General features: G+C 57.8%; 87 protein-coding genes and 4 pseudogenes. 65 read left to right on the forward strand and 26 right to left on the reverse strand.

Translation table 11 applies throughout. From position 1 onward, the window contains the following. The first annotated feature begins 373 nt into the window (after positions 1–373). The 3 genes from MUU53_RS03695 to MUU53_RS03705 all read left to right on the forward strand — a co-directional run bounded on the left by MUU53_RS03695 (position 374) and on the right by MUU53_RS03705 (position 3,925). Positions 374–1,384, forward strand: a complete 1,011-nt coding sequence (locus MUU53_RS03695; RefSeq protein ID WP_247259666.1) for an IS30 family transposase — start codon at positions 374–376, stop codon at positions 1,382–1,384. Between the two features lie 203 nt (positions 1,385–1,587). Continuing rightward, a complete protein-coding gene (locus MUU53_RS03700) occupies positions 1,588–2,997 on the forward strand; it encodes a pilus assembly protein TadG-related protein (protein WP_247259667.1) in 1,410 nt (469 codons plus the stop codon). Positions 2,998–3,412: 415 nt separating this feature from the next. After that, positions 3,413–3,925, forward strand: a complete 513-nt coding sequence (locus MUU53_RS03705) for a ferritin-like domain-containing protein (protein ID WP_247259668.1) — start codon at positions 3,413–3,415, stop codon at positions 3,923–3,925. A gap of 462 nt (positions 3,926–4,387) precedes the next feature. Here MUU53_RS03705 and MUU53_RS03710 read toward each other — a convergent pair. The 3 genes and pseudogenes from MUU53_RS03710 to MUU53_RS03720 form a co-directional block, all read right to left on the reverse strand. Continuing rightward, positions 4,388–5,152 (reverse strand): annotated as a pseudogene (locus MUU53_RS03710) (alcohol dehydrogenase catalytic domain-containing protein); the annotation flags it as partial. Positions 5,153–5,745: 593 nt separating this feature from the next. After that, positions 5,746–6,774 (reverse strand): Gfo/Idh/MocA family protein, encoded by a 1,029-nt coding sequence (locus tag MUU53_RS03715; protein WP_247259670.1) that lies wholly within the window; start codon positions 6,772–6,774, stop codon positions 5,746–5,748. Next, positions 6,771–7,760 carry an MDR/zinc-dependent alcohol dehydrogenase-like family protein gene (locus tag MUU53_RS03720; protein ID WP_247259671.1) on the reverse strand — a complete coding sequence of 330 codons (990 nt, stop codon included), beginning with the start codon at positions 7,758–7,760 and terminating at the stop codon, positions 6,771–6,773. Before MUU53_RS03720 ends, MUU53_RS03715 begins: the two co-directional genes overlap by 4 nt. A 247-nt stretch (positions 7,761–8,007) precedes the next feature. Between MUU53_RS03720 and MUU53_RS03725 the strand changes: the two genes are divergently transcribed. The 9 genes from MUU53_RS03725 to MUU53_RS03765 all read left to right on the forward strand — a co-directional run bounded on the left by MUU53_RS03725 (position 8,008) and on the right by MUU53_RS03765 (position 18,035). Then, positions 8,008–9,114, forward strand: a complete 1,107-nt coding sequence (locus tag MUU53_RS03725; protein ID WP_247259672.1) for an NAD-dependent epimerase/dehydratase family protein — start codon at positions 8,008–8,010, stop codon at positions 9,112–9,114. Next, positions 9,111–11,150: an NAD-dependent epimerase/dehydratase family protein gene (locus MUU53_RS03730; RefSeq protein WP_247259673.1), complete on the forward strand. Its 2,040-nt coding sequence runs from the start codon at positions 9,111–9,113 to the stop codon at positions 11,148–11,150. Before MUU53_RS03725 ends, MUU53_RS03730 begins: the two co-directional genes overlap by 4 nt. Then, entirely contained in the window at positions 11,147–12,259 is a 1,113-nt protein-coding gene (locus MUU53_RS03735; protein ID WP_247259674.1) for a glycosyltransferase family 4 protein, read from the forward strand. The genes MUU53_RS03730 and MUU53_RS03735 overlap by 4 nt, the downstream gene beginning before the upstream one ends. A gap of 3 nt (positions 12,260–12,262) precedes the next feature. Then, positions 12,263–13,393: a CgeB family protein gene (locus MUU53_RS03740; RefSeq protein WP_247259675.1), complete on the forward strand. Its 1,131-nt coding sequence runs from the start codon at positions 12,263–12,265 to the stop codon at positions 13,391–13,393. Then, complete coding sequence (locus MUU53_RS03745) at positions 13,390–14,481, forward strand: CgeB family protein (RefSeq protein WP_247259676.1); 1,092 nt, start codon at positions 13,390–13,392, stop codon at positions 14,479–14,481. The genes MUU53_RS03740 and MUU53_RS03745 overlap by 4 nt, the downstream gene beginning before the upstream one ends. Further along, a complete protein-coding gene (locus tag MUU53_RS03750; RefSeq protein WP_247259677.1) occupies positions 14,478–15,629 on the forward strand; it encodes a CgeB family protein in 1,152 nt (383 codons plus the stop codon). The genes MUU53_RS03745 and MUU53_RS03750 overlap by 4 nt, the downstream gene beginning before the upstream one ends. Beyond that, positions 15,610–16,653: a UDP-glucuronic acid decarboxylase family protein gene (locus MUU53_RS03755; RefSeq protein WP_247259678.1), complete on the forward strand. Its 1,044-nt coding sequence runs from the start codon at positions 15,610–15,612 to the stop codon at positions 16,651–16,653. The genes MUU53_RS03750 and MUU53_RS03755 overlap by 20 nt, the downstream gene beginning before the upstream one ends. Before the next feature lie 3 nt (positions 16,654–16,656). After that, on the forward strand, positions 16,657–17,412 hold the full coding sequence (locus MUU53_RS03760; RefSeq protein WP_247259679.1) for a TIGR04290 family methyltransferase: 756 nt from the start codon (positions 16,657–16,659) through the stop codon (positions 17,410–17,412). A 74-nt stretch (positions 17,413–17,486) separates the two neighbouring features. Further along, positions 17,487–18,035, forward strand: coding sequence for a DUF1003 domain-containing protein (locus MUU53_RS03765; protein ID WP_247259680.1), 549 nt, complete (start codon positions 17,487–17,489; stop codon positions 18,033–18,035). 277 nt (positions 18,036–18,312) lie between these two features. On the opposite strand, the gene ssuD is transcribed toward MUU53_RS03765, so the two are convergent. The 7 genes from ssuD to MUU53_RS03800 all read right to left on the reverse strand — a co-directional run bounded on the left by ssuD (position 18,313) and on the right by MUU53_RS03800 (position 24,218). Then, complete coding sequence (gene ssuD / locus MUU53_RS03770; RefSeq protein WP_247259681.1) at positions 18,313–19,482, reverse strand: FMNH2-dependent alkanesulfonate monooxygenase; 1,170 nt, start codon at positions 19,480–19,482, stop codon at positions 18,313–18,315. Positions 19,483–19,502: 20 nt separating this feature from the next. Next, positions 19,503–20,999, reverse strand: coding sequence for an FAD/NAD(P)-binding protein (locus tag MUU53_RS03775; protein WP_247259682.1), 1,497 nt, complete (start codon positions 20,997–20,999; stop codon positions 19,503–19,505). A 46-nt stretch (positions 21,000–21,045) separates the two neighbouring features. After that, complete coding sequence (locus MUU53_RS03780; RefSeq protein ID WP_247259683.1) at positions 21,046–21,186, reverse strand: hypothetical protein; 141 nt, start codon at positions 21,184–21,186, stop codon at positions 21,046–21,048. Positions 21,187–21,207: 21 nt separating this feature from the next. Further along, positions 21,208–21,399 carry a hypothetical protein gene (locus MUU53_RS03785; protein ID WP_247259684.1) on the reverse strand — a complete coding sequence of 64 codons (192 nt, stop codon included), beginning with the start codon at positions 21,397–21,399 and terminating at the stop codon, positions 21,208–21,210. Positions 21,400–21,619: 220 nt separating this feature from the next. Further along, on the reverse strand, positions 21,620–22,390 hold the full coding sequence (locus MUU53_RS03790; protein ID WP_247259685.1) for an ABC transporter ATP-binding protein: 771 nt from the start codon (positions 22,388–22,390) through the stop codon (positions 21,620–21,622). Continuing rightward, a complete protein-coding gene (locus MUU53_RS03795) occupies positions 22,390–23,235 on the reverse strand; it encodes an ABC transporter permease (protein WP_247259686.1) in 846 nt (281 codons plus the stop codon). Before MUU53_RS03795 ends, MUU53_RS03790 begins: the two co-directional genes overlap by 1 nt. Before the next feature lie 14 nt (positions 23,236–23,249). After that, positions 23,250–24,218: an aliphatic sulfonate ABC transporter substrate-binding protein gene (locus MUU53_RS03800; RefSeq protein WP_247259687.1), complete on the reverse strand. Its 969-nt coding sequence runs from the start codon at positions 24,216–24,218 to the stop codon at positions 23,250–23,252. 344 nt (positions 24,219–24,562) lie between these two features. On the opposite strand from MUU53_RS03800, the gene MUU53_RS03805 reads away from it, so the two are divergent. Beyond that, on the forward strand, positions 24,563–25,198 hold the full coding sequence (locus tag MUU53_RS03805) for an RBBP9/YdeN family alpha/beta hydrolase (RefSeq protein ID WP_247259688.1): 636 nt from the start codon (positions 24,563–24,565) through the stop codon (positions 25,196–25,198). Positions 25,199–25,306: 108 nt separating this feature from the next. Here the strand turns inward: MUU53_RS03805 and MUU53_RS03810 are convergent, their stop codons facing one another. Beyond that, positions 25,307–25,495 (reverse strand): hypothetical protein, encoded by a 189-nt coding sequence (locus MUU53_RS03810; RefSeq protein ID WP_247259689.1) that lies wholly within the window; start codon positions 25,493–25,495, stop codon positions 25,307–25,309. Between the two features lie 577 nt (positions 25,496–26,072). Between MUU53_RS03810 and MUU53_RS03815 the strand changes: the two are divergent. From MUU53_RS03815 to MUU53_RS03855, 9 genes and pseudogenes are all read left to right on the forward strand, one after another. Then, positions 26,073–26,204, forward strand: a pseudogene (locus tag MUU53_RS03815) (bifunctional O-acetylhomoserine aminocarboxypropyltransferase/cysteine synthase); the annotation flags it as partial. A 70-nt stretch (positions 26,205–26,274) separates the two neighbouring features. After that, positions 26,275–27,288, forward strand: a complete 1,014-nt coding sequence (gene tauA, locus MUU53_RS03820) for a taurine ABC transporter substrate-binding protein (protein ID WP_247259690.1) — start codon at positions 26,275–26,277, stop codon at positions 27,286–27,288. 118 nt (positions 27,289–27,406) lie between these two features. Next, entirely contained in the window at positions 27,407–28,210 is an 804-nt protein-coding gene (locus MUU53_RS03825) for a taurine ABC transporter ATP-binding protein (RefSeq protein WP_247259691.1), read from the forward strand. Then, positions 28,207–29,085, forward strand: a complete 879-nt coding sequence (locus tag MUU53_RS03830) for an ABC transporter permease subunit (RefSeq protein WP_247259692.1) — start codon at positions 28,207–28,209, stop codon at positions 29,083–29,085. The genes MUU53_RS03825 and MUU53_RS03830 overlap by 4 nt, the downstream gene beginning before the upstream one ends. Positions 29,086–29,301: 216 nt before the next feature. After that, positions 29,302–30,132, forward strand: coding sequence for a MetQ/NlpA family lipoprotein (locus MUU53_RS03835; RefSeq protein ID WP_247259693.1), 831 nt, complete (start codon positions 29,302–29,304; stop codon positions 30,130–30,132). A gap of 75 nt (positions 30,133–30,207) precedes the next feature. Then, positions 30,208–31,275: a methionine ABC transporter ATP-binding protein gene (locus MUU53_RS03840; RefSeq protein ID WP_247259694.1), complete on the forward strand. Its 1,068-nt coding sequence runs from the start codon at positions 30,208–30,210 to the stop codon at positions 31,273–31,275. Further along, positions 31,268–31,933 (forward strand): methionine ABC transporter permease, encoded by a 666-nt coding sequence (locus MUU53_RS03845; protein WP_247259695.1) that lies wholly within the window; start codon positions 31,268–31,270, stop codon positions 31,931–31,933. Before MUU53_RS03840 ends, MUU53_RS03845 begins: the two co-directional genes overlap by 8 nt. Positions 31,934–32,470: 537 nt before the next feature. Next, on the forward strand, positions 32,471–33,445 hold the full coding sequence (locus MUU53_RS03850; protein ID WP_377307288.1) for a TerC family protein: 975 nt from the start codon (positions 32,471–32,473) through the stop codon (positions 33,443–33,445). 40 nt (positions 33,446–33,485) lie between these two features. After that, on the forward strand, positions 33,486–34,100 hold the full coding sequence (locus MUU53_RS03855; RefSeq protein ID WP_247259696.1) for an exopolysaccharide biosynthesis protein: 615 nt from the start codon (positions 33,486–33,488) through the stop codon (positions 34,098–34,100). Between the two features lie 243 nt (positions 34,101–34,343). On the opposite strand, the gene MUU53_RS03860 is transcribed toward MUU53_RS03855, so the two are convergent. The 9 genes and pseudogenes from MUU53_RS03860 to MUU53_RS03900 form a co-directional block, all read right to left on the reverse strand. After that, positions 34,344–35,237: a PPC domain-containing DNA-binding protein gene (locus MUU53_RS03860; RefSeq protein WP_247259697.1), complete on the reverse strand. Its 894-nt coding sequence runs from the start codon at positions 35,235–35,237 to the stop codon at positions 34,344–34,346. Further along, positions 35,234–35,986, reverse strand: coding sequence for an SDR family NAD(P)-dependent oxidoreductase (locus MUU53_RS03865; RefSeq protein ID WP_247259698.1), 753 nt, complete (start codon positions 35,984–35,986; stop codon positions 35,234–35,236). Before MUU53_RS03865 ends, MUU53_RS03860 begins: the two co-directional genes overlap by 4 nt. Before the next feature lie 31 nt (positions 35,987–36,017). Further along, a complete protein-coding gene (locus tag MUU53_RS03870; protein ID WP_247259699.1) occupies positions 36,018–37,655 on the reverse strand; it encodes an acyl-CoA synthetase in 1,638 nt (545 codons plus the stop codon). After that, positions 37,652–38,821 (reverse strand): acetyl-CoA acetyltransferase, encoded by a 1,170-nt coding sequence (locus MUU53_RS03875; RefSeq protein ID WP_247259700.1) that lies wholly within the window; start codon positions 38,819–38,821, stop codon positions 37,652–37,654. The genes MUU53_RS03870 and MUU53_RS03875 overlap by 4 nt, the downstream gene beginning before the upstream one ends. Next, the gene (locus MUU53_RS03880; RefSeq protein ID WP_062553656.1) at positions 38,818–39,687 is read right to left on the reverse strand and encodes an IclR family transcriptional regulator; all 870 of its coding nucleotides are present in this window, start codon (positions 39,685–39,687) and stop codon (positions 38,818–38,820) included. Before MUU53_RS03880 ends, MUU53_RS03875 begins: the two co-directional genes overlap by 4 nt. A gap of 71 nt (positions 39,688–39,758) precedes the next feature. Beyond that, positions 39,759–39,992: pseudogene (locus tag MUU53_RS03885) on the reverse strand (3-oxoacyl-ACP reductase); the annotation flags it as partial. Positions 39,993–40,062: 70 nt separating this feature from the next. Beyond that, positions 40,063–41,073 carry a TRAP transporter substrate-binding protein gene (locus tag MUU53_RS03890; protein ID WP_062553658.1) on the reverse strand — a complete coding sequence of 337 codons (1,011 nt, stop codon included), beginning with the start codon at positions 41,071–41,073 and terminating at the stop codon, positions 40,063–40,065. Positions 41,074–41,117: 44 nt separating this feature from the next. After that, a complete protein-coding gene (locus MUU53_RS03895) occupies positions 41,118–42,980 on the reverse strand; it encodes a TRAP transporter large permease (RefSeq protein ID WP_247259701.1) in 1,863 nt (620 codons plus the stop codon). Between the two features lie 410 nt (positions 42,981–43,390). Beyond that, a complete protein-coding gene (locus MUU53_RS03900; protein WP_247259702.1) occupies positions 43,391–44,050 on the reverse strand; it encodes a peroxiredoxin in 660 nt (219 codons plus the stop codon). A 286-nt stretch (positions 44,051–44,336) separates the two neighbouring features. Here MUU53_RS03900 and MUU53_RS03905 point away from each other — a divergent pair, with 286 nt between their 5' ends. Continuing rightward, positions 44,337–44,591, forward strand: a complete 255-nt coding sequence (locus MUU53_RS03905; RefSeq protein ID WP_247259703.1) for a WGR domain-containing protein — start codon at positions 44,337–44,339, stop codon at positions 44,589–44,591. Between the two features lie 60 nt (positions 44,592–44,651). Here MUU53_RS03905 and MUU53_RS03910 read toward each other — a convergent pair whose 3' ends face one another. Then, positions 44,652–45,527, reverse strand: coding sequence for an amidohydrolase family protein (locus tag MUU53_RS03910; protein ID WP_247259822.1), 876 nt, complete (start codon positions 45,525–45,527; stop codon positions 44,652–44,654). Positions 45,528–45,559: 32 nt separating this feature from the next. Then, a complete protein-coding gene (locus MUU53_RS03915) occupies positions 45,560–46,351 on the reverse strand; it encodes a crotonase/enoyl-CoA hydratase family protein (RefSeq protein ID WP_343229097.1) in 792 nt (263 codons plus the stop codon). A gap of 151 nt (positions 46,352–46,502) precedes the next feature. Between MUU53_RS03915 and MUU53_RS03920 the strand changes: the two genes are divergently transcribed. The 29 genes from MUU53_RS03920 (at position 46,503) to MUU53_RS04060 (ending at position 77,771) form a co-directional block, all read left to right on the forward strand. Beyond that, positions 46,503–48,365 carry a feruloyl-CoA synthase gene (locus MUU53_RS03920; RefSeq protein WP_247259704.1) on the forward strand — a complete coding sequence of 621 codons (1,863 nt, stop codon included), beginning with the start codon at positions 46,503–46,505 and terminating at the stop codon, positions 48,363–48,365. After that, on the forward strand, positions 48,365–49,123 hold the full coding sequence (locus MUU53_RS03925) for an SDR family NAD(P)-dependent oxidoreductase (protein ID WP_247259705.1): 759 nt from the start codon (positions 48,365–48,367) through the stop codon (positions 49,121–49,123). Before MUU53_RS03920 ends, MUU53_RS03925 begins: the two co-directional genes overlap by 1 nt. A gap of 28 nt (positions 49,124–49,151) precedes the next feature. Continuing rightward, entirely contained in the window at positions 49,152–49,661 is a 510-nt protein-coding gene (locus MUU53_RS03930; protein WP_247259706.1) for a MarR family winged helix-turn-helix transcriptional regulator, read from the forward strand. Positions 49,662–50,014: 353 nt separating this feature from the next. Further along, on the forward strand, positions 50,015–51,211 hold the full coding sequence (gene repA / locus MUU53_RS03935) for a plasmid partitioning protein RepA (protein WP_247259707.1): 1,197 nt from the start codon (positions 50,015–50,017) through the stop codon (positions 51,209–51,211). Between the two features lie 69 nt (positions 51,212–51,280). Further along, entirely contained in the window at positions 51,281–52,261 is a 981-nt protein-coding gene (repB, locus tag MUU53_RS03940; protein WP_247259708.1) for a plasmid partitioning protein RepB, read from the forward strand. 163 nt (positions 52,262–52,424) lie between these two features. Beyond that, complete coding sequence (gene repC / locus MUU53_RS03945; protein WP_247259709.1) at positions 52,425–53,657, forward strand: plasmid replication protein RepC; 1,233 nt, start codon at positions 52,425–52,427, stop codon at positions 53,655–53,657. A gap of 263 nt (positions 53,658–53,920) precedes the next feature. Further along, entirely contained in the window at positions 53,921–55,117 is a 1,197-nt protein-coding gene (gene repA / locus MUU53_RS03950) for a plasmid partitioning protein RepA (RefSeq protein ID WP_247259710.1), read from the forward strand. After that, positions 55,117–56,136 carry a plasmid partitioning protein RepB gene (gene repB / locus MUU53_RS03955; RefSeq protein WP_247259711.1) on the forward strand — a complete coding sequence of 340 codons (1,020 nt, stop codon included), beginning with the start codon at positions 55,117–55,119 and terminating at the stop codon, positions 56,134–56,136. The genes repA (MUU53_RS03950) and repB (MUU53_RS03955) overlap by 1 nt, the downstream gene beginning before the upstream one ends. Before the next feature lie 91 nt (positions 56,137–56,227). Further along, positions 56,228–57,577, forward strand: a complete 1,350-nt coding sequence (locus MUU53_RS03960) for a DUF7986 domain-containing protein (RefSeq protein WP_247259712.1) — start codon at positions 56,228–56,230, stop codon at positions 57,575–57,577. Positions 57,578–57,773: 196 nt separating this feature from the next. Then, positions 57,774–58,445, forward strand: a complete 672-nt coding sequence (locus MUU53_RS03965) for a TetR/AcrR family transcriptional regulator (protein WP_247259713.1) — start codon at positions 57,774–57,776, stop codon at positions 58,443–58,445. Beyond that, positions 58,442–59,206 carry an ABC transporter ATP-binding protein gene (locus MUU53_RS03970; RefSeq protein WP_247259714.1) on the forward strand — a complete coding sequence of 255 codons (765 nt, stop codon included), beginning with the start codon at positions 58,442–58,444 and terminating at the stop codon, positions 59,204–59,206. The genes MUU53_RS03965 and MUU53_RS03970 overlap by 4 nt, the downstream gene beginning before the upstream one ends. Next, on the forward strand, positions 59,203–59,910 hold the full coding sequence (locus MUU53_RS03975; RefSeq protein WP_247259715.1) for an ABC transporter ATP-binding protein: 708 nt from the start codon (positions 59,203–59,205) through the stop codon (positions 59,908–59,910). Before MUU53_RS03970 ends, MUU53_RS03975 begins: the two co-directional genes overlap by 4 nt. 55 nt (positions 59,911–59,965) lie before the next feature. Continuing rightward, positions 59,966–61,171: an ABC transporter substrate-binding protein gene (locus MUU53_RS03980; protein ID WP_247259716.1), complete on the forward strand. Its 1,206-nt coding sequence runs from the start codon at positions 59,966–59,968 to the stop codon at positions 61,169–61,171. Positions 61,172–61,173: 2 nt separating this feature from the next. After that, positions 61,174–62,040 carry a branched-chain amino acid ABC transporter permease gene (locus tag MUU53_RS03985; protein WP_247259717.1) on the forward strand — a complete coding sequence of 289 codons (867 nt, stop codon included), beginning with the start codon at positions 61,174–61,176 and terminating at the stop codon, positions 62,038–62,040. Further along, positions 62,040–62,939 carry a branched-chain amino acid ABC transporter permease gene (locus tag MUU53_RS03990; RefSeq protein ID WP_247259718.1) on the forward strand — a complete coding sequence of 300 codons (900 nt, stop codon included), beginning with the start codon at positions 62,040–62,042 and terminating at the stop codon, positions 62,937–62,939. Before MUU53_RS03985 ends, MUU53_RS03990 begins: the two co-directional genes overlap by 1 nt. 2 nt (positions 62,940–62,941) lie before the next feature. Then, a complete protein-coding gene (locus tag MUU53_RS03995; protein WP_247259719.1) occupies positions 62,942–63,427 on the forward strand; it encodes a GAF domain-containing protein in 486 nt (161 codons plus the stop codon). An 18-nt stretch (positions 63,428–63,445) separates the two neighbouring features. Further along, complete coding sequence (locus MUU53_RS04000; protein ID WP_247259720.1) at positions 63,446–64,681, forward strand: metal-dependent hydrolase family protein; 1,236 nt, start codon at positions 63,446–63,448, stop codon at positions 64,679–64,681. 91 nt (positions 64,682–64,772) lie between these two features. Beyond that, positions 64,773–65,996 carry an ABC transporter substrate-binding protein gene (locus MUU53_RS04005; protein ID WP_247259721.1) on the forward strand — a complete coding sequence of 408 codons (1,224 nt, stop codon included), beginning with the start codon at positions 64,773–64,775 and terminating at the stop codon, positions 65,994–65,996. 210 nt (positions 65,997–66,206) lie between these two features. Further along, positions 66,207–67,073 (forward strand): branched-chain amino acid ABC transporter permease, encoded by an 867-nt coding sequence (locus tag MUU53_RS04010; protein WP_247259722.1) that lies wholly within the window; start codon positions 66,207–66,209, stop codon positions 67,071–67,073. Next, positions 67,074–67,958, forward strand: coding sequence for a branched-chain amino acid ABC transporter permease (locus tag MUU53_RS04015; protein WP_247259723.1), 885 nt, complete (start codon positions 67,074–67,076; stop codon positions 67,956–67,958). Beyond that, entirely contained in the window at positions 67,955–68,716 is a 762-nt protein-coding gene (locus MUU53_RS04020) for an ABC transporter ATP-binding protein (RefSeq protein ID WP_247259724.1), read from the forward strand. The genes MUU53_RS04015 and MUU53_RS04020 overlap by 4 nt, the downstream gene beginning before the upstream one ends. Further along, entirely contained in the window at positions 68,716–69,420 is a 705-nt protein-coding gene (locus MUU53_RS04025; RefSeq protein WP_247259725.1) for an ABC transporter ATP-binding protein, read from the forward strand. Before MUU53_RS04020 ends, MUU53_RS04025 begins: the two co-directional genes overlap by 1 nt. 734 nt (positions 69,421–70,154) lie before the next feature. Next, the gene (sfnG, locus tag MUU53_RS04030; RefSeq protein ID WP_247259726.1) at positions 70,155–71,258 is read left to right on the forward strand and encodes a dimethylsulfone monooxygenase SfnG; all 1,104 of its coding nucleotides are present in this window, start codon (positions 70,155–70,157) and stop codon (positions 71,256–71,258) included. A gap of 102 nt (positions 71,259–71,360) precedes the next feature. Continuing rightward, positions 71,361–72,230, forward strand: a complete 870-nt coding sequence (locus MUU53_RS04035; RefSeq protein ID WP_247259727.1) for an ABC transporter ATP-binding protein — start codon at positions 71,361–71,363, stop codon at positions 72,228–72,230. Then, complete coding sequence (locus MUU53_RS04040; RefSeq protein WP_247259728.1) at positions 72,230–73,126, forward strand: branched-chain amino acid ABC transporter permease; 897 nt, start codon at positions 72,230–72,232, stop codon at positions 73,124–73,126. The genes MUU53_RS04035 and MUU53_RS04040 overlap by 1 nt, the downstream gene beginning before the upstream one ends. A gap of 3 nt (positions 73,127–73,129) precedes the next feature. After that, positions 73,130–74,188 carry a branched-chain amino acid ABC transporter permease gene (locus MUU53_RS04045; protein WP_247259729.1) on the forward strand — a complete coding sequence of 353 codons (1,059 nt, stop codon included), beginning with the start codon at positions 73,130–73,132 and terminating at the stop codon, positions 74,186–74,188. A 98-nt stretch (positions 74,189–74,286) separates the two neighbouring features. Further along, entirely contained in the window at positions 74,287–75,630 is a 1,344-nt protein-coding gene (locus tag MUU53_RS04050; RefSeq protein WP_247259730.1) for an ABC transporter substrate-binding protein, read from the forward strand. A gap of 81 nt (positions 75,631–75,711) precedes the next feature. Next, positions 75,712–76,491, forward strand: coding sequence for an ABC transporter ATP-binding protein (locus MUU53_RS04055; RefSeq protein ID WP_247259731.1), 780 nt, complete (start codon positions 75,712–75,714; stop codon positions 76,489–76,491). 32 nt (positions 76,492–76,523) lie between these two features. Then, positions 76,524–77,771: an SfnB family sulfur acquisition oxidoreductase gene (locus tag MUU53_RS04060; RefSeq protein WP_247259732.1), complete on the forward strand. Its 1,248-nt coding sequence runs from the start codon at positions 76,524–76,526 to the stop codon at positions 77,769–77,771. A 196-nt stretch (positions 77,772–77,967) separates the two neighbouring features. Here the strand turns inward: MUU53_RS04060 and cysC are convergent. Next, a pseudogene (gene cysC / locus MUU53_RS04065) lies at positions 77,968–78,582 on the reverse strand (adenylyl-sulfate kinase); the annotation flags it as partial. 568 nt (positions 78,583–79,150) lie between these two features. Between cysC and MUU53_RS04070 the strand changes: the two are divergent. The 4 genes from MUU53_RS04070 to MUU53_RS23170 all read left to right on the forward strand — a co-directional run bounded on the left by MUU53_RS04070 (position 79,151) and on the right by MUU53_RS23170 (position 82,199). Beyond that, a complete protein-coding gene (locus MUU53_RS04070) occupies positions 79,151–80,452 on the forward strand; it encodes a cytochrome P450 (RefSeq protein WP_247259733.1) in 1,302 nt (433 codons plus the stop codon). A 13-nt stretch (positions 80,453–80,465) separates the two neighbouring features. Continuing rightward, on the forward strand, positions 80,466–81,215 hold the full coding sequence (locus tag MUU53_RS04075) for a class I SAM-dependent DNA methyltransferase (RefSeq protein WP_247259734.1): 750 nt from the start codon (positions 80,466–80,468) through the stop codon (positions 81,213–81,215). A gap of 133 nt (positions 81,216–81,348) precedes the next feature. Then, positions 81,349–82,044: a sulfotransferase family protein gene (locus MUU53_RS04080; RefSeq protein ID WP_247259735.1), complete on the forward strand. Its 696-nt coding sequence runs from the start codon at positions 81,349–81,351 to the stop codon at positions 82,042–82,044. A 29-nt stretch (positions 82,045–82,073) separates the two neighbouring features. Beyond that, a complete protein-coding gene (locus tag MUU53_RS23170; RefSeq protein WP_281434984.1) occupies positions 82,074–82,199 on the forward strand; it encodes a hypothetical protein in 126 nt (41 codons plus the stop codon). Between the two features lie 86 nt (positions 82,200–82,285). Here MUU53_RS23170 and MUU53_RS04085 read toward each other — a convergent pair whose 3' ends face one another. Then, on the reverse strand, positions 82,286–83,260 hold the full coding sequence (locus MUU53_RS04085; RefSeq protein WP_247259736.1) for a sugar-binding transcriptional regulator: 975 nt from the start codon (positions 83,258–83,260) through the stop codon (positions 82,286–82,288). Between the two features lie 130 nt (positions 83,261–83,390). Here MUU53_RS04085 and MUU53_RS04090 point away from each other — a divergent pair, with 130 nt between their 5' ends. The 8 genes from MUU53_RS04090 to MUU53_RS04125 all read left to right on the forward strand — a co-directional run bounded on the left by MUU53_RS04090 (position 83,391) and on the right by MUU53_RS04125 (position 92,921). Then, positions 83,391–84,338, forward strand: a complete 948-nt coding sequence (locus tag MUU53_RS04090) for a sugar ABC transporter substrate-binding protein (protein ID WP_247259737.1) — start codon at positions 83,391–83,393, stop codon at positions 84,336–84,338. A 101-nt stretch (positions 84,339–84,439) separates the two neighbouring features. Next, positions 84,440–85,951: a sugar ABC transporter ATP-binding protein gene (locus MUU53_RS04095; RefSeq protein ID WP_247259738.1), complete on the forward strand. Its 1,512-nt coding sequence runs from the start codon at positions 84,440–84,442 to the stop codon at positions 85,949–85,951. Further along, on the forward strand, positions 85,948–86,940 hold the full coding sequence (locus MUU53_RS04100) for an ABC transporter permease (RefSeq protein WP_247259739.1): 993 nt from the start codon (positions 85,948–85,950) through the stop codon (positions 86,938–86,940). Before MUU53_RS04095 ends, MUU53_RS04100 begins: the two co-directional genes overlap by 4 nt. A gap of 35 nt (positions 86,941–86,975) precedes the next feature. Then, positions 86,976–88,004 (forward strand): thiamine pyrophosphate-dependent dehydrogenase E1 component subunit alpha, encoded by a 1,029-nt coding sequence (locus MUU53_RS04105; protein WP_247259740.1) that lies wholly within the window; start codon positions 86,976–86,978, stop codon positions 88,002–88,004. Beyond that, positions 88,004–88,978, forward strand: a complete 975-nt coding sequence (locus MUU53_RS04110) for an alpha-ketoacid dehydrogenase subunit beta (protein ID WP_247259741.1) — start codon at positions 88,004–88,006, stop codon at positions 88,976–88,978. Before MUU53_RS04105 ends, MUU53_RS04110 begins: the two co-directional genes overlap by 1 nt. Then, the gene (locus MUU53_RS04115; protein ID WP_247259742.1) at positions 88,975–90,576 is read left to right on the forward strand and encodes an acetoin dehydrogenase dihydrolipoyllysine-residue acetyltransferase subunit; all 1,602 of its coding nucleotides are present in this window, start codon (positions 88,975–88,977) and stop codon (positions 90,574–90,576) included. The genes MUU53_RS04110 and MUU53_RS04115 overlap by 4 nt, the downstream gene beginning before the upstream one ends. A gap of 72 nt (positions 90,577–90,648) precedes the next feature. Next, positions 90,649–92,154, forward strand: a complete 1,506-nt coding sequence (locus MUU53_RS04120; RefSeq protein WP_247259743.1) for an FGGY-family carbohydrate kinase — start codon at positions 90,649–90,651, stop codon at positions 92,152–92,154. Further along, complete coding sequence (locus MUU53_RS04125) at positions 92,151–92,921, forward strand: SDR family NAD(P)-dependent oxidoreductase (RefSeq protein ID WP_247259744.1); 771 nt, start codon at positions 92,151–92,153, stop codon at positions 92,919–92,921. Before MUU53_RS04120 ends, MUU53_RS04125 begins: the two co-directional genes overlap by 4 nt. Before the next feature lie 116 nt (positions 92,922–93,037). Here MUU53_RS04125 and MUU53_RS04130 read toward each other — a convergent pair whose 3' ends face one another. Next, entirely contained in the window at positions 93,038–94,003 is a 966-nt protein-coding gene (locus tag MUU53_RS04130; protein WP_247259745.1) for a helix-turn-helix domain-containing protein, read from the reverse strand. 332 nt (positions 94,004–94,335) lie between these two features. Between MUU53_RS04130 and MUU53_RS04135 the strand changes: the two genes are divergently transcribed. Next, entirely contained in the window at positions 94,336–96,117 is a 1,782-nt protein-coding gene (locus MUU53_RS04135) for a methyl-accepting chemotaxis protein (RefSeq protein ID WP_247259746.1), read from the forward strand. 108 nt (positions 96,118–96,225) lie between these two features. On the opposite strand, the gene MUU53_RS04140 is transcribed toward MUU53_RS04135, so the two are convergent. Continuing rightward, positions 96,226–99,315: hypothetical protein (locus tag MUU53_RS04140; protein ID WP_247259747.1), on the reverse strand; the 3,090-nt coding region annotated here is incomplete at its 5' end.

Genomic DNA, 99,315 nt, shown 5'->3' on the forward strand with positions numbered 1-99,315 from the left:
CACCGCACCTTCATTAACGGCAACCGCACCATCGTTTTCCCTCCAAGCCCGGGCTCTTACGCCTCAGAGCGAATGGGGTGACGCATGACCATCATTATCGATGGAAAGGCCGCCGTCGCATCGGTGATCGAGGCCATAGCCTCAGCAGCAACATCGCTCGAGACGTCAGTTCATCGCAGGTCAGGTCTCGCGGTGATCATTGTCGGCAATGAACCGGCAAAACGATGTTTTTCTATCTCGCCGCCGTAGTCATCAATTCAAAATGAACCCCACAAGCCCAAAATTAGAAGAAAGTTTGCACGTGTTATTCGAAGATGACGGTTCCATAAATCTGACTATCTGATCTTGATCTGTAGCCGGGGTGGGTTCAAGGATGTCCTGTTTCGCGCAGTTGAGTTTGGATGAACGCCGCATCATCGCGCGGATGCATGAGAAGAAGATCAGTCAGGCTAAGATCGCGCGCGCCCTTCGCCGCGACCGCTCAACGATCTGTCGGGAATTGCGGCGCAATTTCTGGCATGATCAAGAGGTTCCGATTGCCAGCGGATACTGGCACGTCACTGCACATGGGATGGCGGTCGACCGGCGGCGCAAATACCGCAAGCTGCTGCGCGACCCCGGTCTGTGTGCCGCCGTGATAGATCGCTTGAAGGATGGCTGGTCGCCGGAACAGATTTCCGGGCGGCTGCGGCTTGCCGGTGGTGTTGCCACCCGGCTGAGCCATGAGACAATCTACCAGTATGTCTATTCCCAGGAAGGCCCGGATCAGCAGTTGGGCCGACATCTGCCTGAGCGCCGCCGCAGACGACGACCGAGATATGCACGCAAACCTAGAAGCCTCGTCTTTCCAATGGAATGCGCTATTCGCAACAGACCTGACATCATCAATTCCCGAAGTGAGTTCGGTCACTGGGAAGCGGATTTGATGATCTTCAGAAAGGAGCATGGCGCCGCAAACATCGCCACTGTCGTGGAGCGCAAGAGCCGTTACACTCTGCTTTTTCATAACAATGACCGGCGCTCGAAACCGATCATGAGCCAGTTGATCCGGCATCTGGCACCCCTACCCGACCAAGCCAGGCAAAGCCTGACATTCGATCGAGGTTTGGGTTTCGTATCATGGCGCGAGCTCGAGCACGGCATGGGAACAACTGCCTGGTTCTGCGATCCCCAGGCTCCATGGCAGAAGGGCACAGTCGAGAACACAAACAAGCGTGTTCGACGATACCTTCCGCCGGAAACGATCGTGCTGGATGTCAGCAATCAGGAGATCCGTTCCTTGTGTGACAGGCTGAATGACACGCCGCGCAAGTGCTTGCGATTTCAAACGCCAAGGGAGATGTTCAGCAGACATCTATTGGCTCTGGAAAGGCAATGCGTATAGCTTTCGAATTGGCGTTGCATTCAAGCTGGAACCAGCACACCATCGGTGTACATGCAAAAAATTTGTCTTTCCAAATTTCTATTTATAAGAACAGTTTAATATACAATTTTGATAAATGTAAATAAGCCCGCTTGGTAATCATTTAAATAATTCGTGATACTGTTTCTGATAAGATCGAAATAAAGTAGGTAGCGGAGAATAGTTTGCTTAGTTATTGCAAAAAATTCTTTTTTATTGCTTCTAATATATTGAAGTGCTCAAATGGAAACTTCGGCGTTCTTTCCGCTCTCGTAGCGGTACCGGTTATCGCCGCGGCGGGCCTGGCGGTCGATATCAGCAATGCTCGGGACCGTCAGACGCAGGCGCAGACGTTGGCGGACGCCGCGGCCCTTGCTGCCGCTGCCAAGTACACCAGCGGCGTAACACAGAGCGAGCAACTTTCAAGCATTGCGAGCAGCTATTTGGTTACAGGAAGCGACGTATCGATGCGGTTGCTTCGAGCCCCCTATCTTTCTGCGGACGGTGGATCACTTTGCATCGATGTCGCAAGCGACGTGGGTGCTACGCTGATGCAGATCGTCGGAATCCGGTCTACGGCGGTATCTGTTGTGAGTTGTGCCGTGATTGGTTCGACTTCAAGCAATGTTGAGATTGCGCTCGTCCTCGATGTTTCGAGTTCGATGATCGAGGAGGGTCGTTTTGCCCCTATGCAAGAAGCCGTGAAAAGCTTTCTGGCAGCATTTCCCAATAATGGAAAAGCCAAGATCTCCATCGTTCCGTTTTCGAGCAGGATAAGTGTCGGAATGGAGAGGACGGATTGGCTTAAAGCTTACGGTGGGGATCCTGCTGTACCGGCACGCTGGACCAACCCTTTGTCGGTCCATAAGACGGCGACGATTTCGAAGTGGCTGGACGGCACGACAAATCTCGCAAAGACATCGAGTAATTATTACTGGATGGGCTGCATCGAGCCTCGCGCTGATGTTGAGATGAAGGATTCCGGCTCTGTCAGTTCTGCCAGTCTGGGCGATAATCCACCGCAAACGAAACCCTTTGTTCCGATGGATAGTAATGATGGATCGGGCAAAAGCTTCTGCCCTCCTCCGATTACACCTCTGACTAGTGACATTAATTATCTCCAGGGTGTTATCTCGAACATGACATCGCAGGGCTCTACGAGGCTGGATGTCGGCATCGTCGGTGGTTGGTATACGCTGTCGCCCAAATGGCGGTCGGCCTGGGATGGAATCGCGCCGGTAGACTACGGCGGCAATACGAAGAAAATTCTCGTCTTCATGACTGACGGGCAGATGAACGTGAAGTACGGCCCGACTGAAGCCGACAAACTCGATTGGATCTGCTATAATGATAGAACTGACAGTTGTAACGACATCGCTCTGGATGCGTTTCTGAAGACCTGCGCATCGATCAAAAGTGCGGGAATCACGATTTATACGGTATCCTACAGCCCTGATGCGGATACGAGCAACTTGCGCAAATGCGCCAGCAGTTCCAGCTATGCGCTCAGCGCATCGACGGCGAGCATCAAGCAGATTTATGCGAGTATATCGAAAGATATCGTCACGGCTATGAAATTGAGATTAACAAAATAATTGGCATGATGAGCAGTCATTTTTCTGTGTCGTTGCTACGTGTCAAGAAATCTGCGTTCGAAATTTGATGGGGAATGAATTGATCATCTCCTTGCTCGAATCCTTCCCTTGACTGTCGTCGGGTAGCTATGCGCCTTTGCTATGTGTCGCGGCCGCAAACATCGGAATCGAACTCAGAGTTGCTTTGCAGTCTCCCTGCGATGGACGTGCGTACCGATCCTTGTATCATCTCCAACTCTATTTATGACATCCTCCGCATATGTTGGTCATCTTTATCTTTAACCAGGTACAAGGGCATAGTTCCGGCCCTCGTCAAGCAGTCGTGTAACAGGTTCGGCCGCCTTCCTGGTCCTGCCATCACGGGAACTTTCGGCATCGGCTCAAGTTAGCTCGGCTCCAAATGAGGAGAAAACGGATGTCGAACAGCAAGACACGCGAGATCTTTGTAACCGGACTGAAGAATGCCCGCGCTATGGAGAGCCAGGCTCTTGCCATCATGAAACCCCAGGTCGAGCGGATCGAAAATTACCCTGATATTGCAGCCAAGCTCCAAGAACATATCAGAGAGACGGAGGGACAGATCAGCCGTCTGGAGGAAATTCTGACATCCCTCGCAGAAGAAAAATCTGCGCTGAAGGACGCAACCTTATCTGTCACGGGAGCGATGGCAGCACTGGGGCATACCGTCGCTGGCGATGAAATCCTCAAAAACAGTATGGCGAATTTTGCGTTCGAAAACTTTGAGATCGCGGCATACAAATCTTTGATCACGATCGCCGAACTCGGCGATTTCGCGGCCCTTGTCCCTCCCCTGAAGGCCAATCTTGATGAAGAGATCGCCATGGCGGACTGGCTCGAGCAGAACCTGAGACCAACAACGATTAAGTTCGCCAGCCTCAAGGAAGCCGGGGCATCCGCCAAAGTCTGATAGCAGATCAAGCTTGCGGGTCGAACTCTTCGCGCCTCATCGACATCTACCTCAGGCAGTCAAAACAACCTTGATGCAGTTGTCTTTCTTGTCGCGGAACGTCTCGTAGAGTTCCGGACCGCGATCGAGAGTTGCGCGATGGGTTATGATAAAGCTCGGATCAATCTCGCCTTCCTCGATACGACGCAGGAGATTGAGAGAGTAACGGTTTACATGTGTCTGGCCGGTTCTGATCGTCAGCCCTTTGTTCATCGCTGCTCCGAACGGAATCTTGTCCAGGAAGCCGCCATAAACACCAGGAACGGAAACGATGCCGCCAGGGCGGCACGCCATGATCGCGGTTCTAAGAACATGCGGACGATCGGTTCCCAGCAATGTCGCTGCCTTAATCTTGTCGACGATTGCGTCAAATGAAGCGGTCGCGTGCGACTCTGCCCCTACTGCGTCTATGCATTTGTCGGCACCATGACCTGCGGTCATGTCTTTGATGTGGTCAGGAATAGTACCATCGACTTGGTCGAAATTGATAGTCTCTGCGCCAGCTTCAGCGGCCAGAGCCAATCGTTCGGGCACGTTGTCAATCGCGATCACACGCGCGGCACCCTGCATGAAGGCACTTTTTATGCAGAATTGACCCACCGGGCCGCACCCCCAGATCGCAACGATATCGGTCGGTTCGATCTCGCAATTGGCCGCCGCCATCCATCCGGTCGGGAAAATATCCCCAAGGAACAGAGCTTGTTCATCCGAGATACCATTGGGAATGATGATGGGTGAAACATCTGCATAAGGCACGCGCACGTATTCTGCCTGGCCACCGGCGTAAGCCCCTGTCAGGTGCGAGTAACCGAACAGGCCAGCGGTGGGATAGCCAAAGGCCTTGGTGGCATTCTCAGCCGTACGGTTGGACCTTTCGCAAACCGACCAGTTGCCCTTCAGACACTGAGAGCATTCGCCGCAGCAAATCGTAAAGGGGACCACAACGCGATTGCCGACCTTGAGCTTCTGGTTATCACCACCAACCTCGACAACCTCGCCCATGAACTCATGGCCAAGGATGTCGCCTTTTTCCATGAAGGGAATATAGCCGTCCATCAGATGCAGGTCTGATCCGCATATTGCGCAGGCGGACATCTTGATGATCACATCGCGACCATCCTCGATCTGTGGATCAGGAACGCTATCGCAACGAATGTCGCCTTTGCCATGCCAACAGAGAGCTTTCATGATATTCTCCTTTTGGGGTCAGGATGCGGGCCTGCCGCTCGGATATGCTCGGTCAAAGAAAGAACCGTGGCCGGTATGCCGATTGTGTAACCAATCATTCGATAGCGCCTTCCCGTAAATCGGCAGGTCGTGAACCAGAGAAACAGGACTTAGTTCCAATCCCCGCTCTAGAACTCCGAAGCGTGGCGAACGTCTGACTGATTGTGGCGGTCGGGTTCAGTACCCACCGCGAGATGGTCAACATTGCCTCGAGCTCTGCTTCGTCGAGTCAGTCGTTCGCCTGATTTCGTCTCGAATGAGCTTTAGCGACTGGCGACCAACCCCGGGGATCTTCAAAAGCTGCTCGTCAGAGAGAGAGGCAATGACGCTCATTCTCTTGATGCCACTTTGCCTCAGGACCCGGACAACCCACTGTGGCAGACCACTCCTCAGCACCAGATCAGTCGCTCGCGTCGGCGTCTTTTTTCCCAGTTGAAACCTCTGCTTCTGCATCGGAGCCTCGTGTCGTTTGCCGCTCGAGAACCAAGATGATGGTGGACAAGTTCCGCGGGTTTAAGACGTCTGCAATTTTTCTCTCCACCCAAGTTCTCGCTCTAGGCGCCGGCATAGATCCGATCGATCACTTCAGCGACACAAACGAGATTTTCGGCCTCAGTATCAAATTTCCCGTTTCTGACGAGCTGCCTCGCCCACGCCGTTGCCGCACGTCCTCCCCATTCGTCTGGTGGACCCGCGAGCTGCTCTGTAACGGTCCCGGAGAAGCGGTGGGCGACAAAGTCATAGAAAGACCCCCCGATGTTACGCATGGCCGCCCCGCCCGCAGTGCCATAGAAGGTTGCGTCGATGATGCAGTCTTGCCCGGCGTTCAAACGCCAGGAGCAGGCCAACCGGACGACTGTGCCGGTTGCCAGAACCAGTGTCGCAATCGCGTAGTCCTCCACCTCTTCCGGTGTGCTGGATAAGGGCCGTCCCTGTGCAAACAGGTTGCTCGTCACGCCGATGACCTGAGGGAAATCAAGTGCCCAAAGAGCAAGATCGATCAGGTGGACGCCGAGATCTATGACACATCCGCCGCCAGAGAGCGCCTTGTCATAGAACCAGGGCTTGTCCGGGCCGTAGGCATTGTGAAACGTCAGGTCTACAGCGCTGACCTGACCCAGATGCTGCGCCTGCAGCAACGCCTTGATGCTTTGCATCGCTTCGGTCTGCCGGTAGGAAAGGTCTACCCCGATGATGCGGTCTGTCTGTCTCGCGGCCTCGAGCACGGCTCTAACCTCCCGAGCCGTGCGGCCCAACGGCTTCTGGCAGAAAACCGCCACCCCGGCATTGAGGGCTTGAATGGTTTGTTGCGCATGTTGGGCGCTGGGTGTCGCGATGACCACCCCATCGAGATCCTCTGCCAACAGCTCGTTAAAGTCTGACAGCACCTTGGCCCGAGGCGCTGCCTTCATTGCTGCCTCCCGCATTTCAGAAGAGGGGTCGACAATCGCGACGGCTTCCACAAGTCCGGTGGCGAGCATGGCCTCCATGCGATGGCGGCCGATCCAGCCAACTCCCAGGTAACCGACCCGTGCCGGGCGGCCGATGGCCTCCACATCGTTCTTCATCATGATCGAATTCATGAATTTACCACCAGTGCCTTGATGAAGTTGCCGGGACGGTCGCGTGTGTCGTTCAGGGCTTGGTCAAGCTGAGCCAAAGGATAGCGGTGTGTGTACAATGAGGAGGGATCGAGACGTCCGTCAACGACTGCGTCGATCGCATCACGGATCCCCTGGATGTAGATGGCAGGATCCCGCTCATGCGCATTCACGACGTCAAGGCCACGCCAGTTCCAAAGCTGCATGTTGACCTGACGGGGACCGTCCTGATGGTAGCCAGCTATAATGAGGCGTCCACGCTCCATGGCCAGCTCGCCAGCCAGGTCGAGCGGCCATTGCTGACCGACCGCCTCTATCACCCGGTCGCAGAAGCGACCGTTCGTGAGCGCTTTGACGTCTTCAATGATGCGCCAATGATCATCCATCACGATCGTTTCGGCAGCACCCATCCGCTTTGCTGTTTGCAGCGAGGCATCGCGCCGGGAGATGGCAATGACGCGGGCTCCCGCTTTGGTCGCGAGTTGCGTCAGCAAAGCGCCCAGAAAACCGATCCCGATGATCGCGACCGTCTCTCCGGCACGGATGCCGGAGCGCTTGAAGATGTTCATCGCACAACCAAGCGGTTCCCCCGGAAATGGTATGCCGTCTAGCACGGACGGAAGCGGGACCACCATGTTCGCCGGAGCATAGTCGTGGGTCGCGTATGCATGGTAGCTCAGGACAGCAACCCGGTCGCCGATGCTCAATCCGTCGACACCCGGACCCAACCCGTCAATCCGTCCCCAGCCTTCGTGGCCAAGACCGCCCGGCTCCGTGGGAAACTGCATCCACTCCGGTCCTGCCCAAGGCGTTAGGTTCGAGGCGCAGACGCCGCACCCCTCAAGGCGTACCCGCACCTGTTCAAATCCCGGTTCTTCAAGTGCCAAGTTCAAGAGTTGCGTCTTGCCTGCTTTGGGAATGATTACGGCGGAACGCTGCCCGGCAGCTCCCCGGTTGGACACATCCATTCGTCAACTCCTTGGAATACAAAAGAAACTTGATCAGCGGGGAGAGGCAGCGACCCCAGCTAAGGCGGGACTGCCGCTCCGCCATGATCGTGAACACATCGGGTGCCGAACTTCATAACCCATCGGGAGTTCCGGATGACATTGAAGAAGTCACAGATGTCACTGATGTAAATGATGAAGGAACTTTCGCTGTCCCTTCAGGTTCGAGCACCGATTTCAAGCTGAGCTTACGAACCAGGGAGGCCTCATGGCCAAGATTCTTGTGACCGGCGGATGCGGCTTTATTGGTCGGCATGTCACGGAAGAACTTCTCGATCAGGGTTACGAGGTCCGTATCCTGGATGCTTTGATCGAGCAGGTGCATGGCGACGCGGAGGCAGCGGTGGCACCGGCGGCCGAAGTGATCCGGGGAGATGTGAGAGACAAGGTTGTCGTAGAGCAGGCTCTCACGGGCGTTGACGCCGTAATCCATCTTGCTGCTGAAGTCGGGGTTGGTCAGTCGATGTACGAGATCGCTCGTTACGTTGGTGGAAATGATCTCGGCACCGCCGTTCTTCTCGAAGCCATGATTGGCAAAAAGATCAGACGCATCGTCGTCGCATCATCCATGAGCGTCTATGGCGAGGGGCGCTACCAGACACGCGATGGACGCCCGCTCGATCTGGTGCGTCGGAGTGCTGACCAGATCAAAGCTGGACAGTGGGCGGCAACCGGTCCCCATGGCGAAGAACTCGTTCCTGTTCCGACCGACGAGGAAAAGCCTGTCGACCTCGCCTCGATCTATGCCCTGACGAAATATGCGCAGGAAAAACAGGTGCTGATCTTTGGACAGGCGTACGGCGTGGAAGCCGTCGCGCTTCGCCTCTTCAACGTCTTCGGCGCTGGCCAAGCCCTTTCGAACCCCTATACCGGTGTTCTTGCCAACTTCGCGTCACGGCTTTCCAACGGGCAACCACCGATGATTTTCGAAGACGGCCGGCAGCGCCGGGATTTTGTCCACGTGCGCGATGTCGCGCGCGGCTTTCGTCTCGCCATAGAAAAGCCCGCTGCCAGCGGCCATGTCATTAACATTGGCAGCGGCCAAGCCTACACGATTGCCGAGGTTGCCGCCTTTCTGGCGGAGGCCATGGGGGTGCCGGAGATATCTCCCGACATTATGAACAAGGCGCGCTCAGGCGATATCCGCAATTGCTTTGCGGATATTTCGAAAGCGCATGAGTTGCTGGGCTTTGAGCCCCAGCATCGACTGGAGAATTCGCTCGGGCCGTTTGCCGAGTGGGTTCGCAGCACCGGCGCAATCGACCGTGGCGCGGAGATGAAGCGGCAACTGGAAGAGCGGGGGCTCGTATCATGACGGAGCCCCAATCAACCACTGTCCGGAAGCCTCGCCAGTATGGTTTTGTCGAATGGTTCCGTCCAGGCGAATACGAAAGGACGGAGCGCCTGCTGCCGCAGATCATCGCCAGCGGTGCCAGTTATCTGCGCACACATCTCTCCTGGGCCGAATACCTTGCTCCCGGCGGCGAGGAATGGTTTGACTGGCTGATGCCACGGCTTGGCAGCCAGATCGAGCTGCTGCCGTGCCTTCATTACACTCCGCCGTCGCTGTCCCGGACAGGCCGGGTCAACGGACCGCCGCAGGACCTGAAGTCCTACGCAGACTTTCTGGATCACGTGCTGACCCGCTACGGCAAGCATTTCACGCATGTGGAACTGTGGAACGAGCCGAACAATCTGCTGGATTGGGATTGGCGCGAAGATGCGGATTTCCTGCTGTTTTCCGAAATGGTCGGAGGCGCCGCCTATTGGGCCAAGCAGCGCGGCTTCAAACCGGTACTCGGTGGACCTTGCCCGTTCGATCCCTATTGGTTGAACATGATGGGTGAGCGTGGCGTACTCAACGTCGTCGACGCTGTTGGCTTCCATGGTTTCCCCGGCACCTGGGACAGCGAAGAAGGAACCTGGGGCGGCTGGGACATGCATCTGGGCGAAATGCGCCGGATCCTGGACCGCTTCAATCCCGCATCCGAAATCTGGATCACCGAAACGGGCTACTCCACCTGGCGCAGCGATGATATGGAACAGGCGCGCCGCTTCATGAGGGCGCTCAATGTTCCAGCAGACAGGATGTACTGGTATTCGTGGCAGGATGTAGCGCCGGATGTGCCTGTCCAGGAAGGTTTGTGGTTCGATCCGCGGCACTATCACCTGGGCGCAGTGACCTATGACAATCAGCCGAAGTTGCTGGCCCGACTGTTGCTGGAAGGTGGCGTACACCGTGTGGAAGACGTGGCCAGGCTTGCAACACCTAACCTTTCCACGGGCGCCGCACCAATCCTCATTACGGGTGGCAGCGGCTTCATCGGGTCCAACCTCGCCGACAGCTTCCTCAAGGACGGCGAAGATGTCGTCATCCTGGATAATCTGGGCCGTCCGGGCGTCGATCAGAACCTCGGTTGGCTCACACAGCGCCACGGCGATCGTGTTCATCCCGTGCTCGCCGACATTCGCGACTTGCGAGGCATAGAGGCGGCTTTCACCGACGCGAAGGCAGTCTTCCATCTGGCGGCGCAGACGGCGGTAACGACCAGCCTCGTGCATCCGATAGACGACTTCGACGCAAATGCACGCGGCACGATCAATGTTCTTGAATCGGTTCGCCGGGCGGGCAAGCGCGCGCCGGTCATCTTAGCCAGCACCAACAAGGTTTATGGCGCCTTGGAAGACGTGGAGATTCTGGAACTGGCCGACCGGTATGTTCCTGCCGATGAAGCGATCCGTGCACATGGAATAGGTGAAACCCGTCCGATCAACTTCTGCACTCCTTATGGTTGCTCCAAAGGCGTCGCGGATCAATACGTGCTGGATTACGCGAAGTCCTATGACATGCCGACGGCGGTCCTGCGCATGAGCTGCATCTACGGACCCCGCCAGTTTGGTACGGAAGATCAGGGCTGGGTGGCGCATTTCCTTATTAGGGCGCTGGCTGGCGAGGAAATCTCGATCTATGGCGACGGCAAGCAGGTGCGCGACATTCTGCATGTGGACGATGCCGTATCGGCCTATCGTCGGCTGCTCTCTGCGATTCATCAGGTCAAGGGACAGGCGTTCAACCTTGGTGGCGGCCCCCGGAATTCGGTCAGCGTTCTCAGCGTATTACACGAGATCGAGAAACTCACGGGCCAACCGCTGAACACGCAGTTTGGCGACTGGCGCGCTGGCGACCAATATTTCTTCGTGGCAGATACCCGGTCACTGGAGAGCCGGCTCGGCTGGCAGGCCAGCATTCACTGGCGCAAGGGCCTCCAGCACCTCGCAGAGTGGCTGGCCGATACCCGCTTTGGCGGACGCTCGGTGCTCCGGCCGGAAATGCGGAAGGTTTCGGCATGATGATGCCGAAGCGATCGTCCCCCATCCGAATCCTCATGACGATCGACGCGGTGGGCGGCGTCTGGCGGTATGCGATGGATCTGGCTGCAAGCCTGCGGCCGCAAGGCTATGAGTTCCTGTTCGTCGGGCTCGGCCCTCAACCCTCTGTGCATCAGGAGAAAGAAGCGTCAGAGCTTGGACGTTTGCACTGGCTCCTGGCACCGCTGGACTGGATGGTAAAGAGCGAAGACGATCTCTCCCTTGTCGGGCCTGCCATCGCAAACCTGGCGCATGCGGAGGCGGTGGATTTGCTCCATCTGAACCTACCTTCCCAGGCGGCTGCAATCGAGACGAAGTTGCCGGTTATCGTCATGTCGCATTCCTGCGTGGTCACCTGGTTTGCCGGCGTCCGTTGCGAGGCGGTACCACTGGACTGGCAGTGGCACCACAAGATCAACCGCTGCGGCCTCATGCGCGCTGACGTCGCGCTTGCGCCGAGCAGAAGCCATGCCACGATGCTCGAGAACGCCTATGGCGCAATGGACAGGCTGCATGTGGTCTATAATGCCAGCCGGTCGCAAGAGACCTCCCAGATAAAGGACAGGATCGTCTGTGCCGCTGCCCGCTGGTGGGACGACGGCAAGAACGGGCAGACGCTTGATGAGGCCGCAGCTTTGACTGCCTGGCCAATCATGATCGCAGGACCGAACACCGGTCCAGACGGCCAGACGCTGCCGATCCGCCATGCCCAACACCTCGGCGCGCTATCGCATGCGGATGTCATGGCGCTGATGCGTCGCTCGTCCATCTTCGCCTCACCATCCCTATACGAGCCGTTCGGGCTCGCGGCGCTTGAAGCGGCTCGCGCCCATAGCGCGCTGGTGCTGGCGGACATCCCGACTTACCGCGAACTGTGGAGTGAAGCTGCCCTTTTCGCAGACCCTGGAAACCCCGAGGCCTGGGCAGCCGGGATCAATCGCCTCTGCGAGGATAACGATCTGCGGACACAACTGGCTGACAAGGCTGCGGAGCGCGCGAAACGCTTCGATCTTTCGTCTCAAGCCGAAGCCATGGCGGGTTTCTACACATCCCTGCTGCGACAAAAATCTGAGCTTTCTGCTGCGGAGTAAACGATGAAATTCGTGTTTTACACCCACTCGCTGATATCTGACTGGAACCACGGCAATGCGCATTTCCTGCGGGGCATTATGCGCGATCTGATCCGCCGCGGCCATCAGGCGGTGGCACTTGAGCCTCTCGAGTCCTGGAGCCGCAACAATCTTGTGCAGGACCAGGGCGCAGCAGCACTGAATGATTTTGCCACGCAATTTCCGGAACTTGATGCAGAAATCTACGATGCCGGATTCAGCCATGAGACAGCTCTTGCCGATGCGGATGTGGTCATCGTGCACGAATGGACGGACCCGGCGATCGTGGCAGAAATCGGTCGCATCCGTGCCAGCGGTAACGCGTTTACCCTGCTGTTCCATGACACGCATCACAGGGCAGTGTCTTCGGCAGGCGACATCGCCGGGCTCAACCTTGCGGAATACGACGGCATCCTTGCCTTCGGGGAAACCCTACGCCAACGGTATCTGAAAGCCGGCTGGGGCAGTACCGTGTTTACTTGGCATGAGGCTGCCGATGACACCTTGTTCAGGCCGATACCTGAGGCGCACAAGACGGGCGACTTGATATGGGTCGGCAATTGGGGTGACGATGAACGCTCCGCAGAGATCGTCGAGTTTCTGGTGGAACCGGCAAAGGCACTTCAGCTCAAGACGCTGGTGCATGGAGTGCGCTATCCCGACCATGCGAAGAAGTCACTGAAGGATGCCAACATCACCTTCGGTGGCTGGATTGCCAACGCAAAGGTTCCATTTGCCTTCGCCCAACATCGGGTGACGGTGCATATTCCGCGGCGCCCCTATGTGCAGAACCTGCCGGGCATTCCGACCATTCGTCCGTTCGAGGCACTTGCCTGCGCAATACCGTTGGTCTCGGCACCCTGGGACGATACGGAACATCTATTTCGCCCTGGGAAAGATTATCTGACTGCAAGGGATGGGGTGGAGATGACGGCGCGTCTGCGGGAGGTTCTCTCCGACGCAGACCTCGCTCAATCGCTTGCCAGCTCGGGCCGCGAAACGGTGCTGGCGCGCCACACCTGTCGCCACCGGGTCGACGAACTCCTCACCATTCTGGCTCACTGCGGTACCCATCGCGTCATCCGCAAGATCGTTTCTCAGGAGGCTGCAGAATGAAGATCGCCTTTTACGGCTCCAGCCTTGTGTCCGCTTACTGGAATGGCGCTGCTACCTACTACCGCGGCCTGCTACGGGCACTGGCTGAGAAAGGGTACGACATTACCTTCTACGAGCCTGACGTCTACGACCGCCAGAAAAACCGCGATATCGACCCGCCTGAATGGTGCAAGGTCGTCGTCTATGAGGGTATGATTGAAGCGCTCAAGGATGTGGCAGCACGGGCTGGTGAAGCAGAGGTGGTCATCAAGGCGAGCGGCGTCGGCTTCGAGGACGATTTGTTGCTGGACGAAGTCCTCCGCGCCGCGAAACCTCAGGCTTTGAAGATCTTTTGGGATGTGGATGCGCCGGCGACGCTCGGGGAGCTGCGTGCAGCGCCGGATCACCCACTGCGCCGTGCCCTTTCAAAGATCAACCTGGTGTTGACCTACGGCGGTGGTGATCCGGTGGTCGATGCCTATCGGGCAATGGGAGCGCGCGATTGCATTCCCATCTACAATGCGCTTGATCCGCAGACACACCATCCTGTCGCCCGAGACGTCCGCTTCAATGCCGATCTTGGCTTCCTCGGTAACCGACTGCCGGATCGCGAAGCTCGCGTCGAACACTTCTTCCTGGAGCCCGCGGCACAGCTTCCCAACGCGAGCTTCATGCTCGGCGGCTCGGGCTGGCATGACAAGCCGATGTCCGCCAACGTCAATTATATCGGCCATGTTTCTACCCGCGACCACAATGCATTCAACGTGACGCCCAGGGCAGTGCTCAACGTGTCACGCGACAGCATGGCGGAAAACGGTTTCTCGCCAGCAACGCGCGTGTTCGAGGCAGCAGGCGCTGGCGCTTGCCTCATTACCGACTTCTGGGAGGGCATCGAGTTGTTCCTGAAACCGGACGAAGAAGTTCTGGTGGCGCGCGACGGAAAGGATGTGAGTGACATTCTTGCAGGGCTGAGTGCGGACCAGGCCCAGCTGATCGGCAAGCGGGCACTCAACCGCGTGCTGGCAGACCACACATATGCCAGTCGCGCCATGACCGTCGATGCGATCTTCCGCGCTCATGCAGCCCGGCAGATGGAGGCTGCGGAATGACGCGGACGCTCGACATTGTCATTATTGGACTTTCGCTCTCCTCATCCTGGGGAAATGGCCATGCGACCACATTTCGGTCGCTGATCCGTGGACTGGATGCTGGCGGTCACCGGGTGCTCTTCCTTGAGCGCGATGTTCCCTGGTATGCCAGCCAGCGAGACCTGCCCGATCCCGATTTCTGCCAGCTGGCCTATTACTCCAGCGTCACGGAGCTATCCGAAAGCTTCAGCACTGTCATTAAGTCGGCAGATGCCGTGATCATCGGCTCCTATGTCCCCGAAGGGGTGGCCATCATTGAAGCTGTGGCGGCTCTATCGCCCAAGCTCTTGTGCTTTTACGACATTGATACACCGGTAACGCTCGCCAAGCTCGACCGTGGCGACGAGGAATATCTGACGCTTCAGCAGATTCCGATTTTCGACGCCTACTTTTCCTTCTCTGGTGGAGAAGTGCTGACCCGATTGGAGAAGGACTACGGCGCACGCCGGGCAATTGAACTTTATTGTTCCGTGGATGCGCAGTGTTACCAGAACACGGGAGAAGCCTGCGAATGGGATCTTGGCTATCTCGGAACCTACAGCCCTGATCGTCAGCCGACTCTCGAGCGGTTGCTGATTGAGCCAGCGCGCGCCTTGCCGCATTTGCGCTTCGTCGTCGCCGGTCCGCAGTATCCCGATACGATTGACTGGCCCGCCAATGTGGAGCGGATTGACCATCTGCCGCCGCAGGACCATCCGAGCTTCTACAGCCGACAGCGTTTCACCTTGAACGTAACGCGCGCTGACATGATCGCGGCCGGCTGGTCACCAAGCGTGCGGCTGTTCGAAGCAGCCGCGTGCGGAACCCCGATCATCAGCGACGATTGGCGTGGGCTTGGCGAGCTTTTTCCAGAGGGCGAGGCGATCTGCATTGCGCGCAGTACTGATGACGTCGTTGACGTCCTCACCGGGATGAATGAGCGGCGGCGAATGGACATGAGCACCACAGCACGCGCCCGGGTCATGGAGTTGCACACTGGAAACGCCCGCGCCCTTTACCTGGTGTCGGCGCTAGAGCGACTAGCGGATGATCCAGCCGCGCGGGGCGAAGAACCTCAAAGATTTCAGGACGAGGACCGAGGAGAACGCAATGTTGCAAAGAGTGCATGACGGAAAAACCAGAACTATCCTCGTGGCTGGCGGAGCTGGCTTTGTTGGCTCGCATCTCTGCGACGCCCTGCTGCTGCGGGGGGATAGAGTGATATGCGTTGATAGCTTCCTGACGGGATCGAGAACGAATGTCCGACCGCTGGAGAACCATCCCCGGTTCCGCCTGATCGAGGAGGATGTGTGCCGTCTCTCCGACATCGACGAGCCGGTTCACCAAATCTACAATCTGGCCTGTGCGGCGTCTCCACCCTTTTATCAAGCCGATCCGGTTCATACGATGATGACCTGCGTGACGGGCACGGGCAATCTGCTTGCGCTTGCGGAGCGCCAAAAAGCGTCCTTCTTGCTGGCTTCAACGAGCGAAGTCTACGGCGATCCGGAAGAACATCCGCAGCGTGAGGATTATCGGGGTAACGTCAGTTGCACCGGGCCACGTGCTTGCTACGACGAAGGCAAACGCGCGGCCGAGGCGCTGTGCTTTGACATGCTGCGGGCCGGTCGCGCTGATACCCGCGTGGTGCGCATCTTCAACACCTACGGGCCGCGCATGCAGCCAAATGACGGACGCATCATCTCGAACCTTCTCGTACAGGCGCTCTCGGGTGACCCGTTGACGATCTACGGTAGCGGCGAGCAAACACGGTCGTTCTGTTTCGTAACGGATCTCGTAGAGGGGTTGACGGCACTCATGGATGTCGATCCGAATCCGGGCGTGCCTGTCAACCTGGGTAATCCAGGCGAGTTCACCATCAACGAGCTTGCCACGATGATCCGGGCAATCGTGCCCTCATCGTCCAAAATCGTATATCGACCTTTGCCGCAGGATGACCCGCTGCGTCGTCGCCCGGATATTGCTCGCGCCCAGGATTTACTGGGCTGGGAACCAAAAGTCCCGCTGTCGCAAGGGCTGCAAAAGACAGTCGATTATTTTGCTTCAATTCTCGCCCCGCCTGATCTGTGTGCGGCGCCCGTGCGTGAAAAATCCCGTTCCGGGCTGACGGATACTCTGCAACTCGGAGCCTAGAGAATGGACGTCGCAAGAAAAGCAGAAGATGACATCAGGCGTCGGCTCGTCGAACTTGGACCGTGGTTCCAGAACATTCAAGTGCAGGGGCTGCCCACCGCCCCCGATCATTTTCTGGGCGATTACCCATCCTTCAAGTGGCAGGGGTTCAAGAAGGTGGTCCCGGAGGATCTGGCAGGGCGCAGTGTTCTCGACGTTGGGTGCAATGCAGGCTTTTATTCCTTCGAGATGAAGAGGCGCAATGCCGGGCGAGTTTTGGGGATCGACGCAGATCTGCACTATCTTCGGCAGGCCCGTTTTGTCGCCGAGCAGACGGGCCTGGACGTGGAGTTTCGCCAGATGTCCGTCTACGACGTCGGAAAGCTTGGAGAAAAATTCGACCTCGTGCTTTTCATGGGAGTGCTCTACCATCTGCGCCACCCCCTGCTTGCGCTCGACCTTCTCTATGAGCATGTCGTAGCGGACCAGATGTTGTTCCAGTGTCTTCAACGCGGGGACGAGCGTCTGCCGGAGCTTCAGGAGGATTACGACTTCTCCGAGTGGTCCCTTTTTGATCGGAATGATTATCCCAAGCTGTTCTTCGTGGAGGAGCGCTACGCTTCCGATCCGACGAACTGGTTCATTCCCAACAGGGCAGCCATCGAAGCCATGCTTCGCAGTTCTGGCTTCGTGATCGAGGCCCATCCCGAACGGGAGGTCTATCTGTGTCGCCGCGCTCAGCGGCATTACGCGGCCGAAGTTCCACCCCGGATCTGCTGAACAGCCGGCAATAAGGCGTCCTGCGGTGGGTCGGAGCTGCAACCAGATGTGTCAGGAAGGGTGCCGGAGGAGGTATGCTGATGAACGGTGTGAACGCCGAAAGCCCGACGAGACCCGCTCCTGATGGCCTCACGCCCGCTCTTGCGCGCAACATAGACGCGATCATGCAGCGGCGCCGAGCAACAGCGAACACGGCTTCGCTGCAAGAACGCGCAGCGGCTGCGATCAGCCGGTTCGCAGGATCGATGATCTTCGTCTACATCCACCTTCTCCTGTACGGGATATGGATCCTGGCGAATCTAAACCTGCTGCCAGGAGTTCGCCCGTGGGATCCGTCGCTCGTCATTCTCGCTATGGAAGCTTCGGTTGAAGCCATTTTTCTTTCCACCTTTGTTCTGATCAATCAGAATCGGATGGCCGCCGAAGACGATAGGCGGGCTGATCTCGATCTACAGGTCAATTTGCTGAACGAGCACGAAACAACTCGCTTGATCGCTATGGTGGAAGCGATCGCCAGGAAGCTGGAGGTGCCGATAGAAGCTGCTGATGAGCTAAGGGAGCTGAAGAAAGACGTCGCTCCCGAAGCCGTGTTGGACCGAATTGAATCGGAAATGAATGACTAAAGCATGGTCCACGCAAAACTATGCACAGGTTTTGCGATAACGATATGCGACGAAACAGAGAGATAAAGCGTCAGGAGCGGATCTGAAAGATCGCGATACGCTTTGGCGCAGTTCTGTCCCACCGATCGCTCTCATCTGCTTTGTCGAGGCTCTTTGAACTGGGTATGGACCCCATTCATTGAACCTCTCCTCGCATATTTTCCTCATTCACCAATTCAATGACATTATCGAGCCCTCACCCTTGTAGTGGCAAGGAGCCGCAGGGTGCTGGGGAACATCAGGAGCCTGAGGCGACGCGAACATTGCCGCCGTGCCCGCCACCGCCGAAGACCTGTTTCTTGCCGAAGGACGAACGTATCTGATTGCGTGGCCCTGAAAGGCCGATTTCAGGGAAGAGAAGCTCGGAAACCCGGTAAGCCTCTTCGAGATGAGGATAGCCAGACGCGATGACGGTATCGATCCCGATGTCCTGATACTCGCGAAGGCGAGCGGCAATTGTTTTTGGAGAGCCGACGAGCGCCGTTCCGGCACCGGAACGCACAAGCCCGATACCGGCCCACAGGTTTGGCGAAACTTCCAGATTGTCGCGGCGTCCCTGATGCAGCGCCACCATGCGGGCCTGACCCACGGAATCGGAATTCTTCGAAAAAACCTCCTGTGCCGCGGCGATCGTTTCGTCCGAAAGTTTGGAGATCAGCTTGTCGGCGGCCTCCCAGGCCTCTTCATCCGTCTCGCGCACGATGAAATGCAACCGGATGCCGAAGCTGACCTGTCGGCCATGCCTTGCAGCAGCCTTGCGCACGGCGGCCACCTTTTCGGCCACCTGCGCCGGCGGCTCACCCCAGGTCAGATATTTGTCGATAATTCCGGCAGAAAAGTCGATAGCAGCCTCTGACGAGCCACCGAAATAGATTGGCGGGCGCGGTTCCTGCACGGGCGGCAGACCCAGTTCCGCGTGATGGGCTTTGATGTATTTTCCATCAAGATGCGCGCTTCCAGTTTCGATCAGCTTGTTGAACACCTGGAAGAACTCGTCTGCATGGGCATAGCGCTCGTCATGCGGCAGAAAAATGCCGTCGCCTGCAAGCTCCTGCGCGCTTCCGCCCACAACGATGTTCAGCAGCAGCCTGCCATTGGTGACGCGATCGAGCGTCGATGTCAAACGCGCATAGTAACTGGGCGATGCAACGCCGGGACGAATGGCCACCAGAAACTTGAGCTTTTCTGTATGAGCCGCCAGATCCGCCGCCAGGATGAAAGACTCTTCGCAGGCAGCGCCCGTTGGAATTAGGACGCCCGAATAACCCAGCCGATCGACGGCCTTGGCAATTTCCCGGAAGTATCCGGGGTCGGATGGACGTGCCAGATCATCGGAACCGAGATAGGCACCGTCACCAGAAGAGGGAATGAACCAGAGGAAATCGAGCGGCTTTTCACTTTTCGTCATTTGAACAGGGTCCTTGCTGATCATGAGCGCACGCGCTGGCGCTCTAATTGAATGGTGGGGTTGGCAATTGCAGCCGGGCCTGACGAGGGATGCGGATGAAGCGAGCAATCCGGCACGGTTGCCTGCAAGCGCCGAAGTTCGGCGGCAGCCTCATCGGCAACGAAAACGGCATGTTCCGTGACCTGCGGAAGTCCCATCAGTTCGCCGAACGTGCCGCGCGCCAGCGGCCCGGCTATCAGAAGCGACGGATCGGCCTTGCCGGTTGAGTCGACTGCACGGGATGTCGCATCGCAGGCTATTCCCAAACCGGTCGGGCAATTGTTCAGATGGCCTGCCGCCTGCAACGTTTGGAGGAAGGGCTGTGACGCAAGAATGCCATCATGGGCGGGGCCTGTCGTGACGATGATACGGTCGAAATGGCGGGGAGATTGCTCACGCCCTTTCGAGGCCAAAACCACATCGAAACCCTGATCCTTTGCGTCGATGGACTTCAGAAACGCTGCCGCAACCTCAAGCCGTCCCTCCTTGAGGTTTTCCTCGATGACCTGCTCCACCTGCGGGGCAATGCGAAACCGGTGCACATCCCAGAAGGGTCTTGCCAGCCTGGCAACACGCCTGCGCTCTTCCATAGGCAGTGCTTGCCATATTCCAGATCCCTGACTGCGAACTGCATCGATGACCGAATGCCAGCTGAGGCCCTGTGTCTCAGCGCTTCGCAAGGTCTGGCGAATGCGGCGCAACAATTCTGAGGCTCGTTTTGCGGGGTGGGAGAGAAAATCGCCGAAGGGCTCCTGCGCAACGGCCAGATGCCCTCGTGACCGCAGGCCGCGGCGAGAGATGGCCATGATATTTCCTCTATGCCCCTGACGGCTCAGCATAGCGATGACATCGGCAGATGTCAGGCCATTGCCCACGATGAGAATGCTTTCATCCGCGCCGACATTGGCCAGCGCCTCGCTTACCGTCGCATCGGCAATCAGGCGGGGATGTGTCGCATGGGCACGCAGCACAGACGGAAGCTGCGGGGAAGGATGTGTCGTCGCGATGACAACCAGATCGGCTGGCGTCTGGCTGCCGGTTTCGTCAACGACGAGCCAGCGGTCGCCTGAACGGGAAACGCTTCGAACGCGCGACTGCCGGTGGCTGATGGCGCCCTTTTCCAGATAAGGCGCCAGCTCAGCCTGAACATAGGCGCCGAAGACGGACCGTTGTGGATAGGCTTGCCCGCCCGGCGTTAGGATCGACGGATCCGTATGACGTACCCCGTGCGAGTCGACGAAGCGCTGGAAGCTTTCCGGATCGTCGGGATAAAGCGACATGCGAGCGGCGGGCACATTGATCCTGTGCGATGGATCTTCGGCGCTATAGGCGAGGCCTGCACCCAGTTGCGCGCGTGGCTCGAAAACGAGAATTTGGGCTCCCGTCTGGTGACGTCTGACAAGATGCAGCGCAAAGGCTGCGCCACTGAAACCTCCCCCAATGACGGCCACAACAGGAACGCCGCGATCTCGACTCATGACTTTCCTCGCATGCACGATCTGAATGTCCGCACTCACCGCAGGATCAAAGCGAAAATAGCATCAGCGTGATGAAGCCGAAGGAGGCCGCGCAGGCGGTTCCTGCCAGAATACCCGAAATACCATGTCTGACATGAGGCTTTGCCTTGACCTGCAGGGGCAGGGAAACGGAGGTGACATAGGCCATTGATACGCTCACAATCTAATTTCAGAGAACCGAGAAGGCGACGAGGCCCCAGAAGGCAACCTCTTCCTGTTCACGGCGCTGCCGCTTTTCTTCTGCGCTTTCTTCATCCGCAGCTTTCTGCGTCGCCGGGCTCTCGCGACCGGCAGCAGAGCCGCCTGGACGCCGCATGAAAGCCAGGAGGTCGAAGGAAAATCCGTCAAAAGCTTTCGGCATGGCTGATCTCCGTCTTCAATCTTGATTTTCAAAAGTGTCGCTCCGGACAACAGTTTGGTCAATATTGTCTATAAAATTACTGTTCTATAGGATGGGCAATGCTTGGAAAGTTCTGCGCCTTCCGAAGGCATCAACGCAAAACTGGTTTTTTCAGCTTTTGCGTGTCCGATGACCTCGGGTTGGTGGGCCTAATCATCCCAGGCTTTCCAACATGCGCACCTCAGCCAAGACGATGCAGGATCGGACCATTCGATTTTTCAGGTATCAGCGATAGGGCAAGCAAGTCTGACAATTCCCGGCGCAGTTCGGTAAAACCGGAATTCATACGATTGCGCGGCCTTGGCAAATCAATCCTGACGTCCTGAAAGATGCGCCCTGGAAACGGCCGCATGACAATCACGCGATCGGCCATGAAAACCGCTTCCTCGATGTCGTGCGTCACCAGCACCAGAGTGGACCCGAGGTCCTGCCACAGATCGATCAAGTGCGATTGCAGATCCTCACGCGTCATCGCGTCCAGAGCAGAAAACGGCTCATCCAGCAATAGTACGGAAGGTTTGGTGACAATCGCGCGGGCCAGGGAAACCCGCTGCGCCTGCCCGCCGGAAAGCTCTTTGGGCCAGCGATCCTCAAAACCGCCTAGGCCCAGACGCGCCAGCACCTGCGAGATGATGTCGCTACGCTCGTCAGCAGGCAGATGTTTCAGGCCGAAGCCGACATTTTGCGCCACGGTCAACCAGGGGAACAATCGCGGTTCCTGAAAGACGATGTTCACCAGCGCATCCGGCTCTTTAAGTATGCGGCCCCGCAGAGCGATGCTTCCGGTATTGGGTGTTTCCAGGCCGGACAGAAGCCGCAGCAAGGTGCTTTTGCCGCAGCCGGACCCTCCAATGACGGCAATCACCTCCCCGTTCTGGATGTCGAGGCTGAAGGCGTGCAGGGCATGGGTGCCGTTGGGATAGATTTTTGTCAGATCCTGAATGGCCAGCATTATCGTTTTCCCTGGTGAACATCCTGCCAGACAAGGAGTGGCGCGGTTGCGATCAGCAATATGCTATCAGTGAGTTTTCCGATGACGGCAAAGACGATGATGGCCGCGATGATCTGATCGGGCTTGCCCAGTTGCTGCCCATCGACGAGCAGATAGCCCAGCCCCTCGGACGCCCCCATGAATTCGGCAGCAACAACGAACATCCAGCCGAGACCAAGCCCGGACCGCAAAGCCAGCACATAGTTTGGCAGAATGGAGGGTAGAAGGATTCGCCCGACAAGTTGCAGCCGCGAGAGGCGGAATACCCGGCCAACTTCAACAATCCGCCGGTCTACGGCAAGGATAGCGCCATGAACGCCGAGATAGACCGGAAAGAAGACGCCCACGGCAATGAGCGCGATCTTCGAGGCCTCGAAGATGCCAAACCACAGGATGAACAAAGGAACCCACGCGATGGAGGGAATGGCTCTCAAGGCCTGTAAAGTTGGATCGAGGATCCGTGATATGGCCTGTGAGGACCCGGTCAGGGCACCAATGACAGTCCCCGCTACGGCACCGCCCGTAAAGCCGATCAAGACGCGCTGCAGCGTCACCCCAATATGGGCGCCAAGTTCGCCAGACACTGCCAGTTGCCGCAGCGTCTCGAAAATCCGGGATGGAGGTGGCATCAGCCGCCCTCCGATCAATCCGTGCCGTACGCCCAGTTCCCATGTCAGCAGCACCGCGAGAGGAAAGATAAGGGCAATGATCAACGGTCGCCAGGACGACAGGCGCAAGGGTAGCGCTCTGCGTACAGGCGCGATCGCTTCATTGCGTTTGGGGACAACGGCTTCCAGGAGCGCCATGGTCTATCAGGGCCTTATTGACCGACGCGGGCCGACAGATAGGACGCGTCTATCAACTGGCTCACAGTGCCAGCCACGTCCACCTCCGGTTTCAGTACCCCGGCCTTCTGCAGCGCCACGCCAGCCGCCTCAATCGTGCTGGCCTGTTCCTTGCCAATGGCGGAATTGGTCAGGTCTGTCCGCTCCAACTGACGGGCGATGACCTCATCCGGCAGCTTGGTGGCTGCAACCAGTTCGGATTTGAGCTTGGCCGGGTTCTTCTGCGCTTCGGCGCGGGCCTGTTCATAGGCTTTCAGAACCCGCTTCACCACGTCCGGATGCTGACGGGCAAATTCCTCGCGCACGTTCAGCACACCCCAGGTGTTGTTGGCTGCATTGCGATGAAAAAGAACATCGCCATCCTCGATTTCTGCCGATGCCATGATCGGATCCAGTCCCGCCCAGGCGGCGACATCCCCACGCTTCAGCGCCAGACGGCCATCGGCATGCTGCAACAGAACGAGAGAAACATCCTTTTCCGTCAGACCGGCATCAGCCAATGCCCGAACCAGAAAGATATGCGGGTCGGTGCCGCGGGTTACGGCAATGGATTTTCCCTTCAGGTCCGCCACCTTGGAGATGCCGGTATCCTTCCGGGTCACAAGCGCTGTCCATTCCGGCTTGGAATAGACATAGATCGACTTGATCGGATTGCCGTTGATGCGGCCGATAAGTGCGGCGGCACCCGCCGTCGAGCCGAAATCCAGTGAGCCTGCGCTCAGGAACTCAAGCGCCTTGTTGGAACCGGCTGACTGAACCCATGTCACCTTGATGCCGTCTTTCTCAAGTTCCTTTTCCAGAATCCTGTCGTTCTTGAGAATAAGACTCACGGGGTTATAGGTCGCCCAGTCAATGCGAAGCTCGGACAATTGATCGGCGTGGGCGCTGAGATGGCTAGCGGCAACAACAGCAATGGCGGTGGCCAGGCGTAAAATCGACTTCATAATTCAAACCCTCCAAAGGTGGAGGAATTATTTCTATAAAAAATATGCTTTATCGAGCGTAACTGTTCCAAACTTTGATGCTTGCCAGCATTTCCATACCCGTTCGCTCTGACATTGAAGATCGAAAATGCCCATAGGATGTGGTGCCACGCCGCCGAGGTAATACATCGCAGTCTGGCAAAGGCACGATTTTCCCTCGCTTTCCGCAGTTCTGGTGGCCTTGCTAGACGACGACTGAAGGACACTTATATTCTACAAATGCAGTAGAATTTAGAGGGTCGTTTCTTCCGCGCAGATTGCAATCGAAATTATCATTACACCCTGTCAAGTTCAGAGGACGTGTCATGACAAAGACGCTTATTCTCCCGGGATTGAACGGATCAGGTGCCACCCATTGGCAACGCCTTTGGGCGGAGGATTGTCCCGGCTGTGATGTCGTGGAACAAAGCGACTGGCAATGCCCGAACCTGAATGTGTGGCGATCGACCCTCGAACGCAGGCTGGCGGAAACGGATGACGCCGTGTTTCTGGTTGCCCATAGTCTGGGCTGTTGGCTTGCAGCGGACATGGCCGCCTCGCCGCAGGCAGGCAAGATCAAGTCCGCCTTCCTGGTCGCTCCCTGTGATCTGGAGGTTGTCGAAAAGCTTCACCCTTGCGCCGTTCAATTTCCACCGAAGCCGCTCGCGCGACTGCCATTTCCCAGTCTCGTGGTGGGGAGTGAAAACGATCACTACATGACGCCATCCCGCCTGCTGGATCATGCCGAGATCTGGGGAAGCGATGTCGCTTTGCTGGGTCATGTCGGTCATATCAACGTGGACAGCGGCTTTGGTCGCTGGCGTAACGGCTATCAACTGTTCAGGGACTTCAATAGCCGGCTGGCAGATCAATCATCCGACCAAAGCCCGCGACAAGGCTCGCGCAAAATCGACCTTCTGGACAAGGTCATCAATTCCGGCCTCTCCGCCCTTCCCTATTGAAGAAGCCCTCCTGCACTTGGTGCAGCAGGGCTACAGATCGCGATTCCAGTGGTTTCGCATTGCCCGACCTAATCCCTTTGACAATAAACTTGTAGAGGCCGGGAAAGTTCAGGCAGCGAGCGGCTGCGCCATGTTCAGGTGCTGGCGGATTGCCGCGCGCACTTCGCCTGCATCCGTGTACAGGCCATTATCTAGATCGATGACATGGAACTTTACGGCAATGAAGCGGAGCTTGCCGCTATGGGGAACTGCAATCCCTACCGGGATACCGTCATATTCTATCACTTGCTTTTGCATGGTCGTCTCGCTGGTCCGCCGGGTCAATCTGAAAGTCTGTAGATGCCACATCCGGGCATCGCACTCGTTGTCCCAACTCAAAACAACATGCACGAGAGGCCAGCGATACTTTGGCTGCCTGCGTCAACTGGAGCGCTGTCCTTACCATCATAAACCTCTCTTTCGCTGCTGGAATTAGTATAGTTATTTTATGGACTAAAGCCAGCCTCCATCAACCGGGATTGGTAAAAAAATCTGTTCCGATTACCTTATTATGTGATTTCAGAAAATTCATTCTCCAGATACTCCTACAGCGGAAGAACCTTCTCAAATCCTCCGCTTCGGCGCAATATCGAAAATCCAGGCATCTTCTATCCCCGGCGGGCCAGGCCTTCATCAGCAAATGCGCAGGCAGCGAGCTGATCATCCCTCCACCACAGATCTTCGACTGTCGGCTGCAAAGGCGGGTAGAAAATTTTCCGCCAACGCAGAAATTCGCAAAATTTATAATCCGTAGACTTTGTAGACTACTCTATCATGAGTCCATGACCTGCCTGGTGGATCATCGGGCAATAGGAAAAACGCGTGAAGGAGAGGCATGAGCAAGGCCAAGCATTCGGAAACACTGGCGCTCCACGCTGGCTGGCGGGCAGATCCAGCAACGGGTGCTGTGCAGCCGCCCATTTACCAGACGACCTCTTTCCAGTTTCGCGATACGGACCATGCCTCCTAGCTCTTTGCGCTGGAAGAGTTGCCGCAGAATAACCCCACTCATCAAAGGTATATTTCAGGAGACTGACATGATTTCGATTTCCAGACGGATGCTGGCAATGCTGGCGCTTGCCGGTGGCCTCAGCGCCGCCCTGTCCGCCACATCCAGCTTTGCCGCGGATGTTACCATCAACATCGGTTATCAGCCGATCGTTGAACCTTCGCGCGTGCCGCAGGCCGACGGCACCTATGAAGCCGCCACGAAGGCCAAGATCAACTGGAAGAAGTTCGATGGCGGCGCCGATGTCATCGCGGCCATTGCTTCCGGTTCGCTCGACATCGGCTATGTGGGCTCTTCGCCTCTGGCCGCCGCAGCCAGCCGTGAACTGCCCATCGAAACCATTGCGCTGGTCGGCCTGATTGGCGAGGCGGAGGCTCTGGCTGCCCGCAACATCTCCAAGCCGCAGGATCTCGTCGGCAAAAAGATCGCAACGCCTTTCGTCTCCACCGGTCACTATAGCCTTTTGACTGCCCTGAAGCATTGGAATATCGATCCGAAATCAGTGCAGATCCTCAATCTGCGCCCGCCGGAAATCGCCGCCGCCTGGGCGCGTGGCGATATCGATGCGGCCTATGTTTGGGATCCGGTTCTGGCGGAAATCAAGAAGTCCGGCACCGTTCTTGCAACCTCGGAAGATGTTGCAAAATGGGGTGGCCCGACCTTTGACGCCTGGATCGTCAGCAAGGATTTTGCCACCAAGCATCCAGATCTGGTGGCGGCCTTTGTCAAGGTTACGGGCAACGCAACCGCAGCCTACCGCGCCAACCCGGATGCCTGGAACGCCAGCTCTCCGCAAGCCGAGAAGATCGCACGCTTGACTGGCGCCAAGCAGGAAGAGGTTCCAGCTCTCTTGAAGGGCTACATATTCCCAACTCTGGAAGAGCAGGCAGGTACTGAGCTTCTCGGTGGTGGCACCGCCAAAGCAGTGGCGCAAACCTCCGAATTCCTGAAAGAACAGGGCAAGATCCCTGCAGCGCTATCGGATTACAGCCCCTATGTGTCCAACCGCTGGGTCAAGGACGCCGCCAAGCTCTCCTTTTGAGATCAACGCGGATGATAAAATTGGCGGGCGTGCCGAGAGGCTGCCCGCCGAGACTGTTTGTCCCACCTCCTGACACCATTTCCGTCACGCCGCCAAGCGGCAATAAGGTCACAAGATCATGACAAGTTCTCTCGAGTTCCGGAATGTCGGTCTCATCTATCCGGGCCGGGACCGGTCAGAACCCTCCGTGCCGGTGCTGGATCGCGTCAACCTTTCGGTCTCGAGCGGAGAATTTGTTGTCATCATCGGTCGCTCCGGTTCCGGCAAGACCAGCCTTTTGAACATTGCCGCCGGTTTTCAGCGGCCCACTTCGGGGCAATTGCTGGTGGATGGTGCCCCCATTCAAGGACCCGGCGTGGATCGCGCCGTCGTGTTTCAGGATGATGCGCTGTACCCCTGGCTGACGGCCGCTGAAAACATCGCATTCCCGCTAAAGCTTGCGGGCGTTCCAAAAGCACAACGCGAGACGCAGGTGACGGACCTGCTTCGGGACGTGGGTCTTGAGGGACAAGGCCAGCGCCGCATCTGGGAACTTTCGGGCGGCATGCGCCAACGTGTCGGCATTGCCCGCGCTCTGGCATCGAAGCCCCGCTTCCTGTTGCTGGATGAGCCGCTCGGGGCACTGGATGCCCTGACACGCACGAGGTTGCAACTCTTCCTGCTGCAGATCTGGCAGGCGAGCCGGTCCGGTGCCCTGCTCATCACTCACAGCATCGAAGAAGCTCTGCTTCTGGCAACTCGCATCGTGGTGCTGGCTCCTAATCCGGGCCGCATTGCGCAGGTGGTGAATGTCGGTTTCGGCCACGAGATCTTGGCTGGTGCCTCAGCGCAAAAGATCCGGCAGACCGCTTCCTTCCGCCAGACCTATGACGATTTGACAGACCTTATTGAAGGCGACGATACCGAAGGACTGGCCGCATGACATTGATCACCGATGCGAAAGACGATCCGGTAGCAATCGGGATCGATCATGCCTCTTCCGGCGCTCGTTCGGCCACGCCCAGTGTTCGGGCCAAACGCCGGGCGGTTCCCACCCTCGTCATTTCGCTCATGACCGGGCTTGTGTTGCTGGCACTCTGGTGGGGTGCCAGTTCAGCGCGGCTGGTGTCGCCGGTCTTCCTCCCCTCCCCGGCAGCCGTCGCCGCGTCCTTCTGGTCGCTGCTCACGGTCGGCTTTGTGGATTCGACTTTGCTGCAGCATGTCGGCGCCAGCCTTGGCCGCGTGCTGGCTGCCCTTCTTGTGTCGATCGCCATAGGTCTGCCCGTTGGCATCCTCATTTCCACTAGCCGGGTTGCGCGCGGCATTCTGGACCCGCTCGTGGAGTTTCTGCGCCCTCTTCCGCCCTTGGCCTATCTGCCGCTCATCATCATCTGGGCCGGGATCGGTGAGGCATCGAAAGTCACGGTCATTGCGCTGTCGATGCTGCCGCCTATCATTTTATCCACCAGTGCCGGCGTGCGGGCGGTGCCACAGGATTTCATCAATGCCGCACGCTCCTTCGGAGCCAGCAGAAGCCAGATCCTGCTTAGCGTAATCGCACCTGCCAGCACCCCGTCCATTCTTACCGGCATTCGTATTGCGCTTGGCACCGGGTGGTCCACGCTGGTTGCGGCGGAATTGATCGCCGCCAGCCGGGGTCTCGGTTTCATGATCCAGTCGGGCGCCCAGTTTCTGGTGACCGATGTGGTGATCGTCGGCATTTTCGTCATTGCGCTCATCGCCTTCGGGCTTGAATGGCTGGCGCGTGCTGCCGAGCGCCGCTTCGTGCCATGGATCGCACGACACGAGGGAAAGTGATTGCTCTGCGAGTGGAATGCGCTTAGTCGGTCAGTGAAATTATTCTACAAAATACGTAGATTTTTATGCCCGAAAATCGCTTCTGGTTGAATAACACGTTCGCGTTGCGTTGCAAAAAGAAAAGCTCCTGCTTCGAATCCTGACCCTGTTTCTGTGATCTTGTTTGCATCGAAGGCCGCAAGGGCAGTTCGACGATTGGTCATTAGGGACAAGAATATGAAAAAGACTTTTGGAAACACACTTTCATTGACCCGGCGTGCAGGTCTTGCTGCCCTGCTTCTGGGCGCTGCCGTCGCTGGTCTGGCGGCTCCCGCCGCCCAAGCTGCCGATAAAGTGGTGAAGGTCGGTATCGTTAGTGGCGAAGATGAGGATGTCTGGCGTGCGGTTACGGCCGAGGCGGCCAAGAAGGGTTTGACGATCAAGACCGTCATTTTCAATGACTACACGCAACCGAACGAGGCGCTGGCGCGTGGCGAAATCGATGCCAATGCATTCCAGCACAAACCCTATCTGGATAACCAGATAAAGCAGCACGGCTACAAGATCGTTCCGGTCGGCTATACGGGTGTGTGGCCCATCGGCCTGTATTCCAAGAAGCACAAGTCTGTTGCCGACCTGCCGAAGGGCGCACAGATCGGCGTTCCAAACGATCCGTCCAACGAAGGTCGTGCACTTCGCGTTCTGCAGAACGAAGGCCTGATCAAGCTCAAGGACGGCACAGGCATTCTGGCAACCATCGTGGATATTGCCGAGAACCCGAAGGGCTTGAAGATCAAGGAACTCGATGCCGGTGTCGTGGGCCGCGCGATCGACGACCTCGATGCGGCTGTGGTCAACACGGACTGGGCCTTGAAGGCCGGTCTGAGCCCAGCTGAGCGCATTGCACAGGAACCGATCAAGGACAATCCTTACCGCAACTTCATTGCCGTCGCCCAAGGCAAAGAAAAAGAGGAGTGGGTCAAGACGCTTGTTGCCTCCTATCAGAACGATGCCGTAAGGGCCGTTTTCGAAAAGGTTTACAAGGGCACTGGCCTCATCGCCTACTGAGATCAGATCACCGAATAACCCATGGTTGCGGCGGGTCATACCCGCCGCTTTCCGTCATTCCAGGAGATGATGGCAATGAACAGCCATTCTTTTGTCGATCCGCGCCAGACAACACCCCTCCTTGCAGATGAGGTCGTGCGCCTGACTGATGTACACCGCCGTTTTCGCGAGACCGTCGCGCTGGACGGCATCTCACTGTCCGTACGCAAGGGTGAAATCATCGGGATCATCGGTCGCAGCGGTGCGGGTAAGTCCACGCTGATCCGCTGCCTCAACGGCCTGGAAAGGCCCGATAGCGGTGAGATCGCCATTGAAGGCACGCGGATCGATCGGTTGACCGAAAGCCAGTTGCAGCCTCTGCGACGGCGTATCGGCATGATTTTTCAGCACTTCAATCTGTTGTCGGCCAAAACGGTGGAGGCAAATGTAGCGCTTCCTCTGAAAATCGAAGGCCTTGCGAAAGCCGAGCGACTGGCTAGAGCACGCGAGATGCTGGATCTGGTCGGCCTGTCCGATAAGGCAGCCGCCTATCCTGCGCAGCTATCCGGCGGGCAGAAGCAGCGTGTCGGCATAGCACGCGCCCTTGCGGCACGCCCCGCTCTGCTGCTGTCCGACGAAGCCACATCGGCACTTGATCCGGAAACGACGCGCTCCATCCTGTCTTTGCTGAAGGAAATCAACCATAAACTCGGACTGACGATCATTCTCATCACGCATGAAATGGATGTGGTCCGCTCCATTGCCGATCGTGTGGCCGTCATTGACGCGGGTCGGATTGTGGAAACGGGTCCGGTGCAATCCATCTTCGCCAATCCAGAAGCGCCGATTACCCGAAGGCTGCTGGAGGGCAGCCGACCACGGTTGCCGGAACATCTCGTTGACCGGTTGCGCAGTGACGCGTCAAGGCTGGTGCTGGGCGTGGATGTCAGCGGTGATTATGCCCAAAGGCAGCTGTTTACCGATCTGGTGGATGCTTTCCGACAAGGCGCAAATCTTGTTCAAGGCGGAGTTGAACATATACAGGATCGGCCGATGGCTCGTATTTTCCTGACCCTGCCCGCGCAGGATGCCTCGCTTGTCGAACAGGTCAAATTCCGTCTGGCAGCAGCCAATGCACGCGTGGAGGTTCTGAATCATGTCTGATGTCATGATCGAGCTGTTGATCAGCGCCACCTGGGAAACCCTGTTGATGACCTTTGCCGCCGGGTTCATTTCGCTTCTTGCGGGCCTGCCGCTGGGACTGGCACTGGTCCTGACCGGCAAAAGTGGCCTTTGCGAAAATCTCTGGGCAAATCGCATTCTGGGCTCTGTCATCAACGCATTCCGTTCGGTGCCCTTCATTATCCTGCTGGTTGCACTCATCCCTTTGACGCGGTTCATTGTCGGCACGGCGCTCGGCACCTGGGCGGCCATCGTGCCGCTGGCGATTGCGGCAACGCCCTATTATGCGCGTATCGCGGAAGTCTCCCTGCGAGAAGTGGATAGAGGCCTCATCGAGGCCGTGCGCGCCATGGGTGGCAATCGCTGGACAATCATCAGGGAAGTTCTGATCCCTGAATCTCTGCCGGGTATCGTTGCCGGCTTTACTGTCACACTGGTAACTCTGGTCGGGGCTTCCGCCATGGCAGGTGCCATTGGTGCGGGCGGTCTGGGCGACCTCGCCATCCGCTATGGCTATCAACGCTTCGAAACGGGCGTGATGATCGCCGTCGTCATCGTGCTGATCATCATGGTCTGCGCTATCCAGTGGATCGGTGATCGCGCCGTCGAACGTCTGGATCGCAGACAGTCCACCGTCTGAACTGCAGGCATACGGACTTGGCAGGGACCAATACCAAATAACGATGATATGAACCGGTTGAGTGGGGACTGGAGACCTTCATCCGACATGGGACGCATATCGCAGAGTGATGCTCGCGCATCGGTTGAGGATTGCGACAAAGTCGGTGAAGGAAATCCGGCCCATTCGAAGAACCGGGCGCTGAATCCGGGTCAGTAAACATGAGGCTCAAGGACAGACCGAGCTCATCTCGACAACCAGAAGAGATTGCTTTTCAAGAAGCTTCTTGCTTCACAATGCTCCAAAGGCAAGCAATCACGCAAACATGTAAGTCTCCGGTTTTGGTCTTTATCGGGGACATGCCAATCCAAAGGGCAAGACCCCTTGTATCAACCCACCTAATACGCAATATGTTGACTCGGTTCGGCTTGAGTAATTTCAACTGCCTATCATGGCATAAAGTAAGCTTAAGCCACATATGCAACTATGTGAAGATGTCCCCACCAATACATCTGGATAGTTGCGTCGTAGACAGTAGATGCAACTGGAGTCGCACAATTGGAAATTTTATTTTTCCTCTTTCTTGGGAAGCCGCTCTGGATGTGGCTCGTCTTCATGGGCCTGGTTGTGGCTCTCCTCGCCTTCGATCTCGGCGTTCTACACAAGGATGACCATGAGATTGGTGTAGCCGAGAGCCTGAAGCTCTCCGTCATGTACCTGTCCCTCGGACTTTTGTTCTCAGGCTTCATCTACTGGCAGATGGATACACAAGCGACTGCGGAGTACCTGACCGCCTTCGTTGTGGAAAAGACGCTTGCGATGGATAATATATTCCTGATCGCTATGATTTTTGCGTTCTTTTCCATTCCGCGCGAGTATCAGCACCGCGTACTGTTCTGGGGTATCCTTGGCGTCATCATTCTCCGAGGCATCATGATCGGCCTGGGTGCGACGATCGTGGAGCAGTACAATTGGGTGCTCTACATCTTTGCAGTATTCCTGATCCTGACCGGGATCAAAATGTTGTTCATGGCCGACAAGGAACACAAAATCGAAGAAAATGGTCTGATCCGTTTTCTGAAACGCCATATGAATGTCACGGAAGAGCTTCACGGGAACAAGTTCCTGATCAAGAAGCAGGATCCGTCGACCGGAAAACTGAAGCGCTACGCCACTCCGCTTCTGCTTGCATTGATCATGATCGAGATTGCCGATCTTGTGTTTGCCGTCGATTCGGTGCCGGCAGTCTTCACCATCACGACCGACCCATACATCGTTTATACATCGAACATTTTTGCCATTCTTGGCCTGCGTGCGCTTTACTTTGCACTCGACGCAATACTGCATCGTTTCGCCTACCTGAAATATGCTCTGTCTGTGCTTCTGGTGTTCATTGGCTCGAAGATCTTCATCGCTTGGGCAATGGGCTGGGAGAAGTTTCCGCCCGAGTGGTCGCTGGGGATTACGTTCGTCATTCTGGGTGCGGGCGTTGTCTACTCGCTCCGGAGAACGAGTTCGAAACAGCAGACCTGACACGCGGTCGGCCTGTAGGTTTGCGTTTTGAGGGACGGCGATGGCTGATAATACTGCGGCAATGAAGGGGTCAGACTATCTCCTGGAACTGCTCGAGACCGCAAAACGCAACGACGGTCTGCATATCCGAACGGTCTTGCTGCGGGAGGGACGTCTCGGTGTTGCAATTGCCTTGCTGATGCTGGCAATTCCCGCCGTTGTGCCAATACCCAACCCGCTAGGTCCGGTGTTTGGCACTTGCCTGGCTTTCGTCGCGGTTCAAATGCTGTTTGGTCGCCAAAGCCTCTGGCTCCCCGAATTCATCGGACGGCGAATGTTGCCGATGAAGGTGGTTGCGGCGGCAGTCAACGGTACGAGACCGACGATCCTCAAAATCGAAGCCAGACTTCGTCCAGGGAGGCTGTCAAAATTGACGGGGCGCGGCGCGCGCGTTCTTCTCGCCGTCCCCGTACTGTTTCTTGCCGTGCTCATCGCACTTCCGATACCGTTTGGAAACACGCTCCCCGCAATCTCGATTGTGCTCATCGCCATTTCGCTGGCTGAACAGGACGGGCTTATGATCCTGCTGGCGATGGTGGTGTTGGTGGCCGCCTGTTTTGCCTGCTACTATCTGGCAATCACGGCGGGATCGCTCGTGTTTACAGCCCTGTTTTGATCTGTTTCAGGCAGACCTGAATGTTCCGAACAGTCCAGAAAGGTCGCCGCCTCTCCCGCTTTTCAAGGTGTCTGTTCAAGGCATTTGTTCAAGCGGGTTTGACGCCATCTGACGTTGAAGAGCATGTTAGGTGATGCTGTTTTCACCGGTAACGACTACTGTCCCGTAGTTTCTCATCCAGATATCGCGGTTCAGGTGGGCAGAATTCATCGTTCAAACGCAACAGTTCTTGAGAAATCTTCGTCAAACCCCGTCCTTGTTCTCGACGATCAGGATTTCCGCCGTAACGCAAACAGGATTGAGGCCACGCTTGAGAAGTCCGTGGCTGTGGCGGCCGGTCAGGTCTACCATCGCGATATCGAGGGCAGCGTGGTTGGTGCCGTTCTGCTGTGTCACAGTGCCATTTCGAATATAGAGCTCGCTCGCATGGGCCGTCAGCCTCGTCCCATCTTCATAATCGGCTCCGACAAGGCTGCCGAGTCCATGAACCTGTGCATCCGGGATGTCGAAGGCTCTGCAGATTTCCTCCACGGCCCTGCAAAGATCGGTATTGGGCCGCACGGTCGCCAGTACCGCGCGACAGGCTGATGCTTGGGTTGTTACCGCGTCAGGGCGTTTCTCAGGATTGAACAACGGAAAATTGGTTTCCGTGTCATGCCGTGTCACAAAAAGCGCTCCGCTGATGGCCACGGCATCGACGGTCGTCTCGTCACGGAGTTCGGCCTCGAAGGGCAGCAGATGCCCCATCTCGATGCGTCCCTCTGCATCTTGCCATGCGCCATGGCAATGCAGGAAGGGTTTCTCCTCCCGCCGTCCTGCGTGGAGTGCGGCATCGAGGATAACGCCTCCCGGCATGGCATAGGTTTCGCTGTACCAGGCGGCGTGGCTCTCGTCCGGTGCCGCTGCGGGCATGACATAATTGAGGGATCGCATGGGAACCTGCGACAGGCGAATATAACCGCCCTCAAAGCCCTGCTCCGCAAAGCCTTGGGCAATGGCCTCGTTGATGGTGCACCCTGTTCTCAGCGTAATCCGCACCGGCCAAGCCAGACACTCGACAGCGCGAACCCGCTCAGCCGTGGCGGGGCCGGGATGAACGATATGGCGCGGCAGTGCCGGTTCCTCAATGACTGTCATACCGCAAGGCCCGCCGTCACGAAGCCGCCATCCACCGCCAGAATCTGGCCGTTCACGTAACTTGCCTCGTCCGAGATCAGGAAGGCGATGGCGCTCGCAACCTCCTCGGAGGTGCCGTAGCGTTCCATCGGCACCCGGTGCGACCACTGGTTCCGAACGTTTTGCGTATGGACCTTGCGGGTCAAGGGCGTATCGATGGGGCCGGGCGCCACGGCGTTCACCCGGATGCCGGCATGGCCAAGCTCGTTGGCCATCACCAGCGTCATCAGGTTCACGCCTCCCTTTGACGCTCCATAGGCGGTTCTGCCCCGGTTTCCGCAAAGACCGGAGACGGAAGATATATTGACGATCGCGCCTCGTGTCCCATTTTCCAGCCAGTGTCTGGCCGCAGCACGGGCAACGGCGAAGCTGCCGATGAGATTGATGTCGAGGATGCGTCGGAATTCCGCGACACTCGTGTCGACCGCCAGCTTGTCGGCACCGGTCCCCGCGCAGTTGACGAGTGCTCCAAGCGGTGGCGATGCAGACAGGATTTTCTCCATGGCCCTGTCGACGGACGCTTCATCGGAAACATCACAGACCAGCCCCCGCGTTTCGGGAAGTTCCAATGCACGGCAGGCGCTGGAGAGCGCATCTGCCTGAAGGTCGAGAAGCCAGACGTGCCAGCCACGATCGTGCAGCAGGCGGGCGGTCGCAAGGCCGATGCCGGATGCTCCGCCGGTTATCGCTACGGATTGTTTCATTCCCATTGCACATCCTCTCCTGCCCTGCGACGACGCCTCAGGCGTTTTCCGTCTCGCCAAACACCGGCAGTTCGCCGCGCCTTTCCAGTTCCTCCCGGATCATCTTCTTGGTGATCTTGCCATAGGCCGATTTTGGCATGGAATCCCAGAAGATGACCGCCTTCGGCAGCTTGTAGCGGGCAATCCTGTCCTCAAGGAAAGCCCTGAGATCGATGCTACTGGCTGCGACGCCCTCCCGCGTCACGCAAACGGCAATGCCGACTTCGCCCCAGACGGGATCCGGAACGCCCAGCACGGCCGTCTCGCTGATATCCGGATGCGCAAGGATCTTCTCCTCGATCTCGCGCGGGTAGATGTTCGAGCCGCCGGAAATATACATGTCGGACGCGCGGCCCGTGATATAGATGAAGCCGTCCGCATCCCAGTGGCCCAGGTCGCCGGTCCGGAACCAGCCATTCCGAAACGCTTTCGCGTTCGCTTCCGGATTGTTGTAATAGCCCGCAAAGACGGCCGGTCCGATGACGCAGATCTCGCCCGTCGTGCCCGCCTCGACTTCACGACCTGCCTCGTCCTGGATCTCGACCTGCATCCCGGTGCGGTCATAGCCGCAGGTGCCGATCCGGGCCTCTGGCCCGTCTTCCGCCGAATGAAGGTGGGGCGGAAGAACGGTGATCGCGCCCGTCACTTCGCCGAGGCCGAAATATTGCACCAGAACCGGTCCGAGCTTTGCCAGCGCCCGCTTCTGGTCGGTGCGATACATCGGTGCACCGGCATAGATGACATAGCGAAGCGAGGAGTGATCGAAGCGGTCCACCGACGGATCCTCGATCAGCATCTTCAGGATGGTGGGAACGGTGAACAGGTTGGATACCTTCCATCGCTCCACCAGCTGCCAGATTGCCGCAACGTCCAGCTTTTCGGCGGCCGGCAGAATGGTTTTCACTCCGTGCGCCACCTGAACAAGCTGGTGAACCCCTGCCCCGTGCGACAGCGGCGCAACCACGATGGAGGCATCGGAGGGCCCGGTGCCGGGCATCAGGTCACAAAGATGGTTGGTGATCACGAAGGCCATCTGGCCATGGGTCAGAACGGCTGCCTTCGGGCGCCCCGTCGTGCCGGAGGTGAAGAAGAACCAACAGGGATCATCGCGGAAAATCGGCGGGCTCTCTGCTTTTTTCCCCAAATGCTCTTCCACGATGACGTCGTAGTCGGGACCGAAACCGGCAGAGCCGATCGTAATCACGAAGTCCATTTGCGCTGCCTGCTGGCAGGCGTCAGCATGCGCAGGAAACGCCGCATGGCAGATCATGCCCCTCGCCCCGCTCGCCTGCGCCAGAAAGGCGACTTCGTCCGGTGACTGGCGAAAATTGGTCGGCACCCAGACGGCCCCGATGCGAAAGCAGGCAAACATCGACTCGAACATCTGGTTGTTGTTCGAAGACTGGACGAGGATGCGGTCCCCCTTTCGCACGCCAAAGCGCGAGACCAGCGCATCGGCCATGGCATCGACCCGCGCCTCAAGCTCGGACCAGGTCCATTGCCGCTCGCCCCAGACGAAGCCGATCGCGTTGGGGAAGCGTCGGGCAGACTGCGTCAGGAAATGCGCGAGGTTCATGACGCGCGTCGTTGCGGGAGAAACGCCTCCCAGTGGAGCAGCCTGATCGCTCCTCGTCATCGCACCCGCTCCATGATGGAAACGTAATTGGCCACGGCGGTTCCTCCCATGTTGAACACGCCGCCAAGCCCTGACATCTTAACCTGCATGTCGCCTGCCTCGCCGGAAAGCTGCATGGCCGCCATCACATGCATGGAAACGCCGGTTGCGCCGATCGGGTGGCCTTTGGCCTTCAATCCGCCGGATGCATTGACGGGCAGTCGTCCGGATTTGGCCGTCAGGCCTTCGCGCACCACGTGCCTCCCCTCGCCCGGTCTGGCGAGCCCCATGGCTTCGTATTCGATGAGTTCGGCAATGGTGAAGCAGTCATGCGTCTCGACAAATGAAAGATCGTCAAGGCTTGCCCCGGCAAGCTCCAGGGCGCCCGCCCAGGCACGTCTCGCCCCTTCGAAGGCAAGCGGATCGCGGCGGCTGAGCGCCAGCACATCGTTCACATGCTTGCGCCCGCGAAAACCGATGGCGCGCGAGAGGGGCGCGGCTGTCTCCTCGTCCGCCAGCACAAGGGCCGCCGCACCGTCAGAGATCAGCGAGCAATCGGTGCGCCGAAGCGGCGCGGCCACATAGGGGTTTTTCTCGGAAACCGTGTTGCAGAAGTCGAAGCCGAAATCCTTGCGCATATGCGCATAGGGATTGGAAACGCCGTTTTCGTGGTTCTTGGCCGAAATCATCGCCAGCTCTTCCGAGCAATCGCCATAGCGCTGGAAATAGGCCTGCGCAATGCGCCCGAACTGCCCCGCAAATCCGCCCGGAATGTCGCCCTCTTCGGCACGATAGCAGGCCGAGAGAAGGATATCCCCCACCTCCGCCGTCGGCAGTGCGGTCATTTTCTCGGCGCCCACCACAAGGGCCATCCGCCCCCTCCCCGCCTCGATGAAGTCCATGGCGCTGTAGAGGGCCGCAGACCCCGTGGCGCAGGCGTTTTCAAAGCGAACGGCGGGTGTATAGGTCAGTCGTTCATCGCCCATGGCAACAAGAGCCGCCTGGAAATCCTGTTTCGAAAAGCCGTTGTTCATGACCCCGACGAAGATGCCGTCGATATCTGCCGCTCCGATGCCGGAATGCTCGAGAGCCGGTGCAACGACCGAGGCCATCAGCTGCTCGGTGTTTTCCAGCGGGGATTTTCCGAAAGGCGAATGAGCCCATCCGACGATCTGTGCCTTGCTCATGATGTTGCTCTCCTGGCCTGTCTTCGTTGATCGGGCTCTGCGCGCGATGGCGAACGACTGGCCATCATCTCGCCGATGCGGGTTTCGATGCGTCCGACTTCTTCGCGCAAAATGGCGGCCAGTTCCGGTTGCCGCTCAGGGCGCATGCGACTGTCGATGGCGGCAATGCTGAGGGCGCCCGCAATGCTTCCGTCCGGGTTGCGGATCGCCACGCCAACGCCCCAGGAATTGGCAAGAATGAGGCCCGGATTGAGCGAATAGCCGTTTGCCCGCGTCTGTTCCACGCCGTCTCGAAGCTGATCTTTTGCAATCATCGGATATTTGTCGGCAATGATCTCGGCATTGGCGGCCAGAATCTGGTCTATCTCCCGGTCCGGCAGCGCAGCCAGCATGGCAAGCGATCCGGCACCGATGCCGAGCGGGTGCTCGAACCCCGCCTGCAGGGCATGGGTGCGCACGGGCCATGTGCCCTCCTCGCGATAGAGGCAGAGCGAGAACGTGTCGCGCCGGACGGAGAGAAAGCTTGAATCCTCCGTTCGCCGTGAAATACGCCGCAGCCCGTCCTGCGCCATCTGCAGCAAACCGAAGCGACGGGAAGAGAGCGTGCCCAGCACATAGGCCTCTTCCCCAAGATAGTATCTCCGTGTGGTCTCGTCCTGTTCCACGAGGCCCGCGCGCATCAGGGCAAGCAGCAGGCGGCGCACCGTCGGCTTGTTGGACCCGCTCTGCACCACGAGATCCGTCAGTCCCACCCCGCGCTCGGCATGACGACCGACCATGGAAAGAAGCGTGAGCGCACGATCGACCGCCTGGGCGCCCTTCAGCTCTCCCTCGTCCCGTGCCGATTTCTGGATCGTGGTTGCCATGGTCAGGAAAACGCCCCCATGGCGCAGCTCTGACCGCCATCCACCGGCAGGCAGACCCCGGTGATGAACTTCGCTTCGTCGGAGGCTTGCCGGGTCACGTCTGCGGCAATCGCAATGGAGGCGAAGCCCTCCTGCGCGATGAGCTGGTGGGTCTCGTTAGCCGCATCGAGAACCAGATCGACGCAGGCGACCTGCGCTCCCTCGCGCGCATATTCCATCGCGGCGGCCTTGCCATTCCCGTAACCGGGGCCGGACGAGCCTGCGCCGAAGACGATTGCGCGTTTTCCTGAAAGCCTGCCTGCCACGATTGGGCTCCGCCATTGTTCAAAGGGAAAGCAGGGGCAGAGCCATTGCCCTACCCCCATGTCGTTGCAATCAGCCGAGGCTGGAACCAACGGCCTTTTCGAGAATGCCCCAGGCCTCGTCGCCGTATTTGGCCTTCCATTCGGAATAGAAGCCTGCTTCCTTCAGCGCAGCCCGGAAAAGGCTGGCATCGGTATCGTTGAAGGTCATGCCCTTCGCCACGAGATCGTCCTTCACGGAGGCGTTCAGCTTGGCAACGTCTTCGCGTTCTTTCTTGCCCGCCTCGTTCAGATGCTTGGCAACGATCCCGCGCAGGTCTTCCGGCAGGCGTTCCCAGGCGCGCTTGTTGGCGAGGAACCAGAAGCCATCCCACATATGGTTGGTCACGGAGCAGAACTTCTGCACCTCGAACAGCTTGGCCGTCGAAATGATGGCCAGCGGGTTTTCCTGGCCGTCGACGACGCCCGTCTGCAAGGCAGTATAGACTTCGGCGAAATTGATGCTGGCAGGTGCCGACTTGAAGGCTTTGAACATCGAGGTCCAGAGCGGGCTGACAGGCACGCGGATCTTGAAGTTCTGCAGGTCCGCCGGAGACTTGATCGGCTTTGTCGCGCTGGTGATCTGGCGGAAGCCGTTATCCCAGATCGTATCCATGGCGACAAGATTCTGCTTGGCAATCTCGCCGCGCACATATTTGCCAAGGTCGCCATCCATGGCCTTCCAGACGGCGTCATAGTTGGGAAAGGCAAAGCCGATGCCGCTGATCGAGGCGTTCGGAACGAGTGTGGAGAGAATGAGCGGCGACAGCGTGAAGAACTCCACGCCGCCGGAGCGCACCTGGCTCAGCATGTCGGTATCGGCGCCCAGCTGGCTGCTTGGAAAGATGTTGATCGCAACGCGGCCATTCGTATCCTTGGCGATCAGGTCCGCCGCTTCCTTGGCCCGAACGTTCATCGGGTGCGCCGCCGGAAGGTTGTTGGCATATTTGTAATTGAACTCCGCGGCCCGTGCGCGGGAAACAAAGGCTGTTGTCAGTGCCACGGATCCGGCACCTGCCAGAACAGTGCGTCGATTGATGAGCATTTTCGTTTCTCCTCCCAAAGAAAACATGGTTCCTCCTGCCCTCCTCAGAGCAGGATGGTCGATAGTGCAGGCACGAAGGCGATGACGAGCAGGCCAATCACCATGGCCGCGAGATAGGGCCATATCGCACCCATGGCCTCGTCCGGTGACACGTTGCCGATCTTGCAGGCGATGTAGAAGCCGATGCCGATGGGCGGCGCCATCAGGCCGATATTCATGGCAACGACGACGACCATGGCATAATGCACGTCGTTGATGCCGACCGCCTTGGCGATCGGGAACATGATCGGTGCCAGAAGAACAATGGCAGGAAGGCCTTCCAGCACGCAGCCTAGCAGCATGAAGATCAGGATCGAGACGATCATGTAGGTGACCCAGCCACCCGGCAGTCCGGCGATCATGGTGCTGAGCTGGAAGGCAAAGCCGGTCTGGGTCAGGCTCCAGGCCATGGCGGATGCGGTTCCAAGGATGATCAGGATCGATCCGGAAAGCGCCGCGGTCTCGACCAGCATCCGATAGAGTGTCTTCAGCGAAATCCCGCCATAAAGCACGGCGCCGATCACCATTGCGTAGAGAACCGCGATTGTCGAAACCTCGGTTGCGGTTGCCACGCCGCCGCCCACCAGCGAACGGATGAGAAAGGGAAGCACCAGCGCGGGCGCCGCAACCAGCGCCGCCTTGCCCGCCATCGGCCAGGAGGCCTTCATCGCGCCATCCATGTTTTCATGACGCGCCTTGACCCAGGCAAGAACCGCAAGCGCCAAAAGCAGAACCATGGCAATGGCAAAGCCGGAGGTGAAAAGGGCTGCAATCGAAACGCCGGCTGCCGAGCCGAGCACGATGAGAACGATCGAGGGCGGCACCGTATCGGCCATGGCCGCGCCTGTTGCCAGAAGCGCAATCATTTCCTTCGGCTTGTGGCCGCGCCGCTTCATCTCCGGAAACAGGGCCGGTGCAACGGTCGCCATGTCCGAGACCTTCGAGCCGGAAATGCCCGACACGAGGAAGAGCGAGCCCAGAAGCACCCAGGACATCCCGGCCCGGACATGGCCGAACATCGTCGACAACAGGTCCACGATTGCCTTGCCCATGCCGGTCGCATCCAGCACGCAGCCGAGCAGAACAAAGATCGGCACCGAGAGCAGGATGATGCCGGACATGCCTTCGTCCACGCGCCCGACCATGACGATCAGCGGCACCCAGGTGGTGAACACCAGGAAGGACAGTGCTGCGAGCCCGAAGCAGAAGGCGATCGGAACGCCGAGAACGAGGAAGAGCGCTGCAAATCCGCACAGGAAAATCGCGATGTTGATATTGCCAAGTTGCTCGAGGACGGGCGACAGCAGCCAGAGCGCAGATCCGACGACGGCCACGGTCAGGACTGCTTGGACGATCTGGTTCAGGCTGGACGTGCGAAAGAGATTGGCGATCACCAGAACCAGCATCAGCACGATGCCGAATGGCAGCGCGGAGGCGCGAAAACTCATCGGCAGGTTCAGGGCAGCGGAAGTAACGGCCCACTCTTCCATGACATAGTCGAGAGATGGCATCAGCATGGCGCCGAGGAAGGTGGCCACGAGCACCAGCGCAAGAGCCGTCACATAGCCGGTCAACCGGTCCGGCACCATGCGCAGAAAGAGTGTAAGCCGCAAATGCTCGTTGCGATCAATCGCGATTGCCGAACCCAGCATGGCAAACCACAGGAAGCAGAAAGATGCCGCCTCGTCGATCCAGACGATCGGCAGATGCAGGGCGTAGCGCGAGGTCACGCCGAGAAGCAGAAGGCCGATCATCACGACAAGCAGAATGGCCGCAACGAATTCAACCGGCCGCATCAGCGGGGAACCCGATGACGCTCCCTCATGCAGAAGCTCACCATCCAGAACAAGGACCTCATTGGTCGTCATTGTCGACGGGCCTCCCCTCCCATGGGCAACGATAGCGATTGTCAGTCCGATCCTCGCCGGAAGTCCCGAAAGCCGCTCCTCAACGACATTCTTGATCCGCAATGTGGATCGTATTTCAATCTTGATGCCGTGATACCAAGCACAAAGCGCTAATACAACTGAAATCTGCGGTCATTAGGAGTAAAATACGACTTGCGATAGATCCATATTGTGGATCTAATTATGTAAATCTTGAGATGTCCGGAGTTCCAGATGGATGCGCTGCGAAGACTTCGCTCGCAAGTGCGGTTCGCGTCCCCTGATTACGGCTGTGAGCCGAAAGCACGAAGGCCGCTACGGGGGGCAGCGGCCTTCGTCTTTTTCTGTTTCTGCTGAGAGCGAAATCGAGGAACGTTCGCGCCGGAACGCCGTCAGCCTGCCGGTTGGCGGGTCTTGCGAAGGTATGGCAGAACGGTGTCGAACGAACCGAAACGGGTAACGGCATCCTCGTTGGAAACGGCCGCCGTGATGATCACGTCATCGCCCTGCTTCCAGTTGGCGGGCGTTGCCACCTGGTGCTTCGCCGTCAGCTGAATGGAGTCGATCGTGCGCAGGATTTCATCGAAGTTGCGGCCCGTCGTCATCGGATAGGTCAGGATCAGCTTGATCTTCTTGTCAGGCCCGATCACGTAGACGGAACGCACAGTCGCATTGTCGGCTGGCGTGCGGCCTTCCGATGAATTGCCTGCATCCTCCGGCAGCATGTCGTAAAGCTTGGCGACCTTCAGGTCCTTGTCGCCGATCAGCGGATAGTCCACCTCGAAGCCTGTCGCGACCTTGATGTCGTCCTTCCACTTCGCATGGCTATCGACCGGATCGACAGAAATGCCGATGACCTTCACATTGCGCTTGGCAAACTCGCCCTGCAGGCCAGCCATCGCGCCCAGTTCGGTCGTGCAGACAGGCGTGAAATTCTTCGGGTGAGAGAACAGTACGGCCCAGCTGTCGCCGATCCAGTCGTGAAAGCTGATCGTTCCCTTCGTGGTCTCTGCGGTGAAATCCGGTGCAGTCTGGTTGATGCGCAAACTCATAGTCGAGAATCCTCCTTGGATGGCCCAGTTAACGTGCAAATCGTGACGGAGTGAAAGCACCGTCTTGTCAATTTGGGTTCCGTGAAGAAACGGAAATGCTTCTCAGGCGCCGGATTGAGTTAAATTTCCCGGACGGTTCCGCTTTCTGCTCCAATGGTCCTGGTACAGTGCTAGGGGCTGGGGCTACAGGCATCGAAAAGGACGCATCAATTGCGTGAATCGGTTGGGGAAAACCGATTCACGCAATTCGTTGGACGAAATACGGTTATTGCCAGAGAATCCGGCCATGCAAGGAAAACAAACGGCACCGGTTCATCTCCATCGCATCGACCCTGAGCGGAACATGCACCGCTTCTACCTGCTTAGCCTCCAGCCGACACTCTTCGGCGGTGTCTCGGTTACTCGCAACTGGGGCCGTATCGGTTCGTCGGGGCAAACCATGATGCAGACTTTCGAAGCCGAAGACGATGCAACCGCCGCCCTCCTCCGCCTCGAGCGGGAGAAGCGGCGCAAGGGCTACCGGGAGCCTGGCCTTCGATAGACCTGTCACACCGCTGCTACTTCATAAGCTTCGGTATCGGACAAGTCTCCGGTCTCAAACTTACATCTTCAGAATGCGGCGGGCGTTTTCCTTCAGGATCAGCGGGCGCACCTCGTCCTTGATGCCGATGGTCTCGAAATCCTTCAGCCAGCGTTCGGGCGTCAGGGCTGGCCAATCGGAGCCGAACAGCATCTTCTTCTTCAGAATGCTATTGGCATATTGCACGAAGATCGGCGGGAAGTATTTCGGCGACCAGCCGGACATGTCGATGTAGACGTTCGGCTTGTGGGTAGCCACCGAAAGCCCCTCTTCCGTCCAGGGGAAGGAGGGATGCGCCAGCACGATCGTCATGTCGGGAAAGTCCACCGCGACGTCATCGACATGGATAGGCCGCGAATATTTCAGCCGCATGCCCATGCCGCCACGCATGCCGGAGCCAACCCCGGTCTGGCCGGAATGAAACAGCGCAATGGCACCCTCTTCCTGAATGGCCTCATAGAGCGGGTAGGCCATGCGGTCGTCTGGGAAGAAGCCCTGCATGGTGGGATGAAACTTGAAGCCCTTCACGCCGAATTCGCGCACCAGACGGCGTGCTTCGCGCGCGCCCATCTTGCCCTTGGCCGGGTCGATGGAGGCAAATGGAATAAGGATGTCGCTATTTTCGGCGGCCAGTTGCGCCACTTCCTCATTGCTGTAGCGGCGGAAACCGGTTTCGCGCTCGGCATCGACACCGAAGATCACGGCAGCAATCTTGCGCTCGCGGTAATAGGCTGCGGTTTCCTGCACGGTCGGCAACATGCCGTTCGCACCGGCAGGATTGCGGAAATAGGTCGCCATCGCGGCTTGGAATTCCAGATAGCCGTCATCGCGCGGGCCGCAGCAGGGCTCCTCCGCATGCGTATGGAAGTCGATTGCAATCAGTTCATCGAGATTCATTGCCATAGTGTTTCTCCTCCCCTCGCCGGTTCCTATTCTGCGTCCGGTGCCTTCAGGCGTGCCGTCCGCTTTTCCAGAAAAGCACGCAGGCGTTCATTTGCCTCGGGCGTGGCGGAGGCCAGCGCCGACATCAGCGATTCCGTAAACAGCCCGTCTTCGGAAGACATGTCGCGAATGCGCGGAAGCGCGTTCAGGATCGCATAGTTGGACATGGGTGCATTCTGCGCGGCAAGCCGAGCCAGTTCCTTAGCCTTCTCCAGAGCGGTTCCGGTAGGAACCACATAGTTGACGCCGCCCCAGACCTCCATTTGCGCCGGTCCTACGGTGCGCCCCGTCAGCATCATATCGCCCATGCGCTGTGCGCCGATCAACCGCGCAATGCGCACCGAGCCGCCACCGCCGACGAAAATGCCGCGCTGACCTTCGGGTAGGCCAAAAAACGCCGTCTCGTCCGCTACGCGCAGGTGGCAGGCCGCTGCCAGTTCGAAGCCACCGCCGACGACCGCGCCCTGCAAGGCGACAGCAAAGGGAATCGCACCCCGTTCGATACCGTCGAAAATCCGGTGCCAGCGGCGCGAGCCCATCACGGCGCCGATCAGCGGCTTCTGCATGTGTTCGGCAAGATCAAGGCCCGCGCAGAAATGCGTGCCTTCGCCAAAAATCACGGCAGCTTTTGCTTCGTCCTGGGCGCGCTCGATCGCGATATTTAGCGCCTCTACAACGCGGTCGCTCACGGCATTGCGTTTCTCCGGCCGCCGGAGACCGATCATGGCGATCTCGCCATCGAGTTCGTAGCTGATAGGTTCCTGATTTGCCATGTTCATGGTCCGCCCCGCTTGCTCAATTCTCATCCTCACTGCTAATTGTAATGTCACATAACAGTTTCAGTGTAAATCATCTATTGCCCAAATGCGGCTGTGTGTGTAAACATTTATGTCAGATAACATTTCTGGAGCACTCGGGGGGAGGAGCACCATGGCATTCGATAATGTCCGCATGGCCGTCGCGACCAAAGAGACGTCACCGCGAATCATTATGGAAACTCAGGCGGATGGCTCGATTATCGTTCGCCAGGAGGGGGCTATTCCAGCCTATCCGCGCTGCATCACAGAACGCTTCATGGCCTGGGCGCAAACCCATCCCGACCAGGTCTGGATGGGTCAGCGCAACGGTACTGATGGTTGGCAAACGCTTAGCTACGCAGAGGGTCGCCGCGCGATTGAAGCCGTCGCCAGCCTTTTGGTCGAGCGTGGCATTTCAGTAGAGCGCCCGCTTCTCATCCTGTCTGGCAACTCCATTCCCCATGCCGTTATGGCGCTGGGGGCGCAGCATGCGGGCATTCCCTCAGCGGCTCTCGCGCCCGCCTATGCCCTGTCCGGGGAAGATCGCAGCAAGCTCATCTCTGTGGTGGAGCAATTGACGCCTGGCATGGTGTTTGCCGATCATGCGGAGCGATATCTTCCGGCCATCAGCGCGGTTCTCGGGCCGGATGTGCCGCTGGTCAGCCTGACGGGTGTGGCGCAGGACCGGGAAACCATCGCCTATGATGATGTCCTGAACACGGCACCGACCGCGGCCATGCAGGCGGCACATGATGCCGTCACGCCAGATACGATCGCGAAATTCCTGTTTACATCCGGCACGACCGGCAGTCCCAAGGCTGTCATCCAGACGCATGGCATGCTCTGCGCCAATCAGGCCATGATCCGCGAAGCCTATGATTTCCTGATCCATGAGCCGCCGGTCATTATTGACTGGGCACCGTGGAACCATACGGCCAGCGGCAACAAGGTCTTCAATATGGCCATCTATAATGGTGGCTCCTATTACATTGATGACGGACGCCCGACGACGGACGGCATTCACGCCACCATTCGCAATTTGCGGGAGATTGCCCCGACCTGGTATTTCAACGTGCCGGTGGGCTATCAATATCTCCTGGATGTGCTGGAGACGGATGAAACGCTTGCCCGCACCTTCTTTTCCCGCATGCGCATGATGATGTATGCGGGTGCCGGTATGAGCCAGGCCGTCTGGGATCGCCTGCAGGCTCTTGCCGAACGCCATGTGGAGGGTGGAGTGCCGCTCGTATCGGGGCTGGGAGCCACGGAAACCGGTCCATTTGCGCTCTATCATACGGACAAGAAGGAAAGGCCGGGCAATGTGGGTGTTCCGGCGCTTGGCGTCACGCTGAAGCTGGTTCCGCAGGAAGACAAGCTCGAAGCGCGGCTGAAAAGCCCTTCGATCACGCCCGGTTACTGGCGTAATGCCCCGCTCACCAGCCAGGCTTTCGATGAGGACGGCTTCTACAAACTGGGCGATGCGCTTCGGTTTGCCGTGCCGGGCGATCCCGCCGGTGGCTTCCTGTTCGATGGACGGCTGGCGGAGAACTTCAAGCTCGCCACCGGCACCTGGGTTGCGGTCGGCCAGTTGCGGAGCCGACTTGTGGATGCTCTCGGCGGGTTGATATCGGATGCCGTCATCGCCGGCGCCGAAAGGGATGACCTTCGTGCGCTTCTCGTTCCTAATTGGCCGCGCATCCGCGAACTGGCAGACGGTCTTCAATCGCTGCCGCCGGAAGAGCTTGCGGTACATCCTGTCGTCCGCTCCGCTCTGGAACAGAGGCTGAGCGCTCATGCCCAAGCGGCCACCGGCAGCGCCGCGCGCGTGGTTGCCGCCATGCTTCTCAAGGAGCCGCTGAACTTCGACAAGGGCGAGGTCACCGACAAGGGATCGGTCAACCAGCGCGCTGTCCTGCGCGAACGCGCGGATCTCGCCGAAGCGCTGTACGGAGACGATCCACGCGTCGTACATGCCATCTGGAAAGGAAAACGCTGATGGAACTTGCAAGCTCGCATATTGCCGTTACGGGCGGCGGGTCTGGTCTCGGGGAGGCAACCGCCAGGGCCCTTGCCGCTCAAGGTGCGCGTGTGACCGTCATCGACCGCAACAAGGCTGCTGCCGAACGCGTCGCGGCAGAAATTTCCGGTTACTCACTCGAGCTTGACGTCACTGATGAGGCCGTCGGGATAGCTCTTGATGGGGCGATTTCCCTCAACGGTTCTTTGCGCGGTCTCGTTAATTGCGCAGGCATTGGCGGAGCTGCCCGTATCGTTGGGCGAAACGGTGCCATGCCGCTCGGCGATTTCGAGAAGACGATCCGCGTGAACCTCATCGGAACGTTCAACATGTTGCGGCTTGCGGCAGAGCGGATGCAGGCGAACGAACCCGACGCCAAGGGAGAACGCGGCGCAATCGTCAACACCGCCTCGGTGGCGGCCTTTGACGGGCAGTTGGGGCAGGCCGCCTATGCGGCATCCAAGGGCGGCATCGTCTCTCTCGCCCTGCCCGCCGCGCGCGAGCTTTCCCGCTTTGGGATCCGTGTCAACACGGTCGCGCCGGGCCTCTTTCTCACCCCGCTTCTGGCAGAACTTCCGCCGGAAGTGCAGCAGGGTCTTGCGGCGTCCATCCCCTTCCCCGCTCGCCTTGGCGATCCTGCTGAATTTGCGGATGCAGTCATATTCGCCTTGACCAACCGGTATCTGAACGCCGAAGTGATCCGGCTTGACGGGGCGCTTCGCTTGCCCCCGAAATAGGCAGGGCAGAATTGAAGACGGAGTGTGCATGGTTCGCAAGGCGGCAGAGAAGGTGAAGGCAGAGACGCAGGAGCCGGAGACCCCCTCCGCTGATGCGCATTTGACGCGTTTCGTCGGCTATGACCTCAAGCGCCTCTTGAATCTGGTTCAGAGTGATCTGACCCGCGTTCTTGTTCCCTTCAACCTGCGGATCATTTCCTATTCCGTGCTTTCGGTCGTCGTGCGCTGTCCGGGCATCAATCAGACGCGGCTGGCGGAGGCATTGAAGCTCGAACGCTCCAATCTGGTCCAGATCGTGGACGAGCTCTCCACCCGCAGACTTCTGACGCGCAACCCGATCGAGAACAATCGTCGCAGCCATGCGCTTCTGGCGACACCCGAGGGGATGGCGCTGATCGAGGCCGTCGATCTCGAAGTGATCGCCCATGAAGAAAAGCTTTTCTCCGATCTCAGCCCGGCTGAATTGACGATGCTGCGGCAATTGCTCCTCAGGGCGCGCCAGAGCATTGAATTGCGTATGGTGGATGAGGCAGATTGAACGCCTCACACCGCGCCTGCGCACAGAAATACGAATCGATTCAGGTTGTTGAGTCGGGCCCAAGACCTCGCGATTCGGGCTCTCATACAGCGCCCAGCCGGTCTGTCATGCGCCAGAGACACAGATTCCTGTGAATCCGTTCCTTGAAAATGCCCCTGGCCGCATCTTTCCGCGCAGGGTCGCCATTTGGTGAAATAGCCAAATTCGTAAAGGAGTCAGCGGTTTAGCTGCCAGTTTCTACGGGTGGTGGGAAAATACGTTAACCATTTATCGCTTGTCACATCCCGCAAATGGCCGATACTGGCGGCAGTTTTGTAATTTGGTCCATTTTATCGCCAGAACGGTCGCAGTTCATGAACGCCTTTACGAGGTTGCCGTCTTTCGAGTTCGACGAGAAGATCCTGCTTCAGGGGGCAGAGATCTCGCGTCGTCTTGACCAGCTTCGTATGGACAAGTTTCCACCAAACGCCCGCAAGACGTTGCGCCTGTTCTCCATGGCCGAAGTGGCGCATTATCTGGGTGTCAGCCCCAACAATCTGAAGCGGCTGCATCTGGAAGGCAAGGGTCCGGTGCCGACGACCTCCACCGGCGGACGTCGCTTCTACACTGGCGAGCAGATGCGCGAACTGCGCCATTTTCTGGATCGCACCGGCAAATCCGACGCCAAGAAATATGTGCCGCACCGCAAGGACGGCGACAAGCTGCAAGTGATTGCCGTCGTCAACTTCAAGGGCGGTTCCGGCAAGACCACGACGACGGCGCATCTCGCGCAGCATCTGGCCCTCACCGGGCACCGCGTTCTGGCGATTGATCTCGACCCGCAGGCGTCACTCTCGGCGCTGCACGGGTTCCAGCCGGAGCTTGACCGCAACCCTTCGCTTTACGACGCCATACGCTACGATGATGCGCGCAAGCCCCTGTCCGAGATCATCCAGCAGACCAATTTTCCGGATCTCGACATCATTCCGGCCAATCTCGAGCTGCAGGAATACGAATACGATACGCCGCTTTCCATGCAGACCTCAGTTGAGGGCAAGCGCTTCTTCACTCGTCTCGGCAAGGCGCTTTCCGATGTGGATGACCGATACGATGTGGTCGTGCTCGATTGCCCGCCGCAGCTCGGTTACCTGACGCTGACCGCACTGACGGCCGCGACCTCTGTACTGATCACCGTTCATCCGCAGATGCTGGATCTCATGTCGATGAGCCAGTTCCTTCTAATGCTCGGAAACATCACCAAGACGATCAAACGGGCCGGCGCCAATGTGGAAATGGATTGGCTCCGCTATCTGATCACCCGCTACGAGCCTACCGATGTGCCCCAGGCCCAGATGCTGGGCTTCATGCAGTCCATGCTTGCGGAAGAGATCCTTCGCCAGCCGATGCTGAAGTCGACGGCGATCTCTGACGCTGGCCTGACCAAGCAGACGCTTTATGAAGTTGAGCGGAATAACTTCAACCGCGCGACCTACGACCGGGCCATCGAGTGCCTGGATGCCGTCAACTTCGAGATCCAGGGTCTCATCCACCGGGCATGGGGGCGTCTGTGATGCTGTTGACCGCCGTCAACTTTGCTGTTTTTCGCAAGTCTCTCCGTGGGTTAGGCAGGAGATTGCTTCATGGCGCGTAAGAACCCTTTCGCCAATGTCATGACGGAGCAGACTGACGCAAACCCGGTCGCTTTGGACTATACGGTCAAGGGCGCCTCGCGCTCGATCATCTCCACGATCGATGAACTGGCGGCGCGCGCCGACAAGCTTCTGGAAGGCGAGACTGTCGTAGACCTTGATCCGGCGACCGTCGATGTCTCCTTCGTGCAGGATCGGCTGGAGGATGACCGCAACGCCTTCGAGACGCTGAAGGCGGCAATCCGGGAGCAGGGTCAGACGAGCCCGATCCTCGTGCGGCCGCATCCATCCGATGCTGCACGCTACATGGTAGTCTTTGGGCATCGGCGATTGCGGGTGGCGAGCGAACTCGGCCGACCCGTTCGCGCTGTCGTCAAAGCCATTTCCGATCGTGATCATGTCATTGCACAGGGCCAGGAAAATTCGGCGCGCTCCGACCTCTCCTTCATCGAAAGGGCGCGCTTCGCAAAACGACTGAGCGAACTGAACTACGACGGCGACAATCTGACGGTCATGACCGCGCTCTCTATAGACAAGGCAACGCTCTCTAAAATGCTGTCGGTCGCCAGCATGCCGCAGGACATTCTGTCGGCCATCGGTGGTGCGAGATCGCCGGGTCGCGACCGCTGGTACGAACTCAAGCACCTGCTTGAGAACCCGCGCGTGCTGGAAGAGTTGCGCCGGATTCTATCGCAGACCAGCCTTGAGGGCATTGATGGCGATGCCCGCTTTGCCTTCGTCATGGATGCTTTGACCCGAAAGAAGATTGCGGGTTACCGCCCAGAGCCGAAACGCGAGATCTGGTCCGCGCGGGATCGGGCGCTCTCGGCCAATATCCGCAGTGACGGGAACAGTTACACTCTTGCCCTGAAAAGCAAGAATGCAAAGGCCAAGGATGCGGCCGGCTTCGGCGCATTCGTTGCCGAGCATCTGGACGATCTCTACGCCAAATATCGCAAACGCAACTCGTGAGGATTATCGACCGCAAAAGAAAAAGGCCCCCAAACGTTACCGTCGTGGAAGCCCTTCTCAATCTGTAGCAAGATCAGAATCGCATTTCCATGAATCGCAGTCAAGAGTCTTTGGCACCGTTTTGGTGAGCGGATTTCTTTTGCCTTTGAAAAGGTGAAGGACCATGCAGAGTGGAAATGTAACGACGCCCTTCGGGCAGCGGCGGGTGTCGCTTGCGCTCGTGAAAGGGCAACTGGACCGCGGGGGCCCTCCCCCGGCGCATTCAGTCGACAAATGGAAGGTGTTTCGCGACGTGGCCGAAGCGCGCCAGCGCCTTGGATTGCAGGATCGCGCGATTGCCGTCCTGGATGCACTCCTGACCTTCTATCCGGGCAATGAGTTGAAACCGGATGGCAGCCTCGTCGTGTTTCCATCGAACGCCCAATTGTCACTGCGGGCGCATGGGATTGCTGGCACGACACTTCGTCGGCATCTGGCCGCACTCGTCGAGGCAGGGCTGATCGACCGACGCGACAGCCCGAACGGAAAGCGCTATGCGCGCCGGTCGCAGGCTGGCGACATCGAGAACGCCTTTGGCTTCGACCTGCGGCCTCTGGTCCAGCGCGCCTCAGAATTGGCCAATCTTGCGCAGGATGTTGTCCGCGAAGCGCAGGCGTTCCGCCGTGCCAAGGAGGCCTTGACCATTTGCCGTCGCGACATTCGTAAGCTTTTGACGGCTGCGATGGAGGAAGGTGCTGACGGAGATTGGTCGCAGATCGAAGAAAGCTACATCACCATTCTTGCCCGCCTCCCCCGCGCCCCAGGCAGGCAGATCGTGGAAAACGTTCTCGATGAACTTGAGCTTTTGCGTGACGAGATCATCAACCGGCTGGAATTGCTGCTGAAAACACAAAATCCAGAGAGCAATGACAACCAAAATGGGCGTCACATACAGAATTCAAATCCAGAGTCCATCACTGAATTTGAACCTCGCTTTAGAAAAGACGAGAGCGCGGCGCAGCGACCGACACGCAATGACCGGGCGGTGCTGCAGAAAGCCTTTCCGCTTGCCATGGTGCTACGGGCCTGCCCGCAAATCGTCGATTATGGCCCAGGCGGGGCGGTTGCGAACTGGCGAGATTTGATGAGCGCCGCGGTGGTTGTCCGTTCGATGCTGGGAATAAGTCCCTCCGCCTATCAGGATGCCTGTGACGCCATGGGGCCGGAGAATGCTGCCATCACGCTTGCCTGTATGCTGGAACGATCCGGCCATATCCAATCCGCCGGTGGCTATCTGCGGGATCTGACATCCAAAACCCGGCGTGGTGAGTTTTCATTGGGGCCGGTCCTGATGGCACTTTTGCGCTCGCAAGGGGAAAGGCCCGGTGCGCATGACCTGGATGCCTCTGCCGGATGAGATGGATCGGAATCTGTCTCGACCCTATCATCGGAGAGGCTGTTGGCCTGGTGCTGAACAGCCTGTTGTCCGCGGACAACAGTGGCGGTGATGCATTGACCGGTCGTTCCGTTGTCCGCGGACAACTGTTTCGACACGATGATAGGCACTGGCACGTTGCAACGAAATCGAGCCGATGTTTGTGCATTCTTCACGAATCAGCTTTTATGTGAGTAGCGCTATTTCTGCCCAATGAAGAAAATTTGCGCTACTGGAGATCTAAAATGCTGCATCAACGAAATCCTGCGTCTACGGAACAGGAGCATCTGCCATCCATGCTCGCGGCCGATGCGCAGGAGTTGCAGCGGCAGCTGCAGCTTCATCAGGCTCGCGTCTTCCCGCCCACGTCGGCAAAGACAATCCGCCAGTTTGCGCCGGGCGAAGCAGCATCTTTCATTGGCATTGGCGAGGCCTATCTTCGCCAACTGGCAGGAGAGCTGAATGTCCCCTCCCCTCTTCCCAATGGAAGACGGCTCTACAGTGCCGATGACATGAACCTGATCCGTCGTGTCCTCGACGAGAAGAACGGCGCGCCAAAATATGTTCCCCATCGACGAGACGGGGAGCACCTTCAGGTCATCGCTGTCATGAACTTCAAGGGAGGCTCGGGCAAGACGACGACAGCCGCACATCTGGCGCAATATCTTGCTTTGTCTGGCTACCGGGTGCTGGCGGTTGATCTCGATCCACAGGCATCGTTGTCCGCCATGTATGGACACCAGCCAGAGCTCGATGTGGGTGAGGGTGAAACGCTTTACGGTGCGATCCGCTACGAAGAGCCAGTGGCAATTACCGAGATCGTGCGCTCGACTTACATTCCGAACCTGCATCTCATCCCCGGCAATCTGGAACTGATGGAGTTCGAGCACGATACGCCGCGCTTCATGGCGCAAGGGGCCAACAGCACGATGTTTTTTGCCCGGATCGGCGAGGTACTGGGCCAGATCGAGGAGCTTTACGATCTGGTTGTCATCGATTGCCCGCCACAGCTCGGCTTTCTCACCATGTCCGCCCTGTGCGCGGCGACGTCCGTGCTGATCACCATTCACCCGCAGATGCTGGATGTGATGTCAATGAGCCAGTTTCTGGCCATGACGAGCGAATTGATGGCCGTTGTGGAGCGGGCAGGGGGGCGCACAAGCTATGACTGGATGCGGTACCTTGTCACCCGTTTTGAGCCGAATGACGGCCCGCAAAGCCAGATGACGGGCTTCATGCGCGCCATTTTCGGCAATCGGATGCTCAATACGCCCATGCTGAAATCGACAGCCATTTCGGATGCGGGCGTGACCAAGCAGACGCTTTACGAGGTGGAACGAACGCAGTTTACACGTGGCACCTATGACCGCGCTATCGAAGCACTCAATGCCGTCAACGGCGAAATCGAACAACTGGTCAAGACGACCTGGGGGCGCAAATAATGGCACGCAAGAACCTGATCGAAGCCGTAGAACGCAACGCTGCTGCCACCCCCTCGACCGAGACGCCTCCGGCCCGACCGCTTGCCGGATTGGGCAGTCCGCTGAAGGCAAGTGGCGCGATAGGAGGGATCTCGAAGACGCTCGGCAGCATCAATTCCTCCGTCGAGCGCGCCAGGGAAATCGAAGCACAGCTCCTGCAGGGCGCCGCCGTCATCGAAATCGATACGGACCTTATCGACAGCTCCTTCGTGTCCGACCGTCTGGAACTTGATCCGCGGCAGCTGGACGAACTGGCAGATCAGATCCGTGAGCATGGACAACAGGTACCGGTTCTCCTTCGCCCGCATCCGACAAGGGAAGGGCGCTATCAGGTTGCCTATGGGCATCGACGGGTAGCCGCCTGTCAGAAGTTGGGCATCCGGGTTCGAGCTGTCGTGCGCAGCCTGACCGACGAACAGCTCGTCGTCAGCCAGGGACAGGAGAACAATGCGCGTGCCAATCTCTCCTATATCGAACGTGCACTGTTTGCGATGAAGCTGGAACAGCGGGATTTTTCCCGCGAAATCATCATGTCTGCGCTCGGCATCGACAAGGCGGCCTTGTCACGCATGTTGCAGGTGGCAAAGCAGGTGCCTTTCACGATCGTCTCTCTCATCGGCCCGGCACCCTCTGTTGGCCGACGTCGCTGGCTGGAACTGGTCGACCTGTTGAATGACACCGTGGCGGACGAGATCATCGAGGTGCTGAGCAGGGCAGGGGTTGCGGAAGCCGAAAGCGATGAACGGTTCGAGCTTGCCTTCCGAGCCGCCCGGCAGGGCAAGACCACGTTGCGCAAGGACAAGCCGGAGCAGAGCGTCTGGGTCGCGACTGACAAGGCTATGCGTGTCAGCTTTTCAGGGAGCGGCAAGAAGGTGGTTGTCGCGATCGAGGCAGCAGACGCGGAGCATTTCGCCGCCTTCCTCCAAGCGGATCTCGAGCGGCTTTATGCAAGTTATCGTGAGCGGGCAGGGGAGAACTGAAGTTCACCGCATACTGCGCGTTTACAGATGTCCACAGGGACTGCTGCGGCCAATCTGATCCGCAATGTCCGCTAGAATCTGGAGACCCTTCATGCCGACCAGCCATGACCTGAAAGGCCTGATGAAATTCCTTGCCCGGGAAGAATGGCGCGATTGCTTCGATGAGGTGTTTGAAGACCATTTCGGACCCGTCCTGGAGGCAGGCGAAATGGATTTCGAGGACATTGCCGAGATCCTTGGTGACAACTGGGCCATGACGCTCTGGGGCTGCGCCTTCGAGGATTTTCTGACCCAGGACTTCGAGGTCGAGGGCGGCAATATCGTCGACGAATATCTCAAACGGCGAGGCTGGAAGGAAAATGCACAAGTAAAGGCTTACATGCAGGCATTGCGCACGTCCGTCATGAGCCTTTACGAGGTCAGTGAGATCGTGCCGGGCAAATCGCTGATTGCGCGCGACCTCATTCGCGGTGGCGAGCCGATCATCGTCAGTGAGGGAACGGCCACCAAAACACTGAAGCAATGGGATCAGATCGCCGCCCGCATTGTACCTGTCTTGGGCAAGAATGTCTTTGCTGGTGGCCTTTTGCCATTCACGCCGACAGCCACCGATGCGCTGTTCGATGGCCTACGGCAGATGTTCGGCAAAAAGAATACAAAGAAGCTACCGGCCATCAAGGACAAAGAACTTCGGGCCGCAGCCTCCATGTTCACACTTTCATGGCTGTTCGATACGCTTGAGCGCGCCATGGGCCTGCCTTCGATGCAGAACGCCGATGGCGATGAACTTGTGTTCCATGACGTAAGGTTTCCTCTCGCTACCGGCGTGACCCAGAAGGCTATTGCCGCTCGGGTGAGCAATATTCCCGGCATGGCGCAGGAAAATGCAAAATTCTGGAACTGGCTCGAACAAAAGCCGAAGCATGGTGCCCGCGAGCAAACTGGACCGTCCTTTGATGCAACGATGGATAACGGTGCGCGCGTGCTGGGAAATGTCGAGTTAAAGGGAAAATTCTTGCATCTGTCGACCAACTCGGCAGAGCGCGCTCACATGGGAACCATACTGATCCAACAGGCTGTCGGGGATCTCGTGCGTGTTCCGCTGACAGAAATCCGTACTATCGAACAAATGATGGCTGAGCGGCCGCTTTGTGATGGAGAAGCCCCCGCAGATAAAATCCCGCCCGAAATTGCCGAGCAGGTTGTTCACCAGTTCATGGACCGGCAATATCGTGACACTCTTGATCAGCCGGTCGGCATGCTTGGCAATAAGACGCCGCGACAGGCCGTAAAATCAGCCGCTGGTCGCAAGAAGGTCGCCGAATGGCTCAAATATCTTGAAAATCAATCGTCCCGGCAGCCGAACCCGGCCGATCCTATGGCGACATACAGCTTTGAATGGATGTGGCATGAACTTGGGGTCATCGACCTGCGCCAATAACCACTACAGTATGTCTGTGTCCCAATTATGTACTGACGCCAAGCTGCCTCTGAAGAAAATTAAAAAATTTCCATTTCATAAACAAACCGACTTGACTGTTCGTAAAATAGAATCCCTAATCTGATTGCAAAACAGGCGTGCCTGTTTCTTAATCGGTCTCGACTATCCAGCACCGTTGACCGAAGGGAGTGAACTCGTGGCAGTAGGAAAAAAGACAGCACGTACGCAGGAAGAACGCAGCGCAGAAACGCTTGCGCGCATCCGCCAGGCGACGATTGAGGTGCTGTACAAGAAGGGATTTTCACGCACCTCGACGGTGGAAATCGCGGCGGTCGCTGGTCTGTCTCGAGGCGCGATGACACATCACTTCTCCAGCAAGGAAGATATTCTTATCGATGCGATCGCTTCCATGCTGGATGAGGTTAACGAGAAGCTGTTTGCTTTCGCCGAAGAGTTCGCGCGCCGCGGAGGATCGACGGACGAAATCGTTGATTACATCTGGCAGTTCATGTCGGACCGGCTTTTCTACGTGACCATGGAATATCTGCCGGAGACCCGCCACAACGCTGATTTCAAGGCGCGCCTCGTGCCGGTGGTCAAACGCTTCCATGCGGGCCTCGATGCCATCTGGTCTGCCCTTGCCCGTCAGAAGGGGGCACCTGAAGACCATACCCGGCTGGTGATGAATACGACCATGTGCGTGGTCCGAGGCATGATCGCCCAGACGATCCTGCGCGACGACCAAGGCTATTACGCCCAGATGCTGACTTTCTGGAAATCCGAGGTTCGACGGCTGTTTCCCTCGCCGGATAAGCCTGCGAGCGAGCCGCAATTGAATGTCACTTCTGCCAACGGAGCCCTTTCATGACACTGCTTCTGTCCGTGCGCGGGATGACACGATCCTTCTATGGCGTTCAGGTCTTGACCGGCGTCGATCTGGACATCGTGGAAGGTAGCATCACGGGGCTCATTGGCCCGAATGGCGCAGGCAAATCGACCTTATTCAATGTTCTTTCGGGTCTTTATCCGCCGGATGGCGGACGGGTCCTGCTGGCCGGGCGGGATGTGACCGGAGCTAGACCGGCACAACTCGTCAAGGCCGGAATGGTGCGCAGCTTTCAACTGGCCCGCGGCTTTCCAAAGCTCAGCGTCTTCCAGCATCTGATTCTGTACGGGCAGGCGCAACCCGGCGAAGGGTTGTGGGCCGCGATCACGGGCAGCAAGGTGGCGCGACAGCGCGAGGAAGAGCTTTCGGAAGAAGCGCTGGCGGTAGCGAGGCGCCTAAGGCTTGACCATGTCATAGACAATCCGATCACTGCTCTTTCCGGGGGGCAAAAAAAGCTCGTGGAGATCGGGCGCGCATTGATGGCGCATCCCAAACTCATCCTTCTCGATGAACCGATGGCGGGCGTGAATCCCACCCTGACGGAAGAGATTGCCGCTCATCTTCTGGCGCTCAATGCCGATGGCATCACGATCTGCCTGATCGAGCATGACATGGCATTGATCCGTCGTCTCTGCAATCCGGTGATTGTCATGGCCGAAGGCCGCAAGCTGGTCGAAGGAGGTTTTGATGAGGTTGCAGAAAACCGTGACGTTCAGGAAGCCTATCTTGGGAGGCGGCATTGACCATTCTTGATGTCGCAAAGGTCGTCGCCGGGTACGGAGCGGCTGAGGAAATCCTGAAGGAAGCCTCTATCACCGTCGATGCCGGTGAGATCGTAACGATTATCGGGCCGAACGGCGCGGGAAAATCCACCTTGCTCAAGCTGGTGGCCGGCCTGGTACCCGTCCGCCGCGGCACAGTGCAGTTTGGCGGGCGCGATGTCACCGGTCTTGATGCGCTGGGCCGTTCTGCCACCGGGATTTCCTTCGTTCCGCAGGAGCGCAATGTTTTCGGCACATTGACGGTGGCCGATAATCTTTTGATCAGCGCCTATCATGATCGCGCCAAGGCCGTCTCGCGCCGTGAGACAATGTATGAGCGCTATCCGCTCCTGGCGGAAAAGCGCAAGGCACTGGCGCGCACCCTGTCCGGCGGCCAGAGGCAGATCCTTGCCATGGCTATGGGACTAATGAGTGCGCCGAAGATGCTTTTACTTGATGAGCCGACGGCCGGGCTTTCGCCAAAAGCAGCGGATGCGCTTTTCGATGCCATAACAGCACTCAACCGCGAAGGCATGCCGATCCTGATGGTCGAGCAGCACGCCGTCGAAGCGCTGGAAATCTCGACCCGTGGCTATGTGCTTGTGACCGGCCGCAATGCGGCAAATGGCCCAGGGCCGGCTCTTGCGGCAGACCCGGAGATCCGCCCTCTGTTTCTGGGTGGCTGACGGGCTGAGAAATACATCCATACCCCACAATCATAACGACAAAGAGGAGAGCAGCATGACGACTTTGAACCTAGATCGCCGTTCCTTTCTGGCAGCTTCAGCCGCCGTTGCCGGCGCATCCTTTCTGCCTGGTTCCTTGCTTGCGCAGGATGGGCCGATCCGTATCGGCACCCTTACGCCGCTCACCGGCGCCGGTGGCCCCTATGGTCCGGTCATGGTGAAGGCCGTCAAGGCCGTCGTCGAGAAGGTCAATGCCGCCGGCGGCGTCAAAGGTCGCATGGTCGAAATCGTGTCAGAGGACGACCAGACCAACCCCGAAGCCGGAGTGCGTGCGGCCCGCAAGCTGATTGATGTCGACCGGGTCTCGGCCATCATCGGCACATGGGCTTCTTCCGTGACGACAGCTGTTGCGCCGCTATGCTGGGAATCGAAAACCTTCCTGTGCACGGTCTCCGGTGCGGATGCCATCACCCTCCTGCCGCATCAGGGCTATCTGGTTCGCACGCAGCCAAACACAGCATTGCAGGGGCGCAAGTTCGGTGAATTTGCCGTGGCTCAGGGTGGCAAGAAGGTCTTCTATTTGTCGCCGCAGACCCCATTTGCCGACAGCCAGTATGCGGCAATCGAGGCAGCGCTGACCAAGGTCGGCGGTGAAAGCCGCAAATACATCTACGACGACAAAAAGCCTTCCTACCGTTCGGAAGTGGATGAGATGCTGCGCTATGCGCCGGATACGATCGTCCTCGGCGGCTACACGCCAGATACCTCGGTGCTGCTCAAGGATATCTACCGTAGCGGCTTCACCGGAACAAAGATCGCTTTCGGATATTCCGTCAACCAGAAGCTTCTCGATACGGTGCAACCGGAACTTGCCGAAGGGATCTTTACCATTTCGCCGTCACCGGCTGCAGGCTCCGAAGCCTACAAGGCGCTGGTCTCGCTGACAGGCGTGGCCTCGCCGGATCCGTACACAACGCAGATCTACGATCACATCAATCTGGTGCTTCTGGCAATAGCGGCTGCAGGGCAGGCCTCCGGCGAGGCGATCAGGAGCAAAATCCGTGCCGTCTCCCAGTCACCTGACGGCGTCAAGGTCGACAATGCCGTAGACGGCTTGAAGCTCATTGCGGAAGGACGCCCAATCAACTACGATGGTGCGAGCGGCCCCTGTGACTTCACCGATATCGGCGACATCATCGATTGCCAGTTCCGCTATGATCAGGTGCGGGCCGGCAAGCTCACCCTCGTGAAGATCGCCTGACGATGCTGGTCAATCTGGCCCAGAACCTGCTCAACGGTCTGATGACGGGTATGCTGATCGCAATCCCCGCCATCGGCTTCTCCGCCATCTACGCAGTGCTGCGATATCCGAACTTCGCCATTGCCGCCTATGCGACAATCGGCGCCTTTGCCGGGTGGTGGCTGAATTCCACCTTCGGCCTTGGCATCGTCTGGATCATTCTCATCGCATTCTGCGTGTCCGGGGTGGTGGGGGTTGCCGCCGAGCAGGTGACGCTTGCCCGCCTGCGGCCTGCCGGAGTGCTGACGGTCGCGATTGCCTCCATCGCGCTCAACCTGATGCTGGAAAATGCCGTACGTTTCCTGTTCGGCAATGATCTGCGCGGTTTCGATCTCGCCATTCAACCGGATTGGCGCATCCTGGCGCTGCGGATCGGGCCGCAGCAGGTGCAGAACATGCTCCTGTCTCTCGCCATCATGGCGGCGGTTTTTCTCTTCCTGCGTTATTCGCCCTTCGGCAAGGCGATGCGCGCCGTGGCTGACAATTCAGACCTCGCGCGCCTGAAGGGCATCAATCCGACACGGATTGCAGTGGCCACCATTTTCATGGGTGCAGGGCTTGCCGGCGTCGGCGGTGTTCTGCTTGGGCTCGATACCTCCATCGATCCGATGACGGGCGCGCGTATTCTTCTGTCAATATTTGCCGCAGCTGTTCTTGGCGGGCTTGGCTCCATTCCGGGTGCAGTTGTTGGTGCTCTTCTGATCGGTATGGCCGAAGAAGTGTCGCTGCTCGCCTTTCCGGCAACCTACAAGACCGCAATCGGCTTTGTCGCCATCCTGCTGATTCTGACGCTTCGGCCCCGCGGCCTCCTTGGCGAAAGGGCTTTGTGATGCTGTCCTATCTGCTCTTCACGCTCACCATCGGCGGCATCTATGCCATGCTGGCGCTCAGCCTCAACCTGATCTGGGGCGGGGTCGGAATGGTCAATCTGGGACTCGCGGGCTTCTTTGCCGTGGGTGCCTATGCCACGGCCATCGTGACCGGCGCTGGTGCGCCCGTTATCGTCGGGCTGGGCTCGGCCCTCCTTGCCGGCGTCATTGTCGGTCTCCTCGTCACCTATGGCACGTTGCGGCTGCGCGGCGACTATCTGGCGATCGTGACGCTTGGACTGGCGGAGGTGATCCGCCTGATTGCCTTGAATGAACGCTGGCTGACACATGGCGCTGACGGTATGTCCGGCATTGTCGCGCCTTTGCGCAGCATGGTCGGTTCCCAGGCTTTCAACCTAGGCTACCTGGTCTTTGTCAGCACTGTCGTCATCCTGCTGTGGCTATTGCTGCGGCGTCTCGACCATTCCCCGTTCGGTCGGGCCATCAAGGCAGTGCGGGAGGATCAGGAGCTAGCGGCTTTCGCCGGAAAACCGGTGCTGCGGCTGAAGTTGCAGACTTTCGCGGTTTCGGCTGCCGTGGCCAGCTTGGCCGGTGCGCTTTACAGCCACTTCCAGTCCTACATCTCGCCGGATCATTTTCAGCCGCTTATCACCATCTATATCTTTCTGGCTGTTTCTGCCGGCGGCGTGGGCCGACCAGCGGGCGCCGTGATCGGCGCCTATGCGGTGGTCGCTTTTCTTGAGGGCACCCGCTTCGTGGCCGAACTGCTGCCAGGGGTCGATCCGCTCCAGGCCGCCGCCTTGCGTGAAATGCTGGTCGGAGCGGCTCTTCTTCTGGTCCTTCATCTACGCCCGCAAGGCCTTCTGCCAGAGCGCATCCAACCTGCACGGAAAACCTAACCATGATGACGAATGATGCCATACTGGCGCTGTTGCGCGAGCCGGACCAGCCCGCGTGCCTCTATCAGGCGCTGGAAGCAGAAACCCAAAGGCGCATCGGACATCGGCTTTTCACGCTTCTTTACGTCGATGGCGATGCGGTTGCCCGTGTCTATTCGAGCAAACCGGACGAGTATCCGGTATTGGGCCGTAAACATATGGGTAAAACACCTTGGGGCGACCTGGTGCTCCATGGCCGGGAGATCTTCCTCGGGGTGGATGACGAAGCTATTCGCTGGGCGTTCTTCGATCACGAACAGATCGCCCGCATGGGCCTTGGCTGTGTCATCAACATCCCGGTGATTTACGATGGCCAGACGATCGGCACAATGAATCTTCTGGACGTCGCGCATCGCTACACAAAGGAGCATGTCGCGCAGATTGCCGCTCTCGCGCCGCTACTGATCCCTGCCTATCTCACAGCCCGCCTCGCGGGTCGCTTATCCTGATATCCTGGAGTTTTTCTATTGTCGTCTTATCTCTTTATCAATGCTCGCATCGTTGACGGTACGAGCCTCGAGCCATCCGAACCGGTCAGTGTTCTGGTCGAAGGCAACCGTATTCGCGAGGTTGGCTCCAACGTGGCCAGTGCGGCGGCTGAAGTCATCGATCTTTCGGGAAAGACCCTGATGCCCGGCCTGATCGATGCCCATGTCCACGTCATCGCCAGCATGGCGGATCTGGGGCAGAACGCCATGCTGCCGGACGCACTCGTGACTATTCGCGCTTTCAAACTGATGGGCGAAATGCTGATGCGCGGCTTCACGACGGTGCGGGACCTGGGTGGCGCCACTCATGCGCTGGTGGTTGCAACGGAGGAAGGCTTCTTTCCCGTGCCGCGTCTTGTCGTGTGCGGCAAGGCGCTCAGCCAGACCGGCGGGCACTGTGATTTCCGTGGTCCCTTCAATGACCGCCCGGTGCAGCAGACAGGTCATGCGCTCGGTGCTCTTGGCCGGGTCTGCGATGGTGTGCCGGATGTACGGCGCGCTGCACGCGAAGAAATCAAGAGTGGAGCCCGCTTCCTCAAGATCATGGCCAATGGGGGTGTCTCTTCGCCCACCGATCCAATTCACTATCTCGGCTTTGCGCGCGAGGAAATCACGGCGGTCGTCGAAGAGGCGCAAAATGCCGGAACCTACGTTGCGGCCCATCTCTATACCGACGAAGCCATCCGGCGCGCTGTGGAATGCGGCGTTCTTTCGTTGGAACATTGCAATCTCATCCAGTCCGAGACGGCATCCTTTGCCGCATCCAGGGGTGCCATCGCGGTGCCCACGCTTGTTACCTATGACAAGCTGTCCAGCGAAGGTGCTGCCATGGGACTGCCGGCGAGATCGGTGGCCAAGGTCGACAATGTCCGGCTGTCCGGTATGGAATCGCTCGACATCATGAGGGCTGCTGGCCTGCCAATGGCCTATGGCAGCGATTTGCTCGGCGGCATGCACAGGCATCAATCGGAAGAATTCGTAATCCGCGGCCGGGTGCTTCCTGCCCATGAAGTGATCGCCTCGGCCACGGTCGTGGCAGCGCGTCTGCTGCGCATGGAAGGAGAAATCGGCACAGTCGCTCCGGCAGCGTTTGCCGATCTCATCGTGGTCGATGGCAACCCGCTGTCCGACCTTTCGCTGCTGACCGGCCAAGGCCAACACATGCCGATCATCATGAAGGACGGCGCGTTCATCAAGCGGACCGCGCTCGGCTGACAAGGTGCCGGGGGCGGTAAAGGAGCCGCCCCCGTTGAAAGGGGAACGAGAGCAAAGCTCCGGTAAAAAGAAAGAGAGAGGAACTGAAACCATGAAACTGACACGTCGCCAAACACTGGCAAGCCTTGGGCTTGCCGCAGGGGCCGGACTTTTGCCGCGCCTTGCGTTGTCGCAGGATGCGGGCATCTTCCGCATCGGCGCCCTCAACCCGGTCACGGGTGCTGGCGGTCCTTACGGCACCGGCATGCAGAAAATGATCCTTGCCGCGGCCGAGATGGTGAATGCCGCTGGTGGAGCCGGCGGGCGCAAATTCGAGGTCTTTGCCGAGGATACGCAGACCCAGCCGCAGGCCGCTGTTCTCGCTGCCAAGAAACTGATCGATGTCAACAAGGTTCAGGCCATTCTCGGAACCTGGTCTTCCGGCGTGTCCCTGGCGGTCATCCCCCTGACCAACGAGGCGGGAATCCCGCTTTTCCATTGCTCGGGTGCGCCCGCACTTTCGGTTGCGCCCGCCAACGGGAAAAAGCTCGGCTATCGCTTTCAGGCCACCAATGACCGATTTGGCCGCGCCTTTGCCGAAATTGCCAAGAAAGAAGGCTTTAAGCGTCCCGCCACCATGGCCTTCAACAATGCGTCGGGGATCGGCAATACGGAAGGCTTCACCCGTGCCTGGACTGCCATGGGCGGCGAGGTCGTCGCATCGGTCGTCTACGAGCCAGCCCAGCCCAGCTATCGCGCCGAACTGCAAAAGATCCTCGACGCCAAGCCGGATGTGATCGTAACTGGTTCCTATCTCGCCGATACGACAATCATCCTGCGCGAATGGTTTCAGACCGGCGAGGAAATCAAATGGATCATTCCGGCCTGGGCCGCCAATTCAGAACTCGTCAAGGCTCTTGGCCCCGATGTTGTGGAAGGGATAATTTCGGTCGACAGCATTTCCAATGAAGGCTCACCTGCCTTCGCCGCCTATGATGCCGCCTACCAGAAGGCGATCGGCAAGTCCGGGCTTGGCAATGTCTATGCCGCCATGGCCTGGGACATGGTGATCGTGCTCGCCCTTGCCATGGAAGCTGCCGGCCCTGGTGCCGATGTGGCGGCTATCAATGCCAAGATGCGGGAAGTGGCCAATCCGGATGGTACGAAGGTTTCAAATTTTGCCGAGGGAAAGGCAGCGTTGAAGAACGGAAAAATCAATTATGAGGGCGCTTCCTCGATCCTCGATTTCGATGAATTCGGCGACGTGACCCCGGATTTTGCCGCCTCGTTCATCCGTAAAGGCGAAATCAAGCGCGAATATCAGGTCAAGCTCTGAAATCAGCATGGCGGTGTGCAAGTCGGCGGCTTAGAGCGGAGTTCCATCTTTGCTCACCCGTCCGCCTGACTGTTGCCCAGGATGCAGGGGGGCGGATCCACTATCGCCGCATGTGCTGGACTGCGCAATCTGCCGAGCGGTAACTGGTCAGGATTGCAATCTGGACTGGTCACCGTCCCGATTTTACCCAGATGGAACCCCTTTACTATCATGACCAGTTTTGTGGAACTTCTTCTTTCCGGCATTACCTCCGGCCTCATCATCGGCCTGGCGGGACTATCGGTCACGCTGGTGTTCGGTATTGCCCGGTTTTCCAATGCGGCGACCGGCGACACCATGACGCTCGGCGCCTATGGCGCGCTGATGGGTACAAGCCTCACCGGCTCACTGCTTGCGGGAGGGCTGATCGGTCTTGTCGCTGGTGCATTGAGCGCCATTCTCGCCTATCTGCTTGTCTTCCGGCCATTGCAAAATCGCTCGCCCATCTCGTCTCTTCTGGCCTCCATCGGTGTTGCGTTCTTCATCCGTGCAGTGCTTGGCCTTGTCTTCGGCCATGACCAGATGGTCTTCCAGATGGATCTCGTGCGTCCCTTCCGTCTGCTCGGCGTGCGCATCCAGCCCAATGACCTCAAATTTGCCGGCGTGGCGATCCTGACGCTGGCGCTGGTGTTTGTCGTGCTGCATCTTACGCCGATCGGCAGGCGCATGCGTGCTGTGGCGGACAATCCGCTGCTTGCGCGCGTGTCGGGCATTGCGCCGCGTGCGGTCATGTTCACGCTGTGGGCAATTGCCGGAGCAGTGGCTGCCGTTGCGGGCATTCTCCTCGGCATGAAGACGGTGGTTTCGCCGGAGAGCGGCTGGGACATGCTGCTACCGGCTTTCGCTGCCGCCGTGCTGGGTGGGATCGGGCACCCGGTGGGAGCGGTGCTTGCCGGGGTCATCATCGGTGTTGCCCAGGAGCTTGCGACGCCCTTTGTCGGCTTTACCTACAAGATCGCGATCTCGTTCCTGGTTCTTCTGCTGGTCCTTCTGGTGCGCCCGCGTGGACTGTTCGGCAAGATTGAGGGAGTGCGCTGAATGGACGCCTATCTGATTGCCATTGGAACGATTGCAGGCATCTATCTGCTTCTGGCGCTTGGCTTGAACCTGCAATTCGGACTAACCGGGCTCATCAATTTCGGTCATGTCGGTTTTTTCTGCGTCGGTGCCTACACCTCGGCCATCCTCTCGACCAAGGGTGTGCCTATTCCCCTGTCACTTGCGGCAGCCGCTGCCCTTGCCATGCTGGCCGCCTGGCCGCTCGGCATCATCAGCATCCGGTTGCGTGAGGATTACTTTGCCATTGTCACCCTCGGCTTTTCCGAGGTGGTACGTCTGGTGGTGACGTCGGAGGGCTGGCTGACCAATGGCGTACAGGGCATTGCCGGCATTCCACGCATTTTTCGCGCCGGTGGTGGCGAGGCGCAGGCCGTGCTGATGCTTGGGCTGACCCTGGCTTTCTGTCTCATTTCGATTGTGGCCATGATGCGCATTGTCCGCTCGCCCTTCGGCCGCATGATTGAGGCCATCCGCGACAATGAGGAGGCGGTTCGCTCGCTCGGCAAGGAACCGGCCCGCTTCAAGATGCAGGTGCTGCTGCTCGGCTCCATGCTGGCCGGTATTTCTGGCGCACTCTACGCCCATTACATCGGCTACATTTCGCCGGATCAGTTCATTCCCTTCGTGACCTTCCAGGTATGGATGGCCATCATCATGGGCGGCGTCGGGCGCATTTCCGGCACTATTGCCGGCGTGCTCATTCTGATGTTCTTCCTGGAGGGCTCGCGCTTCTTGAGAGATGTCGCGCCCTTCATCCCGGAGGTATCGATGGCCAGCATCCGTCTCGGCGTGATCGGTCTCGCTCTCATTCTGTTCACGATCTACCGCCCACAGGGCCTGATGGGGGATTTTACGAAGCGATGATCCTGAATATCAACGATGTTTCGAAGGCCTATAGTGGTCTTGTGGTGGTCGACAAGGTTTCAATTCGCCTCGATGACGGCGAGATGATCGGCGTCATCGGTCCGAACGGTGCCGGCAAGTCCACGCTGTTTTCGCTGGTCACGGGCTTTCTGGAGGCCAATGATGGCGATGTGGTTCTCGATGGACGCTCGATTGGCCGTCAGTCGGCCGCCGAAAGGGCGCGGCACGGCATGGTGCGCACCTTCCAGGTGCCCCGGGAATTTGCCAATATGACCGTGCGGGAAAACCTGATGGCGGCGGCACCCCGCCAAAGCGGGGAAAACCTCATCAACGCCTTCTTCCGACCGCGGCTTGTTGCTGCACAGGAGAAGGAGATCGGCGCCCGCGTCGATGAGACCATCGCCTTTCTGAAACTTGAGAGGGTGGCGGATAGTCTGGCTGGCCAGCTCTCCGGCGGGCAGAAGAAACTGCTCGAACTCGGACGGGCCCTGATGACCGGCGCGCGGGTGATCCTGCTGGATGAGCCCTTTGCGGGCGTCAATCCCGTTCTGATCGAGGAGTTGTCGTCCAAGATCCGGGAACTGAATGCGCGCGGTATCGGCTTCCTGATCATTGAACATGATCTTGGCGCACTGTCACGGCTGGTGAGCAAGCTCTATGTCATGGATCGCGGCAGGTTGATTGCCTCCGGTACACCCCAGGAGGTGCTGGCCGATCCGCTCGTGCGGGAAGCCTATATCGGCGGAGGACTTGCCTGATGCTGGTGATTGAAAATCTGGTCGGCGGCTATGGTGAGACCGATATCCTCACCGGGATCGATCTGACCCTGGCCGCTGGCGAAATCCTGACGGTGGCGGGAACCAATGGGGCCGGCAAATCCACGCTGGCAAAGGCAGTTGTCGGCCTTCTACCGCGCATGTCCGGGCGTATCCTGCTCGACAAACAGGATATTACCCGTGTGCCGGTCGAGCAGCGGGCGCTCAAAGGTATCGGCTATGTGCCGCAGGTGGCCAATGTGTTCGGGTCACTGACGATTACCGAGAACCTTGAAGTGGTTGAGGGCGTGAAAAACACGCGGGCACGTATAGCCGAATTGTTCGAGCTGTTTCCGGCGATTGCGGAGCGCCGCCGCGCCCGCGCCTCGAGCCTGTCCGGCGGCGAGCGCCAGCAATTGGCCTTTGCGCGCGCCCTGATGACGCGCCCCGGCGTGATTGTTCTGGACGAGCCGACGGCCGCACTGTCGCCCATCATGGCCGATGAGAGCTTCCGCCGGATCGGAGAGCTTGCCCGAACCGGCACTGCGGTCCTGCTGATCGAACAGCGGGCAAGGCAGGCACTGGCCATCTCGCATCGCGGCGCCATCATGGACGCCGGCAAGGTTGCGCTTTCCGGCCCGGCGCAGACCCTGCTGGTAGATGAGCGTGCGGCCCAACTCTATCTCGGCGTGGCGCATGCCAGCTGATACAGTCATGGAGACTTATATCGAGCAACCGAGATGTGAGCTTTCAGGGCTAAATGGAATCTTTCTGCCGTGCTCGGTTTCAGTCAGGATCAAGGCTTTTGTCGCAGGGCTTGGCCGTATGCTGAGGCTACGACACGCGCCCCTGTCCTTGTGGATCGAACCGGTTGGGTTCAATAGAATTGATCCACTCGCTCGATCTCCGCGCTAAAGCTCCATAGAACGTGCACGGAAGGCTACTTTGCCGTAACGCGTCCGATCACAAGTCTTGCGATACCCGTCTATATCACCAGAAATCGCCTGGCAGCGAGTGAGCTGGGTGGATCATTCTCCATGGCAGGGGCAAGAGCGGCGCCGTATCGAGCGACGGCTTCGCAGTTTCGCAGTACAGAACTGCTCCTGGCCGAACACCAATCTGAGCGTCGGCATCGAGACCTGGGCGGAACGAACATCACATCTCTGATCCGGGCAGCATTTAAAATCACGTTTCCCAAATCGACGTTTTCAAGAAAATTCCGCGTTTGATAAATACACTAAATTGATAGAATGTAAAAACAAAGGAGAGTTCATGCCTGTCTTGTCCATATCCGGGAGGGTCACGAAATTCTCGCGAACCGCTAATCGCGTGACCTTCATTGCGGATGAAATCGAGCATCAGATCGGTCAGTCCGTCGAACGGAGCGGCATGTCTACTCACCCTTATCTATAGCAATTGCCTAGTTCCTGGAGGATCCGAAATGTCGATTATTGAACGTGACGCCCTGAAGTTCGCCTATTGGGTGCCGAATGTCTCCGGCGGCCTGGTCATCTCGAACATTGAACAGCGTACGAGCTGGACGATCGACTACAATCGCAAGCTGGCCCAGATCGCCGAGGCGAGCGGCTTCGACTATGCGCTCAGCCAGATCCGCTTTACGGCCGGCTATGGCGCGGAATTCCAGCACGAGTCGGTCTCGTTCAGCCATGCGCTGCTCGAATCCACGTCCACGCTGAAGGTCATCGCCGCCATTCTGCCGGGCCCTTGGAACCCGGCGCTTGCGGCAAAGCAGATTGCCACCATCAACCACCTGACCGGCGGCCGCATCGCGGTGAATGTTGTCTCGGGCTGGTTCAAGGGCGAGTTCCACGCGATCGGCGAGCACTGGCTTGATCATGACGAACGCTATCGTCGCTCAGAAGAATTCATCCGTGCACTGCGTGGGATCTGGACTGAGGACAGCTTCACGTTCCGCGGTGATTTCTATCGCTTCCAGGACTACAGCCTGAAGCCGAAGCCGATCGATCCGCAGCCGGAAATCTTCCAGGGTGGATCCTCGCGCGCAGCTCGCGATATGGCGGCTCGTGTTTCCGATTGGTACTTCACCAATGGCAATACACCGGCGGAAATCGGCAAGCAGGTCGACGACATCCGCCGCAAGGCAGCCGAGAACGGCCACAAGGTTCGGGTTGGCGTGAACGCTTTCGCGATCGTTCGCGAGACGGAGGAAGAGGCCAAGGCTGTGCTGGCCGAAATCATCGAAAAGGCAAACCCGGACGCGGTCAATGCCTTCGGTCACGAGGTGAAAAATGCCGGCAAGGCGTCGCCGGAAGGCGAGGGCAACTGGGCAAAGTCCAGCTTCGATGATCTGGTCCAGTACAATGATGGCTTCCGCTCCAACCTGATCGGCACGCCGCAGCAGGTGGCCGAACGCGTCGTGGCGCTGAAGAGGGCTGGTGCGGATCTCATCCTGCTCGGCTTCCTGCACTTCCAGGAAGAGGTCGAGTACTTTGGCAGACACGTCATTCCGCTGGTGCGGGAACTCGAGGCGGCCGAGGCTGCCCAGAAGGTCGCTGCCGAATAAGCCACCGCGCCTGGCGGGCAGGAGCTGGAGAACAGGCGAGCTTGCCACTCGCCTGAACACCCTTCCTTTGTCTGGCCGAACCTTATGTTGAGAGAACGAACCATGACACTCGCACTCGAGAGGATCGGGCCTGAGGAGCGCGGCTCGGCTTCGCGCGACAAGGACGTGGACGCGGCAGCCGGACGCGTTGCCCTGGAGTTGTCGGGGGTTACCCTGTCCTTTGGCGGCGTGCAGGCGCTGCAGGATATCGATCTTGTGGTCGAACGGGGCGAGATCCGCGCAATTATCGGGCCTAACGGCGCGGGCAAGAGTTCGCTGATCAACATCATCAGTGGTGTCTACCGGGCGGATCGTGGCCGGGTTTCCATCAATGGCCAGCGCTTTGGACGGGTGCCGACAGAGCGCCTGGCGCGGCTCGGCATCGCCCGCACCTTTCAGAATCTGGCGCTTTTCAAGGGCCTGAGCGTGCTCGACAACGTCAAGACGGGGCTTGCTTATCGTCATCGAGCCAGCGTGCTGGAACAGGTGATCGGTGTCGGGCGGGCTCGTCGGGAGCAGGAGGAGGCGCGGGCGCGGTCCCAGGCGATCCTCGATTTTCTGCATCTGACCGATGTGGGCGAAAGGCTTGCTGGGACTTTGCCCTACGGCCTGCAAAAGCGGGTCGAGCTGGCGCGCGCGCTGGTCGCCGAGCCTGACATCCTGCTTCTGGACGAGCCGATGGCCGGCATGACGGCGACGGAGAAGAACGAGTTGGCGGACTTCGTTCGCTCGGCTCGGGATCGGTTCGGTACCACCGTTGTCCTGATCGAGCACGATATCGGCGTGGTCATGGGCTTGTCCGACCATGTGGCGGTGCTCGATTACGGACGCAAGATCGCCGACGGCACACCGGGCAAGGTGGCGAATGATCCGAAGGTGATCGATGCCTATCTCGGTGTCGCCCCGGAGAATGAAGACGGGGAGGGGATCTGATGACCGGGTTCGACTGGCTGTTTTTCACCGAGGTGCTGGTGGGCGGGCTGCTGTCCGGCGTCATGTATTCGCTCGTGGCGATCGGCTTTGTGCTGATCTACAAGACCTCCGGCGTCCTGAACTTCGCCCAGGGTGCGATGCTGCTGTTTGCGGCGCTGACCTTTGTCAGCCTGACGGAACGGGGCATCAACTTCCCGCTCGCCTTCGTCATCACCTTCGCGATCATGGTGGCACTCGGAATTGCGATCGAGAGGGCTGTGCTTCGGCCCCTGGTCAACAAACCGCCCATCACCCTGTTCATGGCGACACTTGGTTTGTCCTATGTCTTGGAGGGGGCGGCCCAGCTTGTCTGGGGGACGCAGGTGCATGGCCTTGATCTCGGGATCGAAGACCTGCCTTTCGATATCGGCGGCGTGTTCATCAGCCAGTTCGACATCTTCGCCGCGGCGGTGGCACTCGGTCTGGTCGTGGCTCTGTCGCTCTTCTTCCGATACACCCGCATCGGGCTCGGCTTTCGCGCCGTGGCGGACGACCAGTTTGCGGCGCTCGCGGTCGGGCTGAAGCTCAACTGGATCTGGGCCAGTGTCTGGGCCGCTGCCGGATTGGTCGCCCTTGTTGCGGGCCTTTTGTGGGGTGCGCGTTCCGGCGTGCAGTTTTCTCTCTCGCTCATCGTCCTGAAAGCTCTGCCCGTGCTGGTGCTTGGCGGTTTTGATTCCATCCTCGGGGCGATTGTCGGCGGTCTCCTTGTGGGTGCGACGGAGAAGCTCGCCGAGGTCTATATCGGCGAATATTTCGGCGGCGGTATCGAGAGCTGGTTCGCCTATGCGGTGGCCCTTGTTTTCCTCCTCATCCGGCCCGCTGGCCTGTTCGGCCAGAAGCTCGTGGAAAGGGTCTGATCCATGTCCGTGTTGCTCGATACACCTGCTTCGGCCCCAAACCTGTCGAGGACACCCTCTCTCAAGACATGGGTCTGGCCCCTCATCGTCCTGGTTGTTGCTTTCGGGCTCGTCCCGGCATTTGGGACCAGCTATCTGTTTGAAGGCATTCTGCTGCCGTTCCTGGCGCTCTCGCTTGCGGGCGTCGGTCTCAATTTGCTGACCGGTTATGCGGGACAGGTCTCGCTCGGCAGTGCCGCCTTCATGGCTGTGGGTGCGTTTGCCTGCTTCAACTTCAACCTGCGTGTCGACGGACTGCCGCTGTTCGGCAGCATCATTCTCGCAGGTTTGACGGCGGCGGCGGTCGGTCTCGTCTTTGGTTTGCCGAGCCTCAGGCTGCGCGGCTTCTATCTCGCCGTGTCGACACTGGCCGCCCAGTTCTTCGTCCAGTGGGCCCTGACGAAGTTCAGCTGGTTCAGCAACGAGAGCGCATCCGGCGTGATCGATGCGCCGGCTCTTACGCTGTTCGGCTTTACCTTCGAGGGTGCCGTCGGTCGTTACTACTTCGCCCTCACCATCGTGACGCTTCTGACGTTCCTGGCCTACCGTCTCGTCGTCTCGGAAGTCGGCCGCAACTTCATCGCGGTTCGCGACAATGAAACGGCAGCCCGGATCATCGGCATTCCCGTCTTGCGGACCAAGCTGTTTGCCTTTGCCATCTCGTCCTTCATCATCGGTGTGGCAGGCGTCTTGTGGGCCTTTGCCTATCTGAGGACAGTCGAGCCTGCCGGCTTCAACCTCGATCGGTCTTTTCAGATCCTGTTCCTAATCATTATCGGTGGCCTCGCGACTATCCGGGGAGCCTTCTATGGAGCGGCGCTGATCGTGGTCTTTCCGCTGATCCTGTCACGGCTTGGTGCCCTTGTATTCGGAGACCTTTTCGACAGCGGTGTCCTCGACATGGCCCAGCGCATCGTGCTCGGCGCGCTCATCATCCTATTCCTGATCCTTGAACCAGATGGGCTCGCTGCCCTGTTCGCGCGGATCCGAGAGAAGATCCGGGGCGGTTTCTTGCGGTCCTGAAAGCCGCCCGAGCACCCGACCGGTAAAGCCTGAAACAACCAATCCATTCAACCCGTGCGGCGCAACATGTGCCGGACAACATGAGGAGTTTGCCCGAAATGACCCTTTTCCGATCCTTCAGGTCCACTGCGCTGGCGGCAAGCCTTGCGCTCGGGTTCACGCTGCCGAATGTGGCCTCGGCGCTTGCCGATGAGCAGCACTTTCCCCTTCAGAGCTATCGCGTCGGCCCCTATGCCGCCGGTGGAACCGGCTTCTTCGGCGGGTTCATCGACTATCTCAACCTGATCAACACCCGCGATGGTGGGGTCAATGGGGTGAAACTCACCTGGTCGGAAGGCGAAACCCAGTATGAAGTCGAACGTGGGGTCGAGGCCTATGAACGCCTCAAGTCCAATCCCGGCGTCGCCGCCTGGAATCCGCTCTCCGTTGGCATCGCCTATGCGATGATCGATCGGATCACGCAGGACAAGACGCCGCTGATCACCATCAATCACGGGCGTACGGATTCGACGGACGGACGGGTCTTCCCCTACGTCTTCCCGCTGCTGCTGAACCCCTACAGCGAGACCTCCGGTATCGTGAATTATATCGGGTCCAAGGAAGGTGGGCTGGAAAGCCTGAAGGGCAAGAAAATCGTGGTGCTCTATCACGGCTCGCCCTATGGCAAGGAAACGATCCCGATCTATGAACTCCTTGCCAAGAAGTACGGCTTCGAGGTGCAGCAGATTGAAGTGCCGCATCCCGGCAACGAGCAGCAGGCGCAGTGGCTCACCATTCGCCGCGCGAAGCCTGATTATGTCGTTCTTCGCGGCTGGGGTGTCATGAATCCCGTCGCGCTGAAGACCGCGGCCAAGACCGGTTTCCCTGTCGATCGCATCATCGGCAATGTCTGGTCGAATTCCGAGGAAGACGTGATTCCTGCTGGCGATGCCGCGAAGGGTTACACGGCGATCACGACCCAGGCTTCGGGCGCCGAATATCCGGTCGTCAAGGAGATCGTGAAGACGCTCTATGATCAGGGCAAGGGTAACCTGGATGACAAGAAGCGCATCGGCTCGGTCTACCACAATCTCGGGATCGTCAACGGCATCCTCAACGTCGAAGCCATTCGCATCGCCCAGCAAAAGTTCGGCAAGCGGACGCTCACCGGTGATGAAGTTCGCTGGGGCTTCGAGCATCTGCAACTCGACCAGGCCCGTGTCGAGGCTCTCGGCGCCAAGGATCTGTTCCATTCGATCCATGTCACCTGGGACAACCACGAAGGCAATGGCTACGTGACCTTCCAGCAATGGGATGGCGCGAAGTGGAAGGTGGTTTCCGACTGGATCGCTCCGGACTGGGCTCTTCTGCGCCCGATCATTGAAAAGTCCTCCGAGGCTTACGCCAAGGAAAAGGGCATCAAGATCCGCACGGCGGCCGATGTCGACACCGTGACCAACTGATCGACGCTTGACGGTTCCGCACCCCGTCCTTCGGGCCGCGGTGCGGAGCCGGGCGACATCTCGAACCTCTGGAGCCTTTCCATGTCAGGCAATTCCATCCTCGAAGTCACGGATCTCGCTGTGATCTACAACCATGCGATCGGCGCGCTGCATGGGGTGTCGTTTTCTCTGGAACGTGGGAAGGTCCTTGCTCTGCTCGGGGCAAATGGTGCGGGCAAGTCCACAGCTCTCAAGGCGGTGTCCAATCTTTTGCCTGCAGAGCGCGGTCAGGTGACGGCGGGCCGGGTGCTGTTCGACGGTCTGGATGTTTCCCGAAGCAGTCCTTCGGAGCTCGTGCGCGCCGGCCTCGTGCAGGTTCTGGAAGGGCGTCACTGCTTCCGTAGCCTGACGGTCGAGGAAAATCTGATTTCCGGCGGTCTGGGGCGCGGCAGCAGTCGTGCTGAAATCGCTGGAGATCTGGAGGAGGTCTACGCTCACTTCCCCCGGCTGAAGCAGAAGCGAGGCACGCTGTCGGGTCTGACCTCCGGCGGCGAGCAACAGATGACGGCCATCGGGCGCGCGCTCATGTCTCGTCCGAGGCTGCTCGTCCTCGACGAGCCGTCGATGGGGCTCGCCCCGCTCGTTGTGCAGGACATCTTCAGGACATTGCGGCGGCTCAATCGCGAGAACGGGCTGTCGATCCTTGTTGCTGAACAGAATTCCGCGACCGCGCTCGCCTATACGGACCAGGCGACCGTAATCGAAAACGGCATCGATGTCCTATCCGGCGATGCGGCAGACCTGCGGCGCCGCGATGACGTGAAGGCCTTTTATCTTGGCCAGCGACCGACTCCGGTCGTGGTCAACCCTCCCATTCATTAATTTCTTTCACACGTCTCAAAAGGAGAACTGACATGACTATCAATGCCGCCAATACTGACAAGGCACGCGAGGCGGTGCCTGCCATTGCTCGCCCGAAAGAGCCTGCCCATATCATCCGCTCGGATGTCGAGGCGATCGAAGTCGCGGAGAGGCTCGCCGCCGAATTCGTGAAGGGCGCAGCGGAACGCGATCGTGACCGCATCTGGCCGGTCAAGGAGCTGGACGCCTTCTCCCAGAGTGGGCTCTGGTCGATCAACGTGCCCAAGGCCTATGGCGGTCCTGAGGTTTCCTATGCGACGCTCGCCAAAGTCGTCGAAATCATTTCGGCTGCCGACTCGTCGATCGGCCAGATCTCGCAAAACCACCTAGGTGTCGTTGCTGCCATCAGAACTGTGTCGGACGAGGTGCAAAAGAAGCTGCTGTTCGCCGAAGTTCTTAAAGGGACGCGCTTCGGCAATGCCTTCTCGGAGTTCGGCTCCAAGCGCGCTGTCGATTTCGAGACGCGCTTCACCGACCATGGCGACCATGTCATTGTGACCGGGCAAAAATTCTATTCAACGGGTGCGCTTCTCGCGCATCTGGTGCCGATCGTGGCGCTCGACGATCAGGGTCGTGCCTGGTACGCGATTGCCGAACGCGATGCGCCGGGTCTGACGGTCATCGACGACTGGTCGGCCTTCGGGCAGCGGACCACCTTGTCAGGTACTGTGATCCTTGATCGGGTCAAGGTTCCGAAGACGCATCTGGTGCCCGGTTACAAGGGCTATGAGGTGCCGACGGCCGACGGCGCGATCTTCCAGATCATTCAGGTGGCGGTCGATACCGGTATCGCCAAGGCGGCTATCGACGACACCATCGATTTCGTTCGTACGAAGAGCCGGGCCTGGGTCGATAGCGGGCTCGAAAAGGCGACCGATGATCCCTACACCCTTCAGGCCATTGGGGATCTCACGCTTCGTCTGCACGCGGCACAGGCGCTGCTGCGGGAAGCGGGCCATGCCATTGATCGTGCGGTGCTTGAACCGAATGCGCAAACCGTTGCGCATGCACAGATCGTGACCGCCGAGGCCAAGATCCTGTCCACGGAAGTTGCAATTGCGGCGACGAACAAGCTGTTCGAGCTTGCGGGAACCCGATCGACGCTTGCCGAGCATGCGCTTGACCGCCATTGGCGGAATGCGCGTACCCACACCCTGCACGATCCTGTGCGCTGGAAGTATTCGATCCTGGGCAAGTACTTCCTCAACGGTGAAAACCCACCGCTGCATGCCTGGAGCTGAGGCAATCTGCGGCTTGCGTCGGCGGCGGCCCCGGTGGGAGGTCGCCGCTTTCCGACAAACGCCTCGATACCACCTGACAACAGACGATCCATGGTCGGCATCAGCTCTATGAGGATCTGCTGACCAGAGGGCCGTAGCTTGACCCGCTTTTTTGTTGGCGCAAGATCACGAACAGATCAACTGTGCGTCGGCCCGATCATGCCAAATCCAGATGCGCAACGATTTGCGTCGCCAGATCAATCGGTGTCGTTCCAACCGTTCGTAGATGAAGTTCCGGCGACACCGGACACTCGTAGACCTCGTCCACGCCCGTGAAGTTGCGGATCTCTCCAGCATAGGCTTTCTTATATAGGCCTTTTGGGTCACGTTCGGCGCAGATCTCAAGAGGGGTGTCGACGAAGATCTCTACAAATTCCCCCGGTTCCATTAGATCCCGCGCCATGCGACGCTCCTGACGATAGGGAGAAATCAGGCACACAACAACGATCAATCCCGCATCGGCCATGAGCTTTGCCACATGTGCAGTCCGCCGGATATTCTCTATGCGATCTGCAATAGTGAAACCAAGATCCTGATTAAGTCCGTGCCGCAGATTGTCGCCATCGAGGATAAAGGTGTGTTTACCCGAAGCGCACAGCAACATATCGACATGGTTCGCAATCGTTGTCTTTCCTGCACCGGACAATCCGGTAAACCACAGGATACGAGGACGCTGTGACTTTAGTAACGCGCGTGTTGTCCGATCCACGATGAGGTGCTGCCAGAAGGTGTTGTCTGATCGGTCAGAATGGCAGTCCAATATTGTACTCCCTCAATATGCAGAAATATTAATTATTCATATGAATTTTATGAATATATTATATCTATGGGAATTTATATCAAATTATCTAACATTATTCAAATAATTATAATTCAAATCGTATTGATAAGAAACATATTAAATATATAAAATAATTTATTTTATATATTTAATATGATCTATAAAAACAATTTGACTCGAATAATATTTGATTTATAAATTTTCCTGTTTTGCACGTGTGTAACAACAGGGATGAGGATTGTAATATGAAGAATTTCTTCGCCGCTATTTTCAATGTCGGTAAAATGAAGCGTAGCAAGCCGCGCTTTATCTACACATACTAAAATTCCGAGCCCCCGGAATTTCTTTTTGGAAGCTCCGGGGGCTCGCCGGCCTTGCTCAATGCTGGTGCTTCGAATGTCACCCGTTTCATCATCTGATCGTACACTCCAGTCAGAAGCAGAACTGACCCAAAGTTTATCGGAAATGCTCTAAGAAACTCGCTTTTCAATTATAGCTGCCAGTTGATATGGCTTCCATCGAAGACAACCAAAGAAGTATACCTAGCATTCGCAGACGAATGCTACTTGGCAACAGTATTCGATTTCGGTGGGATCCGCTTTCGTTCCTGTCTGCGTGTCAGGGGATCGATGGCCCGATTGTTGCTATCGAGGACGGACTTTATCTTGTCAGTGGGCCTGAACTTATCGAGACGATACTTCACAATCGCGATGATATCTTCCTGAAAACCGGTTCTTCTGAAGCTGGCGATATGGTGAGTTTTCCATCCTCGCTCATGAATAGCTCAGGCGAGGACTGGAGCTTGAAACGCCGGGCAATGCAGCCGGACTTTACCCTAAGGAGAGTTGCCTCCGGCCTGAGTTCGACGCGAGTGATTACCGAGGCTCATCTTGAGCAATGGCAGACGGGACCTCGCTCGGGCGACATCAGGAAGCTTTTGCAGGAGCTGTGCCTAGATGTTGGCTGCCAGTTTCTGCTTGGTACCGTGCTTGACGAAGAGGGGAAGGAGGCCTTCTTGGTGCTTTCCGATGCTATCATCCTCAAGACGCGCGAACCTGTGCGTCTTCCACTCCATTGCTTTGACAGAACCAGTTACCGTCTGACAAGCGCCCGCGAGGCAGCAAAGGCTGTGGCGCGTGCGGCGATTGCCAGAGCTGGTCAAGAGCATGGCAAAGCCGGAAGCAATAATTGGATTGGCTCATTCGTCAACCGGACCTCCGTTGAAGACGCCGAATGGCTGTGTGACGAATTTTGTGCGATGGTTCTGTCAGGGATTGAACCCATGTCCGCCGGCCTGACCTGGACCTTGCACCTGCTGACGTCGCATCCAGACGTATTGCAGCGCGTCATTGCGGAAGTCGATGCATTGAGCAGCAGCGAATGGGCGGCAGGCGAGGGGCTGGCAGGCCTGCATCCATTTCCTGAAGCCCGTGCTTCGTTGCTGGAAGCATTACGACTGTTTCCGCCAGCCTGGCTTACCGGGCGAACTGTTGCCCGAGATACCATGCTCGGCGACTTTTTTCTCGCTGCGGGTAGCGCAGTCATGATCAGCCCATGGATCAACCACCGCAGTGCCCGGTTTTTTGACGAACCTGATCGCTTCAGGCCGGACCGTTGGATGGACGGGACATTGCAGCAGCGCTTACCGCGCTATGCATTCTTCCCGTTTGGCGGCGGCATAAGGCGCTGTATCGGCGAGCATTTCAGCCTCACGCATATGGCGTTCATACTGGTTTGCATATTGAAGCGGTTTATCCTGAAGCCACCGTCGAAAACGCAGGTGAAGGCTTATCCAGCACTTGTTCTGCGCCCTCTGGGCGTAAAGCTGGCCCTAATGCCGCGCGCGACCGCGGCTTACTAGAAAGGAAGCGCAGATGGACGCTCATGCAGTCAACAATTACGAGAGTTATGCAGAGTTCTACGACAGCTGGCAGGACTCCTGGCCTGAGAGTGTCATGACACCCTGCGTCAATATGCTTGCGGACATAGCCGCTGGTCGACCCGCGCTTGAACTTGCCGTGGGAACGGGACGTATTGCGCTGCCGCTTTCCCAGCGTGGAATTGAAGTCTCGGGTGTTGATCTTTCGGAATCCATGCTGGCCCGACTCAGGCGGAAGCCCGGAGCTGAAAAGCTCTCGATCACACAGGGTGACATGGCGGATGTACCATTCGAGGGTCCATTCGGACTGATTTATTGTGTCGCTTCCTTCGAATATCTCCTGAAACAGGAAGATCAATTACGGTTTTTCGTCAATGTTGAAAAACGGCTGGCCACCGGGGGCTCATTGATCATCCAGACGATCATTCCGAACGACGCGATTTTCAGCAATGACTTCCGCTTAAATCGTATGTCCGACCTGCCGTCGGGTGACTTCGAGATGGCTTCTGTCATGCTCATGGGCGTGAAAGGTGATCCTGTTAACCAGTTTCTGGACCAGCGCATCATGGTGCTAGGTGAGAAGCCGAAGGTCTTTCACCACAAGATCCGCTTCGTATGGCCGAATGAGCTTGACCTGCTTGCACGCTGTGCGGGGCTCGCTCTCCATGCGCGATGGGGTAACTGGCAGCGCGATACGTTTGTTTCGACAAGTAGATTGGTGATTTCAGAATATCGCAGAGCCTGATCGCAAAGCGGTGCACTGGAGCATCTCCGGTTAAAACGGGATCACCTGCAATGCTCTATCTCATTGTTTTTACGCAGTCCCGACGTAAAACCGCTGACCCACTTTTGCTGGACCTGCACTAGGGAGAGATCATATGGGCCTTTCTGTAATCGGGGCCGGGCTGGGGCGAACCGGCACCCTGTCCTTAAAGCTGGCACTTGAGCATCTGGGATTGGATCCCTGCTATCACATCATGGAGATCGCGGCGACGGTGCGTAGGTCTCTGCCGCTCTGGAACAATGCAATCGCCGGGTTCGCTGACTGGGACCGTATCTTCGAAGGATACAATGCAAGCGTCGATTATCCGGGTTGCCTTTTCTGGAGGGAGCTACTGGTGCATTATCCGCAAGCCAAAGTCGTTTTGACCGTGCGCGACCCTGATGCCTGGTTTGAATCCGTGACCGAAACGATTTTTCCCGTGGTCAGGAAGGGCACTTTGCTTGGCCGGGATGGACTTATGCTAAGCGATTTTTTGCGGAAGGATTTTGGCGACCGCATAGGTGACCGAGCTTTTATGACGGACTACTTCCGTCGCTGGAATCAATCGGTCATCGATGAGGTTCCCGCTGATCGCTTGCTCGTCCTGACGCCAGCGGACGGATGGGACCCGCTTTGCGCGTTTCTTGGCCTCAAGTGCCCTGACCGGCCCTATCCTTGGCTTCACGCTCGGGTCAAGAAGTCGCGCTGGCAGCTGTTCCGCAGAACGCCCATGCCGGAGCAGAAGCCTGAAGAGCTGGAGATCAACACCCGCAAGTATCTCGATGATTTGCGCCAATCGGCATTTGGTTGATCTTCTGTTCGCAGGTATCCTGGATACCAATGACAAGCGAAGCGGAGCGATCGGTGGGGCGAGCGAGTTTGCCGGAAATGCTCTGGTCATCAAAACAGAATTTCGCCAACCGTTTCGTTGATGATATTTTTTTGGGCGATTTCATCTATCGTTGACGACAAAGCTCGCTGCGGCGTCGGCTCTACCTTCCGTACGTTTTGCCTTTCGTGGCCAATACCTGAGTAGCGGTAGGGGCTCGCACTTATTTCCCGATAGTCTCCAGGATCTGCGCCGCGTCTCCATCAATAATCAAGCCGTTGATGATTCCGCTGCGCAACAGCGCGCGCGCGGCGATTGCTTTCTCCTGTCCGGCAATCAGTAAAACGACCTTGATTTTCATCAATTCCCGCAGTCCCACCGCGATCGTTCGCTTACTGATGCTGTGCATCACTTCCTTGCCATCGCAGTCGAAGAAGATCCCATTTGTATCGCCAATCGCACCGATCGCTCGAAGGCTTTCCAGCTCGGCTCTGCTAATCATGCCTTGAAGCCGCAGCAGAGACCGTTCTGTCAATTCTCCGGCGCTGATAAAACATACGGAAGCAGAATGGGCTATTTCCATCGCCTTCATGACGGAGCGCTGCGACATCAGCACCTTCCGGTCTTCCTCGCTGTCGGCAATGAATGGAACGGGTAGGAAAAACCCTTCCCCACCTGTGCGTCGCGCTAGGCTATGAACAACTTCGAACGGATTGTAGGCGTTATTCGCCGTCAATGAGCCCATCATCGAAATGAATTTTGCGTGTGGTGCGCGGACACCTGCCAGTTGAAGTGTCATTTGCTCGATGGTTCGGCCCCAGCCGGTTCCTACAGTGATTTCATCATGCTCTATCAGCAGCTTCTTGAGGTAGTTTGCAGCCGCGACACCGACGGCACGAAAGGCAATCTGCTTTTGCACTTCAGAGTCAGTCTTATCATCACCAAAGCCGAAGGCAGGCGTTGTGATGCAAAAATCAAGGCCAAACCTGTGTTCCAGTTCGGTTTCCAGCGGCAATGGGCCAGCCCGCTGGTGATCGATTGAAATACTGACGAGGCCGGTTTCCCTGGCCTCCGAGAGCATTTTGTTCACGCGGGCGCGGGTTAGCCCCAAGCGCGCCGCCGTCATCTCCTGGTTGAGGCCGCCGACATAGTAGTACCACGCCGCTCGCACGATCAGGTCGTCATCGTTCTCGCTCAAAATCTTTCCTCCTCGTGACAAATGTAATTGTAGTTGACAAATGTAACGATGTGAATATGACTAATGTCATTCGCGTAGGGAGCGCGAAAAATTGTGCGGGTCAATCTCATACCCGCGAGGAGGATCAGCAATGTCTATGTTTTTCCGGAGGACGGCTTTCGCCGCCGCCGCAGGCCTTCTGTTGAGTTTTGTAAATGCTCAGGCCACCAACATCGCCTGGGTTCATTCCAACGCTGCCGCCCAATCCGAACAGCGGGTAAAGGCTGGCTTTGACGCCTGGCTCAAATCCAGTGCCAAGGACTGGAAGGTCAGTGTTCTGGATAGCGGAGGCTCTGGCGAGCGCACAGCATCCAACCTTCAGGACGCAGCGTCGCGCGGCGTCGATGCCATCATCATCACGATGGCGGACTTGCGCGCCTCGCGAGCGGCGATCGATGCTGCGGTCAAGGCGAAGATCCCGATTATCACTGTCGATAGCGGTTACGTGACGGGCGTTCTGGCCGATATCACCACGAACAACTGGGCCATGTCCGCCGATGTTTCGCCCTATCTGCTGAACGAGCTTGGCGGCAAGGGCAACATCATCTTCCTGCGCATGGCCGAGCACCACGGTACCCGCAAGCGTGGCGATGTGATGGCGACGATCCTGAAGGAATATCCCGATGTGAAAGTGCTGGCCGAGCACAACATTAAATACACTGCCTTCTTCGAAGACACGACAACAACGATGCAGGACTATGCCTCGCGGTTTGGCGACAAGATCGACGCCGTATGGGCCCCTTGGGATGAGCCCGCACAGGCTTCCATCAATGCGCTCAAAGCCGCCGGTCTTACCAAGGTGAAGGTCATCGGTATAGACGGACACCCCAATGCGATTGCCGAAGTGTGCAAGCCGGACGGGATGATGATCGCCACCGTTTCCCAGCCGTTCGAAAAAATGGGCGCACAGGCCGGTCAGTGGATTGAGGACATTGTCGTCAAGAAGCAGGACGCAGCCAAGGTGATCCCGTCCAAGACCGTTTATCTGGATGCGCCGCTTGTTACCAAGCAGAACTGCAAAGACTTTCTGCCCAAGTAACATCAGCGTCGTTACCCAGGCGACCGGCTGGCCCGGCCGGTCGCACCCTCATTTGACTCGCACGCATAACGCATTGCGGACCATTAAAACGGAGAAGGTGGATGTCGGTCAGGCTCTCCGGAATTACCATGCAATATCCCGGTACACGGGCGCTGGATCATGTGGATGCCGATTTCACCTTTCATGAGGTGCACGGCCTGATCGGCGAAAACGGTGCAGGTAAAACCACCCTTGTCAGCATTCTCGGTGGCAGCAAGCAGCCGACAGAAGGCACGCTTTACATCAATGACGCGAAGGCCGAGTTGGCAAGCGCAGGCGATGCGCTTCGCAAAGGCATAGCCCATGTGTCTCAGGAAGGTAGCCTCGTCGCCAGCCTTTCCGGTGCACAAAACATTCTGCTGGGAGACGAGCCCCGCAACCGGTTCGGCATTATCGACAAGCGCAATCTGGAGAAGCGGGCGGCGGACCTCATGTCCCATTGGTTTCCGGACGTCTCTATCGATCTTTCCGAGCCGGTAGAATATCTGCCCATGGCAGACCAGAAGGTAATTGAGATTGTTCGCGCGCTACGCGGCGATATCAAGCTTCTGATCCTGGATGAGCCAACGGCGACGCTGCCTGCTCGCGAAAAGGAAAATCTCTGGCGCATCATCCGGTCGCTGCCGAAACGCGGCGTCGGCGTTGTGCTGATCAGCCACTTTCTCTCAGAAGTCAAAGCGCTAAGCGACCGCATTACCGTGTTGCGCGACGGGCGGCACATCACAACGCTTCCGGGCTCCGAGGTGACTGAGGCACAGCTGGTGGACCTCATGTTGCAGCGAAATGGTCTGGCGGCAAGCCAGCAGGCATCTCAAGAGGAACGCTCTTTCGGCTCTGTCGTCCTGCAGCTCTCCGACTGGAAAGTCGGTGGTGTCGAGGTTGATAGTTTAAGCCTTCGCGCAGGCGAAATCCTGGGTCTGATCGGGCTGACGGGTGCGGGACATTTCGGGTTTGCACGCTCGCTCTATACCGGCGAAGGGTTCATTTCCGGCACAACGCTGTTTCGAGGCAAAGCCGTTCCAAATCTCAGCGCGCGCATCATGAAGGCCAATGGCGTGGCATTCATTCCCGACCAGCGCATGGAAAATTCGCTGATCGGCGATTGGGATGTGCGGGAAAACCTTGCCATGGTGCATCCGGCCCGCGGAGCGCTGGGTAAAACCGGCATTCTGTCTCCTGCCCGCGAAGAGACGCATGCCCGCAATGCGATGTCGCTCTTCAATGTGAAGGCGCATTCCTCCGCCCAGAAGATCAAGGATCTGAGCGGTGGTAACAAGCAGAAGGTGTCGATCGGCAAGTGGCTTTACGGCACTCCGGATCGCTATAACCTGATGATCTTCGTCGAACCAACCGAAGGCGTGGATATTGGCGCAAAGCGCGAAATCCACCGTCATCTGAAACGAATGGCGAGCGAAGGGGCCGCCATTATCGTTGCTTCTTCGGATCTCATGGAAATCGCCGAGATTTCCGATCGCGTTATCGCCTTCGTTTCCGGTAAGGCAGGCCCGGAAATCGAAAGAGCCGCCTTCTCCGAATCCCGTTTCATTGCAGCCATGGCAGGAGTGACATCATGAGCGCGCAGGCACGCCCAGCGGCAGAAATTCGTTCGCACGCAGCCGAGAAGGGTAAGAGCCAGTGGCTGCTGAAATACAGCACGCTCATTGCTTTGGTCATCCTGTTCCTCGGTTTTGCCCTGACCGTGGACCGGTTCCTGACAACCTCGAACCTGCTGAACATCGTGCAGCAGATTTCCATGCTGACCATTGTCGGGGCGGGCCTGACCTTCGGCTTCGGTGCGAAGGAGATGGACCTTTCGGTCGGCTATACGGTGGGTTTAACTGGCATTCTGGTGCCGCTGATGCTGATTTCCGGCGTGCCGCTGCCGTTGGCGCTTCTGGGCGGCATTGCCGCTGGCTTTGCCGTCGGCGCTGCGAATTCGATGTTGGTAACGCTCATCGGCATTCCATCGCTCATTGCAACGCTTGCCACTGGCTCCATCCTTTACGGCCTGAACTTCATGACAACGGGTGGCCGTGCGATCTACGGCGGTCTGCCGGATACCTATCTCTGGCTTGGTCAGGGGCAGCTTCTCGGTATTCCGGTTCTTGCCTATGCCATGGTGCTGTTTGTACTCCTGGCCTGGTTCCTCATGGAACGCACCATTTTCGGCCGCTACATATATGCGGTCGGCGGCAACCTGAAGGCTGCTGAACTTTCAGGGGTCAATGGCCGCTTCTATCGCTCGGCAGCGCTTGTTGTGTGCAGCCTGTTTGCCGCCGTGGCGGGCATGCTTCTTGCCGCACGTCTAGGGTCTGGCCAGCCGAATGCCGGCGAGCGCTATCTGCTTGATGGTCTGGCCACTGTCTTCATTGGTATGACCATGATCCGGCCTGGAACCGCCACCGTCATCGGCACCTTCTTTGGTGCACTGTTCATCGGCGTCATCAACAATGGCCTCAACCTCATCGGCATGGATACCTACATCCAGAGCATCGTGAAGGGCCTGATCATCCTTGTGGCTGTCGCCATCGTCTCCAGAACCACCAATCTTCGGCTTCTGTGATTGCGATGCGGCCCAGTTCAATTCGGAGTACCTCCATGAACCTCAAACCCAATACCAATCTCAGCAGTCTTTATCGCACCATGCGGCGCATCCGCACCTTTGAGGAGCGTGTGGGAGAACTGTTCATTCGCGGCCAGTCGGCTGGCTCCATGCTGCATCTCTCCATCGGCGAAGAATCAAGTGCCGCGGGCGTCTGCGCGGTCATGAAGCCGCAGGATACCTTCACCACACACCATCGCGGCCACGGCATTTTTCTGGCGCGCGGCGCAGACCCAAAGCGGATGATGGCGGAAATCGGTGGCAAGGAAACCGGCTATTGCCACGGCAAAGGCGGCTCCATGCACATTGCCGATATGGCCCTTGGCCATCTGGGCGCTAATGCCATTGTCGGGGGCGGTATCCCGGCAGTGGTCGGTGCGGGACTATCAAGCAAGCGTTTGAAGCAGGATTCCGTGTCCGTCGCTTTCTTTGGTGATGGCGCCATGCAGCAGGGTATTCTCTATGAAAGCATGAATATGGCAGCGTTGTGGGATCTGCCGGTGCTCTTTGTCTGCATCAACAACCAGTACGGCATGGGCACGCGCATCGATCAGGCCACGCGCAATACCGCGTTCGATCAACGTGCCAAGGCGTTTGGCCTCAACGGAACCGTCGTCAACGGTCTGGACGTAGAGGAAGTGCAGGCCGCCGCCCGCTGGCTGATGGATGAGGCGCGCAATGGCAAGCCCGGCTTCTTGTCCGTTGAAGTCTACCGCTTCTTCGGTCATGCCCGCATGGACAAGAGCCCCTATCGCGATGAGGCGGAGGAGCTTGAGGGTCGCAAGAAGGACCCCGTTCTCTTTGCGCGGAACAAGTTGATCGAGACGGGGCTGGAGACCGAACCGGCGCTCGACGAAACAGATCGCACGATTGCTGCCGAAATGGATGCGACCATTGATTTCACCGTCGAGTCCAAGGCACCGCAACTCAACACCATGTTCCGCGATGTCTATGCCGTGGGGGAACCGGAGCCGGAGCCCGTTCGCACCCGCATTGACCGCGTTCTAGCCAGGGAAGACGTATAATGGCCGCGATGACCTATAGAGACGCTCTGCGTCAGGCGCTGGATGATGCCATGAAGGAGGATCAAAGTATCGTCGTCATGGGCGAGGAAGTCGGTCGCTATGGCGGCGCCTATGGCGTGACCAAGGACCTGATCAAGACCCACGGGCCAGAGCGCCTGATCGATACGCCAATTTCCGAACCGGCCATTATCGGCGCTGCGGTGGGTGCCGCAATGACGGGTTTGAGGCCGATTGCCGAACTCATGTACATCGACTTTCTTGGCATGACCATGGACCAGCTGGCCAATCAGGCGGCCAAGATCCGCTATATGTTCGGCGGGCAGATTGGCGTGCCCATGGTGCTGAGAACGCAAGGCGGCACCGGGCGCTCAGCCGGTGCGCAGCATTCGCAAAGCCTTGAAGGCTGGGTCATGCATACGCCGGGGCTTCGCCTTGCCATGCCTGCCACCGTGCAGGATGCCTATCACCTTCTGCGCCAGAGCCTGACCAAGCCGGACCCGGTGGTCTTCATCGAACACAAGGCGCTTTATACCCGCAAGGAAGAGGTGGATCTGACCTCCGAACCGCTGCCATGGGGCAAGGCCGCCGTGCGCCGCGAGGGCGGGGATCTGGTCATCGTGACCTATTCCCGGCAGGTGATCTATGCGCTGGAGGCGGCGCAAAAGCTGGCGGCCAAGGGAATCGAGGCAACAGTTATCGACCTTCGCACGCTGAACCCGCTCGATTTCGATACGGTTCGTCAGCATGTGGAACGGGTCGGCAAGGCCATGGTGGTCAGTGAAGGGGTCATGACCTCGGGCGTGGCGGCAGAGCTTGCGGCGCGCATTTCCGAAGAATGCTTCGATTTTCTGGAGCAGCCGGTGGTGCGGGTGGCGGGCGAGGACATTCCGATTTCCGTTTCGCAGGAGCTGGAATCCGGCAGTGTGCCTTCCACATCGCTGATTGCAGAGGTTGCGGAGAAGATGCTGTCATGAACGAGCGACTTCTCAAGATGCCGCGTCTGGGGGAAACCATGGACGAGGGCAAGATCGTCGGCTGGTTGATAAAGCCGGGAGACAGTTTCAGCCGTGGCGATCCGATCATCGAGATCGAGACAGACAAGACCGTGGCGGAATTTCCCGCACTGGGAAATGGAAAGCTGACAGAAATTCTGGTCGATCTGGATCAGACGATTGAAGTGGGCACGCCGATTGCCCGCGTGGAACTGGGCGAGGGCCCGGACTGGACACGGGAGGAGGGCGAAGAGCCCGCGCCAGAGCCAGTCACCGCTGCAGGTGTGGAGGTGGATTTGCCCATGCCACGTCTCGGCGAAACCATGGAGGAGGGGCGTCTTTCCAAATGGTTGAAGCAGCCAGGAGAAAGCTTCACCCGTGGCGAGGCCATCGTTGAAATCGAGACGGATAAGACGCTTGCCGAATTTCCGGCCTTGAGCGATGGCGTACTGGTAAGCCTTCTGCGCAACGAGGACGAGGTGGTGACGGTGGGCGAACCGATTGCCCGCATTCTTGTGCAGCAGGCCGATGCGCAGGGCGAAACAGTGGAAGCCACACCCGTGCTGCAGTCTGCCGAGTCGCAGACCGCCACACCCACGCCTGCCCCACAGCGCAGCGCATCTGGCTCTGAGAAACGCAGGGCAACACCGCTTGCGCGCCGTCTTGCTCGCCAGCGGGGAATCGATTTGCAAGGCATCACCGGCACAGGCAGGCGCGGGCGCATCGAAAAAGGTGATGTGCTGGGGCTGGAGCGGAATGCGCAGGTTACCCCAATCGCAGCGTCAGCCAGGGATGGCGTGCAGCTTCTTTCGCTGAAATCCGGGCGGCTTGCCTATACTGATAATGGTGCGCAGGGCGAAACCTATCTTTTGCTGCACGGATTTTCAGGAGACAGAACCACCTGGGCGACAACCATTTCCGCCCTGCAAAGGGCGGGAAAGCGCGTGATTGCGGTGGATCTGCCTGGTCACGGATTGACGGAAATAGAGGTGAAGTCTGCCGAAGACCTTTCCCGCGATTTGCCGGAGTTTATGCAGGCTCTACACGTCAAGCGGCTTCACCTCGTCGCCCATTCGTTGGGTGCCGTGGCCGCGGTTGATATGGCGCTGTCAAAGCCGGAAAGCATTGCTTCCCTGACCCTTATCGCACCTGCAGGTCTGGGCAGTGAGATCGATAGCGAATTCATCCGTGGCATGGCGGCTGTTTCTTCCAAGGGGGAGCTTTCGCATCTTCTGCGCAGGCTCTCGGTCAATGATGTCGCGTTGTCGGATGCTGCCCTGGAAACCTTGCGCCAGCAACTCGGTCAAGGGCGTCTCAAGGCTCTCGCAGAGGCTATCAACGGCGCTTCCGGCCAGCGGGTGGAGATCATCGGCCCTCTGCAAAAGCTGGTGACCTCGATCCCCGTCAAAGTTATTTTTGGCCTTGAAGACCGGATCATTCCGTGGAACCACGTGAAGGTGCTACCCCCGCGTGTCGCCATTCATCTTCTCTCGCGTTCCGGCCATATGCCACAATGGGATCAGCCGCGCGATGTTCAGGACATCCTGCTTTCGTCCACAAGGGCAGGAGGTGCATTGTGACGCGGTGAGTGCAAGTCGCACGGCAAATTTCAGACTTGGCGCCGTCAAGAAACAAGGGCGCGGGAGGGGATGATGGGTTATTTTCTGACTGCTGACGGCGGCACCGAAAGCCTGCGGGCGCGTGTTTATGATTTGACGGGCACCTGCCTTGGCAGCATTGCTGTGCCCTATGAAACCAGATTTTCAGCAGGCGCCCGTGCCGAACAGGACCCGGAAGACTGGTGGAAGGCTTTCGTGCAGGCATCCAAGGGTGCGATAGCGGAAGCGGGAATTTCGCCTTCCGACATTGAGGCCATCGCGCTTGCGACAACCAGTTGTACCGTTGTGGCGCTGGATGAAAACGGAACGGCGCTGCGCCCTGCCATCATCTGGATGGATGTGCGCGCCAACCGCGAAGCCGATGCGGTTCTGGCAACAGGCGATCAGGCGTTGACACTGAATGGCGGCGGGCGTGGACCGGTTTCGGCCGAATGGATGATACCCAAGGCATTGTGGATTGCACGCAACGAACCAGAGATCTTCGAAAAGGCCCATACGATCTGTGAGTATCAGGATTTCATGACCCTGAGGCTGACCGGTGAGCGGGCCGCCAGTCTGAACAATGTGACGCTGCGCTGGCATTATCAGGTGGAACAGGGCGGCTGGGCAAAGTCGCTGGTGGAAAGCCTTGGTCTTGCGGCGCTACTGGAAAAATGGCCGCAGCGCGTGGTGCCGCCCGGCGGCGTAATTGCTACTCTGAGCCGCCAAGCAGCACAGGAACTCGGTCTTTCACCCTCGGTGAAAGTGGTCCAAGGCGGGGCTGATGCGCTGATCGGTATGATTGGGCTTGGCGTGGCAAAGCCGGGGCAGCTTGCCTTGATCACCGGTTCCTCGCATCTTCAGTTCGGCGTGACGGAACAGGCGGTTCACGCCCCCGGCATCTGGGGCACTTATCGCGATTGCGTCTATCCAGGTCGCTATATCGTGGAAGGTGGACAAACTTCGACCGGTTCCATCATTGCCTGGCTCGGTCGCTTGATGAACGGCACCATGGATCTGGCGGAACTCAACCGAAAAGCCGCCGAACTGGAGCCGGGCTGCGATGGCCTGATCGTGCAGGATCACTTTCAGGGCAACCGCACGCCCTACACCGATCCACTGTCACGCGGCGCAATTGTCGGGCTGACGCTTGCTCATGAGCCGCACCATATTTTCCGTGCGATCATGGAAGGCATCGGTCTCGGCACCCGTGCCATTCTGGATGCCATGGCATCTGCCGGTTATCGCGGCACGGAAATCACGGTGGGCGGTGGGGCAGGGGCCTCGGACCTCTGGCTGCAAATCCACGCGGATACGGCAGGTCTTCCGGTTTGCGTTCCCGCCTCGCGTGATGCACCGTCCGTTGGTGCGGCGGTTCTGGCCGCCCATGGAGCCGGGTATTTCAGCTCCATCGATGATGGCATTACCGCCATGGTTCGACCTGGAAAACGCATCGAGCCGCGCCCGCGCGAGATGGCGCTCTACAACGAGATCTACCAGCGCTATCTGGCGCTTTATCCAGCGCTTAAGAACGTAGCGAATATCGGGGCCAAACCATGAGCGACGCGGATTTCCGCCTGGATGGCAAGACGGCGCTGATAACGGGTGCAGCAAGAGGCATAGGTCTTGCCATTGCCGACCGACTTGCCGAGGCGGGAGCTGCGGTCATTCTGGCCGATCGCGATGCGTGTGAAGGAGAAAGCGCTGCAAGGGAGCTTCGGGCACTGGGGTTCTCTGCCCGTTTCATGACAATTGATGTTACACAGCGCGCAAGTGTCGAGATGGTGGCCGCCGAGCTGGAAAGCGAAGGCATTGCCCTCAATGTTCTCGTCAACAATGCAGGAATTGTTCGCAATGCGCCTGCCTCGGAAATGAGTATCGAAGACTGGCAGCAAGTGATCGACATTGATCTCACCGGAGTGTTCCATTGCGCCCAGGTGTTTGGTCGCCACATGGTTCAGGCAGGCAGTGGATCAATCATCAATATCACATCAATGTGTGGCGAAATCGTCGTGCAGCCGCAGCCGCAGATTTCCTACAATGCGGCGAAGGCGGGTGCCAACCTTCTGACGAAATCGCTGGCGGTGGAATGGGCAAAATCGGGCGTGCGCGTCAATGCCGTGGCCCCCGGTTATACCGCGACAGAACTCACCTTGCGTGGCCGAAGCAATCCTGAATGGTTCGCCGCCTGGATGGCAGGCACGCCCATGGGGCGGCTGGGCGAGCCGCGCGAAATTGCAAATGCCGTTCTTTTCCTTGCTTCACCCGCTTCCAGCTTCATGACCGGCACTGTGATGACGGTAGATGGCGGCTATACCGCACGCTAGAGGATGTCGTAGCTAAAACCACTGACGCACTTCTAGCGACAACATGTTATCGCGTGGTCCGCAAGCTACGAGTGGGCGGGGCGAGGAGACCCATGGAAAAATGCGTGTTAACGTGACTACGTTTTCACTCTAGCTCGGCGCATCTGGGATGGTGTCATCCCAAAGGATTGCCCAAATGCCTTGCTGAAGCTGCTGGGCGATGAAAAGCCCCATTTGCTCGCGATGGCCGAAATAGAATTTTCCGGATGGCTTAAAAGGTCGGCCTGCGCGCCAGACAATCTTGCGACTAACTGATATTCACTAATTGTCTGCTGCGTAAATGCCTTGAACGAGTATTGCAGCGACCTCACACTGACACCGCTTATGGCTGCGAGAGTTTCGGGAGAGGTGACTTGATGAGGATGAGCGCGGATGTAGTCGATGGCGCGCTTCACATGCCTGGGCGCGACACTTGGCAGTCGTTGTTCTAGTCGTTCAGAGTAATTGTTGGGAAATCCAAATAAAAAGCTATCCAGGACGAGATTTTTTAAAGACCCTGATTTCATGCTGATGAAGGACGCGACTTCTGAGAAGTTATCCTGTTCCATCAAAGCCACAAGTTTGGTGAGTGGAACGAGCCTGGCTTGCTCTATCGGCGTTTCGTTGAAACGCAACTGGTGAGCCAGGGGCGCGTCAAGCAGTTCAGATAGACGCCTATTCAGAGCATTGTTGGACAAGGTGATGGTGGTGTGCGAACTCGCATCAAGCACATCGACGTGATCCGCATTCTGATACCCTATGACCTGACCAGCACCAACTTCAACCTGATTGGACCCGAAAGAATAGCCGACGCTCAAACTGTGCATGAAGTTGAACAATGTCACATCGAAAGGCTCGCACGGCGTGACACGGAACCCTCCCACCGTGACCGACCGCTCCAGAAATATACCCTCGTAGGTGATTGCTTTGCCGAGGACACCGTATTGCTGCTGGCGAAGAATCGGTTCGAGTTTCACCGCAGCATAAGATGAAGTTATATACTCGGTTACTTTCTCCAGCTCCCGAGAGCAGATATCGATCTTCTCGAAACCTGCACCGGGCATGTTTTCGTCCCGCTCACACATCAACCTACGTTTCCGGTCTTGCCTGGCCCGCTGGCTTGCAATCTTTTTCTCAGATTCATGTCAGACACGGGTCACTACTGCCTCAGTTGATTTCCCAGCTTTACCGCTCGAACCTGGCGAGTTTCAATCATGGGCGCCGAGCTGCTGTCAGTTTTCTGCAAAGAATGTCATTTTAGCGCAAACTTAATCATCGTGCTCTCTATTTTTTAGATTTGTTTAATATTTGCATCTGATTATCGCTGTGAGCGATCCAGAACAAGTCTCGAGTAAAAAATCAGTGGCATTTTCGAATTAACGAGTAGGATCAATATATGTCTGTCGTTTTTTCGCGAAACGCGCAGGATTTAATCAATGCGATCGGCAAGTCATTGGCGATCATCGAGTTCAATTTGGATGGTTCGATAATAACAGCGAATGAAAATTTCCTGAATACACTTGGTTACAGTCTTACGGAAATTGTCGGAAAACATCACAGGATCTTTGTTGATCCGTTGGAAGCCAATTCCTCTGACTATCGTGCGTTCTGGGCAAAGCTTGCAAGGGGCGAATTCGATCGGTGCCAGTACAAACGGATTACCAAATCAGGCAGGGAGATCTGGATTGAGGCCTCCTATAATCCTGTGTATCGAAGGGGCAAACCCTATAAGGTTGTCAAGGTGGCAACCGATATCACCGCGCAGAAACTCCAGGCCGCCGAGGACGCGGGCAAGCTTAACGCAATTTCGAAAGCGCAAGCCATTATCGAATTCAAGCCCGATGGCGAAATAATCACTGCCAATGAGAACTTTCTAAAGGGGCTTGGATATCGCCTGGAAGAAATTCAGGGCCGCCATCATTCGATGTTCTGCGACCCGGCCTATGCTGCCAGCGACGATTATCAGATGTTTTGGAAAAGACTGGCGCGCGGCGAATATGTGGCTGACGAATTCATGCGCTTCGGAAAAGATGGTCGAAAGGTCCACATCCAGGCATCATACAATCCGATCTTCGATATGAACGGCACTGTCGTCAAGGTGGTCAAGTTCGCAACGGATGTGAGCGAGCGCGTCAGGAACGTCGACCGGTTGGCGGATGCTCTGCAATCGCTGGCCGAGGGGGATCTGAGACTGGAAATCCCGCAGCCCTTCTTGCCTGCCCTGGAGCGCTTGCGCCTGGATTACAATGCGGCCTCCCTCAAATTGCGCGACACAATGCGTTCAATTCTGGATAATGCAGCTGCGATTGCAGCCGCCTCGCAACAGATCCAGACTGCATCGAACGACTTGGCGAAGCGCACGGAGCAGCAGGCTGCTTCCGTGGAACAGACGGCTGCTGCGCTGGAACAAATCACGGCGACTATTGCCGGTTCCAGCAATCGCGCTCAGGATGCAGGCAAGCTTGTGCGCTCCACGAAGGAAAGTGCGGAATATTCCGGAAAGATCGTCGATCAGGCCGTCGATGCCATGGGCAAAATCGAGCAGTCTGCCGGCGAGATCGGGAATATCATCGGCGTCATTGATGAAATTGCCTTCCAGACGAACCTTCTGGCGCTGAATGCCGGGGTTGAAGCAGCTCGCGCTGGCGAGGCCGGAAAAGGGTTTGCGGTCGTTGCGCACGAAGTAAGGGAACTCGCTCAGCGATCCGCCACGGCTGCGAAGGAAATCAAGGGACTGATCACCACTTCCAATGAACATGTGAGGAGCGGGGTGGCGTTGGTCGGTGACACTGGCAGAGCGCTGCAAGACATTGCCGAACAGGTTGTCCAAGTGGATCGAAACGTGGGAGCGATCGTAGACGCCTCTCGCGAACAGTCTACTGGCCTGAAAGAGATCAACGTTGCAATCAATACCGTCGATCATGGCACACAGCAGAATGCGGCAATGGTAGAGGAAACGTCCGCGGCCGCCCATAGTCTGGCTAAAGAGGCCCAACGGCTGTTTGACGCGATTGGTCAGTTTCAGATCGACCCGAAGGGTATCGGGAAAAAAGCCAATACCCCATACGCTTCGAATGCCCGGCCCTCCAACTTCGCCAGTTCTGCGGCCAAGGAAAGCCCAACCTTTGTCCATCAGGGCAGGACCGCCCTGAAAAATCAAAACTGGAAAGAGTTTTAGTGTCCGGACAGGCATGGCGCCAAGACAACTCGGCGCCATGCTCTATCTCTTTGTTTCAGGTAGGCCGCACGTTAAACCGATGGCCTACTTGTAATGGACGCGAGCTGGTTAAGCCATACCGCTCTCTTGCGCGTAGCGTTTCCTGTTTGCCTCTCGAATGGCGTTCCAATCCACGAAAGTCTGGTCTTCTTTGTAGTAAGCTTTCTCACGTAGCGCAGCGAGATCAGCCTCAGTTGTACCGCCATATGTGGGAGGAAAATACCATTGGCCGCCCATGCTCAGGTGTGGGCGGACCACGTTACCCGTCAAATCGGAAAGATTCTTCTCCAGTTTATCTGTCATTTTATTAGCGCGTTCGTGCTCCTTGAGGTTCTGATAGATGCCCATGCCAATGTAGCCGGCTGCGCTGATCACGTTGAAAGCAGCACCCAATCCCCCCATGACCGCTCCACCAGCACCGAAGAACATGCCGCCCAGACGGGAGAACTGCAGTGCTCTGGTTGTTGTCAACGCACGTGTAAGGTTCATAGCACCGTCAACTGCTACACCTGTATCAGCGGCCAATGCGACGGAATAAAGAACTTTCTCAGTTGTATCCAGGCTTCCTTTCTTCAGACCGTCAACGAACCCTTGAATATTTGCGGGCAGGAAGGCAACGTCAGTGAGCCCAACCAGACCACCTCCTACTCTTGGTGCTATCTGCTGAACCACTTTCCTCGCTGCGTCCGAATAATTTCCAAGTGAAGCAAGATAGCGCGCTTCCAACATTCCACCATAACCGCCACGAACTCCAGGTTTCACCTGTGAACCGATGAAGCTTGATGTATAACCGAACGCCTGGGCTGATTGGATTGCAGTGTATGCAATCGCGCTCGGTGTCATATTCTCCCCGTTCATAATACCATTGTAAATGGTTCTGCCGCCGGCGATAAACGTTGTCATCGCCTTTGCCATAAAGTTGCTTTTGTCATCAAGAGTGACGCCCGGCTTATCGTCTATGGTGAGAAGCGGATTGGTAATTCTTTCTTTAAAGTCCTTGAATGCCGTCTGCAGAGTGCCGCCGGGCTTCAAGGTGGAGAATGCCATATGTAGCAAATTCGGTACGTTTGTCATGAACTTGGCTTTTGCGGCTTCATCCGATCCATAGAGACCTTCGGCCATGGAAGACGCCAGCGGATCCAGGATTTCCTTTTTGAAGCCCGGTGTCATATCGTAAGCATTGGCCAGTGGTTTGACTACTCTGTTGTATTGCGCAGCCGAGCCATCTGTGAATAGGGACCGGAAGTCGCCTGCCATTTTATCTGTGTATCTTGCCAGATTCTCGGCGCCAAATTTGTTGATGGCTCCAGATTCCCAGCTTCTGTTGAGGGTGCCGAAGACCTTGCTTGCGGTGGGGTCTACATTGCCCATTGCAAGCCCCTTTCCTTCGTAGCCGGTAGCGAGCGTAACGAAGGACTGAACATCCTTGAGGTCGAATCCAAGGCCCGCTCTATACATTCCATTGAGAAGCGTACTGTTGGTTAGGCCGCTTCCTCGAACGATACCGTTCAGCGCTGTCGTCAAGTTTTTGGCATCAGCCTCTGTCGAGCCTTGACCGATGAGTCGTGTCTGAATCTCCGACAACTTTGCATTGAGCGTTTCTCCACCCTTTTCCCAACTGCTCTGGCTCGCCAGCGGTGAAAGTTCGGTCAGAAGTGTGGAAACAAACTTCCCGCGGTCCGCCTTCGATCCAGTTTCCTTGCCGTAAAGTTGTTCTGCCACATTGGCCGCAGTCTTGAGATAGACGGCATTGACCCCATCGTCCTTCAGGCTCTTGTCAATACCCAAGTCAGAGGCAAGCTTTTTGGACTCTTCATCAAGCTTGAACTTGGAGATCGTGTTCATCCAGCCGTTTGTTTCGAGGCTCTTTCCCGTATCCTTGTATGTGCTGCCGTCAACAACCGGTGTTAGAAGGCCGATCGCCCTTCTTTCTTCCGGCGTCATGTTCGCGGTATTATAAGCGTATAGCATCGCCTTGTAGTTGCTACCAATGTCGTCATTCGCGGTCTTTGGACCGATCTTTTCACTGTAAAATTGATTGTATTTTTCGCCGATCTGATCTTTCAAGGAATCAACAAAGGTCGGATCGAGCACAGAAGAATAGGCACTAAGAGTGGTTTTGAATCGTGCATTGGTGGAAACCTCGTTTGCGCCTTGCGCATCCGCTGCGGCATACAGATCGCCATCCACTAGCTTGCGCTTAAGCTCATCTTGCAGAAACAGCTTGGTGTCACCTATCAGCTTGTCATACTCAGCGTCATATTTTCCAGGTTCCTGGAACCGCTTGCCGGCCAGGATCTCCTTATAACCCGTGAGGTATTCAGCCGTCATGGCGGCAGCCGTGTCCGGGTCTTCCATCAACGTCGTCATTGCTTCGTCGATGTCCCTTCGAGCTTCACGCTCGTTCAGCAACAATGCATTCGTTCCAGTGTGCGGCGCCTTTCTATAATCGATAAATCCTTCAAACTCGCCCTTAAGCTTCATCAGGTCATGATAACGCTTCATCTTCTGATCGATGGTATAGTTCTGAGGATTGGAATAGATATCCATACCAGGAGGTGCGCTTTCCTTGTCCTTATACTTATTATAGAAATAAGCAGTGAACTCAGAGTTCAACCTCTTGTTGCCGCTCATATAATCAAACATCTTGTTGAGATCGCGGGACGCAAATTCTTCGTCAACCTTCTGGTTGGTGAGTGCGCCGGGCTTGTAATCGCCCTTCAGGCTATCTTCATAAAGCGGATTTCCCTCCGTGTCGTATCCGACAAAACCTTGTTTTTCCGGGCTTGCTGTCATGTCACTATTGAGACTGAGGGGCTTGCTCGTCAGAGAAGTGTTAGTCAGACCCTTTTTGGTCACATCCGTCATCAAAGTATCAGGGCCGGAAAGTGGGACCGTGCTCTCCGGAAACTCGCCGGGCGGCAAATTGGTTAGCTCTCTAACGTGGAACTTGCCTGCGAGCTCATCTTTCAAATTCGTTACCAGAGGATCACGGCCGGAGAGTGGGACCGTGTTCTCCGGAAACTCACCGGGCGGGAAACTGGTCAGCTCTTTAACAGGTAGCTTGCCGGTGAGCTCCTTTTTCACCTCCACGAAAGAATCAGGGCCAGAAAGTGGATCTTTTGACTCCGGAAACTCACCGGGCGGGAAACTGGTCAG

The organism is Affinirhizobium lemnae (genome assembly GCF_022968395.1).
Taxonomy (GTDB): domain Bacteria; phylum Pseudomonadota; class Alphaproteobacteria; order Rhizobiales; family Rhizobiaceae; genus Neorhizobium; species Neorhizobium lemnae.

Coding starts and splice junctions, on each gene's coding strand:
- MUU53_RS03970 (WP_247259714.1), top strand. CDS start 58,442: ATGACACTGCTTCTGTCCGTGCGCGGGATGACACGATCCTTCTATGGC.
- MUU53_RS03765 (WP_247259680.1), top strand. CDS start 17,487: ATGCTGATGAACGGTGTGAACGCCGAAAGCCCGACGAGACCCGCTCCT.
- MUU53_RS03830 (WP_247259692.1), top strand. CDS start 28,207: ATGACATTGATCACCGATGCGAAAGACGATCCGGTAGCAATCGGGATC.
- MUU53_RS03725 (WP_247259672.1), top strand. CDS start 8,008: ATGGCCAAGATTCTTGTGACCGGCGGATGCGGCTTTATTGGTCGGCAT.
- MUU53_RS03905 (WP_247259703.1), top strand. CDS start 44,337: ATGCAAGGAAAACAAACGGCACCGGTTCATCTCCATCGCATCGACCCT.
- MUU53_RS03890 (WP_062553658.1), bottom strand. CDS start 41,073: ATGCTCATCAATCGACGCACTGTTCTGGCAGGTGCCGGATCCGTGGCA.
- MUU53_RS04090 (WP_247259737.1), top strand. CDS start 83,391: ATGTCTATGTTTTTCCGGAGGACGGCTTTCGCCGCCGCCGCAGGCCTT.
- MUU53_RS04055 (WP_247259731.1), top strand. CDS start 75,712: ATGTCAGGCAATTCCATCCTCGAAGTCACGGATCTCGCTGTGATCTAC.
- MUU53_RS03865 (WP_247259698.1), bottom strand. CDS start 35,986: ATGGGAATGAAACAATCCGTAGCGATAACCGGCGGAGCATCCGGCATC.
- MUU53_RS04010 (WP_247259722.1), top strand. CDS start 66,207: ATGACCAGTTTTGTGGAACTTCTTCTTTCCGGCATTACCTCCGGCCTC.
- MUU53_RS03780 (WP_247259683.1), bottom strand. CDS start 21,186: ATGGCCTATGTCACCTCCGTTTCCCTGCCCCTGCAGGTCAAGGCAAAG.
- MUU53_RS03760 (WP_247259679.1), top strand. CDS start 16,657: ATGGACGTCGCAAGAAAAGCAGAAGATGACATCAGGCGTCGGCTCGTC.
- MUU53_RS03715 (WP_247259670.1), bottom strand. CDS start 6,774: ATGAATTCGATCATGATGAAGAACGATGTGGAGGCCATCGGCCGCCCG.
- MUU53_RS03990 (WP_247259718.1), top strand. CDS start 62,040: ATGCTGTCCTATCTGCTCTTCACGCTCACCATCGGCGGCATCTATGCC.
- repB (WP_247259708.1), top strand. CDS start 51,281: ATGGCGCGTAAGAACCCTTTCGCCAATGTCATGACGGAGCAGACTGAC.
- MUU53_RS04080 (WP_247259735.1), top strand. CDS start 81,349: ATGGGCCTTTCTGTAATCGGGGCCGGGCTGGGGCGAACCGGCACCCTG.
- MUU53_RS03705 (WP_247259668.1), top strand. CDS start 3,413: ATGTCGAACAGCAAGACACGCGAGATCTTTGTAACCGGACTGAAGAAT.
- MUU53_RS04045 (WP_247259729.1), top strand. CDS start 73,130: ATGTCCGTGTTGCTCGATACACCTGCTTCGGCCCCAAACCTGTCGAGG.
- MUU53_RS03745 (WP_247259676.1), top strand. CDS start 13,390: ATGAAGATCGCCTTTTACGGCTCCAGCCTTGTGTCCGCTTACTGGAAT.
- MUU53_RS04135 (WP_247259746.1), top strand. CDS start 94,336: ATGTCTGTCGTTTTTTCGCGAAACGCGCAGGATTTAATCAATGCGATC.
- MUU53_RS04060 (WP_247259732.1), top strand. CDS start 76,524: ATGACTATCAATGCCGCCAATACTGACAAGGCACGCGAGGCGGTGCCT.
- ssuD (WP_247259681.1), bottom strand. CDS start 19,482: ATGACGAAAAGTGAAAAGCCGCTCGATTTCCTCTGGTTCATTCCCTCT.
- MUU53_RS03825 (WP_247259691.1), top strand. CDS start 27,407: ATGACAAGTTCTCTCGAGTTCCGGAATGTCGGTCTCATCTATCCGGGC.
- MUU53_RS03860 (WP_247259697.1), bottom strand. CDS start 35,237: ATGACAGTCATTGAGGAACCGGCACTGCCGCGCCATATCGTTCATCCC.
- MUU53_RS04070 (WP_247259733.1), top strand. CDS start 79,151: ATGCTACTTGGCAACAGTATTCGATTTCGGTGGGATCCGCTTTCGTTC.
- MUU53_RS03800 (WP_247259687.1), bottom strand. CDS start 24,218: ATGAAGTCGATTTTACGCCTGGCCACCGCCATTGCTGTTGTTGCCGCT.
- MUU53_RS04115 (WP_247259742.1), top strand. CDS start 88,975: ATGAACGAGCGACTTCTCAAGATGCCGCGTCTGGGGGAAACCATGGAC.
- MUU53_RS03720 (WP_247259671.1), bottom strand. CDS start 7,760: ATGGATGTGTCCAACCGGGGAGCTGCCGGGCAGCGTTCCGCCGTAATC.
- MUU53_RS04125 (WP_247259744.1), top strand. CDS start 92,151: ATGAGCGACGCGGATTTCCGCCTGGATGGCAAGACGGCGCTGATAACG.
- MUU53_RS04130 (WP_247259745.1), bottom strand. CDS start 94,003: ATGCCCGGTGCAGGTTTCGAGAAGATCGATATCTGCTCTCGGGAGCTG.
- MUU53_RS03900 (WP_247259702.1), bottom strand. CDS start 44,050: ATGAGTTTGCGCATCAACCAGACTGCACCGGATTTCACCGCAGAGACC.
- MUU53_RS03795 (WP_247259686.1), bottom strand. CDS start 23,235: ATGGCGCTCCTGGAAGCCGTTGTCCCCAAACGCAATGAAGCGATCGCG.
- MUU53_RS04095 (WP_247259738.1), top strand. CDS start 84,440: ATGTCGGTCAGGCTCTCCGGAATTACCATGCAATATCCCGGTACACGG.
- MUU53_RS04035 (WP_247259727.1), top strand. CDS start 71,361: ATGACACTCGCACTCGAGAGGATCGGGCCTGAGGAGCGCGGCTCGGCT.
- repB (WP_247259711.1), top strand. CDS start 55,117: ATGGCACGCAAGAACCTGATCGAAGCCGTAGAACGCAACGCTGCTGCC.
- MUU53_RS03775 (WP_247259682.1), bottom strand. CDS start 20,999: ATGAGTCGAGATCGCGGCGTTCCTGTTGTGGCCGTCATTGGGGGAGGT.
- MUU53_RS03870 (WP_247259699.1), bottom strand. CDS start 37,655: ATGACGAGGAGCGATCAGGCTGCTCCACTGGGAGGCGTTTCTCCCGCA.
- repA (WP_247259707.1), top strand. CDS start 50,015: ATGAACGCCTTTACGAGGTTGCCGTCTTTCGAGTTCGACGAGAAGATC.
- MUU53_RS03930 (WP_247259706.1), top strand. CDS start 49,152: ATGGTTCGCAAGGCGGCAGAGAAGGTGAAGGCAGAGACGCAGGAGCCG.
- MUU53_RS03740 (WP_247259675.1), top strand. CDS start 12,263: ATGAAATTCGTGTTTTACACCCACTCGCTGATATCTGACTGGAACCAC.
- MUU53_RS03805 (WP_247259688.1), top strand. CDS start 24,563: ATGACAAAGACGCTTATTCTCCCGGGATTGAACGGATCAGGTGCCACC.
- MUU53_RS03845 (WP_247259695.1), top strand. CDS start 31,268: ATGTCTGATGTCATGATCGAGCTGTTGATCAGCGCCACCTGGGAAACC.
- MUU53_RS04050 (WP_247259730.1), top strand. CDS start 74,287: ATGACCCTTTTCCGATCCTTCAGGTCCACTGCGCTGGCGGCAAGCCTT.
- MUU53_RS03875 (WP_247259700.1), bottom strand. CDS start 38,821: ATGAGCAAGGCACAGATCGTCGGATGGGCTCATTCGCCTTTCGGAAAA.
- MUU53_RS04110 (WP_247259741.1), top strand. CDS start 88,004: ATGGCCGCGATGACCTATAGAGACGCTCTGCGTCAGGCGCTGGATGAT.
- MUU53_RS03920 (WP_247259704.1), top strand. CDS start 46,503: ATGGCATTCGATAATGTCCGCATGGCCGTCGCGACCAAAGAGACGTCA.
- MUU53_RS03995 (WP_247259719.1), top strand. CDS start 62,942: ATGATGACGAATGATGCCATACTGGCGCTGTTGCGCGAGCCGGACCAG.
- MUU53_RS03915 (WP_343229097.1), bottom strand. CDS start 46,351: ATGAACATGGCAAATCAGGAACCTATCAGCTACGAACTCGATGGCGAG.
- sfnG (WP_247259726.1), top strand. CDS start 70,155: ATGTCGATTATTGAACGTGACGCCCTGAAGTTCGCCTATTGGGTGCCG.
- MUU53_RS03985 (WP_247259717.1), top strand. CDS start 61,174: ATGCTGGTCAATCTGGCCCAGAACCTGCTCAACGGTCTGATGACGGGT.
- repC (WP_247259709.1), top strand. CDS start 52,425: ATGCAGAGTGGAAATGTAACGACGCCCTTCGGGCAGCGGCGGGTGTCG.
- MUU53_RS03730 (WP_247259673.1), top strand. CDS start 9,111: ATGACGGAGCCCCAATCAACCACTGTCCGGAAGCCTCGCCAGTATGGT.
- MUU53_RS03880 (WP_062553656.1), bottom strand. CDS start 39,687: ATGGCAACCACGATCCAGAAATCGGCACGGGACGAGGGAGAGCTGAAG.
- MUU53_RS03810 (WP_247259689.1), bottom strand. CDS start 25,495: ATGCAAAAGCAAGTGATAGAATATGACGGTATCCCGGTAGGGATTGCA.
- MUU53_RS23170 (WP_281434984.1), top strand. CDS start 82,074: ATGACAAGCGAAGCGGAGCGATCGGTGGGGCGAGCGAGTTTGCCGGAA.
- MUU53_RS03910 (WP_247259822.1), bottom strand. CDS start 45,527: ATGAATCTCGATGAACTGATTGCAATCGACTTCCATACGCATGCGGAG.
- MUU53_RS03785 (WP_247259684.1), bottom strand. CDS start 21,399: ATGCCGAAAGCTTTTGACGGATTTTCCTTCGACCTCCTGGCTTTCATG.
- MUU53_RS04040 (WP_247259728.1), top strand. CDS start 72,230: ATGACCGGGTTCGACTGGCTGTTTTTCACCGAGGTGCTGGTGGGCGGG.
- repA (WP_247259710.1), top strand. CDS start 53,921: ATGCTGCATCAACGAAATCCTGCGTCTACGGAACAGGAGCATCTGCCA.
- tauA (WP_247259690.1), top strand. CDS start 26,275: ATGATTTCGATTTCCAGACGGATGCTGGCAATGCTGGCGCTTGCCGGT.
- MUU53_RS04025 (WP_247259725.1), top strand. CDS start 68,716: ATGCTGGTGATTGAAAATCTGGTCGGCGGCTATGGTGAGACCGATATC.
- MUU53_RS04020 (WP_247259724.1), top strand. CDS start 67,955: ATGATCCTGAATATCAACGATGTTTCGAAGGCCTATAGTGGTCTTGTG.
- MUU53_RS03925 (WP_247259705.1), top strand. CDS start 48,365: ATGGAACTTGCAAGCTCGCATATTGCCGTTACGGGCGGCGGGTCTGGT.
- MUU53_RS03735 (WP_247259674.1), top strand. CDS start 11,147: ATGATGATGCCGAAGCGATCGTCCCCCATCCGAATCCTCATGACGATC.
- MUU53_RS03695 (WP_247259666.1), top strand. CDS start 374: ATGTCCTGTTTCGCGCAGTTGAGTTTGGATGAACGCCGCATCATCGCG.
- MUU53_RS03755 (WP_247259678.1), top strand. CDS start 15,610: ATGTTGCAAAGAGTGCATGACGGAAAAACCAGAACTATCCTCGTGGCT.
- MUU53_RS04100 (WP_247259739.1), top strand. CDS start 85,948: ATGAGCGCGCAGGCACGCCCAGCGGCAGAAATTCGTTCGCACGCAGCC.
- MUU53_RS03960 (WP_247259712.1), top strand. CDS start 56,228: ATGCCGACCAGCCATGACCTGAAAGGCCTGATGAAATTCCTTGCCCGG.
- MUU53_RS03840 (WP_247259694.1), top strand. CDS start 30,208: ATGAACAGCCATTCTTTTGTCGATCCGCGCCAGACAACACCCCTCCTT.
- MUU53_RS03980 (WP_247259716.1), top strand. CDS start 59,966: ATGACGACTTTGAACCTAGATCGCCGTTCCTTTCTGGCAGCTTCAGCC.
- MUU53_RS04015 (WP_247259723.1), top strand. CDS start 67,074: ATGGACGCCTATCTGATTGCCATTGGAACGATTGCAGGCATCTATCTG.
- MUU53_RS04120 (WP_247259743.1), top strand. CDS start 90,649: ATGGGTTATTTTCTGACTGCTGACGGCGGCACCGAAAGCCTGCGGGCG.
- MUU53_RS03855 (WP_247259696.1), top strand. CDS start 33,486: ATGGCTGATAATACTGCGGCAATGAAGGGGTCAGACTATCTCCTGGAA.
- MUU53_RS04005 (WP_247259721.1), top strand. CDS start 64,773: ATGAAACTGACACGTCGCCAAACACTGGCAAGCCTTGGGCTTGCCGCA.
- MUU53_RS03895 (WP_247259701.1), bottom strand. CDS start 42,980: ATGACGACCAATGAGGTCCTTGTTCTGGATGGTGAGCTTCTGCATGAG.
- MUU53_RS03835 (WP_247259693.1), top strand. CDS start 29,302: ATGAAAAAGACTTTTGGAAACACACTTTCATTGACCCGGCGTGCAGGT.
- MUU53_RS03790 (WP_247259685.1), bottom strand. CDS start 22,390: ATGCTGGCCATTCAGGATCTGACAAAAATCTATCCCAACGGCACCCAT.
- MUU53_RS04105 (WP_247259740.1), top strand. CDS start 86,976: ATGAACCTCAAACCCAATACCAATCTCAGCAGTCTTTATCGCACCATG.
- MUU53_RS04075 (WP_247259734.1), top strand. CDS start 80,466: ATGGACGCTCATGCAGTCAACAATTACGAGAGTTATGCAGAGTTCTAC.
- MUU53_RS03750 (WP_247259677.1), top strand. CDS start 14,478: ATGACGCGGACGCTCGACATTGTCATTATTGGACTTTCGCTCTCCTCA.